A 112,040-nucleotide genomic window follows, 5' to 3' on the forward strand; every position below is an offset into this window, starting at 1 on the left:
GAGATGGCGGCGTCTATGCCTGCGGGACGCGGCGCCGCCTCCAGCACAGCCTGAACCGCCGCGCCGTGTTTCGCATCCAGCGGCGGCGTTCCCTCGCGCACCGGCAGGTCCAGCCGCAGCTGCATCGGCACGGGCACGCACATCTGGTCGCTGCACACAAGGAACAGGGCGTCGGCGATCAGCGGCAGGCTGGCTCCCGGCCGGGCCGAGGCCGGAACCTCGATCGTCACCGGCAGATAGACCTCGCCGGAATAGCCATAGTTGATCAGGCTCAGCAGGCGTTGGCGTTCCGGCAGGGGCCAGGTGATCGCGCCCGCCTTCACCCCTTCGGGCAGGGTCCAGTCCAGGGTCGTCGGACCGCCGGAATCGCCAGGATTGCGCCAATAGGTGTGCCAGCCGGGCGCGATCTTCTGACGAACCGCGACCACCACCGTCGAACCGGGCGCGGCCCAGCTCGACAGAGGAACAAGCTCCGCCTCGATATTGTCGGCCTTCCGGGGCCCCGGCGCGACATCGGCGGCGGCGGCGGGGGCTCCGGTTCGGCTGACGATCTGGGCCGCAGCCCCTTCGGGCGCTGCGACAGCGAAAGACAGCAGGGCAAGGGCGGCGAGGAGGACGGCAGGCAGGCGCAAGACAAATATCCGGTCAGCTACCCGCCCAGCCTTAAGCCCTTACGCGTCTGCGATCCATGGCGACGCGGCGTCGCGTCAACGCGGACGGGCGTCGATCACCACCGAAGCCCGGCGGCGCAGCGGCTCGTCCAGCCCCTCGGCCGTCACCGCCCCCGCATCCCCCGCCGCCGTCACGTCAAACGCCGGGGCCGGCAGGCCGCGCGAAACCAGGGCCATGGCCGCCGCCCGCGCCCGCCGCTGCGACAGGGTCAGGTTGGCTTCTGGCGCTCCGACATTATCGGCCAGCCCCACGACTTTCACGCTGCGGACGCTGCAGTTGCTGATCTGATTGGCGGCGGCGTCTATCGCCGTGGTCGCCGCGTCCGTCAGCCGCGCCTGATTCTCCACGAAATAGACATCGAAGCTGATCGGCGCGCAGCTCGACTCGCCCACCACCAGCGTCGTCCTTTTCGGCGTCGGCGCACAGGCCGCCAGGACCACGCCCGCCAGCATCACCACCTTGAAACCCGTATTCATCCCCACTCCCCTGCCGCATCACGCGGCCCTGATTCCTTCACGAAAAAGGGCGGCCCGCCGTCGACGAGCCGCCCCTGGAATGTCATTCCGACGCGAGCGCCGAAATCGACAGGCCGATCAATAGCGGCGCTGACCGTTATCCCAGTAGCACTCATCCTGACGGTTGTCGTAGCAGTAGTAGTAGCGGCCTTGGTTGTCGCGGTAGCGCTGTTGGTTGTTGCGGTCCTGGCTGGAGCCGCGGATGGCGCCCGCCGCGCCGCCGACAGCTGCGCCGAGCAGGGCGCCCGTGGCTGCATTGCCGCTGCCGACGTTGTTGCCGATGATGGCGCCGGCGACAGCGCCTAGGCCTGCACCCACGGCGCCCTGACGGACAGCCTGGTTCGGGCCGCTGTTGTTATAGCCGTAAGGGTCGCTGGCGCAGGCCGAAGCCAGCAGACCGGCGCCGGCAATCGCGATGATGGCCTTGTTCATGGTGGAATCCTCTTGTCCCGTTTGTCCGCCCCGAAGGGGGGAACGCTGGATTATGGCTCCGGTTCCCTGACGAGGCGAGTTCAAAAGCCTGTACTATCTTAATGAAATGCGCTGGCGGACATGAGGTTGCGCGAAAAACGGTGCGCCGTGCGAAGCGAGCGACGGACCTGAAATCTTCTCTGCGACAATCAGTCCTAAAAGCCAAGCTTAGACGGAACGGCAATCTCGGAGAGACGTTCGTCCCGCATGAGCGACACCTTGACACCTGATCCGACCGCACGCGCGGACGACCGTCCCGCCCTGAGCCCGCACGTCGCCCTGAAGCGTGTGGTGATGCTGGTCAATCCCCTGTCCGGCAGCGTGGGGCCGCGGGCCGCCGATGAGGCCAAGGCGATCCTGGCCGACTATGATCTGGACGCCACGGTGCTGACGCTGGACGGCGCAAACTTCGAGCAGTCCATAGATGACGCCTTCGCGGCCAAGCCGGACGCCATTCTGGTGCTGGCGGGTGACGGCACCGCCCGTTCCGTCGCCACCAAGGCCAAGCCGGATGGGCCGATGATCGCCCCCTTGCCCGGCGGCACCATGAACATGCTGCCCAAGGCCCTGTACGGCACGGCTGACTGGAAGGCGGCGTTGAAGCTGGCGCTGGAGGAAGGCGCGTCCCAGCCGGTCTCGGGCGGCGAGGTGCAGGGCGAATATTTCTATTGCGCCGCCATTCTCGGCTCACCGGCCCTGTGGGCGCCTGCGCGCGAGGCCATTCGAACCGGCAAGGTCAAGCTGGCCGTTCAGTATGCGCGGCGGGCGTTGAAGCGGGCCTTCTCCGGCCGTCTGCGCTTCAAGCTGGACGGCGGCGAGAAACGCCGCACCGAGGCCCTGGTCCTGATTAGCCCGATGATCTCCAAGGCGATGGAGGATCCAATCGGCCTGGAAGCCGCCGCCATGGACCCGTCGGACACGTCCCAGGCCTTCCGTCTGGCCGCCACCGCCCTGTTCAGCGACTGGCGTCATGACCCCGCCGTCTCGACCCGGCCCGCCAAGCTGATCGAGGTGCGGGCCCGCTCCAAGATTCCCGCCGTTATTGACGGCGAGCCGATCCTGTTGAAATCAGACGCCGTGATCCGCTTCATTCCCAAGGCCTTCAAGGCGCTGGCCCCCCTGCCCCCGGCGGCTGAGGGCAGCCTCTAGTGGGGCGCATCCTTCAGTTCTCCGACGTTCATTTCGGATGTGAACACAAGCGCGCCTGCGCCGCCGCCCTGGACTACGCCCACGCCACGCCCAATGATCTGGTGCTGATCACCGGCGACATCACGCAAAAGGGTTATCCCGCAGAGTTTGCGGCGGCGCGCGACTGGATGCGCGCCATGCCCGAGCCGCGCTTCGTCATCGTCGGCAATCATGACGTGCCCTATTGGGACGCCATCGCCCGCGTCTTCCATCCCTGGCGGGCGTTCGAGACGGCGACCGGGTTTCCCGCACACGACGGCCAGTTCGCTTCACACGAAGTGATGGTGCGCGGCGTGGTGACGGCGCGCGGTTTCCAGGCCCGCCCCAACTGGTCAAAGGGCGTGATCGACCTGGACCAGACCCGGCGCGCGGCCGAGGCTCTGCGCCAGGCCCCGATCGGGGCCCTGCGCATCCTGGCCTGCCACCATCCCCTGATCGAAATGGTCGGAACGCCGATGACCGGCGACGTCAAACGGGGCGACGAGGCGGCCCTGATCTTCGCTGAGGCGGGGGTGGATTTGATCATGACGGGCCACGTCCATGTGCCCTTTGCCATGCCGATCCCGCTGGCCGACCACTGCTCCTATGCGGTCGGATGCGGAACCCTGTCGCATCGTGAGCGCGGTTCGCCGCCTGGATTCAACCAGGTCGATTGGGATGCGACGACCATCACCGTCACCGCCCTGGCCTGGGATGGCGCGGCCTATCATTCGCATCAGGTCTGGCGCCTGCCGCGCCGCCAGGACACGCGAAAGGCCGCCACCGCGCCCGACCCCAACGTGCCCGGCGAACTGGAGAAGGCGGTCGTCTGACGGCCTGTCATTTTCAAGGATGCCGCAAAGGAAAGGGGCCGGAACTTGCGTTCCGGCCCCTTCGTCTTTCGCCTTGTCGGCGATCCGCTATATTTTGGTACCGCGTCCACGAAGTCCGCCCGCAACAAGAGCGATGACGAACAGGATGATGGCGATCACAGCGATGAATTTGGCGATCTCGAACGAGAAGTTCGCGATGCCGCCGAAGCCGAGAACGGCTGCGACCAAGGCCACGACCAGGAAGATAATTGCCCAACGAAGCATGGCGTTAGCTCTCCTGTGTTAAGGTTGCCGACGGCGGCCCCAGGGCCGGTCATCAGTCACTTCATCAACGTTCCCGAGCCAACGCCGTTCCGAAGAACAGCGCGGAAACCGCCTTAACGGCGGCGACGCCGTCCATAGTTGCTGTTGTCGATCTTGCGGTCCGCCACCATGCTGGCGACGATCGCGGCCAGAGCCGGATTGCGCAGCAGCAGGAAGGCCGCGCCCAGTCCGCCGACCGCGCCGACGATCGGACGTTCACGGACGATATGCAGCAGTTTGCCGACCAGGCCTTCCGGTTCGTCGTCCTCATCCTCGTCGTCATGCCCATCGCCCTTCAGGAAGACCAGGGACGTGATCAGGGCCACAAGCGCGAACAGTCCGAAGGTGACGGCTGCGGCGCCCAAGGGCGTCAGCACCAGGCTCAACCCATAGAAGATGGCCAGCCCGAGGAAGACCACGGCCAGAAACAGGCTGGCGGCGACCACGCTGACCGCCACAAGGCGCTTTATGATGCCCTTGAACATCAGCGACGACGGCCGGCGAGCAGCAGGCCGATCACCACGCCGACGCCCAGGGCGATGGCGGTGGATTGCAGCGGACGCTCTTGCACGCGCTCGACGACATAGCGCTGGGCTTCGTCCAGACGCTCGGCGGCGTCGTCATAATACTCGCGGCCCTGTACGCGGGCCTTTTCGTAATAGTCACGGGCCTGTTCGCGCACTTCGTCGCTCTTGGCGCGCAGACGGGCTTCCGCCTCGCTCGCCTTTTCGCGCAGGCGCTGGGTTTCCTCGCGCGCGCCGGTCTTCAGATCCTCCTTGAGGGTCTTCAGGTCGTTCTTGATGTCTTCTCGTGCCTTGGTGGTGGCCATGATGCGCGCTCCGATTTCAAGCTTTACAATAGAATAGGGAAGCCCGACTGCCAACGCCACACCGTGGTCAAGGTTCCCGCAACGCAACAAAGCGACTGGCTCTCGTCAGGCGCCAATCGTCGCATTAGAAGAAACGCATGACTCGCTGGCTGTTTCCACCCCGCCCGACCCCGTCCCTGCCGATCGTCGGCGACGACCGACGCTTTGCGGTTCGCCGCATCCTGTGCGTGGGCCAGAACTACGCCGCCCATGCGCGCGAGATGGGATCGGACCCGGAAAAACAGACGCCCTTCTTTTTCTCCAAGCCCGGCGACGCGGTCGTGTCCGATGGCGCGAACCCGGCCTATCCGACCGCGACCGGAAATCTGCACTATGAGGCCGAACTGGTCGCCGCCATCGGCGAAGACAGCCAGATCATCGGCTGGGCGGTCGGCTGCGACCTGACGCGTCGCGACCTGCAGGCCGAGGCCAAGAAGGCGGGCCGCCCGTGGGATGCGGCCAAGGGCTTCGACCAGTCCGCCCCCTGCGGCCCCCTCACCCTGGGCGCCCTGCCCGATCCGGCGGGGGTCATCAGCCTGACGGTGAACGGCGAGACGAAACAATCCGGCACGCTGGACGACATGATCCTGAACCCCGCCCGCATCGTCGAGGCGGCGGGCAAACTATGGGCGCTTGAGCCCGGCGACCTGATCTTCACCGGCACCCCGTCGGGCGTCGGCCCCGTGGTGAAGGGCGACAGGGTCGTCGTCAGCATCACGTGTCTGGAAACCCTCAGCTTCGAGATCGTCTGATGATCCTGCACGGCTATTGGCGTTCCGGCGCCAGCTACCGGGTCCGCATCGGTCTGGCGCTGAAGGGCCTGGACTATGAACTGTCGGCCCATGACCTGCGCAAGGGCGAGCAGAAACAGGCCGACTATCTGGCGCTGAACCCCCAGGGCATGGTTCCCGCCCTTCAGGACGGCGATCTGGTCATCACCCAAAGCCCCGCCATTCTGGAGTGGCTGGAGGAGACGCACCCCGAACCGGCCCTGCTGCCGAACACCGCCAACGACCGCGCCATCGTCCGCGCCATGGCCGCCCTTATCGGCTGCGACATCCACCCGCTGAACAATCTGCGCATCCTGAAGTCCCTGCGTCACGACTTCAACGCCGATCAGGACGCCGTCGACGCCTGGGCCGCGCGCTGGATCGCGCCGGGATTCGACGCCCTGGAGACGCTGGTGAAGCAGCACGGGCGCGGCTGGAGCTTCGGCGACGCCCCGAGCCTGGTCGATTGTTATCTGATCCCGCAGCTGTATTCGGCGCGCAGATTCAACATCGATCTGTCGCCCTGGCCGGTTCTTCTGGCGGTCGAGGAGCGTGCGAACGCCCACCCCGCCTTTGTTTCCGCCCACCCGGACCGCCAGCCCGACGCCGACGCCTGAGCGCATATCAGCGGTGGATAAGTAAGGATCGCGTAACGTCTCGCTCAGCGTCCCTTAAGTATTCCGCGTCATTGTCCGAGGGTGACGTATTCTCCCGCCACACCTTCGGCGTCTTCGCCCACCCATCGCCTGGCCCTCGCCGTGGTGACCGAGCCTGCGCGTGCGACGTCCGCCTTCATGACCGCGCCGTCCGGCGCGCGGGAGGAGGCCATGCGTTTCCTGCTGCAGACCGGGGCGGACGCGGGCGTCAAACTGATCGCCACCCGGCCTGAAGGCGACAACGAACGTCTGCTGGGACAGGCCTGGCCCTTCCCCTCGCCCTTCCAGGTCACCGTCCGCACCGTGGCCCTGAGCGAAGGTCTGGACCGGATCGAGGCCCGCGCGCGCCGTTCGCTGGAGCGGATGGGCCTGCCGCGCGGCGAGGTGCTGCTGGTGTCCAACGCCGCCGATCTGGCCGGCGCAGAAGGCCGCGCCCTGTGGGATCGCCTGCAGAAGCTGAAGGACCGGGGTCTTTACCGCAGCATCGGATTCTGCGCCTCGCTTGAGGATCAGCCCGCCATGCTGGCGCGGCGGCTGAATGCGGATGTCGTGCAACTGCCCTGCAATCTGCTGGACCAGCGCGCCGTTCGCGAGAACGTGCTGGACGCGGTCAAGGACGCCGGCGCGGCCGTGCATCTGTCGTCCGTCTTTGCAGGCGGCCTGCTGTTTGCGGGCGGGGATGATCTTCCGCCGGAGCTGGCCGAACACGCCCAGGCCCTGTCGCGCACGCGTCGGCGCCTGGCCGAGCAGCGCTGCGACCCCATGCAGGCGGCCCTGGGTTACGCCCTGTCGCTGAAGACCGTCGACAAGATCGTCGCCAGCGTGGCCTCCGCCGCCGAACTGCGCGCCATCCTGGCCGCCGCCCACGCGCCCTGCCCCGACCTGGACTGGTCGACGCTGGCGCTGGAGGCGCCGGCGGGTTTCACCGCCGACGCCCGCGCCCGGATCAGTAGCGCAGCCTGATCCCGACATAGCCCGAACGACCGGGCTCGCCGTAACCGAACACCTGCTGATAGTGTTTGTCGGTCAGGTTCTCGATCCGCGCGGTCAGGGTGATGTTGTCCGTCAACACATAGGCCGCGTTCAGATTGCCCGTGACAAACCCCTTGCGGACCACGGTCGAGAAGCCGCCCGAGTCATCCTGATCGTCTTCTGCACGCACCGTCAGGGTGCCGGACAGACGCTCGCCGGTCCAGCCCAGGGTCGCCGAGGCTGTATTTTCCGGCACGCGCAACAGGCGCGCGCCCGTCGTGCGGTCCGTGGCGTCGGTCCAGGCATAGGCCAGGGTCAGGTCGAAGCCTGCGCCCAGACGCGCGCTGCCTTCCAGCTCGACGCCGTCAGAACGGGTCTTGGCGATGTTGATGTAGCGGCCTGCGACGTAGGAGATCTGGTTTTCGATGTTCAGGCGATAGACCGTCGCACGACCGTCGAAACGACCATCCGGCGAAGCCCAGCCCAGCGCCAGCTCGACGCTGTCGGCGGTTTCAGGCTTCAGTTCCGGCCAGGGTTTGGGCGCATAGCACCAGTCGCACAGGGCCTGGACGACAGTCGGCGCCTTGAAGCCGGTGCCATAGGCGCCCGAGACGGTGAAACCCCCGTTCAGGTGATAGGCGGCCGAAACCCGGCCCGTGGTCTTGGAGCCGAAATCGTCGGTGTCGTCGTAACGCAGACCGCCCGTCAGGTTCAGTGCGCCCGCATCATATTGCGCCATGCCGAAGACCGAGGTCGTGCCCAGATCCCGCGACAGGCCCGTGGACAGGTCGCCCTTGGATTCTTCACGTTCGGCGCCGAAGGCGTAGGCGATGTTCTGGGTCTTGCCGTCCGCCTGCCAGCGATAAACCTGACGGTCGCCACTGAAGGTCGAACCGGCGCCGCCGCTGTAGGTGGTGCGTTCGATGTCCGAGGCCGAGACGCTGAACTGATGCTTCAGACCAAAGGCCTGGGTGGTGACCCGCGCAAAGCCGGACCACTGCTCGCTGTCCGCCGTGTCGTCCGTATCGGCCAGGCTGTAGTTCGGGGCCGGGAAACCGTCTATCTCGACATGGCTCTTCACCCAGCGGACAGAACCGTCGATCTTGGTCGTGTCGTTGAAGGCGTAGCGACCCTTGGCGCCGACGGTGGTGTTGCGAAGGCCGTCGCGCTCGGTGTTGCCGTCGCGCTCGTCGGCGGCCGAGATGCCGTCGGTTTCAAAGCGCGAGACATAGGCGCCGAATGCGTATTTGTCGTTGGCGACGCCCGCCGACAGGCGGCCGCGCACGGTCGAGAAACTGCCGGCTTCAGCCTCGGCGCGCATGCCCTGGACTTCCTGGGTGGTGAAGGAGATCACGCCGCCGATGGCGTCCGACCCCCACAGCGACGACTGCGGGCCGCTGAGCACTTCGATGCGGTCGATGTCGGCCAGTTCAAAACTGCCGAAGTCAAAGGCGCCATTGATCTCGGCCGGATCATTGACGGGCGCCCCATCCACCAGAACCAGAGTCTTTCCGGGCGCGGCGCCGCGCATGCGGACCTGGGTCAGGCCGCCGAAGGCGCCGGTGCGGGCGATGGACAGGCCTGGCACGGTCGTCAGGATGTCGGCGGCGAAGACTGCGCCATGTTGTTCAATCGTCTGGCTGTCGATGACGCGGGCGCCGGGCGTGTCGGCGACGATGGCGGGCAGGCGGGTGGCGGTGACGACGACGTCGCTGACCTGCACCGCGTCTTCGGCCATGGCGGGCGCGGCGATGGCGACGACCGAGAGCGCGGCCGAGGCGAGAAGAATGGAACGCTTCATTGAGCGAAATCCCCGTTGCGGCCCCGCGAATGCGCGCGAGAGACCGATGTGAACGAACCGATCCGCCAGACCCGCTGGGGGCTGGACGGCGCAAGATCGGGTCGCTGCAACGGAAAGAAACCGCGCCTCCGCCTATTCCCGGACAGGGGCGAGCGACAACAGGCGGCCAGGTCTCCTGGCTTGCGGTTCAACAAACATCGCCCTCGCCTTCCCAGTCCTTGGACCAGTGACGCCGGGATCGCGGACCCGGACGGACGACGTTCTCGCCGCCTACAGTTGCGGGAACAGCCGTGGTGTCTGACCACGTTCCCTAAACCGCCTGTTGGAGGCTATCGCAGGGGGGACAAGCCTGTGCAAGGCTGGCGGAACGGGCTTGAGGCGTCGGTTGCGATCCGTCACCCTAGGGCCACATGAACGCGCCTGTGACCCATCCCCCCGAAATCGCCGCCGCCATCGAAGGCGCGACGCCCTTCATGGCCCAGTATCTGACGGCCAAGGCGGGGCAGACGGACGCCATCCTGTTCTTCCGCATGGGCGACTTCTACGAGCTGTTCTTCAAGGACGCCGAGGTCGCGGCGGCGGCGCTGGGCATCACCCTGACCAAGCGCGGCAAGCATCAGGGCGAGGACATTCCGATGGCCGGGGTGCCGGTCCATGCGCTGGACGGCTATCTGGCCCGTCTGATCCGCATGGGCCACAAGGTCGCCATCTGCGAACAGCTGGAAGACCCCGCCGAGGCCAAGAAGCGCGGCGGCAAGGCCGTGGTGAACCGGGGCGTGGTGCGGGTGGTCACGCCCGGCACCCTGACCGAAGACAGCCTGCTGGATGCCCGCGGCGCCAACCGTCTGGCGGCGGTGGCGGTGCGCAAGGGACGGGCCGCCGTCGCCGTGGTCGAGCTGTCGTCGGGTGCGGTCGACAGCGTCGCCTGTTCGATTGAAGACCTGGGCGCAGCTCTGGCGGCGTTTCGCCCGTCAGAGGTTCTGGTCACCGACCGGATGTATTCTGACGAGACGACGCGCGACGCCCTGAACGGATCGGGCGGCGTGGTCCAGGCCCTGGCCTCGGCCATCGCCGAGCCGCAGGCCGCGCGGACGCGGGTCGAGCGCCTGTACGGCGTGGCGGCCCTGGATGGTTTCGGCGCCTTCGAGGAAGGCGAGGTTTCGGCGCTGGGCCTGATCGCCGCCTATCTGGAGACGACCCAGGCCGGCAAGGTTCCGGCCCTGGCCCCGCCGCGCCGACTGGGCGACAGCGGCTTCCTGGCCATCGACCCGGCGACCCGGACCAGTCTGGAGATCGACCGCACCCAGCGCGGCGAGCGGGAGGGGTCGCTTCTGGCCTGCATCGACCGCACCGTCACATCGGGCGGGGCGCGGGCGCTGGCGGAACGGATCGCCCGGCCCTTGCGTGATCCGTTGGCGATCAACGAACAGCTCGACGCCGTCGAATGGATGCTGGAGCGGCGCGACCTGCGGCGCGACCTGCGCGACGGCCTCAAGGCCTCATCGGACGTGGCCCGCGCCGTCGGGCGTCTGGCGCTGGGACGCGGCGGCCCGCGCGATCTGGCCGCTGTCCGCATCGGCCTGACGATCGCGGAAGGCATCGCCGGTCTGTTTGTCGGTCAGGTTGATCCCCTGACCGGCCAGCCGCGCCGTATCGCCCTGGCGCTGGACCGGCTGACCCTGTCGGCTGACCTGTCGCGGCTGAAGGCTGATCTGGCCGACGGCCTGATCGACGAACCGTCGCACCTGGCCCGCGACGGCGGCTTCGTGCGCCCCGACTATCGCCCCGAACTGGACGCCGCCCGCAGTCTGCGTGACGACAGCCGCCGCGTGGTCGCCGATCTGGAGGCCCGCGCCGTCGCCGAATCCGGCGTGCCGTTCAAGGTCAAGCACAACGCCGTGCTGGGCTATTTCCTGGAGACCTCGGCCAAGACGGCGGAGGGCCTGCTGCGCGCGGGTCCCGACAGCCCCTTCATCCACCGCCAGACCTTGGCCAATCAGGTCCGCTTCACCACCGTCGAACTGTCGGAGCTGGACGCAAAGATCAGTCAGGCCGGACATCGCGCCCTGGCCATCGAGGGCGAGATCTTCGAGGCCTGGCGGCGCGAGATCGCCCGTCTGGCCCAGCCGCTTCAGGCCGTGGCCGAAGCTCTGGCCGAACTGGACGCCCACGCCGCCCTGGCCGAATGGGCGCAGGAGGTCGGCGCCACCCGCCCCGTCGTCGACGACACCCTGGTCTTCTCCGTCGAGGCCGGACGCCACCCCGTGGTCGAGGCGGCGGTGAAGGCGCAAGGGTCGCCCTATACGCCCAACAACGCCCGTCTGGACGGATCGGGTCAGGACTGCGCCCGTCTGGCCATCGTCACCGGACCGAACATGGCGGGTAAGTCGACCTTCCTGCGCCAGAACGCCCTGCTGGTCATCCTGGCCCAGGCCGGGGCCTTCGTGCCTGCGCGTTCGATGCGTCTGGGCGTCGTGGATCGGCTGTTCAGCCGCGTCGGCGCAGGCGACGATCTGGCGCGCGGCCGCTCCACCTTCATGATGGAGATGGTCGAGACCGCCGCCATCCTGACCCAGGCCACGCCCCGCAGCTTCGTCGTGCTGGATGAGATCGGACGCGGCACCGCCACCTATGACGGCCTGGCCATCGCCTGGGCCACCGCCGAGGCCCTGCACGAAACCAACCGCGCCCGCACCCTGTTCGCCACCCATTATCATGAACTGGCCCAGCTGGAGACGCGGCTGGACCACGTCTGCAACCTGTCGATGGTGGCCAAGGAGTGGAACGGCGATCTGGTCTTCCTGCATGAGGCCGCGCCCGGCGCCGCTGACCGGTCCTACGGCGTTCAGGTGGCCAAGCTGGCGGGCGTGCCGTCCTCGGTCGTCGCCCGCGCCCGCTCGGTGCTGGAGCGGCTGGAAGGCGAAAAGGCGGCGACCGCCCGTCTGGACGACCTGCCCCTGTTCGCGCTCGCCGAGCCGGAGCCGATACGCGGACCTTCGATCGTGGAGACGGCGCTGGCGGGCATCGACCCCGACAGCCTAACCCCCCGCGAGGCGCTGGAGGCCCTTTATCGCCTGAGAGGTCTTCTGTAACGGCGCACGAGACGCACGCACGGCGACTGCCTATGTATCGCCCATGACCGCAGCGACGCCGACATTGGACGATCTTCTGGAGGCCGCCGCGCGCGGCGACGATCCGCGCGCCGCCGTCGCCGCCGTGCTGAAGGAAACCTACGCCGCCGCCCGCACGCGGGCCGAACGCCGCCTGTCCGCCGGGGCCAAGGGCCGGGACGTGGCGCGCCTGTACGCCGCCGCCGCTGACGAAATGCTGGGCGCCCTGTGGACGGTGGCGACCAAGGTGTTGTGGCCGGTGTCCGTGGTGGAAAGCGAGCGCCTGTCTCTGGTCGCCGTCGGCGGCTACGGGCGGCGGGTGCTGGCGCCCTATTCGGATCTGGATCTTCTGTTCCTGCGCCCGGCCAAGGCCACGCCGCGCAGCGAGAAGGTGGTGGAGTTCGTCCTCTATGTGCTGTGGGACCTCGGCGTGAAGGTCGGCCAGGCCGTCCGCTCGGTCGAGGAATGCCTGGCCCTGTCGCGCACCGACATGACGGTGCGGACCACGCTTCTGGAGGCGCGCTGGCTGGCGGGCGACGAGGCGCTGGCCCGGCTGATGATCAATCGGTTCCAAGACATGGTGGCCAAGTCCGATCCCCGTCCCTTCATCGCCGCCAAGCTGGAGGAGCGCGCGGTGCGCCACGCCAAGGCCGGGGCCGTCCGCTACAAGGTCGAACCCAACGTCAAGGACGGCAAGGGCGGCCTGCGCGATCTGAACACCCTGTATTGGATCGCACGCTCGCTGGCCCCCGAAAGCCGACTGGGCGCCGCCGTCATGGATCAACTATTGACGGCGCGCGAGCGGCGCATCTCCGACGATGCGTTCGACTTCCTGTGGCGGGTCCGCATCCATCTGCATCTGATCGCCGGGCGGGCCGAGGAGAAGCTGACCTTCGACATGCAGCCCGAGGTGGCGCGCCGCATGGGATGGAGCGGCCGTGGCGACGAACCTGCGGTCGAACGGTTCATGCGCCGCTATTTCCTGATCGCGCGCGATGTGGGCGCCCTGACCCGCGCCATGTCGGCCAAGCTGGAGGCCCGCCATCAGAAGACGGCCCAAGGCCTGTCGCGGCTGATGACGCCTTTCCGCCCCGCCCGCCGCAAGCTGGAGGTCGAAGGCTTCTGGGTCGATCAGGGGCGGTTGTCGATCGAAAGCCAGGAGGTCTTCACCACCGATCCGGTCAAGCTTCTGACCCTGTTCGCCTGCGCCGACCGGCATGATCTGGACCTGCACCCGGACGCCTTTTCGGCGGTGACGCGGTCGCTGTCTCTGGTGACGCCGAAACTGCGGCGCGATCCGGCGGCGACCCGGGCCTTTCTGGATGTTCTGGCCCATGGCCAGAGGCCCTATCGCAGCCTGACCATCATGAATGAGACGGGCCTTTTGGGCCGGTTCCTGCCGGAATGGGGGCGAATCGTCGGCCAGACCCAGTTCAACATGTACCACGCCTATACGGTGGACGAGCATACGCTGCAGGCCATCGGCATCATCAATGACATCGCGCGCGGCAAGCTGAAGACCGACCACCCGATGGCGTCCGAGATCGTGCACCTGATTTCGGACATGGAGGCCCTGATGCTGGCCATGCTGCTGCATGATGTCGGCAAGGGCGGCGAGCGGGGCCAGCTGGAGGACGGCGCCATCGCCGCACGGCGCGCCTGCGAACGTCTGGGCGTCGATCCCCGGCGGATCGAACTGATCGTCTGGCTGGTCCGCAGCCATCTGGCCCTGTCCGACTATGCCCAGAAGCGCGATCTGAGCGACCCGGCGACCATCCGCGCCTTCGCCGAACTGGTCGGCGATCCCGAGCGGCTGCGGATGCTGCTGGTCCTGACCGTGGCCGACATCCGCGCCGTGGGGCCGGGCGTCTGGAACGGCTGGAAGGGACAGTTGATGCGCACCCTCTATGACCGGGTCAACGCCCTGTTCCGGGGCGAAGACGTGGCCAGCGCCGATCCTCTGGCCGACTATGCCGCTCTGGTCGAGCGCGCCCGTTTGACCGGGGCCGCAGCCGAGGCTGTGCCGACGCTGGCGGTCGAGGGCCTGCCGGTCCAGACCACCGAAATCTCCATCGCCGCCGCCGACCGGCCCGGCCTGTTCGCCGACCTGGCCCAGACCATGGCCGCCCTGGGCGCCGACATCACCGACGCCCGCGTGGCAACCAGCGATCAGGGCGTGGTGCTGGACGTCTTCCGCGTGCAGGACGGCGCAGGCCTGCCCTACGGCCAGGCCGAACCGCGAAGGCTCAAGATCCTGGTCGAGGCGCTGGAGAAGGCCGCGCGCGGCGAGGGACGGATCGGCAAGGCGCCCGAACCGGTCGGCAACGCCCGCAAGGCCGCCTTCGAGGTGCGTCCCGTCGTCATGATCGACCACCACGCCAGCGAGACGGCGACGGTGGTCGAGGTGTCGGGCGCCGACCGTCCGGGTCTGCTGGCGGCCCTGTCGCGCGTCTTTAACGACGAGGGGCTGAACATCCGCTCCGCCCATGTCGCCAGCTATGGCGAACGGGCGGTGGACAGCTTCTATGTGGTGGACCGCAAGGGCCGCAAGATCACCTCGGAGCAGCGGATCGACGAGTTGAAGACCGCGCTGGAGGCCGTGCTGGACCGCCGCGCCCCCGCCCCCGCCGGACGCAAGGTCGCCTCCGCCCGCGCCAGCGCCCGCGACGTCTCCGAACTGGGCCGCCGCAGCCCACGCGCAAAGCCGGTATCGCCGGACGCCCAGCCGCGCTAAGCGTCCCACGTCTCTCGCCTTTATCGAATGCCCGCATGAGCCTCGCCCGCAACACTCTGGTTCAGTCGTCGCTCACGCTCGGCAGCCGTCTCCTCGGCTTTGTTCGCGACCTGGCCCTTTCGGCGCGCTTCGGTCAGGGGCCGATGATGGACGCCTTCACCACGGCGTTGATGCTGCCCAACATGTTCCGGCGCCTGTTCGCCGAGGGCGCCTTCGCCCAGGCCTTCGTGCCGGTCTATGGCGGGGTCAAGACGCGTGACGGCGACGAGGCGGCGGCGGTGACGGCGTCCGAGGCCCTCAGCTTCATGCTGGCCATGGTGGCGGGCTTCTGCATCCTGCTGCAGGTCGTCATGCCGTGGATCATGCCGTGGCTGCTGTCCGCCTATCGCGACCAGCCCGAGGTGCTGCGCGCCGCCGTGATCGCGACCCAGCTGGCCATGCCCTATCTGGCCTGTATGACGGTGGCCTCGCTGCTGTCGGGCGTGCTGAACACGGGGGGGCGTTTCGCCCTGTCCGCCGCCGTGCCGGTGTTCCTGAACCTGTGCACCCTGGCCGCGCTGGTCCCGCCCATGTTCCTGCCGATCCCGCAGGAGACGGTTCTGCTGATGGTCGCCACGGCGGTGACCGTCTCAGGCGTCATTCAGGCGGTCCTGTTGTGGTGGGGCGTGCAGCGCCTGGGCGTCCGGCTGAAGATCGGCCTGCCCTGCCTGACCCCGAACGTCCGCCATACGCTGGCCCTGGCCGTGCCCGGCGCGCTGGCGGGCGGCGCGCTGCAGATCAACTCCCTGGTGTCGCAGTTCCTGACCGGGTCGGATGAAGGGGCGCGTTCAGTGCTTTATAACGCCGACCGCCTGTATCAACTGCCGCTGGGTCTGGTGGGCGTCGCCATCGGCCTGGCCCTGGTGCCGCGCCTGACCAAGGCCTTCGTCGCCGGCGACCATGAGGGCGGACAGCGCACGCTGGACGACGGGATCAATCTGGCCATGGCCTTCACCCTGCCCGCCGCCGTCGCCCTGTTCGTCATCCCCTTCTTCATCATCGACGCCACCGTCACGCGCGGCGCCTTCACCTCGGCCGACGCCAGCCGCACCGCCGATGTGCTGCGCCACTTCGCCTGGGGCGTGCCCGCCTTCGTCCTGGCCAAGGTGCTGACCCCGCCCTTCTTCGCGCGTCAGGACACACGCCGCCCGATGATCTTCGCCATCACCAGCGTGGTGATCACCGTGGTCCTGGGGTCGGGTCTGTTCTTCTGGTTCCGCGCTCGGGGCTGGGACGGCGTGCTGGGCCTGGCCATCGCCACCAGCACCTCGGCCTGGGTCAATGTCGCGCTTCTGGGCGGCGTCCTGGTGCGCGAGAACAGCTGGAAGCCCTCTCCCGCCTTCCTGTCGCGCATCAGCCGGGTCTTCGCCGCCAGTCTGGTCATGGCCGCCGCCCTGTTCGCCGCCAGCGTCAACTATGGTCTGCTCAGCCATATCTTTCTGGCCAAGGAGATCGCCGTGCTGATCGTCTGCGGCGTGGGGGCCGTGCTGTACGGGGCGTGTCTGTTCCTGTTCCGGGCCGTCACCGTGTCGGAGCTGAAGGCGACGCTTCGCCGCGAACCCGGCGCCGCCAATGTGTCTGGTCTGGACTGATCGGCCCCGAACCGATAAGCGCGAGGCCATGACGAACTCGGGTTTCATTTTCGATCTGCGATGGCGCGGCTGAAAAGCCGTTCCCTTCACCACGCCTGACACTGATTTTCCGAGATTCAATCCATGACTGACCAGACCCCGGCCCCCGCAGCCCCGGCCTACACCGGCCCGCGCCGCATCCTGTCCGGCATCCAGGCCTCCGGCGCCCTGCACCTGGGCAACTACCTCGGCGCGCTGAAGCGCTTCGTCGAGCTTCAGGACCAGGGCGCGCCGATCTTCGTCTTCGTCGCCGACATGCACGCCATCACCGTCTGGCAGGAGCCGGCCAAGCTGGTGACGCAGCGCCGCGAGATCGCCGCCGCCTATCTGGCCTCGGGTCTGGACCCCAGAAAGACGATCATCTTCCCGCAGTCCGCCGTGCGCGCCCACGCCGAGCTGGCCTGGATTTTCAACTGCGTCGCCCGCCTCGGCTGGCTGGACCGGATGACCCAGTTCAAGGAGAAGTCGGGCAAGCACAAGGAACGCGCCTCGGTCGGCCTCTACACCTATCCGGTGCTGCAGGCGGCGGACATCCTGCTGTACAAGGCGACCGAGGTGCCGGTCGGCGAGGACCAGAAACAGCATTTGGAGCTGACCCGCGACGTCGCCCAGAAGTTCAACAACGACTTCGGCGTGCCCGGCTTCTTCCCCCTGCCCGATCCCGTCATCCAGGGACCGGCGACGCGCGTCATGTCCCTGCGCGACGGCCTGGCGAAAATGTCCAAGTCGGACCCGTCCGACAACAGCCGCATCAACCTGACCGACGACGCCGACACCATCGCCGCCAAGATCAGGAAGGCCAAGACCGACCCCGCGCCCCTGCCCGAGACGCTGGACGAGTTGAACGCGCGCCCCGAGGCCAAGAACCTGGTCGCCATCTACGCCGCCCTGGCAGGCCTGACCCGCGAACAGGTAATCGCCGAGTTCGGCGGTCAGGGCTTCGGCGCCTTCAAGCCGGCGCTGGCTGATCTGGCGGTGTCGTCCATGGCTCCGGTCACGGCCGAGATGCGCCGCCTGTTGAACGACCCGGCCGAGATCGACCGCGTCCTGGCCGACGGCGCCCAGCGCGCCGCCGAGGTCGCCGATCCGGTGATCGAAGAGGTCAAGAAGATCGTCGGCTTCTGGTCGTAACGGTCTGGCGATTTTCGGACGCTGCGTCCGGGCGGACCGTTCCGCCCGGCGCCGTCACCGGCTAGAGGATCGGTCATGAGCCATCCCCTAGACCGCGCCATCTGGAACGCGCTGAACACGCGCCTGTCGCCATTTGCGACACCGGACTCCAACGCCCGCGCCGCCCGCATCGACCCTGAGGTCGGCGTCTTCCTGGCCTGCGCCGACGACACGCCGGACAGCATCGCAGCCTTGAGCGAACTGGCGCGCGCCTATCCGGGCGCGGGCCTGATCGAGGTCGAGGGAACGGCCATCGCGGACGTTCTTCCGGTCGGCGTCGCCGTCGCCAGCCGCATTCCGCTGGTGCAGATGACGGCGCAGTCCCTGACGCCAAGCAGCCGCTCGGTCGCCTATGAAAGCCTGACCGAAGCCGACGCCCCGGCCATGCTGGCGCTGGCGACCCTGACCAAGCCCGGCCCGTTCCGCTCGTCCACGAGCAAACTGGGCCCCTTCATCGGCGTGAAACAGGACGGCGAACTGATCGCCATGGCCGGGCGTCGTCTGCGGGTCGATGGTTTCACCGAACTGAGCGGCATCTGCACCCACCCCGATCACAGGGGCAAAGGTCTGGCGGCGGCTCTGTCGCGCGCCGTGGTCGCCGAGATTCTGGCGACCGGCGAAACCGCCTTCCTGCACGCCTTTGCGGATCACGAGGCGACGATCGCCTTCTACTGCTCGCTGGGCTTCGAAGTTCGGGCGCGGATGACCTATACGGTTCTGGCGGACTGACAGGAGCACGACATGAGCGAGTATGAGGCCAGGATCATCTGGGAACGCGGCGATCAGCCCTTCCTGGACAAGCGCTACAGCCGCGCCCACACCTGGACCTTCGACGGCGGCGCGGTCGTGCCAGGGTCGTCGGCGCCCTCCAGCGTGCCCCTGCCGATGTCGGACGACGCCGCCGTCGATCCGGAAGAGGCGATGATCGCCTCCCTGTCCAGCTGCCACATGCTGTGGTTCCTGGCCTTCGCCGCCAACGCCGGTCTGGTGATCGACGCCTATACGGACGAGGCGTCGGGCAAGATGGGCAAGGACGAGAACGGCCGCCGCTATCTGGCCGAGGTCACCTTACGCCCCTACACCAGCTTCAGCGGGCGCGAACCGGATCAGCAAGAGATCGACGCCCTGCACCATCAGGCGCACGACCACTGCGAAATGGCCCATTCGGTGCGGGCCAGAATCAACATTGAGGCGCGGCTGGGTTAGGCGACCTCCTCCTCGACCAATGAGCGGAAGATGGCGTGCGCCGCCGTCATCCCGTCCGAGGTCGCCAGGGTGATGTTCGACGCCGCCCGCGCCAGATCGCCCGCCGCGAAGACGCCCGGCTGGGTGGTCTGCTGCAGACCGTCCACCTTGATGATCCGGCCCATGGGCGTGTCGGTCATCTCGCAGCCCAGCCGTTCCGCAAACGGACTGGCGACACGGACATTGGCGCCGACGAAGATCGCCTTCAGCGGCATGAACCGACCATCGATCAGACGCGCGCCGGTCAGGGTCGGGGCCTCGCCTTCCAGCGCGGCGATGGGCGTCGGCTCGATGGTCACGCCCCGGCGATACAGTTTGTGCGCATCCTCGGGCGACAGCGGATTGGACAGGTCCATGAACAGGGTCACCTGGCCCCATTCGGCGACGGTGATCGCGTACTGAACGGCGTGCTCGCCCCGCCCCAGAACACCGATGGGGCCTGCCCCCACCTCATAGCCATGACACCAGGGGCAATGCAGCGCGGTGCGGCCCCAGCGCTCCTTGACGCCCGGAATATCGGCCAGAACATCCTCGACCCCATGCGACAGCAGAAGACGCCGTCCGCGGGTCCGCGTGCCATCGGCGAAAGCGACCGAGAACCCGCCGTCGATCCGTTCGACCTCAACCGCCTCGGCCATGCGGAAGGCGGCCGTCGGATAGGCCGACACCTGGGCGCGGGCGGCGGCGGCGATCTCGGCGCCCGGCTTGCCGTCATTGGCCAGAAAACCATGGGCGCGGGCGGCGAAACGGTTCCTCGGCCTGCCGTCGTCGATGACCAGCACCCGGCGGCGCGCGCGCACCAGCTGCATGGCCGCCGACAGACCGGCGTAGGAGCCCCCGATGATCACGGCGTCATGGGGCATGGATTCAAGCTTTCCCGTGGTGGGCATGGAGACGATCTCTTTCAGGATGGGCGGCCATCCGGCGCGAGAAATCCGCCGCCAGATCAGCCAGTGTGATGTCGTTCAGTCGTGCGACCAGCAGGGCGCGCGCTGCCGCGTAGGTTTCGGCCAGTGCGTCATTGACCGCCGCCTCGACCAGACAACCGTCGGCTTCGACCGGCGGGGTTTCGGGAAACAGGCCCGGCTCGCCCAGCGCCAGATTGACCTGGCCCAGGGTGACCTGATCCAGCGGCCGCGCCAGACGCCAGCCGCCGCCGTGCCCCTTCTCCGACGCCACCAGCCCCTGTTCACGTAGTCCCGCCATGGTCCGGCGCACCACGACCGGATTGGTCGACAGGCAGGTCGCCAGCATGTCGGACGTCATGGGCGCGCCGTGACGCGTCTCATGCTCGGCCATGTGCAGCAGGGCGTGAAGGATGTTGGAGAGCCGGCTGTCGCGCTTCATGTAACTTCAATTGTTACGTGACAGTTCGAACGTCAAGGCATGACGCCCAGATTCTTTTTCAGTTGTGGGGCGCCACGTCCGTCAGGAAGGCGCCGAAGCGACGCAGCGCCTCCAGCGTCAGTTCCGGGTCATGGCGCATCGGGCCGTTGTTGGTCGGCTCATCAAAGGCGTGGGTGCCGACGGCGACCCAGCTTTCCACCTCCGCGCCGCAGTTGCGGATCATGGCGTTGACCAGTTCGGCGTTGCGCACGGTGGTCAGGTGGTCGCTCTTGCAGGTGACGGCCAGAACCTTGGGGCAATGCCGCCACGGCTTCATCTTGTTGAAGGCGAACGGCCCGATATAGGGGTACATCAGCCAGACCGCCTTGACGCCCGACAGGTCCACGTCGCCGGGATTGGACACGCCCAGCGTATGGGGCGCGCGATCCGCGCTCATCATCTCCATGATTGACCAGCCGCCGTGGCTCCAGCCGCCCAGGGCCAGTCTGGTCTCGTCGACATCGGGCCGCGCCGAAACCCCCTGGATCACCGCCAGCACGTCGCCCGCCCGCTCATTGCCCCGCAGCAGCAAGCCGGTGCAGACCGTGGTCAGGGTGAAGGCTCGCCCCCAGCCGCGCGGGCCGTAGGAATCAATGATGAAGGCCCGCCAGCCCGCCGCCTTGGCCGCCTCGGCATAGCGCGGCAGGTGATCGCGCAACCCCCCGCAGCCGTGGAACATCAGCACCGCAGGCCGGGGCCTGTCGTCGTCCGGGCCGACGACGGTGATGTGCGGTTCAAGTTTGGCCCAGCGGCTGTTCAGGTCGTCCATGCAGCGATTTACGCCGCGTCTTGCGGACGAAAACCAGCCCCTCTTGAACATTTAGACATATCGATATATCTAATCGTTCGTGAATAGATATATCGAAAAGGAAATGACGATGCGATCCAAGGGGATCTTCACTCACCACCGCCGCCACGAAGGCGGCGAACATCACGGCCACGGCCATTTCGGTCACTTCATGAAACGCGGCATGCGCGGCGGCGGCTTTGGCCGCGGCTGGGAACGCGGCGAGGGCGATGCGCGGGGCCACGGCCGACGCGGCGGCGGCCGCCTGTTCGACCACGGGACCCTGCGCTGGCTGCTGCTGTCGCTGATCGCGGAAAAGCCCAGCCACGGCTATGAGCTGATCAAGGCCGTCGAAACCAAACTGGGCGGCGCCTATTCGCCCAGCCCCGGCGTCATCTACCCCAGCCTGACCCTGCTCGAGGAAATGGGCGCCTTGGTTTCCGTCACCGAGGGCGGCAAGAAACAGTATTCGATCACGGACGCCGGCCGGGTTCTGCTGACCGAGAACGCCGAGGCCATTGCTTCGGTCCAGGCGACGATGGCCAAATTCTCCGCCCACGCCCTGCGTCCGGAAGCCATCCAGACCGCCATCGGGCGGCTGCGCAACACCATTCAAGGCCGTCTGGCAGGTGAAACGGCCCTGACCGAGGCTCAGATCGAAGCCATGGCCGCCATTCTGAATGAGGCTGCAGATCGGATTGAAAAGGCATGACGGACGCTCTGCGCATACCCCGCCGTGTCCGCCACGACCTGAAGTTCCGCGCCCTGAAGGTCGTGTCGATCGAAGATCTGACGCCCAGCCTGCGCCGGATCGTGCTGGGCGGCGACGCTCTGGAAGGCTTCATCTCCCTGGGCTTCGACGACCATGTGAAGCTGTTTCCGCCCAAGCCGGGCAAGCCCCTGGTCCTGCCGACGGTTGGACCGGACGGCCCGGTCTTTCCCGAGCCGCGCCCGGCCGCACGCGACTACACTCCGCGCGCCTACAACCCCGCGACACAACAGCTGACGATTGATTTCGTCACCGGCCACGGCGGTCCGGCGACCGAGTGGGCCGAGATGGCCGGGCCGGGCGCCATCGTCGGAGTCGGCGGTCCGCGCGGCTCGCTGATCGTGCCGACAGCCTTCCAGAATCATCTATTGATTGGCGACGAGACCGCCCTGCCCGCCATCGCCCGGCGGCTGGAGGAGTTGCCCGCTACCGTGCGCGCCCTGGTCATCGTCGAGGTGGATGACGCCGCGTCGAAACTGCCGCTGACCAGCGCCGCCGACCTGACCCTGGTCTGGGTCGAACGCAATGGCCGCCCGCGCGCCCAGGCGGATGCCCTGGTCGAGGCAGTCGCACGGTCCGCCGCAGACGTCGATCCGTCCGACGCCTATGTCTGGATCGCCGCAGAATCCCTGGTCGCCAAGGCGCTGCGGGCGCAGGTCGTGGCCATGGGCTTCAACTCCAAAACCATGAAGGCCGCAGGCTATTGGCGCAAAGGCGCGGTCGGCGCCCACGAAGTCATCGAGGACTGATCGATCAGAAGAGAAGGCGCTCAAGCCGCGAGCGTAGGCGCCCTCTCTTCCCAACATTCAGTGTCTGAACACACGCACGCCGGTGAAGGCCATAGCGATTCCCTTCTCGTCCGCGGCGGCGATCACCTCGGGGTCGCGCATGGAGCCGCCCGGCTGGATCACCGCGGTGGCGCCCGCCGCGACCGCTTCCAGCAGGCCGTCGGCGAACGGGAAGAAGGCTTCCGACGCACAGGCCGAACCCTCGGCCAGCGATTGCGTCAGCCCCTTGGCCTCACCCGCCTCCTTGGCGCGGATGGCGGCGATGCGGGCGGAATCACGACGGTTCATCTGGCCGGCGCCGATGCCCGCCGTCTGACCATCCTTGGCATAGACGATGGCGTTGGACTTGACGTGCTTGGCCACGGTGAAGGCGAACAGCATGTCCTGGATCTCGGTCGGCGTCGGCTGGCGACGCGTGACGATCTTCAGGTCGCTGGGCTTGATCAGGGACCGGTCGCGCGACTGGACCAGGAAGCCCCCGGCGACCGAACGGAACACCTCGCCCGGACCATGCGGATCGGGCAGGCCGTTGGTGATCAACAGGCGCAGGTTCTTCTTGGCGGCGAAGACTTCCTTGGCCTCGTCGTCGGCGCCTGGCGCGATGACGACTTCGGTGAAGATGCCGGTGATGGCGCGGGCGTCATCGCCGTTCAGCGGACGATTGACCGCAATCACCCCGCCGAAGGCCGAGACCGCATCGCATTCCAGCGCGCGGGCATAGGCTTCCGACAGATCCTTGCCGACCGCCACGCCGCACGGGTTGGCGTGTTTGACGATGACGACGGCGGGCTGTTCGAACTCGGCGACCAGCTCATAGGCGGCGTCGGCGTCGGCGATGTTGTTGTAGCCCAGCTCCTTGCCCTGCACCTGTTCGGCATAGGCCACGCCCGGACGACGTTCGCCCGTGCGGTAGAAGGCGCCCGTCTGGTGCGGGTTCTCGCCGTAGCGCAGGGTCTGGGCCAGCGAACCGGCGATGGATTTGCGCGCCGGGGCCGCATCTTCGACCTGACCGGCGAACCACCCGGAGACGGCGGCGTCATAGGCGGCGGTGCGGGCGAAGGCGCGCGCGGCCAGACGCTTGCGCAGGGCCAGATCCGTCGAACCCTCGGCCTTCAGCGCCTCAAGGATCAAGTCGATGGAGACAGCATCCACAGCGACGGCGACATAGCCGTGGTTCTTGGAGCCGGAGCGGATCATGGCCGGGCCGCCGATGTCGATGTTCTCGACCGCCGCCTCGAACGAGCCGCCTGCATCAACCGTTGATTCAAACGGATAGAGGTCGATCCAGACGATGTCGATGGCGCCGATGCCGTGGTCGGTCATGGCCTTGGCGTGGTCGCCGGCGTCGCGCACGCCCAGCAGACCGCCGTGGACGATGGGGTGCAGGGTCTTGACCCGGCCGTCCATCATCTCGGGGAAGCCCGTCAGGTCTGCCACATCCTTGACCGGCAGGCCCAGCTTCTCGATCGCCGCGCGCGTGCCGCCGGTCGAGACCAGTTCGACGCCCAGATCATGCAGGGCGCGGGCCGCATCCTCCAACCCGGCCTTGTCGGACAGGGAGATCAGGGCGCGTTGCGGCTTGACCCGGTCAGGGGCGGGCGGAAAGTCGGGAGCGGCAGGCATGGCGGCGTCCGTGGATGCTGGAGGAGGATGGCGCGGCGTCTAGCATCACCTTGCCAAACAGTCACCGGCAGAGGGCGATTGTATTACGCCTGTTGACTCATCCTTAACATTTCAGCGCTATACAGATGATCGGCTGCAGAAGAGGCTCCGATGACAACACGGGTTGTAAGCATTCGCATGGGCGTCGAAAAACTGGCGCTGCTCGACGAATTGGCACGCCGAAATAAGTTAAACCGCAATCAGATGGTGACGTCACTTATCGACAGCGCCATTCGACTTGCACGCGAAACTGACGATAAGGGCGACTTACGCGGCATGCGTCGTGTGGAAAGATTCGATCTTCCATGAAACGACAAACAGACATCACCGCCCTAGCTTTTTTCAGCCTGATTGCGTTAGCGCTGCTACTTGCTGCGCTGTACGGATACAGACTTGAGTTGCCCTGGATGACGTTCGAACCGGCTCAATCTCAAACGCTCACAAACACAAAAATCTAGCTCGGATCGCCGCTCGCGCCCGCCGGGCTCAGCTTCCAGCGGATCTTGGTTTCGCTGTCGGTGCGGGCCGAGCCGCGCACCACGATCTGCAAGGACCGCCTCGTCAGGCCCTCGTCGATATGAACGCTGGGTTCGATGGCGACGTCGGGACCATCGGTCCTGAACCACCAGCCCCGGCCCGAGGCGCCGCGCAGCAGGATCGAGCGGCGGTCGCGGGCCAGCGAGGCCTGCACCCCCGGCTCCAGATGGAAGCGGATGGCGTAGGGGGCGGCGATCTGACGGACGATCTCCTTGCGGCCCGGCGTCGGGAACAGCTTCTCCTCCGCCCGCAGTTCGTCCAGCTTCTGATCCAGATAAAGGCGACGCTGATGGTTCAGGCCGAACAGTTCGGTCCAGCCGTCATGCTCCATCTCCAGCCAGACAGCGCCGTCTCCCTGACGCTGTTCGGACACGGAATGGATGGGCGGCCCGACCAGACGCGGCCCCAGAAGCTCGCTCTTCCAGCCGCCCAGCGGTTCGTTCAATGACCGTTCGCCCAGCGTCAGGGTCGAATGCCCCGGCGTCAGGCGCAGCGCCTGTCGATCCGTCGCCGCGGGCGTCCAGCCCGAACCCGTGACCAGCCGGTCCTTTCCGCAGGCGATCTCCAGCGCCATCGGCTGGGCGCAGGCGGCAGAGCCCCAGGCGCCCTTGGGCGGGGCGGCCGTGTCGGCGATGATGGTCAGCAGCGGGCTGGCGATGCGGGTCAGCCCGCCGACCGTCGCCTCAACCGGAGCCGAGGCCTCGTCCGGCGTCTGCTCGTCATGGGCGCGGGCGGCGGCCACGCGCGCCGCCGTGGACGGTCCACCGCCCTGGAAACCGGCCAGACGCCCGTCCGGCAGGGTCAGGGTGCGCAAACCCTTGGTCAGGCGGGCGATGGCGGAGGTGACGGCCTCGGGCGCCGGTTCGGACAACTGGGCCAGGGCGTCATCCAGCGTCAGCAGGTCCAGCAACAGCTCCAGCCCCGCCTCGGGACTGCGGGTGGCGTGCGATCCGTCCGCCAGAACCGTCGAACCCAGAGCGCCGCTGAGGCCCGACAGGGCGCGGCGGCGCAGGCCCTGACCGACATTGCCCGCCAGCACGCATCCGGCGATGGCGGCGGCGACGCAGCGCTCGGCCCGCGTGGCCAGCCCGCCGGGGGGGCGCAGCAACTGACGCGTCTGGCGGGCCAGACTGTCGGCCAGACGCAGGTGCTCGGCTTCGGTCGCCACGGCGCCCATCTTGCGCGCCGCGCAGGACAGATTGATCACCCGGCGCGGCAGGGTCTCGGTTCCCCAGGCGAAGGGCGACCAGCGAGAGAAGGCGTCCTGCCAGGCCAGGGTCAGCCGCAGGGCCTCGCGGGCGCCGCGCTCCCCTTGCGCCATCAGGCCCGGCAACCAGGCGAAGGCGTGAAGTTGCACCGCGAACGGACGCGACGGGCTGGGCCGGTTCCAGGGATCGGCGGGTGGTTCGACCTCCATCGAGGCCCCCGCCAGAATATAGCGCCCGACCAGAACGCCCTTGCCCGGCGCGGGATCATGCGGGCGGAAATCGCGCGGCGTGGCGGCGAAGCTGGTCACCTTGCCGCCGCCCAGCGTCAGCCCATAGCCCGGCAGGCCGTAAAGCTCGATCCAGACCTGACGCGTCACCAGCCGCCCGGCGATGGCGGGCCACAGGGCGGCGCCGGCCTTGGAATCACCCGCGCGCACCGGCGTGCGCACAGGCACGCCCGGCAGGCCGGGGATGTGGCCCGTCGACACATCAGGCCCGCCGTCGCGGGGCGCGAAGGGACCCAGCGGGCTCACGCGGCGTCCGGGGCGGCCTTGAGGGCGGCGATATTGGCCGCATAGTCGCCCTTGAACACGAACGACCCGGCGACCAGCGCGTCGGCGCCCGCCGCGACACAGGCCGCCGCATTGGCCGAGGTCACGCCGCCGTCAACCTGCAGGTGGGCCGCCGATCCGGCGCGATCCAGAATGGCGCGCGCCGCCCCGATCTTGCGCAGCGAACTGTCGATGAATTTCTGCCCGCCGAAGCCGGGATTGACCGACATGATCAGAACCAGATCAACCAGATCGACCACTTCCTCAAGGATCGACAGGGGCGTGCCCGGATTGAACACCAGCCCGGCCTTGGCGCCCAGCTGACGGATGCGGCCCAGGGTGCGGTGGACATGCGGGCCGCTTTCGGGGTGGACCGACAGGATGTCGGCCCCCGCCTCACGGAAGGCCTCCAGCCACGGATCGACCGGCGCGACCATCAGGTGCACGTCGAACGGCAGGCTGGTGTGGGGCCGCAGCGACTTCATGATGTCGGGGCCCAGGGTGATGTTGGGCACGAAATGGCCGTCCATCACATCGACATGAACCCAGTCGGCGCCAGCCGCCTCCAGCGCGCGGACTTCTTCACCCAGCCGCGAGAAGTCGCTGGCGAGGATGGACGGACAGATCAGGGGAGTAACGGCCATGACCTTCGGATAAGGCGGGTTGCGGGCGGGAGCAAGGCGCTCCCTGTCAGGAAACCCGCTCCAGCTTCGCGGCGAAGAAGCCGTCCAGCCCGCCGTGTTCGGCCCACATGGACGGCAGGATGCGCAGCCAGCCCTCTGGCGTCAGGGCTTCGGCCGGCGCGCCAAGGGCGGCGGGATCAGCCGCGACCGTGCGAAAATCGGGGTTGCGGCGCAGGAAGGCGATGACCTGGGTCTCGCCCTCCTCACGCTCCAGCGAGCAGGTGCAATATACCAGACGCCCGCCCGGCTTCACCCGTTCGGCGGCGGCGTCCAGCAGGCGGTGCTGCACATCGGCCAGCTTGGCGACCTCGGCGGGCTTGGTGGCGCGCAGGACTTCCGGGTTGCGGCGGAAGGTGCCGGTGGCGGTGCAGGGCGCGTCCAGCAGGACGGCGTCGAAGGTGCGGGCGTCCTCCCAATCCTCGGCCGGGATGGCGACGACCTCAGCCGTCAGGCCGGTGCGTTCCAGATTCTGGGTCAGGCGCTTCAGGCGCGGGGCCGAACGGTCCAGGGCGACCACCTGACCACCGGCGGCGGCCAGCTGCAGGGTCTTGCCGCCGGGCGCGGCGCACATATCCAGCACCGTCTCGCCCGGTTTCACGTGAAGCAGACGGCCCGGCACGGCGGCGGCGGCGTCCTGCACCCACCAGTCGCCGTCCTCGAAGGTCGGCCAGGACGCGACATCCCCTCGACGGCCCGTGCGGACCGTGCCGCCCGGCAGGACTTCGCCCTCGACCGCATCGGCGATGGCGGCCGGATCGACGCCGGGCTTCAAGCTGAGATCGGTCGCGGGCTCTTCGCGCGCGGCCAGGGCCAGGCCGGTCAGGGCCGCCTCGCCATAGGTCGCCTTCCAGCGGGCCGCGATCCAGTCCGGCAGATTGCTCTCGGCCGTGGTCAGGCCGGGGCCTTCGCGACCGATGCCGCGCAGCACCGCGTTGACCAGGTTCTTGTAGGGCCGGGTCTTGGGATCGCGCTCGGCCAGTTTCACGGCCGTGGAGACGGCGGCGAAGGCGGGCGTCTCCAGCACCAGGGTCTGGGCCAGGGCCACGCGCATCAGGGTGCGCACAGCCTCGGGCGGGGACTTCTTCAGGCGGCGGTCCAGAATCTGGTCGATCTCGCCCAGACGGCGCAGGGCCGCCATGGCCACGGCGCGGGCGAAGGCGCGGTCCACCGGCTCCAGGGCGCGGGCGGCGGGTTGCGACAGGGCCTCGTCCAGACCGTTGCGCTTCTCCAGCGCGGCGTTCAGCAGGATGCCGGCGACAACCCGGGCCTCGACGCCGATGTCGTCCTGAGACGGAGCGGCGGCGTCCACGACGGCGGCGGGACGCGGGCGTCCCTTGGTGGCCATGCGACGGCCGCGCGCCTGGGAGCTTTGTCCGCCCCGTGCATCATTACTCATACAGCCACCTGTGCGCCCAGCTCGACCACACGGCCGGGCGGGATATGGAAGAAGTCAGTCGGATTGGCCGCATTGCGCATCAGGAAGATGAACAACCGGTCCTGCCACAGGGGCATGCCCTGCCGCGCCGACGGGATCAAGGAACGACGCCCCAGGAAGAAGCTGGTCGACATGATGTCGAACTTCAGCCCCTGCTTGCGGCACAGGCCAAGCGCACGCGGCACGTTCGGCGTCTCCATGAAGCCGTAGGTGACGGTCAGCTTTTTGAAGTCGTCATTGATCGGCTCCATCTTCACCCGATCGGAATCCTTGACGCGCGGGCGTTCCGAGGTGCGCACGGTCAGGATGACGTTCTTCTCGTGCAGCACCTTGTTGTGCTTGAGATTGTGCATCAGGGCGACCGGGGCGACGTCAGGGTCCGAGGTCAGGAAGATGGCCGTACCGGGCGCGCGATGCGGCGGCCGGGCGTGCAGCATCTCGATCAGGTCGGCCAGCGGCAGGCTGTCCTTGCGCGTCTTGGTCGTCAGAATCTGGGTGCCGCGCACCCAGGTCCACATGATCACGATCAGGATGGCGCCCAGCACCAGCGGCATCCAGGCCCCGTCAGGGATCTTGAGCAGGTTGGAGGTCAGGAAGACGCTGTCGATGAAGGCGAACGGGATAAGCGTGCCCGCGACCGCCCACATGGGCCACTTCCAGCCCTTGCGGATCACCGAATAGGCCATCAGCGTATTGACCAGCATGGTGCCCGTCACCGCCACGCCATAGGCTGCGGTCAGGTTATGCGAGCTCTGGAACACGACCAGCAGGGTCAGAACCCCGATCATCAGGAAGGTGTTGACCGCCGGGACATAGATCTGTCCGGCCTGAGTCTCTGAGGTGTTGCGGATGTCGATGCGCGGCAACAGGCCGAGTTGCACCGCCTGTTGGGTCACCGAGAAGGCGCCGGTGATCACGGCCTGCGAGGCCACCACGGTCGCCACCGTCGCCAGGATCAGCATGGGCCAGTAGGCGAAGCCCGGAACCATGTTCCAGAACGGATTGCTGGCGGCGCTGGGGTTGTCCAGGATGAAGGCGCCCTGCCCCAGATAGTTCAGGGTCAGGCACGGCAGGGCGAAATAGAGCCAGCCCGCGCGGATCGGCGCCTTTCCGAAATGGCCCATGTCGGCATACAGGGCCTCGGCCCCCGTCACCGCCAGAAACACGCTGCCCAGGATGATGAAGCCCAGGAAGCCGTCGTGCAGCAGCAGGCTGACTCCATAGTACGGCGACAGGGCGCGCAGGATCGACGGGTCATCCCCGATGTGCAGCAGGCCAAGCGCCCCCAGGCTCAGGAACCAGACGGCCATGATCGGCCCGAAATATTTGGCCAGACGGGCCGTGCCGCGCGACTGGGCCATAAACAGGACGATCAGGATGCCCGCCGAAATCGGCACGATGAAGGGGTCCAGCTTGCCCGACAGGCCCGGCGCGTCCTGCAGGCCCTCGACCGCCGACAGCACCGAGATGGCCGGAGTGATGATCCCGTCGCCATAGAAGAGGGCCGCGCCGCAGACGCCCAGAATGAAGATCCACGCGCTGCGCCGTCCGACCGCGAACTGGGCCAGGGCCATCAGCGACAGGGTGCCGCCTTCGCCCTTATTGTCGGCGCGCATCAGGAAGAAGACGTATTTGAACGTCACCACCACCATCAGCGCCCAGAAGGCCAACGACACCACGCCGACGATCGCCAGATCGCCGCCCACGCCCTTCTGGGCATGGCCGATGGCCTCGCGCAGCGCATAAAGCGGGCTGGTGCCGATATCGCCGAACACCACGCCGATCGCGCCCAGCGTCAGGGCCATGAAGCCAGTGCGTTTGGCTGTATGACCGCCGGGGGCCTGGGACTCGTGTCCCGTGGGGTGTTTGGCGTTTTCCGGCGTGTTCGATGCGGGCTGGGGAGCACCTGCATCGTGGGGAGCATCCCCGGCCATGTGTATCCTCCGGGCGTGCGACGACAGGTCGAGCCCTTCAAAGCGGCGAGCCTTTAGGCCTAATCCGCGTGCGCTTCAATCGTGCCCTTTCGGATTCAATTTCACTGTTCCGCGCGCCGATTTGTGATTCGGGCCCGGAGCGCCTATTTTCAATGCTGGAAAAGATCATGTCAGACAGCCAGCGTTTCCCCGTCGCCGCCCACGTCCTCGCCTATATGGCGCACAAGGACGCCTATGGCCCTGCGCAAGCCGCGCCCAGCGCCCTGCTGGCGTCGTCCGTGCCGACCAATCCGGTCGTCGTGCGGCGGGTCACCGCGCTGCTGGCCAAGGCAGGCCTGATCGCGACCCGTCCGGGCGCGACCGGCGGCTCGTGGCTGCTGCGCCGCCCCGAGGACATTCGGCTGGATGAGGTGCTGCGCGCCGTCAACGGCTGCGCCCATCTGGGTTCGACGCCTGCGGGCGCCAAGGGCTGTCCCGTCGGCGAGCATATTCCGCGCCAGGTGGCCAAGGCCCTGACCGCCGCCGATCAGGCCGCATCCGAGGCCCTGTCCAAGATCACCATCGCCGATCTGCTGGACAAGCACCCGGCTTCGCTGGCCGCCTTCGCCCCGCACAAGTCCTGCCCGCTGGCCGCCTGAACCAAGTGTCGCGCACGGTCCTCATCACCGGGGCGTCCGCAGGCATAGGGGCGGCGCTGGCGCGGACATACGCCGCCCAGGGCTGGAACCTGATCCTGACGGCCCGGCGCGAAGGCCCGCTTCAGGCCCTGGCCGACGAACTGACGGCCGCCCATCCGCTGACCGCGACCGTCATTCCCGAAGACCTGTCCGATCCAGCAGCGCCTGAGCGACTGGTTGCGGCCGTTACGGCAAGAGGCCTGACCATCGACGGTCTGGTCAACAACGCCGGTTTCAGCCGGGTCACGGGCTTTCTCGCCACCGACCTGACCGCGCACCGGGCCATGATCCAGGTCATGCTGACCGCGCCGATCGAACTGTCGCGACTGTTGCTGCCGGGCATGGTCGAGCGTGGCTTCGGGCGCGTCCTGAACGTGGCGTCTCTGGCGGGCCAGATGCCTGCGACCGGCGGCGACACGCTTTACGGGCCGATCAAAAGCTTCCTGATCAAGGCCTCACAGGGCCTGCATCTTGAGACGCGCGGAACCGGCGTCCACGTCACCGTGCTGAACCCCGGCTACACCCTGACCGAGTTCCATGACGTCAACGGCTCGCGCGATCAGGTGTCCAAGGCCTATCCGGCCTGGATGTGGATGGACGCCGCACGGGTGGCCCGGATCGGCTACGACGCCTGCGAAGCCAACCGCCCCAGCGTCACGCCGGGCGTCATGAACAATGTCATGGGGGGTCTGGCCCGCTTCCTGCCCGACAGCATGGCCCTGAACATGGTCGCCAACCACGCCAAGCGGCTGGACCGAATCTGATCGCCTAGCTGGCCGCCGGATAGGGCGTGGTCACCGCGCCCGAGATCATCCCCGGAATGGCCTCGCCCAGACCCAGCAGGATGAACTGGATGGCCAGAGCGCAGAGGATCAGGCCCAGAACCTTGACGATGATCGCCATGCCGACCTCGCCCAGCAGGCGGCTCAGCGAACCGGTCAGGGCGAAACAGACGAAGGAGACGGCGCAAGCGGCGGCGATGGCCGCCAGAGAGCCCATGGTCCCCGCATAGCCCAGCTTGGCCGCCTCGCCCGCCTGGATGATGACCGCCGAGATGGCGCCGGGCCCGATCATCAGCGGAATGGCGAAGGGCACGACCAGACGCTGGAACCGCCGACGGGCATAGCCGCGCACATCTTTGGCGTCGGTGAGGGCGTCCTTGTCGGCGAACATGGCCAGGAAGTCGCCGCGCGCCATGTCCAGACCCAGGAACAGCAGCAGGATGCCCCCCGCGATACGGAAGGCGGCCAGCGAAATGCCGAAGAACTGCAGCAGGCCCAGGCCCGTGAACAGGAAGAAGGCCAGGAAGATGGCCGCAAAGGCGCAGATCAGCGCCGAGACCGAAATCCGCTGGCGCAGCGTGGCCCCCGCCGTCGCGGCGGCGAAGATCGGCAGATTGCCGATCGGGTCCAGCAGAGCAAACAGGGTCACGAACAGGTTGACACCCAGATCGACCGCGTTCATCGCCTCACCTCGCCCATTAATCGTTACGCCGCTCCGCCGACGCACCCCAAGTGTTCCGGCATAGCCGCTCAACGCGAGTCCGTCGATGACCCAACCCAATCGCAAGCCCGATGAACGGATCATCTGCGCGCTGGACGTGCCGACAACGGCCCAGGCTGCGGCCCTGGTCAGCCAGATTCAGGATGCGGTCGGTTTCTACAAGATCGGTCTGCAACTGTTCGCCACGGGCGGCATGGAATTGGCCCGCGACCTGAAGGCCGAGGGCCGCAAGGTCTTCCTGGACTGGAAGCTGCACGACATCGGCGCGACGGTGGAGAAGGCGGCGGCCAGTCTGGCCGATGCGGGATGCGACCTGCTGACCGTCCATGCCCGGCCCCAGGTCATGGCGGCGGCGGCGCGCGGCGTCGCCGGGTCGAACCTGAAGGTTCTGGGCGTCACCGTCCTGACCAGCCTGACGGCGGATGATCTGGCCGCCGACGCCCATAGCCTGTCCCCCGCCGAACTGGTGGAGCTGCGCGTACGCCAGGCGCTGGAGGCCGGAATCGACGGCGTCGTCTCCAGCCCCCACGAGGCGGCGCGGGTAAAGGAAATCGCGACCCTGGCGGGCCGCGATGACTTTCTTATCGTGACCCCCGGCGTGCGCCCCTCGGGCGCGGCGCTGGATGATCAGGCGCGGGCCGCCACGCCGGAGACGGCGCTTCTGGCGGGGGCGACCCATCTGGTGATCGGCCGCCCGATCACGGCGGCGGCCGATCCGCGCGCGGCGGCCCTGGCGGTCGCCGAGAGCATTGCGCTGATCTGATCGATCAGCCGCGTTCGCCCGGCTCCTGGGCATAGCCGTGGCGTGGGCGCGGAGCCTGCGGCGCGACATGGTCCGGCGGCGGCAGGTCGCCGTAATAGCCCTGCGGCTCCTGGTGCTGATACTGGGGCGGCGCCGTGTTCACCTGCGGCGGCGCCACATAGATCTGCGACGGGGCGACATTGACGTCCGACGACTGCACATAGACCGGGGCCTGACCGACATAGGTCGGCGGGGCCACGTCCACCTGCGGCGGAGCCAGGTTCACACGACCGGGCGCGACCTGAACCCGTTGCGGGCCGACATTGACGTCTGACGACTGCACATAGACCGGCGACTGATCGACATAGACCGGCGGGGCCACGTCCACCTGCGGGGCGGACAGGTTCACGCGGCCGGGCGCGACCTGGACCCGCTGCGGGCCGACGTTGACGTCGGGCGACTGCACATAGACCGGGGCCTGATCGACATAGACCGGCGGCGCCACATCGACCTGAGGCGCGGACAGGTTCACGCGGCCGCCTGCAACCTGAACCCGCTGCGGACCGATATTGACCGGCGGGGCCTGAATATAGATCGGCGGCTGTTCGATATAGGCGGGCGGGGCCATTTCGATCTGCGGCGGGGCGAAGTTCACCTGCGACGGCGCCACATAGATGCGTTGCGGCGCGACCTGAACCGGCGCGGCCTGCACATAACGGTCAGGATAGGGCGCAGGACGCGGGCTGCAGTTACAGTCGACCGGGCGCTGCGGAGCGTAAGGACGCCAGCCGATGTAGTCGCGGCCCAGCCCATAGACCGGATAGCCCATCGGCGCGCTGACCGGCGCCGGTCCGACGAAGTTCACCGGCGCGGACACATAGTTGGCGCCGCCGCCCCAATAGCCGTCGGAATAGCCGCCGCCGCCCGAATAGACGGTTCCGCCGCCGACATAGCCGCGCTGGAAGCTGGAGGTGTTGGAATAGCCGCGGACATTGATCGCCGAATAGCTGCGCGAATAGTTGCTCGCAGCATTGTGGTTCACATTGACGTTGTGATTGGCGTTGTAGTTGCGGTTGTAGTTGCCGCCGCCGTGGTGACCGCCGCCGCAGCCGCCGCCGCAACCGCCGCCTCCTCCGCCAGGGCCGCCGGCCAGGGCAGGCGCGGCTGAGAGCAATAGCGCCGCCGACGCGGCCATGATCATAGACTGTATCGTCACGGGACAGACTCCTCTGAGTTGTCCCCTCACTGGCAAGACCGGCGCCTGTCGGTCATCTTTTGTTAGGATTTGGCCGCCGCAGCGGCCTTTTCATCATCCGGCCTCAGAAATCGACCGCCAGACCCTTCTTCTCCCAGTCGCCGTAACGCGTGGGCTCCGGCCCGGTCGGGCCGCCGTATTCGGGATCAGACTGCAGGGCCGTCTCAGCCGCGCGCCGCTCCGCCGCCTCCAGCAAGGCCTGGCGCGCGACATCGCTCAGCGGGCGCTCAGGCGTGGCGTGGGGCACATCGGCGTTGAATGCCGCTGCCGGTTCGATATCGGCCTCTGTCGAGGCGGCGTGGGGGGCGTGATCTTCGGTCACAGGGCGGCTCTCTTGAGGGCTGGGCATCGTGAGATCAAATAGGCGATGCGATGAACCATCTGAAGACCTTCATTCTCCTGGCCGTCATGACCGCCCTGTTTATGGGGATCGGTTACCTGATCGGCGGCCCGACCGGCATGGGCGTCGCCCTGCTGTTCGCGGGGGGCATGAACCTGTTCAGCTACTGGAACGCCGACAAGATCGTGCTGAAAATGTACAAGGCCCAGCCGGTGGACGAGCAGCATCCCAATGCGGTCGTCAGGAACTATGTCGCCGATGTGCGCCAGATGGCCCACGACGCCGGAATGCCCCAGCCCCAGGTCGCCATCATCCCCAGCGACCAGCCCAACGCCTTCGCCACCGGCCGCAATCCCCAGAACGCCGCCGTCTGCGCCACCACCGGCCTGCTGGACATGCTGACGCGTGAAGAGGTGCGCGGGGTGATGGCCCACGAACTGGCCCATGTGAAGAACCGCGACACCCTGACCATGACGGTGACGGCGACCATCGCGGGCGCCATCGCCGCCCTGGCCAACTTCGCCCTGTTCTTCGGCGGCAATGACCGTGAGCGTCCCGGCGGCATGATCGGGACCCTGGCCCTGATGATCCTGGCGCCCATGGCGGCGGGCCTGGTGCAGATGGCCATCAGCCGCAGCCGCGAATATGAGGCCGACCGCGTCGGCGCCGAGATCGCGGGCGATCCGCAGGCCCTGGCCTCGGCGCTGCAGAAGATCGAGGCCTACGCCAAGCGGATCCACAATCCGACAGCCGAGCGCAATCCGGCCTCGGGCCAGCTGTTCATCATCAATCCATTGGCGGGACGCGGCGCCGACAATCTGTTCTCGACCCACCCGGCGACCGGCAACCGGGTGCGCGCCCTGATGGAGCTGGGCGCCAAGATGGGGATGCGGCCCCGCGCAAACCAGCCTGCGCCGGAGCCGATCCAGCCGCGCCCTGCCGCCGGGTTCGCGACCGGCGTGCCGACCACGCCCCCGTCATCCCCGTCTCGCAAGGGGCCGTGGGGCTGACGCCAAACTTGGCGCTGGGAACCTATCTCCCGACTCGTCATTCCGGCGGTGAGCGAAGCGAAGAACCCGGGACCCAGGGCCGCATTCGCTCGGCTGGACGCATTCGACACCGGATGCACGCCTTCTGTGTTCCGGGGTTCGTCCTTCGGACGCCCCGGAATGACGGCTCTGCACGGGTGCTTATCGGCTCTGGATTTAAGCTCGCAACAGATTGACCATCCGACCGGGGCGGTTCGCCACACCTGACAGGTTTGCGAAAAGCCGCGTCATCGCGTCAGATGCCGCCCATCTGAATCATGGGGTCTGTTTTCTGAATGTCGCGCCTGCTCGCCTTTGTCTCCGCCGCCGCTTTGCTGGCCACGCCGGTCATGGCCCAATCCGTTGACCGGGTCGCTGTCAACAACATCATCGACCAGGGGCTGAACCACAGCCAGGTGATGCAGAACGCCGCCTATCTGACCGACCGGATCGGCGGGCGGATGACCAACTCGCCCCAGATGCGTCAGGCCGAACAGTGGGCGCAGGCGCAGTTCCGCAGCTATGGCCTGTCCAATGTCCGGGCCGAGGGCTTCGAGTTCGGCCGCGGCTGGTCCATCGTCCGCGCCAGCGCCCGGATGACGGCGCCCCGTCCGCTGGATCTGCGGGTCATTCCCGTGGCCTGGACGCCCTCAACCAACGGGACCATCAGCGCAGGCGTCGTCGTGGCCCCGCTGTCCAAGGTCGAGGACTTCGACAAATGGCGCGGCCAGCTGTCAGGCAAGATCGTCATGGTGTCCCTGCCCGGCACAGGCTCCGAGCCGACGGAACCGGCCTTCCGCCGTCTGACCGCCGCCGAACTGGCCGACCGCAACGCCTACGTCCAGCCCCAATATTCGCCCGCCGCGATCCAGCGCCAGCTGGAGACCGCCGACTTCGCCGCCAAGCTGGACGCCTTCCTGGTCGAACAGGGCGCCCTGGCCTGGGTGCGCATCTCACAACGTGACGGCGGCCTGCTGCACGGCACGGGCTACACCTATCAGGTCGGCGCCACGCCCAAGCTGGCGGGTCTGGAGCTGGCGGCTGAGGACTATCGCCGTCTGGCGCGTCTGGCCCTGACCGACACTCCGCCGACGCTGGAGCTGAACAGCGAAGTCCAGTTCCATGACGAGGACGTCAACGCCTACAACATCCTGGCCGATATTCCCGGCACGGCGCGCGGCACGGAATACGTCATGGCCGGTGCCCACCTGGACAGCTGGGTCGCCTCCGACGGCGCGGTGGACAATGCGGCGGGCAGCGCCGTGGTCATGGAGGCCGCGCGCATCCTGAAGACCCTGGGCGTCCAGCCCAAACGCACTATCCGCTTCGCCCTGTGGAACGGCGAGGAGCAGGGCATTCTGGGCTCGCTGGCCTATGTCGATCAGCATCTTGCGACGCGCGCGCCTTCCAATGATCCGGCCCTGGCCAATCTGCCGAACAACCGGACCTGGCGCACGCGCTGGCCGGTCCAGCCGCGCGCGGGGCACAAGGATCTGGTCGCCTATTTCAATCTGGACAACGGCTCGGGCAAGATCCGGGGCATCAACGCCGAGGGCAATGTGGCCGCCGCCCCGATCTTCCAGGAATGGCTGGCGCCCTTCGCCAGCATGGGCGCGACCACCGTGTCGCTGCGTCCGGCGGGCGGCACCGACCACGTCTATATGCAGACGGTGGGCATTCCCGGATATCAGTTCATCCAGGATCCGCTCGACTATTCCAGCCGCCTGCACCACACCAGCATCGACAGCTATGACCACCTGAAGGCCGAAGACCTGCGTCAGGCGGCCATCATCCTGGCCAGCTTCCTGCTGAACGCCGCCAACCGCGACGCCCCCCTGCCGCGCATGCCGCTGCCGACCGAGCCGACCCCGACCGATCCGTTCGAATACCGGGCGGACTGATGCCGATCGCCCTCTCCCGGCGGGAGAGGGCTTGAGCACACGGCGGCGCGGCCGTCGTTCTGGTGCGAAAGGGTGAGGGGACGGACTGGGCGACAGCCTCATGTCCGTCCCTCATCCGACCGGGCTTCGCCCGGCCACCTTCTCCCACCGGGAGAAGGAAGCGGTTCAGATCACGCCCGCTCCACGCACATCGCCACGCCCATGCCGCCGCCGATGCACAGGGTCGCCAGACCCTTCCTGGCGCCCGACCGCTTCATTTCGAACAGCAGGGTCGTCAGGATGCGCGCGCCCGAGGCGCCGATGGGGTGGCCGATGGCGATGGCGCCGCCGTTGACGTTCACCTTGTCCGGGTCGAGGCCCAGCTCCTTGACCACGCACAGGCTCTGGGCGGCGAAGGCTTCATTGGATTCGACCAGATCGAGGTCGGCGACGCTCCAGCCCGCCTTCTCCAGCGCCTTCTTCGACGCCGGGATCGGCCCCGTGCCCATGATCGACGGATCGACGCCCGCCGTGGCGTAGGAGGCGATGCGGGCCAGCGGCTCCAGACCGCGCGCCTTGGCTTCATCGCCGCTCATCAGCACCAGGGCCGCCGCGCCGTCGTTCAGGCCGGACGCATTGGCGGCGGTGACGCTGCCGTCCTTGGTGAAGGCGGGACGCAGCTTCTGCATGGCCTCGAGGGTCGCGCCGTGGCGGATGTATTCGTCCTGATCGACCGTCACGTCGCCCTTCTTGCCGGGGATGACGACAGGCGTGATCTCATCGGCGAACCGGCCCGCCTTCTGCGCGGCCTCGGCCTTGTGCTGGCTGGCGACGGCGAACGCGTCCTGGGCTTCGCGGCTGATCGACCATTTGTCGGCGATGTTCTCGGCGGTCTGGCCCATGTGATAGCCGTTGAAGGCGTCCCACAGACCGTCCTTGATCATGATGTCGGTGAAGCTGACGTCGCCCATCTTGTGACCGGCGCGCAGTTGCTGGGCGTGCGGCGCTTGGCTCATGCTTTCCTGGCCGCCTGCGACGACGATCTTAGCATCGCCCAGGGCGATCTGCTGTGCGGCGATGGCCACCGCGCGCAGGCCCGAGCCGCAGATCTGGTTGATGCTCCAGGCGGCGGCCTCCTTGCGTACGCCCGCGCCGACGGCGGCCTGACGCGCCGGTCCCTGACCAGCGGCCGCCTGCAGCACATGGCCCAGGATCACCTCATCAACGTCATCGCCGGATACGCTGGCGCGCTCCAGCGCCGCCTTGATGGCGATCTCGCCCAGCTTGGACGCCGGCAGCGACGCCAGGCCGCCCAGGAAGGAACCGACCGGCGTGCGGGCGGCGGAGACGATGACAACTTCGGTCATGGGATTTCACTCTCTGACGAATAACTCTGCGTGGCCGTTTTGCCGCATTGCGAAGACTTCGTCACCTGCGGCGATGTCGGCAAGGGCGGATTCAGTCATTTGACACCCTATCGGCGCATTGTGACGGGAACGATTGAGGTGGTCCAAGGATTGAAACGGCCATGCTTGGCACGTTGAAACGCATCATCACCCACGTCTGCACGCCGGACGAACTGGACATGATCGAGCACTATCAGACGCGCGCCGAACGCCTGGCCGATCTGTGGGTCCATGGGGTGGGCCTGATGCTGGCGGCGGTCGGCGGCGTCATCCTGGCCGGGCTTGCGGGCGTGTACGCGGGCGTCGGCGGCGTGCTGTCCACGGCCATCTACGCCCTGTGCCTGGTCGGGATGCTGACGGTCTCGACCCTCTACAACTGGACCAATCCCTGTGCGGCGCGGCCCGTGCTGCGGCGGCTGGACGAAGCGGCCATCTTCCTGATGATCGCAGGCAGCTACACCCCCTTCACGACCCAGAGGTTCGAGGGCCTGTGGTCGGTCGGCTTCACCGCCCTGATCTGGACCCTGGCCTTCACCGGCGCCGCCGTGAAGCTGTTCGCCCCGCGGATCTCCGACCGGTTCTGGAGCGGCGTCTATATCGTCTTCGGCTGGCTGGCGGTCGCGGCCCTGAAACCGATGGTCGAGACGGTCCATCCCATCGCCCTGGCCCTGCTGGTCATCGGCGGCCTGATCTATACGGCGGGCGTCTTCGTCTTCATCAGTCCACGGGTGAAATACCGCCGCGCCATCTGGCATGGGTTCGTCGTCACCGGCGCCAGCGTCCACTGGGCGGCGGTGCTGGTCGGCGTGGTCCTGGCCCCGGCGATGAGCCACTGAACGCCATTCGGTCACATCCCCTTGTGCGCACTGGCGCTTCTGTCCGCATAGGGGGATAGTGACGCGTTGCAACATCGCGAGAACAAGCGTGGCTGACGAAAAGACCAAGGGTGGAAAACCAGGCGATCCGGATGTGATCGTCATCAAGAAGTATGCGAACCGCAGGCTCTACAACACGCGCACCAGCGCCTATGTGACGCTTGAGGATCTCGCCACAATGGTGCGGGAGGGCGCCGAGTTTGTTGTCTATGACGCCAAGTCCAACGATGATCTGACCCGTCAGATTCTGACCCAGATCATCTTCGAGGAGGAAAGCCGGGGCGAGGCCCTGCTGCCGGTGCAGTTCCTGCGCCAGCTGATCGGTTTCTACGGCGGCCAGATGCAGGGCGTCCTGCCCTCCTATCTGGAGATGTCCCTGTCCAACTTCAGCAAACAGCAGGAACAGTTCGCCAGCCAGATCGGCCGCGCCTTCGGCACAGGCTCCGGCGCGACCCTGATGGAGGAGGCGGCGCGCGCGAACATGGCCATGTTCGAACGCGCCCTGCAGATGTTCCCCGGCTTTGGCTTCACGCGGGCGGAGCCTACAGCGGCGCCCGCCCCGGCCTCTGCTGAACCCGAACCGGCGGCGAAGAAGCCCGAAGCCTCTGACGGGCTGGACGAGATGCGGCGTCAGATGGACGAGATGCGCGCACAGATCGAGAAACTGGCGGGCGCAAAGCCCGAAACGAAATGACGGACCCCATCCGAGCTGTCGGCGGCATGGAGGGCGTGGACCGTCGCGAAGGCGAACGGCGTGAGCGCGAACGCCGCAAGGCCGCCGCCTCAGTCGTCAGCGACACGCCCGCCAGCCCCTCCGACAGCCCGGATGCGGACGCCGCGCCGGACATGAAAAGCCCGGCAAGAGCTGCCGTCCATCCGGCGGTCGAACCCGGCGCCGCCGCCTTCGTCGCCCAGCAGATGGGTCAGGCGGGCCAGAAGCGCGGCCTGCGCGGCGGGGCGCCCGTGCTGGACGCCGCCCGCTCCGCCTATCTGGAGACCGAATATTCCGGGGCCGCCGAACGTCGCCCGCGCGCCGGCCGCACGACCCGCACCGAAATCTGATCCTGCGGCACGGAGTTTGCTGGTGAAGGGCCAAGACGCCTTTCCCGGATCAGCCCATGCCCGCCGCACTCAGCATCGCCGCCAAGGTTTTCGACGTCGCCGTCGTGGCCCTGATCTTCACGGCCTTTTCGTAAGGGCCGGGCGCCTCAATGCCCGCCGAAGTCGAAGTCCTTGCGCGATGAGATGATGGTCACGATGAACCCGGCCAATACATCCAGCAGGATCATCATCACGATCAGGAAGAAGGTCGAGGTGGCGAAGCCGCGCAGCAGCAGGAACTCCACCAGCACCACGATGAACAGGATCATCGACAGGGCGTGATTGATGATGGCGACCCTCTGGCTGGAGGTCGACTTGATCAGTTCGAAGAACAGCAGCACCAGGCCCAGCAGCAGAATCAGGTCCCCCGACCCCACATTCCACAGCGCCCCCGAGGTCATGGGGATCGAGAACAGCGGATCGCGCAGGATGGCGTCCGCCTCGGCCATGCCGCCCGTGCTGGACCCGCCGAACAGCACGACGATGTTGTAGAGCACCACCGGGATCAACAGCAGGGGAATGGCGATCAGCATAATGGGTCCTTCTCAGGCCGGATGACGCCGCATCCCGCCTGTGGTTTTAGATAGCGCCGTTTGATCCAGTCCGCCAAGCACGGCGGAAATCGGCCTCAGACTTTGGGAAATCCGCCTGCCCGGCTCAGCGCCGAGGGGGCAGGCCTGCCGATAGCCTCGCCGATCCAGCGCGCCGTTGCGATCAGGGCGTCCAGATCATAGTCGGTCTGATACCCGCCGCGCTCCAGCATATAGACCAGGTCTTCGGTGGCGATATTGCCGGTGGCGCCGGGCGCGAACGGACAGCCGCCGATGCCGCCGACCGAGGCGTCCAGCACGCTGATCCCCGCCTGGACGCCCGCATAGGCGTTGGCCAGTCCAGTGTTGCGCGTATCGTGGAAATGCAACCGCAGCACCGCATCGGGCGCCGCCTTCTTCGCCGCCTCGACCACCCGCGTCACGGCCCAGGGATCGGCGACGCCAATGGTGTCCGCCAGCCCGATCTCAGTGACGCCCAGTTCGCCCAGAACCCCGACCTGTTCGGCGATCAGATCGACCGAGACCTCGCCATCGAACGGGCAGCCCCAGACGCACGAGATCATGGCCGTCAGGGACGGCGTCCCCTCTGAGGCCTGGGCATTGTGCCGCCGGGCGATGATGTCGGCCAGCATCTCCTGCTGCTGTTTCGCCGTCAGGCCGGTGTTCTTCAGGCCGAAGCCGTCTGTCGCCGAGATCGAGACATTGACCTCGTCCACCCCGGTCGCCAGCGCGCGGTCGTAACCCCTGGCGTTCAGCACCAGGCCGATGCGGCTACGCCCGCCCTGATGCGGCAGGGCGGCCATCACCTCTTCGGCGCCCGCCATTTGCGGCACATATTTCGGGTGGACGAAGGAGACGGCCTCGATACGCTTGGCGCCCGCGTCTTCAAGTCGATGAACCAGATCGGCGCGGACAGCAGGCGCCAGCACGGCCTTTTCGTTCTGCAGCCCGTCCCGCGGGCCGACTTCGACGATCTGGATGAACCGGCTCATTGTCCTGACGCCTCCGGGACAGCCGCCGTGCGGGGCGGCGGCGCATAGACGGTCAGGCTGACATCATCCCCCGACGAATAGTTGTGGCCGTTGACCACGCCGACCGCCCGGCCCGACACGCCCAGCCGGCCAGCAGCGGCGCGGAAGGCGTCGGCGTCATGCGCCTCGACAATGGCGGGACGCCCCTCAGCCAGGGCCTCCGCCGCGCCCTGGGCGTCGGTCAGTTCGGTGTCACGCCCGGTCAGGAAGACGAAGCTGGGCTCATGGAAGCCGGTGATGGCGACGGGTCCCGGCGTGCGGCCCTGCCTGGGATGAAGGTCGGCGGCCTCCAGCGTCCGCTCCAGTTGAGGCGCGATGGCCAACGGACGCAGTTGACGGATCGTGCCCGCCAGCGACGCGTGACCGACGACGCCGAAGGCCAGGGACAAAATCAGGGCCGCGACCGGCGCCTTGTTCAAGAGCAGGAAGGCGCCGATGGCCGCCGCCGCCAGCGTCGTCACCACGGTCACCGCCGCCCAGGTCTGGGCCGTCGAAGTGCCATAGACCGTCAGCCCGTAGATGGTGATGCCGATCACCAGCACGGCGGCGAACACCGCCAGGACGGCGCCGGTGATGCGCGAAACCCTGCCGATGGGCCGCGCCAGGGCCGCCGCCGCCAGCAGGGCCAGGGCCCCAAAGGTCGGCAGGGTGTAGTGCCACAGCTTGGTCGGGGCCAGTTCGAACATCAGCCATCCGGGAACCAGCCAGCAGACCAGGAAGCGGATCGCCGGTTCCTCCCGGCGGCTCCATCCCGTCGAGACGGCGGCGGGCAACAGGAGCGTGGACGGGAAGAACAGCAGGGGCGCCAGCAACAGGTACATGCCGGGGAAACCCGAATGACTTTCATGGGCGCCCGCAATCTTGGGCGCCAGGTCGCCGCCGATGGCCTCGCGCCAGAAACCGCCGTCCGTGGCGATGGTGATGGCGATGGCCCAGGGCCCGACCATCAACGCAACCAGCGGCAGCCCCCAGCCCCAGCCCAGGCGCCCCAGCCATTTGATGTTTCGATCCCAGATCGACAGGGCGATGACAGCCAGGGCGATGACCAGAAACCCGATCGGCCCCTTGATCAGGATCGACAGGCCCAGGCCTGCCCAGAACAGGAACTTGTGCAAGCGGACAGGTCTCTCGCCTGCTCTCGTCGCCATATAGATGCGCGCCAGCGCCGCCATCGCCAGGGTCGTGGCCCCGCACAGCATGGCGTCGGTTTTTGCGATTCCCGCCTCGGACGACAGCAGGAAGGTGGTCCCCATGATGGCCCCGCCCAGGAAGCCGACACGCGACCCAAACAAGGCCGCGCCCGCCCAGGCCACGGCCCAGGCGGCCAGCATGGCGCCCAGCAGCGACGGAATCCGATAGGGGGCTATCTCACGATCCTCGACATCCGAGGTCAGGGAGACGGCGGCGGCCTGCAGCCAATAGATGCCGACCGGCTTCTTCCAGCGCGGTTCGTCCTGGAAGCGGATGTCCACATAGTCGTGGCTCTCCAGCATCTGGGCGGTGGCCTGGGCGAATCGGCTCTCATCGCGGTCCAGCGGCGGCATCAGCAGCAGACTGGGCAGTCCGGCGACAAGCGTCAGCAGGGCCGCAAACAAGGGCCCGCGCCAACCGGCGACATGGCGATCAAGATCAAACGTCTTCATCCTGCTTCCTTACACGCCGCCCGCACAGTCGTCAGCCGTCTCCCCTAAGCGACGCATCTCGGCTATGGAGCGGCCATGACCGTTGAATCCGCGCCCGACATCTCCGTCGTCGTCCCCGTCCATGACGAATCCGGGGCCGCCGTGCCTTTGGCGCGTGAAATCGCCGAAGCCTTCGCAGGTCGCTCTTTCGAAATGATCTTCGTCGACGACGCCAGCCGCGACGCGACCCTGGCCGAACTGCAGGCCGTCATGCCGGAACTGCCCATGCTGCGGGTGCTGGCGCATGGCTCCAACGCCGGTCAGAGCCGGGCCGTGCGCACCGGCGTCCTCGCTGCGCGCGGCGCCATCATCGTCACCCTGGACGGGGACGGACAAAACCCGCCGATCGACGCGCCCCGTCTCGTCGACGCCCTGATCGCCGCCCCTGCCGACGTCGCCCTGATCGGCGGCCGTCGCGCCAAACGCCAGGACAGCGCTGCGAAACGTCAGGCCTCGCTCTGGGCGAACCGCATCCGCAAGCGCCTGCTGGACGATGACGCCGACGACACCGGCTGCGGCCTGAAGGCCTTCCGCCGCGACGTCTTCCTGCGCCTTCCCTATTTCGACCATATCCACCGCTATCTGCCCGCCCTGGTGATCCGCGAAGGCTACCGAAACCAGTATCTCGACGTCGGACATCGCCACCGCGAAACGGGACGATCAAAATACACCAACTGGGGACGGCTGCGCGCCTCCCTGTCGGACCTGATGGGGGTGATCTGGCTCAAGTCGCGCTCTCGGCGACCGGGGGCTGTGTCCGAATTCTGACGCCGCCCGGCACCATAGATTGCATTAACACAACGTTAAGGAGAACCCCCAAACCCGCGACACATCGTCGTTCTCGGGATTTTCCCTGTAGCATCAAGGTCACGGTTGAAATTTCAGAGTGTTCAGCAAACCCCTTTGCGGCTCGACCTTCTACAGCTTCGCTGATATGAGCCACTATTAGGCGGTTTTCCCGTCGCATTTTTATCAACAAGGCGGAGGGATACCCCCAATGCGTATGAAGACTCTTGTGCTGGCCTCCAGCGCAGCAGCCGCCATGGCCCTTTCGGCCGGCGCCGCTTCGGCGGAACCCAACGGCTGGTACGGCGCGATCGACGCCGGCTACAAATTCGACCACGACATCAAGGCTGAATCGTCGACGACCGGCGCGACCTGGAAGTACGAGGTCAATCCGGGCTGGGCGGCCTTCGCCCGCCTCGGCTACCGCTTCAACCCCAACTGGCGCGTTGAACTGGAAGGCGGCTACCGCTCGGGCGACATCGGCAAGATCCGCGCCGTGTCCGGCACTCAGGGCCTCTGCAACCTGACGCCGGCCACCGGCGGCTGCTATTCGCCGGAAGGTGATATCCAGTCGACCACCCTGATGGCCAATGTCATCTATGACTTCGGCGGCTCAGCTTGGGGCGTTCGTCCCTTCGTCGGTCTCGGTGCCGGTGTGAACCGCGTCAACATCGACACGCTCGGCAATCTGCGCGCCAACCGCGGCGCCACGTTTGCAGCCGACGACACCTCGACCAAGTTCGCCGCTCAAGCGATCGCCGGCCTGTCCTACGCCGTTGGCGAACGCGCCAACATCGACCTGACCTACCGTTACCTGACGGGCGATGCGTCGTGGGATTCCAAGACGGTCGGCACCGGCGTCGGCGCCACCAACTTCGGCACCTGGGACGGCGACTACAACCAGGTTCACACCGTGACCCTGGGTCTGCGCTACAGCTTCGGCGCTGAAGAAGCAGCACCGGTTGCTCCTCCCCCGCCGCCGCCTCCGCCGCCCCCTCCGCCCCCGCCGCCTCCGCCGCCTCCGCCGGTTGTGCAGAAGCCGGCTGCGCGTCAGTTCGTGGTCTACTTCGACTGGGATCGCTCGGACCTGACGGCTGAAGCCCGTTCGGTCGTGACGCAAGCCGCCAACTACGCCAAGTCGGGCGCCCCGACCCGCGTGCTGATCGTCGGCTACACCGACACCTCGGGTTCGGCAGCCTATAACCTGGGCCTGTCCAACCGTCGTTCGCGCACCGTCGCCGACGCTCTGGTTGCTCAAGGCGTCAACGGCGGCGTCATCGCCCTCGACGGCAAGGGTGAAACCAACCTGGCCAAGCCGACGGCTGACGGCGTGCGTGAACCGCTCAACCGTCGCGCCACGGTCGACATCAACTTCTAAGTCGGAAAGGGCTCGCTCCGCGACAGCGGTGCGAGCCCCAACCACACGCCGAAGTTTGGTACAAAGAATAAAAGCCGCCGACTTCACATCGAAGTCGGCGGTTTCTTTTTGCCAGTTTGTCAGATTGCCTAATACAGCTCAGCCGTCATGGATGGCTGTTGTTCCACCGTCGTTGAAGCGCGTGGAGTTTTGTCGGAGCGGAGCACAGCGCCGCCGATGCCGATGACCAGCGTCGCGGTGAACAGGGCGCACATGATGGCGATCACCGCCAGTTTCACCCCGTCCAAGATCTCACGCCCCTGTGGCGTCACGTCAGCCCCGCTGAACCTGCCCAAACCTGTTCAAGCTGAACTGAGTTGGGCGAGAGGTGCAAGTCGGTGACTGGCCGCCAGCCCCTCCAGGCAAAAGAAAAGGGCAAGACCTGCGGCCTCGCCCTCCTTCGCAACAGTTTTTCGTCCGTAATCAGCCGGTGAACGGACGGATCAGGATTTCGACGCGGCGGTTCTGCGCCTTGCCTTCCGGCGTCGCGTTCGTTGCGACCGGATTGCGCGAGCTGTTGCCTGCCACATAGAGGCGTTGCGCGATCACGCCGCGACGCACCAGCTCCGAAGCCACGCTGCTGGCGCGGCGCTCGGACAGGGGCTGGTTGATGGCGTCGCCGCCCGACGAATCGGTGTGGCCGATGATGTCGATGGTCGAGCGGTCATATTCCTGCAGAACCCGCGCCACGTCATCGAGCACCGGCAGGAAGCGCGGGTCGATCGAGGACTGGTTGGTGGCGAAGGTCACGTCCGACGGCATGCGCAGGACCAGGTTGTCGCCCTGACGCGCGACGCCGACGCCCGAACCGGACAGCTGGGCCTCCATGGCGCGCTGCTGGCGGTCCATGTACTGGCCGACGGCTGCGCCGCCCAGAGCGCCGATGCCCGCGCCGATGAGGGCGTTCTTGCGGCCCTGCTCGCCGTTCGAGGTGTTGGTCAGATAGCCGAGCACCGCACCGCCCAGCGCGCCGGCGAGGACGCCCGTGCCGGTGTTGTTGCGTGTCGGGGTGGAGCTGTACGGATCGGTCGTGGTGCAGGCGGCGGCGCCCAGCAGGGCGGCGATGGAGACACCGACGACGATAATCTTGGCGCGCATGGATTGGTCCTTCCGATTGGCGGTCTGGCGCGGAAACGCACGCTTACTGTGGAGGTTCCAAGCTGTACCTTAGGTGAACAAGGACGACCATGGTTCATCGTCACGGTGCGCGCCCATGAACTGACAAGGTTGCGGATTAGGCGTATGGGAACCGCCGCACACAGCTACAGTGAGGACGACGCCGATGAGCGCGACCCCGACCGAAACCCCGTCGACCGACGACCGCGCCATCAAGCCCGTGTCGATGACCGGCTATGACGCCGATTTTCAGGCCTTCAGCGACGCCCTGGGCGCCTCCTTCACCCGCTACGGCTTTGCGGTGATCGCCGATCACGGTCTGGACCAGCAACGGATCGACGCCGCCATCAATGACGCCAAGGCCTTCTTCGCCCTGCCCGAAGACGTGAAACGCCAGTACCACCAGCCGGGAACCGGCGGGGCGCGCGGCCTGACCCCCTTCGGCGTCGAAGCCGCCAAGGGCGCCGCGACCGTGGACCTGAAGGAGTTCTGGCACGTCGGCCGCGAACTGCCTGCCGACCACCCCTATCGCAAATACATGCGTGACAACCTGTGGCCGACCGAGGTCGAGGGCTTCCAACCCCATCTGTACGGCATGTTCGAGGACCTGGACGCTTTGGGCCGCAAGATCCTGCGCGCCATCGCCCGGTATCTGGAGCTGGGCGACGACTATTTCGAAGACAAGGTCGAGATGGGCAACAGCGTGCTGCGCATGCTGCACTATCCGCCGGTTCCCGCCGACGCCCCTGGCGTCCGCGCCGGCGCCCATGAGGACATCAATGTCATCACCCTGCTGCTGGGCGCCGAAGAAGCCGGTCTTCAGCTGAAGGAAAAGGACGGCAGCTGGCTGGACATCGCCCCGCCGCCCGGCGCCCTGGTCGTCAATATCGGCGACATGCTGCAGCGCCTGACCAACCACGTCCTGCCGTCGACCACGCACCGGGTGGTCAATCCGGCGCCGGAACGTCGCGGGTTCGCCCGCTATTCGACGCCCTTTTTCCTGCACTTCAACCCGGACTTCCCGATCGAGACCCTGCCCAGCGCCGTCACGCCGGACAATCCCGACCGCTATGCAGGCAAGACCATCCTGGCCGAGGACTATCTGACCGAACGTCTGCGCGAAATCCGCCTCCTCTGAGGCGGATCAGCGCGTGATGCGCAGGCGGGTGATATCGCGGCCGATGGCCTTGAAGGCTTCGCTCAGGTCAGTGCTGGACGTCGGCAGATAGGCGTAGTCCGGGCTGGTCGCGCAGTTCTTCATCAGATCCGCCGCCGCCCCGGTCGTGCCGACCTGGAAGCCCACGGTGTAGACCGTGATCCCCTGGGCCTTCATGGCCGTGCACAGTTTCAACGCCTGACTGGTGGAGCTGCCGTTGGGGGCGTTCTGGTTGATGTGATCCGGTGTCGATCCCGAGCCGGTGCCGGCGTCCGAGGAAATGACGCCGTTCGAATAGGGGGTATTGAACTCGCCGTCCGTCATCAGGATCACCGACTTCAGCACATTCATGTCGCGGTACGGCCCGGCGCCGTTCGAAGGCCAGAGCGAGTTGAAGTTGGGCGACACGGTGTACCAGCCCCAGGCCGCCCCGATATGGCCAGCCGTCGATCCGCCGATCGTCAGGGCGTTGATCGCGGACTTGAGCCCCGGCTTGTCGCTGGACAGCGGGCGCAGCGGCGCATTGAGGCAGGGATTCAGCCCATTGTTCAGATTGTCGGCGGGATAGTTGAAGCCGAGGCGGGCCGAAGACGGAGACGCATCCGTATAGGCCTGATTGCCCGCCCGTTCACTGACGCAATCGCTGTTCTTCAGCGCACGCAATGAACCGGATGCACTGGTGAAGACCCGCCAGGCGCAGCCGTTCTCACCACAGGCCGTCGTGCCGCCGCGCGTATAGGTCTGTCCGCCCACGACATCGACGATGAAGTCATTGGTGTTCACTTCCGACACCGTAAGGGGGCGTGTGTTCAGATAGTCCATGCCCTGGACGCCTTCGAACACCACAGTGCCGTTTCGTGTCAGCAGGCCATGATTGCTGGCGGTCACCTTGGGCTTGCAATCCGTCCGCAGACATTTTGCGACATAGGCGGGTTTTGACGCGCTGCCGGTGAAGGTGCTGTAATTCCGACTGTCGATAACAGCGCCGTTACCGCCGATCAGCTGGAACGTCCTGGCGCTGGCGTTGACGTTGGTCACTGTGAAGGCGACGCCGTTCAACTGCGTCATGCCGCTGGCGTTCCAGATCGCCACCCGATCGCCGTTGACGAATCCATGAGCGGCTGTGGTGGTGAGCACGGCGGGATTGGCCTTGGTCACGGCGCTGATCGAGGCGATGTTTCCCGTCGACCAGGCGATATTGGTGACATTGGCCGTCGCGGTCGGCACGCCACGCGCATTATTGGCGTAACCGCCCAGGTTCACGCCCATCGAATAGGGGACCAGGGACATCTTGGTGTAATAGGGCGTCTGGACATCCTGAACCACGATATCCACCAGTTGATTGGCGGCGCTCTTCAGGGATTCGATCTTGCCGTTGTTCATCGAGCCGGTGACATCGAGCACCAGGGCGACTTCGATGTTCTTGGACGAGCGCTGCACGTCCGAAGACGAGGCGACCGGAAGCGTGTCGTCCAGCAGCTTGCCATAGGGGGGCAGGATGATGTTGGCGACCAGGGTCTTGACCTGGATCTTCGCCGCCCCCTTCACGACCTGATTGGCGTCGACCGTAAAGCTGATGTCGCTGTCATTGAAGCTCACGCCGTCTGTAGCCCGCAGGTTCGCCTTCAGCGCCGTCAGGCCCACGGCGTTCAGCTCCTTGGTCTGATCGGAGGTGTAGGGCGAGCGCGCCGCGGCCAGGGTGGCGGCGTCCAGCGCATCCTGCAGATTGGCTTTCGCGGTCGAGACGCGGTTGATGTCGATGCCGCCGAAGACCAGCATCAACAGCACCGGCAGACTGAGGCCGAACATCATGGCGACATTGCCGCGCTGATCGGCGCCCAGCCGCGCCAGGAAGCGGGTCAGTTTGGGCCATGCCCCGATGTTCAGCCGTTGAGACGCCAAGATCGTGCTTCCGCGACCGGACGCAAACTCGCCCGCTGGTCGTCACCATGGCGCCCGCCGGTTAAGGGAAGGCCCAAACCTCAGGGTTAACCGCGATTAAGCTTCAGACCATCCGCATCTGCGACCCTGGTTCTGTTGGGTCAGCCAAGTGTTCAAAGGGGCGAAATAGTCGGCGATGGCCGAGGCGTCATTGCCTTCGTCGCCGGTGAAGGCCTTCATCGCCTCCTGCCAGGGGCGGGACTGACCCATTTCCAGCATGGCGTTGAAACGGGCGCCGACCGCCGTGTTTCCATAGGTGGAGCAGCGGTGCAGAGGCCCGGTCCATCCCGCCTGGCGGCAGGCCGCGCGCTGGAACTGGAACTGATAAATGTGCGCCAGGAAGTAGCGGGTGTAGGGCGTGTTGCCGGGCACATGGTATTTCGCCCCGGGATCAAAGGCGTCAGCCGGGCGTGCGCCGGGCGGGACCAGCCCCTGATATTTCAGCATGTCAGCGGTCCAGGCGGCGTTGTACTGGACCGGCGTCGTCTCGCCCGAGAACACGTCCCAGCGCCAGCGGTCCACCATCAGGCCGAAGGGCAGGAAGGCGATCTTGTCCAGCGCCATCTTCAGCAGGAAGGGAATGTCCTCGTCCTCGCCCGGCACCTGATCCAGCAGCCCGATCTGGTGCAGATAGGTCGGCGTCAGGGCCGACAGGCCGATGAAGTCGCCGATGGCCTCGTGGAAGCCGTCGTTGGCGCCATTGCGGAACAGCATCGGCTGGTCCTTGTAGGCCCGCTGATAATAGTTGTGCCCCAGTTCGTGGTGCACCGTATAGAAGTCGTCGGCGTTGACGTTGGTGCACATCTTGATGCGGATGTCGTCGGCGTTGTCCAAGTCCCAGGCCGAGGCGTGGCAGACCACCTCGCGGTCGCGTGGACGCACGATCTGGCTGCGCTCCCAGAAGGTCTGCGGCAGGGGCGCCAGGCCCAGAGAGGTGTAGAAACCCTCGCCGGTGCGCACCATCCTGGTCGGGTCATAGCCCGCCTTCACCAGCAGGTCGGTCAGGTCATAGCTGGACGCGCCGCCCGTCGCCGGGGCGACGATGTCGTAGATATTGCCCCACTGCTGGGACCACATATTGCCCAGCAGGTCAGCGCGGATCGGGCCGTGATCCGGCTGGACCGCATCGCCGTATCTGGCGTTCAGCCGCGCGCGGACATAGCAGTGCAGGTTCTCGTAGAAGGGCTTCACCTGGGCCCACAGCCGGTCCGTCTCGGCGGCGAAATCATCGGCGGGCATGTCATAGCCCGAGCGCCACAGGGCGCCGGTGTCGGCGAAGCCCAGCTCGCGCGAGCCTTCATTGGCGATTTCCACCATGCGCGCATAATCGACCTTCATGGCCGGTGAGATCGTGCGCCAGCCCTCGTAAAGCGCCTTGGTCTCCTGCGGGTCGCGGCTGTCCGCCAGGATCAGCGACGCCTCGTCCAGCGTGATCTGGCGACCCTTGTAGTCGAACTTGCCGGTCGAATAGGCCGAGTCCAGACGGGTGGTGATCTGGGCCAGTTCGTCGGCCGCGCCCGGCCGGTTGGGCGCGGGCAGGACAAGGCCAAGACGCAGCAGATCCAGCTTGCGGCGCACGTCCGGGGCGACCGTCACCGTGTTGAACTTGGCCGCCTGATTGGCCAGCTGCACCTGAAGCTCGGTCACCTCGGCGTTGACCTTGGATTCCAGCCACATGGTGTCGAAGGTGATGTTCGTCGCCCGCGACCACTGCACGCGCGCGGCGTATTCGGTGATCTCGGCCCAGCGGGCCTCGGCGTCGGCGATGAAGGCGTTCGCGCCTGCGGTGGTGGCCGGATAGTCCGCCTTCAGCCCGGAACCGGCCTGGATCTGCCCCTGGCCCTGCCCCTGGGTCGAGGCCGCTTCGGGATTATGGGCCGACGTCGAGGCGCAGCCTGCGGTGATGGCAAGCACGCAGACTGCAGCGGCGGTCATCAACTGACGCTTCATGATGGATCTCCTGAACAGCCCGTGCAGGAGAGGCGACGACCATCACGCCGTCAAGCGCTGCGGCTTCAGCGCAGAACGCAGGCGCTGAGCCCCTGTCCCCGCACCGTGCCCATGGCCGCCTGGACGCGGGCGCCCCTGCGGCGGACATAAGGACCGGGATCGGCCGCCTGATACCGGCGCGGCGCAGGCAGGATGGCGGCCAGACGCGCCGCCTCGCGCGGGGTCAGATCACGGGCGTTCTTGTTGAACCAGTGCTGCGACGCGGCCTGGGCGCCATAGACGCCCGGCGCCCATTCGACCACGTTCAGATAGACCTCCATGATCCGGCGCTTGCCCCAGAAGGTCTCGATCAGGACGGTGTAGCCCGCCTCCAGCCCCTTCCTGACCCAGTCGCGCGACGGCCACAGGAAGACGTTCTTGGCCGTCTGCTGGCTGATGGTCGAACCGCCCCGCATACGCCCGCCGTCAGCATTGTGGTCCAGCGCCTTCTGGATGGCGTCCATGTCGAAGCCGTTGTGGCTGCAGAACCGCGCGTCCTCAGAGGCGATGACGGCGTTGACCAGATTCGGCGATATGTCGTTCAGCCCGCGCCACTGGTAGTCCAGGCCCTCGCCCCGCACGACCTGACGCAGCATCAGAATGGTGGGCGTCGGCGGGACAATGGCGAACAGGGCCACGCCGACAAACGGAAACAGCGCCAGAACCAGGATCAGCGTCAGCCAGAACCGGCGCTTGCGGGGTTTCTTGGACTTGGTCATCGCGATATTCTGGTCAAGCTTGGGCGGGACGCAAGCAGCCTAGAGGATCAGGACGCCGGCGGCGCCGTCCTCGTCGGCCCAGGCCACCTTGTCGGCGGCAGGGCTCAGCGTCAGAGCGACGATGGACGCCCCCTTCTCGGCCTTGATGAAATTCAGGCCCTGCGCCGCCGGATGGGCGACCCAGACGCGGCCGTCGGCCAGACCGGCCGCCATCAGCCCGTGCTCAGGCCGCGCCGACACCAGATTGACCAGGGTCGTGTCGTCATAGCCGATCTCTGTCGCCTCGCGCCCCATCGGGCCGTTCGAGCCGATGAAGGGCCACAGCACCACGCCCTGCGCGCCCGAGGTGGCCATCAGCTGACCATTGGCCAGGAAGGCCATGGACCGGACCTTGCCGGGATAGCCGCCCATGCGCAGGCTCTTGGAATCCTTCAGCCGCCAGCCGTGCAGCTGGTTGTCCTGCATGGTGGTGACGACGAATGCGCCGTCGGGCGAGAAGGCCACGCCGGTGTGCGACCCGGCCCAGGCCAGCTTGACCGGCTGCTGCTTTTCGATCCGGGCGTACCACAGGGCGGCGCCGCCATAGGTCGAGGTGGCGATGCGACGGCCCTTCGGCTCGAAGGCCACGCCCGAGACGGTGCGTTCATGCGCGTAATCGCGGCGGAAGCCGATATCCTTGGGATCAATGACCGACAGGGTGCGGCCATAGGAGAAGGCGATCAGGCCCGAGGCGGGCGAGGCGTCGATGGCGTCGATCCACTGGCCCTTGGCGGTGGCCAGAACCACCGCATCCTCGTCGCGACGCGTCCAGACCACCTTGCCGTCGTCGCCGCCCGTGACCACGCCTTCGTTGGACGGATGGACCACCGCGCAGAGGATGGCGCCGTCGTGCGCCTCGACCCGCGTGCGATCCTCGAACCGCACCGAACCATCGCCCAGGGCGAAGACGGCGCCGGTGTTGTCAAACAGGGCTGCGGTGACCTGGGCGTCGAAATCGAAAGTCATGAAGGGGCGTCATCCGGTTGAAGGCGCCTGCATATAGGAAGCCGATGCGCGACGCACGGCCCTGTCTTCAGACCGGATCTGTCGGCCGTGGCGCGGGTTCTTCTGGAAGGGGAATGAACTCCAGGTCGTCTTCGCTGGGCAGCGCCATGCGTCCGGCCTTCCAGTCGGCCTTGGCCTGGTCGATTCGCGCCTGGCTGGAGGCGACGAAATTCCACCAGATCAGGCGCTGGCCCACGGGTTCGCCGCCCAGCACCATCACCGTGGCGGCGGTGATCGCCGTGATCGTCGGTTCCGCCGTCGGCTCCAGCACGATCATCTGGCCTTCGTGGAAGGTGCGGTCGCCGACCTCGATCGAGCCCTTGGCGACAAACAGCGCCCGCTCGCTCATGCCTCCCGCGCCTGCACCGGCGGGCGGGGTGGTGCGCACGCCGGGCTGAAGCTCCCAGTGCACATAGAAGAGCGGCGACGACACCGGCGCGCTGGCCCGGGCGCCGTAAGCTTCGCCCGCCACCAGACGCGCGAACAGGCCGCCGTTCTCATAGGCGGGCTGGGCGTCCTCGCCCAGGTGATGGAAGGACGGGTCGATCTCCTCGGCCTCTTCCGGCAGGGCGACCCAGGCCTGCATCCCGTGCATCCTGCCGCCCAGGCTGCGTTTCAGCGGGTCGGTGCGTTCAGAATGGACGATGCCCTTGCCGGCCGTCATCCAGTTGACCTCGCCGGGGCGGATAACCTGATTATAGCCGAGGTTGTCGTGGTGCATGATCTCACCCTCGAACAGATAGGTCAGGGTCGACAGGCCGATGTGCGGATGCGGCCGCACATTGATGGCGTCGGCGCCCGGCGCGAACTCGGCCGGGCCCATCTGGTCCAGAAAGATGAAAGGCCCCACCATCCGGTGCGAATGGAAGGGCAGGACGCGGCCGACCTCGAACCCGCCAAGGTCCTTGCGACGCGCGTCGATCACCAGTTCGATCATGGTCTTCTCGTCCTCGGGCGAAAATCCGCCGCCTGAACGAGTTTATCCGACGTGAGGCGTCACAATGCCAAGTGGCAAGGCGGTCACATTCTTCACGCCGCGGGTCACGATATGGCTTTCGCAGTCCGAGACGATGCCCAGGGCCAGCAGTTTCTCGCGCAGGAAACGGTCGAAGGCGTGCATGTCCGAGGTGATGATGCGCAGCACATAGTCCTCGCGCCCCGTGATGGTGGCGCACTGGACCACTTCCGGCCACTTGGCGACGGCGGCCTCGAACAGATCGAGGTTCTCGGCCGAGGGCAGCGACAGCTTGACGATGGCGTAAACCTCGAAATCCAACCCCAGAAGCTGTGCATTAAGAAGCGTGACACGCTTGGTGATCAGGCCGGAATCTTCCAGCCGTTTGATCCGGCGCCAACAGGGCGAGGCCGAAAGGCCGACGCGATCCGCGACTTCCGCGACCGACAACCCGGCGTCTTGTTGAAGGATATCCAGGATACGGGCGTCGATGGGATCGAGTTCGTCCGCCAATGCGTTTCTCCGATTGTGGTTATGGCGAAATAAAATACCCGAAATCGGGATTTAGCAAGGTCAAATTGAGCGAGCACCTGCTTAGGCGCCGTGATATCAAACGTCCAGAGGAAACACGGACGGACCCCCGAACGGACTTGGACGCCCGCATGAACGATAAAATCATGAAAAAGAACAGTCACGCCTTGTCATTACGCGTGCCGGAACCCTCTGGCCGACCGGGTGACACGCCGGATTTCAGCCACCTGCAATTTGATGCTGCAGGCGCCGTCGAACGGCCTGAAGTCGGCGCGACGGCCTATGAAATGCGCGATCTGGCCTTCCGCCTGATTCGGGTGCTGGACGACGAGGGTCACGCCGTCGGTCCGTGGAACCCGCGCCTGGACCCTGAGACGCTGCGTCGCGGCCTCAAGGCCATGATCCTGACGCGCGCCTTCGACGACCGGATGCACCGCGCCCACCGCCAGGGCAAGACCAGCTTCTATATGAAGTGCACCGGCGAAGAGGCCATCGCCGTGGCTCAGGGCATGGTGCTCAGCCGCGAGGACATGGGCTTCCCCACCTATCGCCAGCAGGGGCTTCTGATCGCGCGCGGCTATCCGCTGGTTGAGATGATGAACCAGATCTATTCGAACGCGGCGGACCCGATCAAAGGTCGCCAGCTGCCGATCATGTATTCGTCCAAGGAGTACGGCTTCTTCACCATCAGCGGCAATCTGGGCACCCAGGTGCCGCAGGCGGTCGGCTGGGCCATGGCGAGCGCCTACAAGGGCGACGACAAGATCGCCATCAGCTGGATCGGCGACGGGGCGACGGCGGAAGGCGACTTCCACAACGCCCTGACCTTCGCCTCGGTCTATCGCGCCCCGGTCATCCTGAACGTGGTCAACAACCAGTGGGCCATTTCGTCCTTCATGGGCATCGCCGGCGGTCTTGAGACCACCTTCGCCTCAAAGGCCATCGGTTACGGCCTGCCGGCCCTGCGCGTGGACGGCAATGACTTCCTGGCGGTCTGGGCCGCGACCCAGTGGGCCGAGGAGCGTGCGCGCACCAACCAGGGCGCGACGGTGATCGAGCTGTTCACCTATCGCGGCGCCCCGCATTCGACCTCCGACGACCCCAGCCGCTACCGCCCCGGCGACGAGCACGAGAAATGGCCGCTGGGCGATCCGCTGGATCGTCTGCGCCAGCACCTGACCGTCATCGGCGAATGGGACGACGCGCAACACGCCCAAGCCCTGAAGGACGCCGTCGAACAGGTTCGCGCCGCGGGCAAGGAATCCGAGGCCATCGGCACCCTGGGCCAGTCGCGCCCCAGCGTGAAGACCATGTTCGAAGAGGTCTATGCGACCGAGGACTGGCGCCTGGTTGAACAACGTCGCGAAGTCGGGGTCTGATCATGAGCGAGCAAACCACCTTCACGGAAGCCGACCGCAACGACGGCGTCGAACCCGACATGGTCGACCAGAACGCGGCGCCCGCCTCGCAGGCGAGCGGTTCCGGCGTCGTGCCGATGAACATGATCCAGGCCCTGAACTCGGCCATCGACGTCAAGATGAGCGAGGACGAGAACGTCCTGTCGTTCGGTGAGGACGCGGGCTATTTCGGCGGCGTCTTCCGCGTCACCGACAAGCTGCAGCAGAAGCACGGCCTGACCCGCAGCTTCGACGCTCCGATCAGCGAATGCGGCATCGTCGCCGCCGCCATCGGCATGGGCGCCTATGGCCTGCGCCCGGTCGTGGAGATCCAGTTCGCCGACTACATCTATCCGGCCTATGACCAGATCGTCTCCGAGGCGGCCAAGATGCGCTACCGCTCGGGCGGTCAGTTCACCTCGCCCATCACGATCCGCAGCCCCTACGGCGGCGGCATCTTCGGCGGCCAGACCCACAGCCAGTCGCCGGAAAGCCTGTTCACCCATATTGCGGGCCTGAAGGTCGTCATTCCGTCCAACCCCTATGACGCCAAGGGCCTGCTGATCGCCGCCATCGAGGACGATGATCCGGTGATCTTCTTCGAGCCGAAACGCCTGTACAACGGCCCCTTCGACGGCTGGCACGAGAAGCCGGTCAGCCCGTGGAAGGCGCAGGATCTGGCCCAGGTTCCGACCGGCAAATACGTCGAACCGATCGGCAAGGCCCGCGTGATGCGCGAAGGCAATGACGTGACCATCCTGGCCTATGGCACCATGGTCTGGGTGGCCCTGGCGGGCGCTGACCACGCCGGCGTGGACGCCGAGGTTATCGACCTGCGCACCCTGGTTCCGCTGGACATCGAGACCATCGAGGCCAGCGTCAGGAAGACCGGCCGCTGCGTCATCGTGCATGAGGCGCCGAAAACCTCGGGCTTCGGCGGCGAACTCTCGGCCCTGGTTCAGGAGCGCTGCTTCTATCATCTGGAGGCGCCCATCGCGCGCGTGACCGGCTGGGACACCCCCTACCCCCACGCCTTCGAGTGGGAATATTTCCCCGGACCGCAACGGGTTTCAGACGCCTTGAAGAGCGTCATGACTGGCCAAGCTTTAGGGAAGGGTCGTTAAGATGGGTCGTTTCGTCTTCAAACTGCCCGACGTGGGCGAAGGCACCGCCGAGGCCGAACTGGTCGGCTGGCACGTCAAAGTCGGCGACCAGGTCGAGGAAGACCAGATCGTCGCCGATGTCATGACCGACAAGGCCACGGTGGAGATCACCGCCCCCGTCTCGGGCAAGGTCGTCGCCGTCCACGGCGAACCCGGCCAGATGATCCCTGTGCGCGGCCCCTTGGTCGAGTTCGAGGTCGAGGGTGCGGGCAACGCCGCCGACGCGCCCGCAAAAGCCCCTGCGCCAAAACCCGCCGCAGAAGCCGCGCCCAAGCCTGCATCCCAGCCTGCATCCAAGGCAGCGACTGCCGCGCCCGCGCCTGTCGTCGAGGCGGCTGGCGGCAACTATGTCTTCAAACTGCCCGACGTCGGCGAAGGCACCGCCGAGGCCGAACTGGTCGGCTGGCACGTCAAGGTCGGCGACGCGGTCGAGGAAGACCAGATCATCGCCGACATCATGACCGACAAGGCCACGGTGGAGATCACCTCGCCCGTCGCTGGAATCGTCGTGGTCCTGCACGGCGAAGCGGGTCAGCAGGTGCCGGTCGGCGGCCCGCTGGTGTCGTTCAATGTCGAGGGCAAGGGCAATGTCTCCGCTGCGCCCGCGAGCATCCCCGCCGCCGCGCCCAAGGCCGATGCGCCCGTCCCGGCGCCGGTCGTCAAGAGCGCGCCTGCTGCAACGGCTCAGTCCGCAAAGCCCGTCCCCGCCCTGACCGGCCGTGCGCCGGGCGAACGCCCGTCCGCCTCGCCCGCCGTGCGCAACCGCGCGCGTGATCTGGGCGTCGATCTGACCTTCGTGCCGGGATCCGGTCCTGCGGGACGAATCACCCACGAGGATCTGGACGGCTTCATCGCGCGCGGCGGCTCGGTCCCCGCCTCCGCCCCCGCAGCAGGCAGCTCCGCCTACGCCAAGGCGGAAGGAACGACCGAGGTCCGCATCATCGGCCTGCGCCGCAAGATCGCGGAGAAGATGGCCGAAAGCGTGCGCCGCATCCCCCACATCACCTATGTGGAAGAGATCGACGTCACGGCGCTGGAGGAGCTTCGCGCCCATTTGAACACCACCAGGGCCAAGGACCAGCCCAAGCTGAACCTCCTGCCCTTCATCGCCCGCGCCATCGTGGTGGCCCTGCGCGACCAGCCGCAGATCAACGCCACCTATGACGACGAGGCGGGCGTCCTGACCCAACACGCCGCCGTGCATCTGGGCATCGCCGCCCAGACGCCGAACGGGCTGATGGTGCCGGTGGTCCGCCACGCCGAGGCGCTCGACCCCTACGCCACCGCTCTCGAGATCGCCCGCGTTTCCGGCGCGGCCAAGGACGGCTCGGCCAAGCGTGAGGAGTTGAGCGGCTCGACCATCACCATCACCTCGCTGGGCACGTTGGGCGGGGTGGTCCACACCCCGATCATCAATCACCCCGAGGTCGCCATCATCGGCCCCAACAAGATCGCCGAACGGGTCATGGTCAAGGACGGCCAGATGGTCGTGCGCAAGATGATGAACCTGTCCTCCAGTTTCGACCACCGCATCGTCGACGGCCACGACGCGGCGGTCTTCGTGCAACGGATCAAGGGTCTGCTGGAGAACCCGGCGACCTTGTGGATGGGGTGAACCGCTTCCTTCTCCCGCTGGGAGAAGGTGGCTCGCGCAGCGAGACGGATGAGGGTTCGGTCTAAACGATCAGACACCGCCCCCTCACCCTTTCGCGCCAGAACGACGGCTGAAGCCGCCGTGCGCTCAAGCCCTCTCCCGCCGGGAGAGGGAGACAAACGGAACGAACGATGCAGCAGATCAAAACCAAAGTCCTGATCATCGGCGCGGGCACCGGCGGCTATGTCGCGGGCATCCGCTGCGGCCAGCTCGGGCTGGAGACCGTGCTGGTGGATGGCGGAGACGGGCTGGGCGGCACCTGTCTGAACGTCGGCTGCATCCCCTCCAAGGCCATCATCCATGCGGCGGGCAAGTTCGAAACGGTGGCCAAGGCGGCCAGCGGCGGGACGCTGGGCATCACGGCGGCGGCGCCCGCCATCGACCTGAAGCAGACGGTCGAGTGGAAGGACGGCATCGTCCGTAAGCTGAACAATGGGGTCGCGGCCCTGCTGAAGAAGGCCAAGGTCAAGGTGATCAAGGGCTGGGCGAACTTCGAAGACGCCAAGACCTGCGTGGTCACAACCGACGACGGCGAGGTGAAGATCACCGCCGAACACGTCATCCTGGCGACGGGGTCCGAGCCGGTCGAACTGCCCTTCCTGCCCTTCGGCGGCGACGTCATCTCCTCCACCGAGGCGCTCAGCCTGTCCGAGGTTCCCAAGAAGCTGGTCGTGGTCGGCGGCGGCTATATCGGGCTGGAGCTGGGCATCGCCTTCCGCAAACTGGGCGCCGAGGTGGCCATCGTCGAAATGGCCGACCGCCTGCTGCCCCTCTATGACAAGGCCCTGACCGATCCCGTCGCCAAATGGCTGGCCACCCACGGCGTCGAACTGCATCTGGGCGCCCGCGCGGGCGGCTTCGGCCCTTCTGAGCAGGGAGGGGGCAAGCTGAACGTCACCACCAGGGACGGCGCGCCGCTGCAGTTGGACGCCGACAAGGTTCTGGTCACCGTAGGCCGCAAGCCCCGCACCCAGGGCTGGGGTCTGGAGAATATGGGCGTGGCCATGGCCGGGCCGTTCGTGAAGATCGACCAGCGCTGCGCCACCTCCATGAAGAACGTCTGGGCCGTCGGCGACCTGACCGGCGAACCCATGCTGGCGCACAAGGGCTCGGCCCAGGGCGAGGTCGTCGCCGAGATCATTGCGGGTCATGACCGAATCTTCGATCCCGTCACCATCGCCGCCGTCTGTTTCACCGAGCCGGAGATCGTCTCCGCAGGCGTGGGACCGCAGGACGTCGAGGGCCGCGACGACGTGATCCAGGCCGTCTTCCCCTTCGCCGCCATCGGCCGCGCCCTGGCCATCGAGGCGGGCGAGGACGGCGGCTTCGTGCGGGTCATCGCGTCCAAGGCCGATCACCGAATCCTGGGCATCCAGGCGGTGGGCCAGCATGTGTCGGAACTGTCCAACAGCTTCGCCCAGATGCTGGAGATGGGTGCGGTGCTGGAGGATGTGGCGGGCGTGATCCACGTTCATCCGACCCTGGGTGAAGCCTTCCATGAGGCGTCCCTGCGCGCCCTGGGCCACGCGATCCACATCTAGCCGCGGCTGACCTAAGACCAGATTTTCCGCACGGGCGTTGAAGTCGAGTTTCAACGCCCGTCGATCAAGATCAAAGCCCAGCTTGATGTCGACTGGATCAAAACGATCTGTCCGCCCACGTCAGTCGCCTGCGCGGCCTTGGCTTGTCGTGACCAGTTTTGCGCACGTCGCCTCTGCCGACACATCACGAAGATGAACCTTTGTTCATGTTCATTACGGCACGTTGCCTAAGGAACAGGGGTCGCTAAGGTCGGTGTCACCTGAAATTTTAGGAGACGCCCATGCGTTTCGCCCCTCTCGTCGCCATCGCCGCCCTGACGGCCGTGGCCACTCCGGTTCTGGCCCTGACGCCTCCGACCGCATCCGCCCAAGCCGCCGCGCCCGCCCTGCGCGCCGCGCCGGTGTCGGAACTGGTCCGCGAAGTGGACATCCCCTACACCAAGTTCACCCTGCCCAACGGCCTGACCGTTCTGGTGCATGAGGATCACAAGGCCCCGGTGGTGGCGGTGTCGGTCTGGTACAACGTCGGCTCCAAGGACGAACCGGCCGGCAAGACCGGCTTCGCCCACCTGTTCGAGCACCTGATGTTCGGCGGCTCCGAGAATGCGCCCGGCAGCTATTTCACCCCGATGCGCAACATGGGCGCGACGGACATGAACGGCACGACCTGGTTCGACCGCACCAACTATTTCGAGACCGTCCCCACCCCGGCGCTGGAACAGGCCCTGTTCCTGGAAAGCGACCGCATGGGCTACATGCTGGGCGCCATCAGCCAGGAGACGCTCGATCTGCAGCGCGGCGTCGTCCAGAACGAGAAACGCCAGGGCGACAACCAGCCCTATGGCCTGTTCGAATACGCCCAGCTGGAAGCCCTCTTCCCCGAAGGCCATCCCTATCGCCACTCGACCATCGGTTCGATGGCCGATCTGGACGCCGCCTCGATGCAGACGGTGCGCGACTGGTTCCGCTCCAACTACGGCCCCAACAACTCGATCCTGGTGCTGGCGGGCGACATCACGCCTGAAAAGGCGCGCGAGCTGACGCAGAAGTATTTCGGCCCCATTCCTGCGGGTCCGGTCAACAATCCGGCCCAGGCCGCCGTGCCGACCCTGCCCGCGCCGGTGCGCCAGACCATGCATGACCGGGTGTCCAACACCCGCATCAACATCAGCTGGGCCGTGCCCGGCCTGACCGACCCCGATCTGGTGCCGCTGAGCGTAGGCGCATCGGTTCTGGGCGGCCTGGCCAGCTCGCGTCTGGACAACGAACTGGTGCGCGGCGACCAGACCGCCGTTGCGGTCAGCTCCAGCGTGTCGGACTTCCAGCGCGTCAGCATCTTCGACATCCAGGCCGATGTGAAGCCGGGCGAAGACCCCGCCGCCGTCGAACAGCGCATCCTGGGCATCCTGAACGGCCTGATCGCCAATGGCCCGACCCAGGACGAGATCAACCGCGTCGCGACCCAGTATGTCGCGGCCCGCATCAAGGGCCTGGAGCAGGTCGGCGGCTTCGGCGGCAAGGCTGTCGCCCTGGCCGAAGGTCAGCTCTACGCAGGCGATCCAGAGTTCTACAAGAAGACCCTGGCGGCCTACGCCTCGGTCACCCCGGCCCAGGTCCAGGCCGCGCTGCAGAAATGGCTGACGCGTCCGTCCTTCACCGCCGTGACCCTGCCGGGCGAGCGTGAAGCCTATGTCGAGGCCGCCGCGGCGCCGTCGGGCGCCAACCACACGCCCGCCCCGCCCATCGAGCGGGTGGCGCGCATGGCCAAGCCTGAAATCGGCCAGGTCGCCAACATCGACTTCCCCGCCGTACAGCGCGCCGAACTGGTGAACGGCACGGAGGTGATCTACGCCCAGCGCGCCGCCGTGCCGACGACCAAGATCGCCGTGGAGTTCGATGCGGGTCTGGCCGCCGACACCCCCTCCAAGCTGGGCCTGCAAAGCCTGATGCTGGACCTGATGGACGAGGGCACCCGCACCCTGAACGCCACCCAGCTGGCCGAGGCCCAGGAAGCCCTGGGCGCCCGCATCTCGACCGGCGCCAGCATGGACCGTTCGGTGATCTCCCTGGACGCCCTGTCGCCCAACCTGGACGCCTCGGTCGCCCTGCTGGCCGATGTGATCCGCCGCCCGGCCCTGGCCCCGGCGGAGCTGGAGCGCCTGCGCGCCACCCGTCTGGCCCAGATCGCGGCGGAACGCACCCAGCCCGCCGCCCTGGCCAACCGCGCCCTGCCTGAACTGATCTATGGCGCGGCCAGCCCCTATGGCCGTCCGTTCAGCGGCAATGGCGACGAGGCCAGCATCCGCTCGATCACCGAGGCCGACATCCGCGCTGAATACGCCAAGTGGATCCGCCCGGACAGCGCCAAGATCTTCGTGGTTTCGGACAAGCCTCTGGCGGAGATCCTGCCGGTCCTGAACGCCCAGCTGGGCCAGTGGGTCCCGCCCGCATCGGCCAAGCCGGTCAAGGACTTCTCGGCCCCGATCCCGGCGACCACGGCGCGTATCGTGCTGATCGACCGTCCGCAGTCGCCCCAGTCCTACATCCTGGGCGGCGAGGTTCTTGCGGCGTCGGGCACCGACGACCTGCTGGTCCTGAACGCGGCCAACAATGTGCTGGGCAACGACTTCCTGTCCCGCATCAACTCGGACCTGCGCGAGACCAAGGGCTGGTCGTATGGGGTCAACGCCTCGGTCGCCGGTTTCCGCAATCGCGTGCCCTACCTGGTCACCGCCCCGGTTCAGGCCGATCAGACCGGCCCGGCCATCGCCGCGCTGAACACCCAGTTCAACGACTTCCTGAAGGGTGGCAAGGGTGTCACGCCAGACGAACTGCAGCGCACGATCAACGGCAATACGCGTCGTCTGGCGGGCAGCTATGAGACCTCCGGCGCGGTCCTGAGCGCCCTGCGCTCCAACGACCTGCTGGGCCGCCCGGACAACTATCCGGAAACGGTGGCGGCGCGCACCAACGCCCTGACGACGGCCCAGCTGGACGCCGCCGCCAAGGCCGCGATCGATCCGTCGCGCTTCGTCTGGGTGGTCGTGGGCGACGCCTCGGTGGTCAAGCCTCAACTGGACGCCCTGGGCATCCCGGTCGAGGTGCGGGCCGCAGCGACGCAATAAGGCCGTTCACAGCCAGAACGACGAAGGCCCGGAGATCGCTCTCCGGGCCTTTTTCGTATTCCCGCCTGTCCTCTTCGGAACGATCCCGAGGATGACGAAATCAGTCCAGCGTCGCGCCGGTCGTGCGCATGATCTCGGCGCGCAGTTCGGGCAGGCCCAGGCCCTTCTCGGACGAGGTCAGGGCCACGACGGGGAAGGCCGCGGGGCGTTTAGAGATGGCCTTCAGCGTGGCCTCCTGAACCTTTTCGCCCTCGCCCTTCTTCAGCTTGTCGGCCTTGGTCAGTACGATCTGATAGCTGACGGCGGCCAGGTCCAGCGCGTCCAGCGCCTCGGCGTCGACGCTCTTGAGGCCGTGACGGCTGTCGATCAGCAGATAAACCCGCTTCAGCGTCACCCGGCCGCGCAAATAGTCGCGGCCCAGGTCCTGGAACTTCTTGACCGTGGTCTTGGACGCCTTGGCCCAGCCATAGCCGGGCAGGTCGACCAGACGCAGCCTTCCGTCCAGGTCGAAGAAGTTGACCTCGCGCGTGCGGCCCGGCTCGTTGGAGGCGCGGGCCAGCTTGTGCATGCCCACCAGCCCGTTGATCAGGCTGGACTTGCCAACGTTGGAACGGCCCGCAAAGGCGATTTCCGGCAGGTCGGGATCAGGCAGCTGCTCGATCTTGGCCGCGCCCATGATGAAGGTCGCGGGCCGCGCGAACAGGATGCGCGCGGCCTCGATGTCCTCGGGCGTGAAGTCGGTTTCGTCGGTCACGCGGGCTTCGGTTTCTTGAACCGGGCGATGAAGCTGTCGATGGGGTTTTCTGCCTTGTAGCGGTGCATGATGACGTACTGCTGCAGGATGGTCAGGATGTTCGACCAGGCCCAATAGACCAGCAGGCCCGCCGCGAACGGCGCCATGATGAAGGTGAAGATCAGCGGCATGAACTGGAAGATCTGACGCTGGACCGGATCAGCGGCCGGCGGGTTCATCGCCGTCTGCAGCCACATGGTCAGACCATAGGCGATGGCCAACAGGCCCAGGTGCAGCGGACCGGCCAGCAGGCCGCCGATCAGGGGCGCCGCCGCTGGATCCCACGGGATCAGGCCGAATAGGTTCCAGATCGACGACGGGTCACGCGCCGAAAGGTCGTGGATGAAGCCCAGGAACGGCTGGTGACGCATTTCGATGGTCACCGTCAGCACCTTGTACAGGGCGTAGAAGACCGGGATCTGCAGCAGGAGCGGAAGACAACCGGCGACCGGGTTGATCTTCTCGTTCTTGTACAGGGCCATCGTCTCCTGTTGCTGCTTCTGCGGATCGTCTTTGAAGCGCTTCTTGATCTCCTCCATCTTGGGCTGGAGGTTCCGCATCTTGGACATGCTGGCGTAGGCGTTGTTGGCCAGCGGGAACATGACCAGCTTGACGATGACCGTCAGGGCCAGAATCGCGATGCCGAAGCTGCCGACCACCGCATAGACGTTCTCCAGGATCCAGAAGATCGGACGCGTCAGGAACCAGAACATGCCCCAGTCGATCGCATAGACGAAGCGCGGCAGGTGCAGGCTGTCCTCATAGGTCTTCAGGACCTCGGCGCGCTTGACCCCGGCGAACAGGCGCTGGGTCTCGGTCGCGGTCGCGCCCGGCTGGATGGTGCGAGTCGCGCCCAGCACATTGGCTTCCAGCTGCTGGCCGCCATTGACGTCACGGACGCGGAATTCGGTTTCGACCGCCTCGTCCTGCTGGGGCAGCAGGGCCGCCAGCCAGTATTTGTCGGTGATGCCCAGCCAACCGCCCGTCGAGGCGTTGGCGATGCGCGGCTCTTTCAGCCAGTCCTTGTACTTCTTCTGCTCGGTGCGATAGGCGCCGGGCTTGCCGAAAGTGCCGATCGCGCCCTCGTGGACGATGTGCGACGAACCGGCTGCGGGCGGCACGCCCTGACGCTGGACGCTGCCGTACGGGGCGATGGTGATGGCCTGGGTTCCCAGGTTCTGAACCGTGTCCTGGATCGAGAAGACGTATTTGTCGTCGACCGACACCACGCGGGTGAAGCGCAGACCCTGCTCATTATCCCAGGTCAGGGTGACCGGCGTGGTCGGCGTCAGGGTGGCGCCATTGGTCAGACGCCAGACCGTGTTGGGGCCGGGGACGCCGCCCGCGACATTGGGGCCGGTCCAGCCGAACTGGGCGAAATAGGCGTTCTGCATCCCTTGCGGGCGGAACAGCTCGACCGGCTCGGGCTTGTCCTGGGTTTCCTTGTAGTCGGTCAGGAACAGGTCATCGATGCGCGCGCCCTGCAGCGACAGCGAACCCTTCAGTGTGCCCGACTGGATCGGCACGCGGGCCGCCGTCGCCAGGGCCTGGCCCCGGTCGGCGACATAGGCCGAGCCTGCGGGGCTCTGGCTGGTCTGACCGGCGTTGATGTCGGTCTGGGTCTTCTGCTCGGCCTGCGCCTGCTGAATGACAGCGCGGCGTTCGGCCTGCGGACGCAGGACGGTCAACCAGTAGATCCCCAGGATCAATACCGAGCACACGATGAAGATGATCGTGTTGCGCGAATTCTCGTTTTTCATGGATTCTGGCGGTCCTGGCCGGAAGGGGCGCGGGCGTTGGAAGGCCGATCAGCCTTAGGTGTCGCCAGCCTTGTAAGCGTCGTTTTCACGTCGTCAAGCAAACGGTCCCACGCACGCTCCGTCGTGCCCATGCGGGCGATGAAGACATAGTCGCTTCCGGGCACGCCGTGGACGGCGAGCATGGCGCGCGCAGCCTCGCGCAGACGGCGTTTGGCGCGGTTGCGAACCACGGCCCCGCCCACCTTGCGGGTGGCGGTGAACCCCAGGCCGATGTGCGACGAACCGTCGCCGCGCTCCAGCCTCTGGATCACCACGGCGCCGCGCGCCTCGGAAACGCCTTTGGCGGCCGCCAGAAACTGGGGCCGCCGCAACAGACGTTTGATCTGTAAAGGGTCGCTCATGCGTCCAGATGTGCGGACGCGGAGCCGCTTACGCCGTCAGGCGCTTGCGGCCCTTGGCGCGACGGCGCGCAACAATCTTCTGGCCGTTCTTGGTGGCCATCCGGCTGCGGAAGCCGTGACGGCGCTTGCGCACGAGTCGCGACGGCTGATAGGTCCGCTTCACGGTCGGCTCCTGACGTTAAAGGTTGGAGCGACGGGGCAAGAAGCGTCCGCCGCAGGAAGGGCGGGCGTATAAGTCGCCTGTCCGGATGAGTCAACGCTCTGTGGACAGGCATTTCGAGGATGACGGCCATATGGCGAAAAGAACGGCGAACGAATGGGGCCTGCGGCTGGCGCCGCTTGTGGCCATCGCCGCGCTTGTGGTCCTGTTCTTCGCCATGGGCTGGAACCGCTACCTGTCGATGGAGATGATCCGCGAGCACGGCCTGGGCCTGCAGGCCTATGCGCGCGACCACTGGTGGATCGCCCTGATCGGCTTCATCGCCGTCTATGCTGTCGCCACCGCTTCAACCATTCCCGGCCCCGTCTTCCTGACCCTGCTGGGCGGCATGATGTTCGGCCCCTATGTCGGGGCTCTGGCGCAATCGACGGGCGCCACCATCGGGTCGGTCGTCATCTACTGCATCTACCGCACCTCGATCGGAACCTGGCTGCGGGACAAGTTCGCGGCGGACGCGGGCTTCATGGACCGGCTGGCCAAGGGCATCGACCGCAACGCCTTCACCACCCTGTTCACCCTGCGCGTCATTCCCAGCGTGCCCTTCGTGCTGGTCAACGCCACGGCGGGCATGATGGCGGTGCCGCTGCGGCCCTATGTCATCGCCACCTTCATCGGCCTGCTGCCGTCGACCTTCATCTACACCTGGATCGGATCGCAGTTGGGCGACCTGTTGCGCGCGGGCGTGCGTCCTGACCTGCCCATGCTGGTGCATGAGTTCTTCTGGCCGCTGATGGGCGTGGTCTTCCTGTCCCTGCTGCTGCCCATCGGCATCAAACTGTTTCAGATGGTCCGCGCGCGCCGTGCGACAGACGCGGCGGCCGCATGAGCGCCCTGTTCGACAGATTGGCGGCGCGGCTGAAGCTTTCGCCCGAGACGACCGAGGCCTGGCGCGAGCGGCTGCGCCCGCGCGCGCCCGACGGCCTGTCGGCGCGGCTGCTGCTGCTGACCGTGGCCTTCACCCTTGCGGTCGAGGGACTGATCATGGCTCCCAATCTGGCGGCCTTCCACGAACGCTGGCTGCAGGACCGTCTGCAGGCCGCCGAACTGGCCTCGGTCGGTGTCGAGGCCCTGCCCTATTCGGCGGTCGAGGACGACACCGCCGCCGAGCTGATGCGGATCGGCGGGGTCCAGGCGGTGGCCCTGACGGAACAGGGGGTGCGGCGCCTGCTGCTGCAGGCCCCCAACCTGCCCCGCGCGCCCGAACTGATCGACCTGCGGCGCGAGAACACATGGTCGCGCCTGATCGACCCGTGGCGCACCCTGTTCGGCCATCCTGACCGCTCGCTGCGGGTGCAGGCCAAGCCGCGCTATCGCTCCGGCGACTTCATCGAGATCGTGACCCCGGCCCAGCCGCTGAAACTGGAGCTGAAGGCCTTTCTGCTGAACAGTCTTCTGGTGTCCCTGCTGATTTCGGCGACGGCGGGCGCCCTGTTGTACGGCGGCCTGACCCTGCTGGTGCTGCGCCCCTTACGCCGCGTGACCCGGTCGATGGAGCGGTTCGCCGTCGATCCTGAAAGCGCGGGCGAAACCCCGTCCGACCGCCACGACGAGATCGGCCGGGTCGAACGCGAACTGGCGCGGATGCAGGAAGAGGTGCGCCAGTCCCTGCGCTCACGCGCCCGTCTGGTCGCCCTGGGCGAGGCGGTGGCCAAGATCAATCACGACCTGCGCAACATGCTGACCTCGGCCCAGATGGCGTCCGAGCGTCTGGCGACCTCCGCCGACCCGCAGGTGGCCAAGGCCCTGCCCCGGCTGGAGCGGGCGCTGAGCCGCGCCGCCAACCTGTCGCGCAATGTGCTGGAGTACGGCAAGAGCGAAGAGCCCCCGGCGCAGAAGACCCGCGTGCCCCTGAACGCCGCCCTGACCCTGGCCGCCGAGGATGCGGGCCTGGCCCCGGACGGGGTGAAGCTGGTCAAGCAACTGGCCCCACGTTTCGCTGTCGAGGCTGACCCGGACCAGCTCTATCGCATTCTGGTCAATCTGATGCGCAACGCCCGTCAGGCCATCGAGGCCGACCCGGCGCGTCCGCCCGAGCAGCGCGGCAAGGGCGTCATCACCGTCAGCGCCTTCGCCGAGGACGGTTTCTGGGTGATCCGCATCGCCGATGACGGCCCCGGCATTCCGCCGCGGCTGGCGCAACGCCTGTTCGAACCCTTCGTCAGCTCCAAGGCATCGGACGGCACCGGCCTGGGCCTGACCATCTCACGCGAGCTGGCGGCCCTGCACGGCGGCGATCTGCGGCTGGTGGACAGCGATGGGGCCGGCGCGGTCTTTGAGCTGCGCCTGCCCGCCTGAGGCCTATTCCAGGCCGTCTTCCGACACGACGAAGGGCGCGCCGGTCTTCTTGGCCGCCGCCGCCAGTTCATCCTGCACCAGATGCCAGCGCCGCAGCCGCTCATAGTTGATGACGTGTTCCGGCGACGCATCCAGCCAGTGGCGGAAATCTTCGATCTGCAGCCGGGCGTTCGGCGCATTCGGGTCCGGCATGGCAGGCACGTTCGGCAACTGGCGCGCGACATCGGCGGGGATCGGATAGTCGCCGGACGAGGTGGCAAGGATCATGGCTTCTGCTCAGGTGCGGATGGCGTCAGGGGGCGACCATGCCGCGAACCTGGGCCGTGCGCCACCTTTTCGTCAGACAGACGTTGTTGCAGTCAAAGCGGCTTATGGCCAAGGTCGGCCAGCCTCGCCTCGATCCCTGGAGAGTCAGATGATGCTCAACTTCCTGCCGGCCCTGACCCTGGCCGCCGCCCTGACAGCCGGTCCGGCCCTGGCCCAGACCTCGCCCCAGACCTCACAGGCTCCACAACCTGCGCCCTATGTTTCGCCTGACGGCTATCGCGACCAGCGCCCCCTGCCGACGCTCGATCCCAATGATCCGAAATCGCGTGACGCCTGGCTGCAGGCGCGGGGCGAGGCCTATCGCCGGGCGCCGGATTCAGCCCAGACCGAGCAGGAGCTGCGCACCACCCAGGCCCTGAACGACGAGATCGCCGCCCAGAACGCCCTGGCCGACAAGGCGGATGAAGCCGCCCGTCTCGAACACGACGCCGCCGTCGCCCGCTATCAGGTCGAACTGCGCCAGACCCAGGAGCGCGCCCGCGCCGAGGCCGAGGCCACACGCGCCGCCCAGAACCAGTATGACCGCGACTACGCCGCCTGGCGGGATCAGGTTCAACGCTGCCAGTCCGGCGACCGCTCGGCCTGCGCAGCGCCTGCGCCGCGCCCGCGTTAAGCGCTCTTGCCCTTCATCTCCGCGATCAGGGCGTCGTCGATCTCGCGCGCCCGGATGGCGGCGGGACGGCTGCTCAGGCGCGCGGCATAGGCCTGAAACGACGGGCGTTCCGGCAGGGTCTTGAACATCAGGCCCCAGACGATCTGGCTGCCGACATAGACATCGGCGGCGGTGAACTGCTCGCCCAGCAGCCACGGGCCGTCGCCCAAGGCCGTCTCCAGCCCGTCCACCATATGATCGAAGGTGCCATAGCCCACGGCCCGCGCCTTCTCTTCGGGCGGCAAAAGCCCCATCGAACGCGCCGTCACCGCCGCCTCAACCGGACCGGCGGCGAAGAACATCCAGCGATAATAGGGGCCGCGCAGAGGATCGGTGGGCGCAGGCGCCAGACCCGCTTCAGGAAAGGCGTCGGCCAGATAGGCGCAGACGGCGGCGCATTCGGTCACCGTCACGCCGCGATGTGTGAGGCCCGGCACCTTTCCCATCGGATTGAGCGCTAGATAGTCCGGCGCCTTCATCGTGGTGGCGAAGTCCAGCACCACCGTGCGGTAGGGTTGGCCCACCTCCTCCAGCATCCAGCGGGCGATGCGCCCGCGCGACATGGGGTTGGTGTAGAAGACGATCTCTTCGCTCATGGCGCGCTCTCCCTTTGCAGGGAGAGCTTACGCCTGAATGGAGATCAAGGTCAGCCCGCGACCAGGCTCATGTCGCGACGGGCCATCATGCGGTCGAACTCGGTCCAGACGCCGTCGGCGCCGTGCCAGCTGCCTTGCGTCGCCGCCTTGGAATATTCGGTGGCGCGGGCCTCGAAGAAGTTGGCGTGTTCGACGCCCGACAGCAGCGACTGCAGCCAGGGCAGCGGGTTTTCGGTCACGCCATAGACTTCCGGCAGCTTCAGCTGACGCAGCCGCCAGTCGGCGATGAAGCGGATGTACTGTTTGATGTCCTCGGGCGTCATGCCCTGGACCGAGCCCATCTCGAAGGCCAGGTCGATGAACTTGTCCTCCATGTTCACCACCGTCTTGCAGCAGTCGACGATGTCATCCGCCACCGAGGGGGTCACCGCGCCCGTCTCCTGATTGAAGGCGTGATACAGCTTGATGATGCCCTCGCAGTGCAGGCTTTCGTCGCGCACCGACCAGGACACGATCTGGCCCATGCCCTTCATCTTGTTCTGACGCGGGAAGTTCATCAGCATGGCGAAGCTGGCGAACAGCTGAACCCCTTCCGAGAAGCCGCCGAACATGGCCAGGGTCCGGCAGATGTCGGCGTCGCTGTCGACCCCGAACTGGCCCATGTAGTCGTGCTTGTCCCGCATGGCCTCGTATTCCATGAAGGCGCCGAACTCGCTTTCCGGCATGCCGATGGTTTCCAGCAGCAGGGCGTAGGCTGCGATATGGATGGTCTCCATATTGCCGAAGGCGGCCAGCATCATCTTCACTTCGGTCGGTTTGAACACCCGGCCGTAGCGCTCCATGTAGTTGTCCTGAACCTCGATGTCCGCCTGGGTGAAGAAGCGGAAGATCTGGGTCAGCAGGTTGCGTTCGCCGTCGTTCAGGGTCGAGGCCCAGTCCTTGACGTCCTCGCCCAGCGGCACCTCTTCGGGCATCCAGTGGACCTGCTGCTGCTTCTTCCACATGTCGAACGCCCACGGATAGCGGAACGGCTTGTAGGCGGCGGACGGGGTCAGAAGACCGGCGCGTTCGGGAAGGATGATCGAAGAGGGAGCGTTCATCGGACGGGGACCTGAAAGCATTACCGGAGAGGCGCCGACAATGCGGCGCATCGCCCCCGGCGCCAAGCCGTAAATCACCTATGTTGCGATCACATTTTTCATGACCGCTATATGTAGTGGTTCCGCCTCAGGAAATTGGGGAGGGAGCTGGGGATGGTTTCTCGTCCGAAAGCCAGACTGGACAAGGCGGCCCCTTAGTCCAGATGCGCCCAGGACCAGTCGCCGCGCCTCTCCACGGTCGTGGGCATGCCGAACAGGTCCGACAGGACCGGGCCGGTCAGCAGGTCCGATTTCGGCCCGTCGCTCAGCACCTGTGCGTCGCGCAGCAGGACCAGATGATCGATCTCGGGCAGGATCTCCTCGACGTGGTGGGTGACCAGCACCAGGGTCACGCCCGAGCGGGCCACGTCGCGCAGGGCCTCCAGGAACTGGCGGCGGGTGGCGGGGTCCAGACCGGCGCAGGGCTCGTCCAGCAGCAGGGCGCGCGGACGGTGGACCAGGGCGCGGGCGATCAGAACCCGGCGCGCCTCGCCCGTCGACAGAGTCGCCATCTGGCGCCCGATCAGGTGGGTGACGCCCATCCGCTCCAGCGCCTCGCGCGACGCCTGGCGCATGGCCTCGGTGACGGCGTGGTTCCAGACCCCCCGCGCGGCGAAGAAGCCGGACACTACCGCGTCGAACACCTCCAGCGCCTCTTCGCCGGCATAGTCGGTCTGGATGGCAGGAGAGACGACGCCCAGCAGGCTGCGCAGCTCGAACACATTCCACTGGGTCTGGCCGAAAATGCGCACGGCGCCCTGCCCGCCCGTCGGATACAGCTGGCGCGTGATCAGCTTGACCAGCGTGGACTTGCCCGCGCCGTTGCGGCCAAGAATGGCGGTGTGACGCCCCTCGGGAATGGTCAGGCTGATGTCGTCCAGCATGGGACGACCGTCGCGCACGACACTGACATGATCGATGGACAACAGGGGTTCGGTCATGACCTGAGCCCATATCCAAAAACCGTGCGGCATAAAACCGCAACGCTTCAAATCAAGGACAGACAATCAACATTCGGCCCCAGCCGCTCCGCTCGTCATTCTGCGGCGTCCGAAGGGCGAACCGGGAACCCAGGAGGCATGCATCTGGCATCCAATGTGCTCAGCGGCGTGAACCTGGTCCTGGGTTCCGGGTTCTTCGCTCCGCTCAGCCCCGGAATGACGATTTGAGGCGATGTCGGTTGAACCTAAATCAAACCCTGTTCGACGGCCGAACGGGTCAGCTCATCGCGGAACTGCGGCGCGGCCAGCCCGATCAGGGCGCGCGCGCGCTCGTCGCTGGACAGGCCCTTCAGGTTCACCCAGCCATGTTCGGTGGCGATGATGTGGGTGTCGTTGCGCGGCGTTGTCACCGGCCCGTCCAGTCGGGCGACAATGCGCGAAGCCGCCCCCTTGGCCGCCGTCGAATGACAGGCGATGATCGACTTGCCCCCGTCGGAGGCATGGGCGCCGCGCACGAAATCCAGTTGGCCGCCCGCCGCCGTGAACTGTCGCCCGTTCAGGAACTCCGAACAGCAGGCGCCGGTCAGGTCGACCTGAAGCGTGGCGTTGACCGACACCATCTTCGCATTGCGGGCGATCACCGACGGGTCGTTCACATAGGAGACGGGATGCGCCTCCATGCCGCGATTGCCGTCCAGGAAGTCATAGGTGTTGCGGTCGCCCATGGCGAAGGTGAAGACCCCCACGCCGGGGTGCAGCGTCTTACGGCTGTGGTCCGCCACACCCGCCTGCATCAGTTCGACCAGCCCCGGCGTCAGCATCTCGGTATGGACGCCCAGGTGTTTGTGGCCGCGCAGGGCGTCGCAAACGGCGTTGGGCAGGGCGCCGATGCCCATCTGCAATGTGGCGCCGTCCTCGATCAGACCGGCGATGATGCCGCCGATGATCAGGTCGTTGGGATGGGGCTCGGCTTTGGGAACCTCCACCAAAGGCGCCGCGTGCTCGACCACCGCCGCGACCTTCGAGACATGGATCGTGCAGTCGCCGAACACGCGCGGCATGTTCGGATTGACCTCGACGATCACCGTGCGCGCCGTCTGCGACACCGGCTTGGCGTAGTCGGTGTTGGTGCCGAAGGAGAAGAAGCCGTCCTCATCCATTGGCGACACGGTGCAGACCAGGGCGTCCATCCCGACCTCGTTGCACAACAGGCGCGGCGACTGCTGGAAGCCGGTGGGGATGAAACGGACCGGGTTCGGCCTGCCCTCCTCGAAGGCGCGCTGTTCCAGCTTTCGCTCGATGGCGCTGTGGAACAGGCTCCATGGACGGATGCGGTCCATCAGTTCGTAGCGCAGCACCGTGTCCGCCGCGATCCGGCACGACAGCAGGTAATGCAGATTGACGTCCTCGACCTCGCCCCGCTCGGCCCGGTCGGCGATGGCCTTCAGCACGGCTGGCGGCTGGGACACGCCCAGCCCCATGGCCACCTTGGCGCCCGATCGGATCAGGGCGGCGGCCTCATCGGCGCGCTTCAGCCGTTCGGCATAGAGGGCGGCGTTCGTCATGGCGTGTCTCTCCCGTCTGCGCCTTTGCGGCGTCTGATGGCCGACTATCCCGCGTCAGAAGCCATGACGGGGCCTAGACATTGGTCGGAGCCGTGACGGTCACGGTCCGCTCGTCCTGCAGCGCCGCGCCGTGGCCCCTCTGCACTCGCTCGACCGCATAGGCGATCAGCCACAGGACCATGGCCCAGGCGGCGCCGACGGCCCAGCCGGCGAACACGTCGGATGCCCAGTGGGCGCCCAGATAGATGCGGGTCGCCCCGACCAGAAAAGCCATCAGAATGCCCACCCCCATCACAAAGATCTTGAACCGATGACGCGGGAAGGCGCGCGTCAGCATGACGGCGACCGTCAGATAGAAGACCGTGGACAACAGGGCATGGCCGGAGGGGAAGCTGGCGTTGATCGTCTCCACCGCCTGCATGACGGCGGGCGGGCGTTCACGCTCGAACACCTTCTTGAGGCCTTCGCTCAGGCCCACGCCGCCCACCAGACCCAGCGGCAGCAGCAGGGACGACAGCCATTTCTTCTGGATCAGCAGGAAGACAATGACGATCAGGGCGAACAGGCCCAGCACCGATATGCCGCCCAGAGAGGTGATGTCGGCCGCAGCCTCCTTCAGCCACCACGGCCCCCAGGGACGGCCGGGATCATCGGCATAGGGCCGCATCAGCGACAGGACATGCTGATCGAACGCCTGGCCGCCAGGCTCGCGCACCTCGTCGGCGATCTGGATGAAGGCGAAGACGCCGACAGCCGCCACCAGAAAAGCGCTCAAGGCCGCCATCTCGGTGCGCGCCAATGTCAGTGCGCGTGTCAAAAAGGGACGTTGGGCGGGCGTGTTCATCGAGTTTCCAAACGGCTCCGTTTGCCGCGCGTTCCGATCACGCGTTCGTGATCGCGTGACTTGGAAGCGTCACAAGAGGTTCGCTGGCTTGCTGCCGGGCTTTGTCCCCAGTCGGCGATCATTTGTCCAAGTGATTCGCGCCCAAAGGCGGCGTCAAGTCGTTGACGGCTTATTAGGCATGTGCGCCCTATATGTGGGCTCAGGGAGCGCGACGGCCACAAGATGATGTGGTTCTGGCGCAAGTGGCTCTAGGCTCTTTTTGTTCAGGATGCAGATGACCATGGCTGGCGGCGAGGCTTTAAAGACGACCGAATTCCAAGGTGTTGCGGGGACGCAGGCGCCGGAGAAGCCGCATCTGACGGTCGTGAAATCGGTCCAGGTGGACCGTTCGCGCGACGCCCTGCTGACCGATTTCGGCAAGAAGACCTTGGAAGACCGCTATCTGCTGGCGGGCGAAAGCTATCAGGACATGTTTGCGCGGGTCTCGACCGCCTTCTCGGACGACGCCGAACACGCCCAGCGCCTTTATGACTATATGAGCCGCCTGTGGTTCATGCCCGCGACCCCCGTCCTGTCGAACGGCGGGGCCGATCGCGGCCTGCCCATCTCCTGCTTCCTGAACGCGGTGGGCGACAGCCTGGACGGCATTCAGAACGTCTGGAACGAGAACGTGGCCCTGGCCTCGAACGGCGGCGGCATCGGCACCTACTGGGGCGGCGTCCGCTCCATCGGCGAGAAGGTCAAGGGCGCCGGCAAGACCTCGGGCATCATCCCCTTCATCCGCGTGATGGACTCACTGACCCTGGCGATTTCGCAAGGGTCGCTGCGCCGCGGTTCGGCCGCCGTCTATCTGGACATCCATCACCCGGAGATCGAGGAGTTCCTTGAGATCCGCAAACCCTCGGGCGACTTCAACCGCAAGTCCCTGAACCTGCACCACGGCATCAACATCACCGACGAGTTCATGGAGGCGGTGAAGGTCGGCGCCTCCTTCGACCTCAAGTCGCCCAAGGACGGCGAAGTCCTGAAGACCGTCGACGCCCGCTCGCTGTGGACCAAGCTGCTCGACATCCGCATGCAGACCGGCGAGCCCTATCTGATCTTCTCGGACACGGTGAACCGCCAGATGGCGCCGCACCAGCGCGACCTGGGCCTGAAGGTCAAACAGTCGAACCTGTGCGCCGAGATCATGCTGCACACCGGCAAGGACCACCTGGGCGTGGACCGCACCGCCGTCTGCTGCCTGTCGTCGGTCAACGCCGAGACCTTCCTGGAGTGGCGCGAGGAGCCCCGCTTCATCGAGGACCTGATGCGGTTCCTGGACAATGTGCTGCAGGACTTCATCAACCGCGCCCCGCCCGCCATGGCCGCCGCCGTCTATTCGGCCAAGCGCGAGCGTTCGGTGGGTCTGGGTCTGATGGGCTTCCACTCCTTCCTGCAGGGTCAGGGCGTGGCCTTCGAAAGCGCCATGGCCAAGTCGTGGAACATGCGCCTGTTCAAGCATCTGCGCCGCGAGGCCGACAAGGCCAGCCGCACCCTGGCCGAAGAGAAGGGCCCCTGCCTGGACGCTCAGGACCGCGGCGTCATGGAGCGGTTCAGCCACAAGCTGGCCATCGCCCCCACCGCCTCGATCTCGATCATCTGCGGCGGCACGTCGGCGGGCATCGAGCCGATCCCGGCCAACATCTATACGCACAAGACCCTGTCCGGCTCGTTCGCGGTCAAGAACCCCTATCTGGAGCGCCTGCTCGACGAGAAGGGCATCAACACCGAGGCCGTCTGGAACTCGATCCTGGAGCACGAAGGCTCGGTTCAGCACATCGACGCCCTGAACGAAGACGAGAAGGGCGTGTTCAAGACCGCCTTCGAACTGGACCAGCGCTGGGTGGTCGAACTGGCCGCCGACCGCGCGCCGGAAATCTGCCAGGCCCAGTCGCTGAACCTGTTCATCCCCGGCGACGTCAACAAATGGGACCTGCACATGCTGCACTGGTCGGCGTGGGAGCGCGGCGTGAAGTCGCTGTATTATCTGCGCTCCAAGTCGGTCCAGCGCGCCGCCTTCGCGGGCGCCGAGGACAAGGCCGAGGAGGTGCTGGATCCGAACCAGCCGGACCTCTTCTCCATGCCCAAGACCGACTACGACGAGTGCCTGGCCTGCCAGTAAGGCCGACATTCAGACCCACTTCAGGGGCCTCGCGAAAGCGGGGCCCTTTCGCTTTGGGGGAACCCTTGCCGTGCGGCGTCGTTCAAAAGTGACGAAACCGTGTCAAAATCTCCGTTGGACTCCCTGCCTATCTGGTGCAGGGTCAGGGTCAGCGGACGGTAGGGAGACCGAATGCGCATCGCGGCCTGGATATTCGGCGTGGGGGGCGTGCTGGCGGTGGCTGGCGCGGCTGACGCCCACACCCAGCTCTGGGCCCCCAACAGCTTTGACGACGGCCCAGTCACGGATGTCGACGCCGCCGCGCCTGCGCGCCTGGCCGACCAGACCCGGTTCGACGTCCTGCCCGACGCCCGCTTCGGCCCTGTGGTCGAGTTTCCCACCGCCTTCCGTCCCGCCGAGGGCGATGGCCTTGCCGTCACCACGCGCCGCGACGTCTGGATCGACCGCAATGTCGCCGCCGACCGCCTAACGCTGGAGACCGCAGGCCGCCTGCGCCGCGCCGACGGCTCTCCCCTGCCCGTCACGCCGCGCGACGACGTCGAACTGGATCAGAGCGCCTATGACTTGCGCTATGTGCGCGGTTTCCGGGGCGCCAGGGGCCACACCCCGTCGGGCCTCGAAGTCAGCCTGACGCCTCACGCCGGTTTCGGCGTCGGCAGCGACGGCGGATCGGCCGAAGCCGGCGCCACCCTGAAGATCGGCGAGGGTCTGGATCGACTGGCCCCCAGCGGTCAGCAAAGGTTCGGCGAACGCGCCCGCTGGTTCATCTACGCCGCCGGGTCGGGCCGAGCGGTGGGCTATAATTTCGCCCGCACGCGTGACGGCGATTATGCCCGTTCAGGCGTGGCGCAGGACCGCGATCGCGGCTCCTTCCTGGGCGACGCCTCGGTCGGCGTGGCCTATCGGCGCGGAGACATCCAGACCTCGTTCGGGGTGGTCTATCGCGAGATCGACGCCGGCAAGGGCCTGCGCGGCATGAACGGCCTGGACACCGACGTCAGCGAAGGCCTGATCGCCTTCCAGCTGTCGATCAGACCCCGCCGCTAAGTCCGCTTACTTCGTCAGCACCACGCCTTCGCGACGCGGATCGGCGCCCGCGTCCCAGGCGCCGTTGCGCCAGATCATGCCGTGCAGACCGGACGTCTCCGTCGCATTGGGCCGCAGCGGCATGCCTGCCTCGGCCAGCGCGGCCTGGATCTCGGGCGACATCTGTTCGGTGTCCGCCCCGACCATGGCGCCGCGCACCACCAGGTTCGGCAGGGCGATGGCCTCCTGCATCGGCAGGTTCCAGTCGATGGCCCCGACCAGGGCCTTGGCCACATAGGCCAGGATGCTGGAGCCGCCCGGCGAACCGATGGCGCCGACCAGGTTCCCCTGACGATCCAGGATCAGCGTCGGCGTCATGGATGAACGCGGCCGCTTGCCCGCCGCCACCGCATTGGCCGCCGGATGACCGTCTTCGCTGGGCGTGAACGAGAAGTCGGTCAGTTGATTGTTCAGGAAGAAGCCGTCGACCAGCCGCCCATTGCCGAACAGGCTCTCAACCGTCGTGGTCATGCTGACCGCATTGCCCCAGGCGTCTACGACGACGAAATGGGTGGTGCCGCCCGGCTCTGCCGTCGCGTCCACGCCGACCGGCGGCGCCCCCGTCGGATGGCCCGCCGGGACCGGACCGTTCACCTCGGGAACCAGAGCCGCGCGACTGGCGACATAGTCCGAATCCAGCAGGCCCGCCAGCGGCACGCCGACAAAGTCGTTATCGCCGATGTAGCGGTCACGATCCGCATACATCAGACGCTGCAGCCGCCCCAGCGCGACCCAGGCCTCTGGGCTGCTTGCGCCCTTGTCGATGTCCGGCGTCTTCTCGGCCATGGCCAGAAGCTGCAGCACGGCCACGCCGCTGGACGGCGGCGGCGGCACGCAGATCACATAGGCCCGGTACGGACGGCACAGGGCGTCACGACGCAGCGGCCGATAGGCGGCGATGTCCGCTGCGGTCAGGCCACCCGGACGCGGCCCCTCCGCCACAGCCGCGGCGATGTCACGGCCGATCTCGCCGCCGTAAAAGACGCCCGGCCCCTGCTCGGCCAACAGCGACACGGTGCGGGCGTAGGCGGGGTTTTTCAGGACATCGCCCGCCTGATAACGCGTGCCGTCCGGCTTGGTGAAATAGGCGCTGGCCGACGCCGTCCTGGCCTGGGGCGCATTGCTGTTGATCATGCCCGCCAGACGCGCGCTGACCACGAAGCCGTCGCGGGCCAGCCGTTCGGCGTCCCCGAACAGGTCGCGCCACGCCAGCTTGCCATGATCCTTCTGCGCCATGGCCAACATGGCCACCGCCCCCGGCGCCCCGGTCGAACGGCCCGACAGGACGCCGTCGACAAAGCTCAGAGGCTTGCCGTCTTCATAGAACAGCTCTGGCGTCGCCGAAGACGGCGCCGTCTCGCGCCCGTCGTAAGAGGTGATCTCGCCCGTCGCCGCGTCATAGGCCATCAGGAAGGCGCCGCCCCCCAGGCCCGACGACTGCGGCTCGACCAGACCCAGCACGGCCTGCACCGCCACCGCCGCATCCACCGCCGACCCGCCGCGCCGCAGCACCGCCATGCCCGCCTCCGCCGCCAACGGATTGGCCGCCGCCACCAACGGCCCCCGCGCCTGCACGGCGCGGGCTTGGATCGGCTGAACCTGCGCCGAACGCGCCTGAACAGCGCTCTGGGCTACGGCGGAGACAGGCGCCGCCTGCCAGGCGGTCAGCATCGCCGGAACCAGCAAGGCGGCGGCAAAACGACGGTCGAGACGCATGAAAATCCTTACGGCTGCACGGCTTTCAACCGACCTAAGCCTTACGACCGCACACGCCAACCCGCCCGAACCAGATAAAATCTAAACAGCGGCTTGCGCTTCCCAAACCAGACGCTAAAGACACCCCTTCGCTGAAAGGCGAATGCGCACCCGTAGCTCAGCTGGATAGAGCACCAGACTACGAATCTGGGGGTCAGGAGTTCGAATCTCTTCGGGTGCGCCATTCTTTTCAATGACTTAGTAGTTGGCCCGCAGCCGAAAGGCCGCGCTGTTACAGTCATTTTACAGCCTTCGTTACAGCCTGCGTTCACGCCCTGTTCGAGGACCGCTTTCTCTGTGCCTTGATCGCGACGACATTATCGACTCGATCCTGCCCACTGTCGGCCATGCGGCGACGCTCGGCCTGTCGACGGTAAATCTTCGCCGCGCGTTCAGAGGAATGTTCAAGTTGCGCCATGATCTCGGCATCCGACGCACCTGCGTACGCCAGTTCAAGCCCACGGGCGTGACGTAGGCCATGCGGTGAGAGATTGGGACGAGCGTGGCCGGATTGGGCAAGCGCGCCGATCAGGCGGGCGACCGCCTGATTCAAAGCCCGTTGCTTCCAGGGTTGACCTTTTTGGTCGTAGGCGATGGTGAGGGCCTTTGCAGGCGTGCTTTCCAAAAGCGCCGAGAGACGGCCGTCTTCCCGCTTGTCGCACAAGACCTTGCGCTTCTCCGTCGTCCAGTAGAGCCGACGTTGAGGCAAGCCGTCCTCATTCTGGGCGAGAACCCTAGCGTTCAGGGGAATATTGCAGATCGTTCCCCGACGAAAGCCGGCCCAGCGCCCAAGAGCCACAGCACGGGCCAAGCCCGGCATTTTGCGCTGGAGGGCCAACGCGATGAACGCGTCAACTTCCTCGTCTGTCCAGGCGAGGTTCACCTCATCGGCGCTGTGCGGCGGCGCCAACTTCTTCAGCTTTAAAAACGGGTCCGCTTTTATCCGTTCATCATTCACCGTCGGCGCCAAGGCGTTCTTTAGAACTTGCAGTCGGTCATTTGCGGCCTTGTAGCCGCGCGGCGCCCAGAGATCGCGCAACTCTGTAATCCATGCCGTATCGATCTCTTCGAGACGGACTTCGCCGACATCGGCTTCGATTTCACGAAGCAGACGCTCGTATTCCTTCTGTGTTGATCGGGCTAGGCGGATAAAATCGGCCGACTTCCTGTAGCGTTGGATGGCGCCGCCGACGGTTCCCGCTTTCGGCGTCTGGGCTGCGTGCGCTCGGGCGATCCGAGCAAGAATGGCGTCAACCTCGGCCTTCAACTCCAAAGACCCATCCAGCGACCGCAGAGGCCCTTCGCGGTGCCCCCCTTTGCGAAAATAGAGATCAACAACCCCAGTCCGGCGTCGGATGCGCTGGACGTACCTAACCTGGTTCATTGCGTCCCTCACCACTTGAGCGACGACTACCTTGATCATGGCGACGAAGAGTCGTGCGTGCCCGGACCCTGTCCAATGCAGAGGCCCGCCTCTTGCTGCTTTCGAATTCTGGGTCCGGAAGACTCGCCCTTCCTGCTGCCGCGCGCTTGGTGGGCTTAGAGGGCAGACCTGCAACCCATTCGTCGATTTGAACACGACTATACCGGACCACACTGACGCCAACATCGATGGGGGCCACGGTGCAAATCTTGGAGATGGTTGACCAAGATAGCGCCAGGTATGCGCACAACTGCTCCTTCGAAAGAAGAAGCGGCCAAGCGGTGGGGATTGGAGATGGCCGAGCCTCCTGATCCATCTGTTCAGGAGGCAGCAGGTAGAAGGCGGCAGCCTTAAGCTGGGACCAGTCTTTTGACGCTGCGTCAGGGGAAAATGGCGAGGGGAGACGATTGGGCATTCGACGACTGGAGATAGATATCAAGGCTCGGGATTGAGCGACGCCTTCCCCGACTGTCGTCACGGCCGGGGAAGAACGTTGTTCACACAGAAATAGCACATGTGGCGGAGATTGCAATGGGAATGGCCATTTAACCTATTGTTATTGTAAAGGAATGTTCCGTAGCGCCATTCAAGAACACCCTCTATTCGCCTGCTGAAGCATAGGCCGTGAGAAAATCGCACAAGTCGGCCGCCTGCTCCTGCGTGGCTAAAATCACAAAGACGGCGACAGTCCAGCCCGCACCAATGGCGCTAAAGCCAGACTCGACTCCAGCGGCCTCCACCGGTGTCACCTCGTCGTTGGTGATGGCGATATGCTCGATGATGTCAGACCGAATGCGCTGACCGAGCCAGACGGCTTCAGCCGCATCTGTACAGCCTTCGATCTTGATGATCGCCGTGGTCCAACCATCCTCCGACGGCCTGGAGCCGACGAAAACACGCTGGCGCCCTTGAGTGACTTCAGGCCCCACGAAGTGGCGCAGCAAGCCCTGCGGACGACATTCACACCAGGTCATCAGCGCTTCCAATCCGCGCGTATGAACGCCGCTTCCAAGAATTTGGCCACCTTTGCCCATTCCTCACCGGCGCGCCCCGCCAGCGCCGCCTTACGCCGCACCTCGGCGAGCAGGAGTTCCCGGTCGAGGTATTCGACCAGTCGCGCATAATCGGCACGACGCTGATCGACGGCAGTCACAGCACGTTCGATCAGCCCGTTAATGTCCAGGGCGCCCTTCAGGCGATTGGCTCGGTCGGAGATGACGCGGGTGTTCCCGCGAACATAACCGAGGGCTGGGCGTATGCGGTCAAGAGATGGCGAATAGGGCGACCGCATCTCGCCAATAACGAGCGGCACGCCCAAAGCGGGACAGATCGTAGGTACAATGATGTCGCGCACCTCCAGATCGAACGGCAGTCCGCGACGGGCTGCACGCTGGCGGGCGCGACTATGGAGCGCGACGGCAGGGACCAGACGCCGCTGAACCTTGAGATAGCGGCGCATGTACGTGGCGTTGCACGTTGCGCAAGCCGAGCGCTGAAGGCGTTTGCCGTGAATCGAGCAGGAAGGGTTGGGCGGATCGTAAATAGTCATTTAAGACTCCATCTTCAGAATGAGTCCACGAATTCAAACTTAGGCTAAAGAGTCAAATTGAATTATGAGCACCCCAAGGACGAAACCCGCCGATCACCCCACCGGCGCCCAGTTGCGGGCCGCCCGAGGATTGGTGAACATGTCTGTATTAGATCTGGCCGAGCGCACCGGACTGGCGCCGAACACGATCAAGCGCGCTGAGTCTGGCAATGGCCCGGCGCCGGTGAACACCGCAAATGCCAAACTGATGGTGTCCATCCTTCATTCAGCTGGGGTGATCTTCATCCCCGCTTGGGCGGACTTGGGGTCTGGGGTGCGATTAGCGTCACCGGAACAACCCGCACTGGCGCGTCGGCGAACGAACGCCAAAACGGAAACCATGCCCCCACAAAAGGAGTCACGAAATTCATCGGCGCCGCCCAAACCCTGACGCAGCCTGAATTCAGGAGTCACTTTAGCAGCCATCTATGACTCCAGGGGTAACGTGACTCCCTCCTGTTGAGTCACGATAGCCGAAAAGCGCCAGATCGGCCGGCCGGCGCCTGGAAACGGGTGTTGAGCGCTCAAATCGGAGGAAATGAGGCGCGATTATGGCGAAACGGGGTTTCGGAGGGAGAGTCACGTTAGCCGCCAGAGGCAGGTTGGCGTTTTACTGATTTTATTGAACTTTTTCTCGAAATCGGGGGCGTTTTAGAGTCACGATTGCCGTTGTGCAGTGCAACAATGCGCGTGAAATGGGTAGGTCGAGGCGGACCGAACAGAGTCACGTTACCGTAGGCACTTGAAATCGCTTTGGAAAAATCGGGGACTTTGGACCTAAGTCACGATACGCACGAACGATGACTCGTAGGCCCGGCCGGAAGGGGGGCGGCAGGGGCTGGGGGGGTCACCCCCAGCCGCCCCCCTTCCGGCCGTGGACCGCGCCTAGCTTATCCTGGCCAGCCTTCTTCGTGTTGATCGCCTATGCGTTCGAAATGCCCTTCAAGGCCATGGTCCGGGAGGCTGGAGGCTCCGAAAAAGTCATAAGAACCTTAGGGAACGACTTGGAGCCGATTGCCCTTAAGGCTGCCATCACAGCTTCGCGTCAGCGCCGACCCTATTCCAGATCGAACAGACGACCCGGCTGCACGCCAAGCGCATCCGACAGTTTCACAAGGAACGCCAAGCTGGGGTTTTCCTCGCCCCGCTCGATCCCGGCGAGATAGCGCATAGCCATGCCAGCCTCATGAGCGAGCGCCTCCTGGCTCAGCCCCTTGGTCTTGCGCAATCGCCTAATATTCGCGCCGACTCGATCTTCCCACCGCATCGCTCCATGGGCGCCGACAGTCGCGCTCGGCTCTAGGAACTATCTTGCCTAACTTTCTGGTAATGCTTGATAGGCAAGATAGATCCCATTCAGAGGGAGTTGAGCATGTCCAAGCGGTATCGTATTCGTAGGGTTCAAATCGCCATGGCAGCGGCCGTCGCCATTGCCGCCATAGGCATCGCCTCGCCCAGCAGCGCGAGAGGCAATCCAGAAACCTGCAGCTACAGAGAAGTCCGTTTGGCGCAAGTCTGCCGCACCGATTCCGACATCCGACAATTTCTGCGCGACCCGGCGAACGCAGGCGTGGAGTCCTACATGGCGATCCCGCCTGTCATTCGCGGCTGGGAACCTGGGGAAGAAGAAATGGTGCTCAGCTTGCTGTCCGGGCAACCACAACCTCGCCCCGTTGCCGCCCAGACAAGCCCCTCACGCGGCAGCATTATGGACCGGATCGACCGCTTGGCCTCTGGCGAGTATGATCGTCAGGTGGCCGCCGAGCGCGCTCGAACGCCCCGAGTGAACTGGACTGCGACCCAAATCCGCACCGCCGCCCGCAGCGCCGTCACAAATCGACTGCGCGAGCCAGGCTCAGCGCAGTTCCGGAACGTCCGGAGACACGTGAACAGCCTCGGTACAACAACCTTCTGTGGCGAAGTGAACAGCCAGAACGTTTACGGCGGAATGACCGGCTTCAGACGTTTCCATTCTAGCGTTTCCGATCGCGGAGAGGCGTCCGGCCGCATCAATGACGAAGGCGGTCTCATAGGGACGGTCTTTGAAGCGACGTGGGAGCGGATTTGTGATGGCGCTCCAGGGACGCCGACGCAGTTCTGATCTGTCTCCGACAGCAACAAACGCCGCTGCCAATCAGCGGCGCCGACTTACGGCGTTCCGCACCCCTTCCATGTGATCAGGGCAGGGGTGCCATAGACACGGCGGATCAGCGCCTCGCCAGTGCACGTGAACTTCGCCACATCCAGGTCAACACGCTTTCCCGCAACAACCAGATTATGCAGGTGTGTTTGAACGTGCGCGGCGCGCCGTTTTCATCCAACTGGGCGAGTCGGAAGGCAGACCAAAGCCCACCTTCTGACGCTGAATGATCTCGTCGGCGTGGCCGCAAGTCCCATGGGTCGTCAGACGACGCCAGCGCTGTAAATGCGGTAGCCGCCGCTCGGGAATGGTGCAGGGACGACGCCGATTGAGTGTCTCGCGCTCAGGCTTGCCGCGCCATAGATGCGATTGTCGTGAAGATCGACGAAGCCTGCTTCAGCGTTCCCCATGCAGAGCAGGTTCAGCTGCGCGCATGACGCATACTCGTATACAGCGCGATCAAGATGAAGCGGGCGACATAATAATTCGGGGCGCCGCCAGATCGCATATCGCCCAGCGACCGGATCATACGCGGTAGATTCAGCGACAATCGAAAACCGGTTGCGCCATGCCATGTCTGTTTGGGGGCGACACGTGCTGCAAACCACGGCAATCGATCCAGGCGCCGCCTTCGGCGGTTATGTCTTCGCTGATCAACTGCTGATCTCGGAAGGCACACGCCGCCAAGTTATTGTCGAGGTCAACTTCACCGGCTCTCCACATCGCTTCACCTTGAACCTCGTGCCTTCCGGCACCGATTTTCCCGTGCCTGTTGGCATTCCGGCAACGCCAAGACAGACGGTTCAGGCGCTGCAACACGCACCAGAGACATGGCACTGGACCGGCGTCCCTCCATCATCAAAGGTCGATGGTATGACTGTGATAGAATGAATACTGAGGTGCAACGAGCGGTGCAGATTTTTCATCTCGAGCAGAGAGGTAGATGTGCGCCGCAGCAATTTGAATGGCCCTCTTGAATGCACCTTGTTATGTAGCCCACGGCAGCGCTTGGGGTGAAGCTGCATTCGAGGAAACCATGGCTACAGAATTGAACGGTAAGGTCGCACTCATCACGGGCGTGACGGGACAGGATGGCGCGTACCTTTCAGAACTTCTTCTGGAGAAAGGCTATATCGTCCATGGAGTGAAGCGTCGCTCTTCGTCGTTCAACACCGCCCGGATCGAGCACCTTTATCAGGACCCTCACGAGAAGGATCCGCGCTTCATCCTGCATTATGGCGACCTGACGGACTCGACCAATCTGATCCGCATCATTCAGGAAACCCAGCCTGACGAGATCTATAATCTGGCGGCCATGAGCCACGTCCAGGTGTCGTTCGAGGCGCCGGAATACACCGCCAACGCCGACGGCATCGGCACGCTGCGCATCCTCGAAGCAATCCGCATTCTCGGCCTCGAGAAGAAGACGAAATTCTATCAAGCTTCGACCTCGGAACTTTACGGCCTGGTGCAGGAAGTGCCGCAGTCGGAAACGACGCCCTTCTATCCGCGCAGCCCCTATGCCGTGGCAAAGATGTACGCCTATTGGATCGTGGTGAACTACCGCGAGGCCTATGGGATGCATGCTTCCAACGGCATCCTATTCAACCACGAGAGCCCTCTGCGCGGCGAAACCTTCGTGACGCGCAAGATCACCCGTGCGGTCGCCGCCATCAAGCACGGTTTCCAGGAGACGCTGTTCCTGGGCAACATCGACGCCAAGCGTGACTGGGGCCACGCCCGTGAATATGTGCGCGGCATGTGGCTGATGCTGCAGCAGGACAAGCCCGACGACTATGTCCTCGCGACCGGTGAAACCACTGTCATCCGCGACTTCGTCACCCATGCCTTCCGCCAGATCGACGTGACTTTGCGCTGGGAAGGCGAGGGCGTCGATGAAAAGGGCGTCTGCGCCGAAACCGGCCGGGTCTATGTCGAGATCGATCCCCGCTATTTCCGCCCGACGGAAGTCGACCTGCTGATCGGTAACCCCGCCAAGGCCAAGGCCAAGCTGGGCTGGACTCACGAAACCAAGTGGGAAGCCCTGTGCGCCGAAATGGTCGCCGCCGACCTGATCGCCGTGGCGAAAGAGCAGCGCGGCAATGGCGAGTGAGATCATCTTCCCGCTTGCGGGCAAACGGGTTTGGGTCGCTGGTCATCGCGGGATGGTCGGCTCGGCCATCGTGCGCCGTCTGGCCAGCGAGAACTGCGAGATCATCACGGCAACCCGCGCTGAGGTGGACCTGAAGAACCCGGCGGAGGTCAACGCCTTCGTCGCCGACAACAAGCCGGACGTCATTTTTATGGCGGCAGCCAAGGTAGGCGGCATCCTAGCCAACGACACCTACCCAGCCGACTTCCTCTACGACAATCTGATGATTGCGGCGAACGTCACTGAGGCGGCATATCGCAACAATGTCGGCAAGATGCTGTTCCTGGGCTCCAGCTGCATCTACCCGAAGCTGGCCCCCCAGCCGATCCCGGAAGACGCGCTGCTGACCGGCCCTCTAGAACCGACCAACGAGTGGTACGCGATCGCCAAGATCGCGGGCATCAAGCTGGCTCAGGCCTATCGCAGACAACATGGCTGCGACTTCATCAGCGCTATGCCGACCAACCTTTACGGCCCGGGCGACAACTTCGACCTGAACACCAGTCACGTCCTGCCGGCTCTGATCCGCAAGGCGCATGACGCCAAATTGGCGGGCGCGGATCACATCACCATCTGGGGCACGGGCACACCCCGCCGCGAGTTCTTGCATGCCGACGACTGCGCAGATGCGTGCGTTTTCCTAATGCAGCGCTACTCCGACTTCGAGCACGTCAACGTCGGATCGGGCAAGGACATAGCCATCATCGATTTGGCCCGTCTGGTGTGCGAAGTCGTGGGTTTCACCGGCGAAATCTGCACCGACCCTACCAAGCCAGACGGCACCATGCGCAAGTTGATGAGCGGAGACAAACTCAAGACCATGGATTGGCAAGCGCAGACCGAACTCAAGACCGGCGTAGAAAACGCCTATCAATGGCTGCTGGCGCAAACGATCGAGCCAGTCAATCCGATGGCTCAGGCATGAATCTCACCCGATCAGTGATCGCTTGTGGCGATGTCTAGAGCCAAGCGCGTTTTTGCTGGAGCGGGTGCCAACGTCATTAACCTGCTCTATGTAACGCTCGTTACGGGCCTGAGCGTGCCTGTGCTTACCCATGCTTGGGGCGTGCGCGACTATGGTCTGTGGGTCATGCTTAGCGCTCTCCCCACCTATTTGGCTTTGTCAGATTTCGGGTTTTCCACCGCCGCAACCAATGACATCGCCATGAACGTGGCACGAGACGAACTAGATACCGCCGTTCAAACCTTTCAAAGCGTGTGGGCGCTGAATCTATTAATTGGAGGAGGCGTTGTCGCGGCGGCGGTTTTGGCTTGTCTAGGGACGGCTATGTTTGTCGGAAACGCGACAATCACGCTTTACGCATCCACCGCCTTGATACTTACAATTTACGCAGTCGCCTGTTTGCTGTCACGATCCTTTTTAGGCGCTCTGCGGGCGACAGGAAACTACGCTCAAGGATCATTTTTGAACGACACATTCCAGTTCGTTGAGGGATGCGCGAGCCTAGCAGCGGCTTATCTAGGAGGAGGGTTCCTCGGTGCCGCTACCGCACTTCTGGCAATAAGGTTATTAGATATTTTGGCGCTGTACGGGTTATTGCGCTCCAAGGTTTCGTGGCTACCGATCGGGTTTAGGCATGCGTCTCAAAGGACTCTCAAGCGCTTGATTGGCCCGGCGTTTGGATCAATGTCGATACCGATATCCTTGGCCCTCAATATGCAAGGCGTCGCGCTAGTCGTGGGCTTGGCTATTTCACCCACAGCGACCGCAGTCATTACGACAAGCCGAACAGTAAGCAGAATTGCCGTTCAGGTCATCAGCGCCGTGAACCGCGCGCTGGTCCCAGAATTGTCGGCCGCTAGCGCACAAGGCGATCACGCTGCAATCCAGAAAATAGAAAAGCTGAATACCGTCATGTTAGTGGGCGTTGCGGTGCCCGCTGCAGTGTTTTTTGGCGTCTTTGGTTCGGACCTGATTGGCATCTGGACAGGCGGTCAGGTTGCCCCGCCGCAAATAGTAGTTGCGCTCTTGGGGCTCGCAATGGGCATTCACTCAATATGGTTTTTTGGCACGAACTTGCTTTCGGCCACAAATGCCCATGGTCGTATGGCGACTGGCCTCCTTCCATCCGCCATAGTAACTGTTGTGCTTGCAAAACTTGGCTCTGATCACTGGGGGCTGGAAGGTGCCGCCGCTGCCGTCGCTGCCGGAGAAACCCTATGTCTCTGCTGGTTTTTTTGGGTTTCAAGAGCGCAGAAAATAAATTCTACGTATAAATTGCACCTACAAACAGACCGACACAAGATTACATTGAAATGATATATTTTGCATTATGGACTTTGTACATCGGGGCATCCTTCGCTGTTCTATTTCGCCTAAAAAAGGTCGAACTATCTAAACTTTGCTTCATGGATGGCATTCTTTTCGGTCTTATATTTTATCTTATGGCTCCACTGTTAATTGCAATGTTAGCAGGGTCAATCTCTGGACAGTTCATTCTAGTTCCGCCGTACCATCCATTTCAGGATGTAATGACGACCCTGAACATTATTGCCTGCGCATTCCTAATATCGGTCTTGCATGCAGTACTACCACGACCAGGGAACCAATCCGGAAAGGTCTCCAGGATAAGCGAGGAGGCCCCCCTCCTGAGCCTTGCTCTATTTTGCTACCTACTCGTATCCGTAGTAAGTTTTGTGCAGACTGGAATAGCGAACGGAGGACACTGGTTTCACTCCGTTCATGAAGGACTGGAAAACAGCCCCTTAATCTTGATTACAAAACACATATCAAGCACGTTAAGAACGGCGATATTCGGCCTGCTGTATTATAGATGGAGGGGTAAAAAAATATCACTTGCTATCGCGCTCTCTGTTGGAGCGGGAGTTGTTGTTTTTGATTCATTCACAACGTTCAATCGCATTAGCGCCGCTTACTACGGCACGATGGTCATTATGATGATGGCAAAATCTCGATTTACACAAATTAGCTTTATCACGGCATCACTACTGGTAGTGCCTCAAGCTAGCAATGTATGGACTACGTTCCGAGGTCTATTTTCTGTTCGAGGCTATAGTATTGACAGCTTTCAACAAGCACTTTTTGATGCAGTCAGGTACAATGGTCAGTACGAGATGGCGTTTGCCGACAAATTAAACGGTATATTCGAGTCGATCAATCTGACGGTTATAAATCACATCATAAATCAGGCGGGAGATGGCATTCCTGCGATGTGGGGTTCGACATTTTTACTGAGACCGGCAACTTTCTATATTCCAAAGATGATTTGGGAGGGTAGACCTGAGTCTTATGGATTTGTACTCGGGCGCGGCATCAACCGGCTTGAACAACTGGCATTGAACTCGACACTTCTAGGTGAGGCCTTCGGTAATTTTCTTTATCTATGGCCATTTGCACTTTCAGGCGTCTTGGCACTTTATACACTCGCCTATAATAAGATCAGCAATTTCCACCCCAGCGTTGGTTTTGCTGCTGCATTTATGGCCTTCGCTATGTGGAGACTTGATTCCTCCTTCGGTACCATCGGCCTTGCGTTTTTGCTCTTGAGCTTGATCGGAATATCCACGATCTATCAGAGGCGAGCGCCGTACAGATAGGTTATGAGACGCCCTTAGGTGTTTAGTCGTGGAATCTGTCGTGTCGGATTGAGCGTGAATCGATCTGGCTTGAAGTCCCGATTTTGGCGATATATTCCTATGGCGCGATGGGGCTGAGCGCCTTAAGCCTGCGAGCGAAGTTGTAGGCGACCATGAAGTCGGTGAGGTGCGCGCACAGCTTGTTGTGGCTATCCTAATAGATGCGTTCGTGGAGTGGTCCATCCGCTCGACTCGGCCATTGATCCAGGGATAGTTCGGCTTCGTCACGATCTGCGCGATGTCATCCACCTCGCAGATCATGGCGAAGCGCATCTGGCGCGACCAGGCGGCGTTTCGATTGCAGGGCTGTCCGACGAACTGGATGCCATTGTCTGTCGAGATGGTGTGGACGCGGTAGTGCACGGCCTCCAGCAGATGCTGGAGAAATCCTAGCCCGCCCGCCTGTCAGACGTATCGATCACCGCGAACTTTCTGGTGTGGTCAATGCGTACAAACAGACGCCATCAATCCGCGGGATCAAACACCTAGCTTGAAGCGAGGCCTCTCTCATGATGGATCCGATCCGAAGTAGTCATTCGTTCACTCACCGGACGAGCCGGATTTCCAGCCACGACTGCATAAGCGTCAACGTCGCGGCTAACTACAGAGCCAGCGGCGATGATCGCGCCGCGCCCGATTGTTACACCACTCAGAATTGTGGCGTTAAAACCAATCCAAACGTCGTCCCCAATGTGAACTTCATCCCGCGCGTCACGGGCTCGTGATTCAGGTGCACCCAAGGTCGTGGCCTGTGAGATCATGACACCGATCTGGCCGAGGTTATGCTCATAGCGACTCACGATCCCGACTTGGCTGCCAATGAGGACGCCGGCACCAATCGAGCCATTGCAGGAAATCCAGACATTGGTTCCGATCGCCACCTTCGGACCAATGGTCAACTGATCCACGGCGTTAATGAAACAACCCGCGCCCACCTGAAGGTCGGACTCGAAGGCAACGTTCCGGCGCACCGCGAGACGGCGCATCAGCCGTCGATATAGAGGTCTTAATATGGACCGGATCATCGTAGTTTTCCGCGACGCTTCAATTTTACTAGGCGTTTGACCATGCCGAGCCGAGCCAAAACCACCTGAACTCTCGCGTCCCAGCTTTGACGCATCAAATCCAGGGCGGCGAAATCAATCTCAACGGTCGCGGGCCAGTCGCCGACCTCAGCATTGGTCGGAACATCTGTACCGAGCAACAGTTTGTAGGGGTTAAGCGCGCTCGCATGCGTGCCTCCCTTGCCAACGCCAATGTTAGTGACATAGCGCCGGGTCGGGAAAACCGACACCCCGCCTTCTGAAAATATCTTCTGATGCCAGCGGATGAACCAGCTATCGACCAACCCCTTCTGGGCTAGGTCGAGGAGGTCAGAGGCGCTGCTCAGACCATCCACGTCGAAGAAGTGCCGGAAGCTTCGCGACCTCAGGGTAGCTGCCGGAACGGTCGGCTGGTCAAACTCAAAACGATCCCATGCTCGCTTCCACGTTGCCCATCCCCATGGGTGGGCAAACGGAATACAAATAGATCGGTTTTGGAGCATCAACTGAGGATGCTGATATGTATAACCGCAAATGCTCCAGACTCGAGGCTCATCAGCATAACGGGCTAGGCCTTTGAGGAAATAGGTCAATGCCGACGGAGCAAGAACAAGATCGTCCTCAAGCACGATAGCATGACCGTGGCGCGCACATACGTCAGAGACGCCGGCATAGATCGACCGGCGGAGACCCCGGTTCTCAGGGGCGGCGACGATGCGCCAGTTCGCCGTCGCAGCTTGGTGTGCGACCCGCAGCGTTTCAGTTACTGCCTCACTCTCGGCAACGGACCGAGGAGCATCAACAAAAACAGTAACGTCCGCCTCAGCAAACTCGGGGCAGGCAGATAGACTGTCCAAGAGCCGCGCAAGACTGGCAGGTCTGTTAAATGCAAAAATGGCCAGCGCGGGTTTCATTGAGCGTCGCCAGTCATGTCCGACAGGCCGACCGTAGCCACCCTGGCTCGAATCCAGGCAAGTGGCGACCCCGCATAAACGCCAAAGGGCTCTGTGCTGTGACGCACCACGCTCTTAGCCGCAATGACCGAGCCCCGGGCGATAGTCACACCGGGATGGACGAAAGCACCGGCGGCGATCCACGCCTCATCCTCAACCGTAATCATCTCGGCAAAAATATCAAAGGAGGGGACAGTCATATCGTGCGACCCCGTGCACAGATAGCAGTGTTGAGACACGACTGCGTTCTTGCCGATGTGGATGGCTCCAAGTGTGTAAAGTTCGGCATAGTCTCCGACCCAACTATGGTCTCCGATGGTTAGGTTCCACGGATAGGTGACCCGCACGCTGGGTCGTATCAGCACGCCTGCACCAATGCTGGCACCGAACACACGTAGCAACCAGTTGCGCCAACCAAACATGAACTGCGGCGAGCATGCGAAAAGCGTCGATTGAACTAGCCACCACAATTGCACTATCAAAACCGACCGACCGCGAAATCCCGGCGGCGTACGGAATTGAGACAAATCTTGCACGGTAGGTTTTCTCACTCTTACACCCGATCCGACAAGGTAAAGGCCTCGACCTCAAAATCATCAATGATGGCGCTCTTGCGCCAACGGGTCTCAGCGCGGAGGCGGCCAGCGGCACCGAGGGTGCGGCGCAGATCGGGGTCGTCCGCGAGACGCAGGATGGCGATGGTCATTGCTTCGGCATCGGGCGCAACGGCCAGTCCACAGCCCTCGACCTCATGCGCCAGTCCCGTGCCCTCACTAGCCATGGCGACAACCGGCCTCCCGGAGGCCAACATGCCCGTCAGTTTAGACGGCAGGACCAGATCGGCGGCCTCGGGACGTTGGGGTAACAGATGAATATCCGCCGTGCCCAGAAGTTCCGGCAGACGTTCCGATGGCTGCAGTGGCAGAAAATGAACAGTGTCTACGCCTTTGCAAGAGGCCTCTAGCGCGAGGCGAGCAGGACCTTCACCACATAGCAGAAGCGACACCGGAGCTAGAGCAGCTTTAAGGTTTTTAGCCACTTGAGCTAGTACCTCTAGCCCTTGTTTGCCGGCCATATTGCCAGAATATAGGGCAACGATCTGGTCATCGGGAATGCCCAGTTCTTTTCGGTACCGTGTGTTAGGGCTGGCGAATACTTGCACGGCATCAACGTCTACCCAATTGCGAAACTCAACGATTCTGTCAGTGCTGACACCTTTGGCCACCAAGCGCTGAATCATGGCGGGTGAGATACTGGACACTCGGTCGAACGTTCGAAACAGACTGCTCTCGACCCGCAGCGCCATCGCACGGCCTGTTGTGTTCTTCAGCATGTTCAAATCAAAGGCGGCGTCCACCTCGAAGTCCTGAATATGCAACCAACTGGATGCTCCCGAAGCTTTTGCAGCCGCCAATGCCGTAGATGCCGCAGCCAAGGTCGGGGCTACAGCGAAAACAAGGTCAGGTTTGAAGCGCAGGGCCACACCAAGGGCCGCCGGAAGGGCGGCAGCCCCAAACGAAGCCAAATGCATCATACGCTTGAAGGGGTCGGGCCTTGGCGGAACATAGAGAGGAGTACGATGGACTACGACGTTATTCAGTGTCTCGTTGCTCCACCGGGCACCAGAGTATCCTGAAGGAACAGACCAGGCCGGGTAGTAAGGCGGTCCGGTCACCACTTCGACCTTATGCCCGCGCGCAACTAGGTCTTCTGCAAATTCCGTCGTATATTTTGCACAACCAACCAGTTCAGGAGCGTAGTTCAGCGCAACGATCAGAATTCGAAGACGTTCATTATTGAATCGATTTTCTGGACTTAGTTCAGTTACGTTGAAATCTAAATTGCCGACCACCTCACCCACTTTCATAACCCCATCCCCGCTTGCCTCACTATACAAACCCGTCCTTCAGCAGAATCTTGGGCAGGTAATCGGTCAGGGCATTCAGCTTTGACATCAGCACAGGTAGCGCCGCTATCGGCGACCAGGGCCTTCATCTGCTCATGATCAGCGATGTCGGCGCGGACCATGCGGAAGCCCTCGCGGCCTTCCAGTCGGGCGGCGCGGGCCTCTTTCAGCGCCGGGTCGTAATAGTCGTTGAAGACATCCACGCCGATCACGGTTTCGCCCCGATCGAGCAGGCGCTCGGCCGTGTGCATGCCGATGAAGCCGGCCGCGCCCGTGACGATGATCGGCGTGCCCATCAGCCGCGTCCGATGCCGGAGTATTTGAAGCCGCGCTTGAGCATGTCCTCGGGCCGATAGACGTTCCTCAGATCGACCAGCACCGGCTGGTTCATCAGCCCCTTGACCCGGTCCAGATCCAGGGCGCGGAACTGGTCCCATTCGGTGACGATAACCACGGCGTCGGCGCCGGTGACGGCGTCATAGGCGCTGGCCTTCATCTCGACGCCGTCCAGCAGCTTGGCCGCTTCGTGCATGCCCTCGGGATCAAAGGCCTGGACCTTGGCCCCGGCGGCGATCAGGGCGGGTGCGATGTCGAGGCTGGGCGCGTCGCGCATGTCGTCGGTGTTGGGCTTGAAGGTCAGGCCCAGCAGGGCGACGGTCTTGCCAGAGACACTGTTGCCCAGGGTCGTCTCGACGCGACCCGCCATGGCCTTCTTGCGCGCGTCGTTGACCTCGACCGTCGTTTCGATCAGGCGGACGGGGGCACCATACTGCTGGGCCGTGCGGACCAGAGCGATGGTGTCCTTGGGGAAGCAGGAGCCGCCATAGCCCGGACCGGCGTGCAGGAACTTGGACCCGATCCGCTTGTCCAGGCCGATGCCGCGCGCGACCTGCTGCACGTCGGCGCCGACGGCTTCGCACAGGTCAGCCATCTCGTTGATGAAGGTGATCTTCATCGCCAGGAAGGCGTTGGCGGCGTATTTGATCAGTTCGGAGGTGCGGCGGCCGACGAACAGCAGCGGGCTCTCGTTCAGGTTCAGCGGGCGGTACAGTTCGCCCATCACACCCTTGGCGCGCTGGCCCACGTCGCCGTCGATGTCGTTGACGCCGATCACCACCCGGTCAGGGCGTTTGAAGTCGCCGATGGCGGCGCCTTCGCGCAGGAACTCGGGGTTGGAGACGACGGCGAATTCGGCGTTCGGATTGGCCTTTCGGATGATCGCCTCCACCTCGTCGCCGGTGCCGACCGGAACGGTGGATTTGGTGACCACGACGGTGAAGCCGTCGATCAGACCCGCGATCTCTTCCGCCGCCGCATAGACGTAGGACAGGTCCGCATGACCGTCGCCGCGACGGGTCGGGGTGCCCACGGCGATGAAGACGGCGTCGGCGTTGCGGATGGCCTCGGCGCCGTCCAGGGTGAAGGACAGCCGCCCTTCGCGCACGTTCGTGGCGACCAGATCATCCAGGCCCGGCTCATAGATCGGAATCTCGCCGCCGTTCAGCCGCTCGATCTTGGACGGGTCCTTGTCGATGCAGGTCACCACATGACCGAAATCGGCAAAACAGGCCCCTGACACCAGGCCGACATAGCCCGTGCCGATCATCGCAACACGCATAGAATACGCCCCCAACAAGCTTGACGGCTCCTTACCCCGTTGCGATGCAACATAGCAACGGTTGATAAGGCTGTGGGCGACCAATAGGATGTCGCAGGCACGATGTCGCCCCACACCCAGCCCGGACTGGCCGCAAACGACGTAGCCGCACTTTACGCCACTGCGACAACCTTGGCTGTTACAGCCCAAAAAACTACAATCTTGTTTCCCCTGCCTTTTTCGTCAGACTACGAATCTGGGGTCAGGAGTTCGAATCTCTTCGGGTGCGCCATTTTCCTTCAATGGCTTAGCGTCGTTGAGCATGTATTAGGCTGGCGTCAGACGCTTCGGCGTCTCAAAAGCGGTTAGGCGCCCGCAATCCAGCCGCTGTCACTGCCGCCAGCGCCTTCACCTGATCGCATAGGGCCGCGTTGTCCTGCGCCATGTCCTTGAAGCCTTTCACCGCGTTCGAGATCACGGCGGCGAACAGGTGTTCGGGGATGTCTAGGCGACTGTCGGCCAGGGGTTGGCGGATGATGTCGGCGATCAGGGCCTCGAACGCCTGGTGGCTTTCGCGGACGGGCAGGACTTTCAGGTCGAACAGGTCCTGGGCGTCGGGATAGTCGCGCACCAGTTCATAGGCGCCCAGAACCCAGGTTTCGCAGGCGAACACCAGCCTGTCCTGCAAGGTTTCGCGCTCGGCCACGCCCAGGCGGATTTCGGCGATCCGGTCGGCGACCATGGCGCGGATGACGGCGTGGAAGATGCTCTCCTTGTCGCGAAAGCTCAGATAGAGGGTCGGCCGCGTCAGGCCCGCCGCCTGGGCGATGTCCCCCATCGTGGTGCGCCCATAGCCGTAGCGCAGGAACACGTCCCGCGCCGCCGAAACCACCATCGTCCGCCGGTCCGATACCGGTTCCGCCTCATCTGCCATGGGGCCGATCTGACATATCGCGAAAAAATGTCAAACCGCGTCATTGACAATCTGACAACAAATGTCATTTGCCGAACTCACTCAAGAGAGCTCGAAAATGGCAGACTCCAAAATCTGGTTCATCACCGGCGCCAGCCGCGGCTTCGGCCGCATCTGGACCGAAGCCGCCCTGGCCCGTGGCGACAAGGTCGCCGCCGCCGTCCGCACCCCCTCGGCGCTGGATGATCTGGCGCAGAAGCACGGCGACAGCCTGCATGTCGTCAAGATCGACGTCACAGACCGGGACGGCGTCATCCAGGCCGTGTCGGATGTCGTCAGCCATTTCGGACGCATCGACGTGGTGCTGAACAACGCCGGTTTCGGCTGCATGGGCGCCGTCGAGGAAGTCAGCCCGGACGATGCGCGCGCCACCTTCGAGACCAATGTCTTCGGCTCGCTGTGGGTCATTCAGGCCGTTCTGCCGCACCTGCGGGCCCAGGGCTTCGGCCATATCCTGCAGCTGTCCAGCGTGGCGGGCGTCGTCGCCCTGCCCACCGCAGGCGTCTATGAGGCCGCCAAGTTCGCCGTCGAGGGCCTGGTCGAAGCCCTGGCCTCCGAGGTCGCGCGCTTCGGCGTCAAGGCGACCCTGATCGAGCCGGGCGGTTACGCCACCGACTTCCTGGAAGGAACCAACATCAGGAACGCCGAACCCATCGCCGCCTATGATCCCGTGCGTGAAGACCTGGCCCGCCAGATCACCGCCGACCAGCTGGGCGATCCCCGCGCCACGGTTCCGGCCATCCTGAAGCTGGTCGATTCCGACACGCCGCCGCTGCGCCTGATCCTGGGCGACCTGCTGCCTCTGGTGAAGACGGTCTATGCCGACCGGATCCAGACCTGGGAGGCTTGGGACGATGTCGCGCGGGCCGCAAAGACCCTCTGACGCCGCGCCGTCCAATCGCTCATCTTATCTGAAAGGCCTGCCCCCATGCCCCAGTCCCCTGCCCGTTTCACCGACCAGACCATCATCGTCACCGGCGCAGGGGCCGGCATAGGGCGGGCCACGGCCCTGCGCCTGGCCAGCGAGGGCGCCCGGGTCATCGCCGCCGACCTGTCCGCCGCCAATCTGGCGTCTCTGGCCGATGAGGCCGCAGGCGGAGAGATCGTCCCCGTCGTCGGCGACCTGACCCAGACCGACTTCATCGACGCCGTCGTCGCGGCGGGCGGCGACCGGATCGACGGCGTGGCGAATATCGCCGGGATCTCGGACGGCTGGCGTCCCCCGGCGGAGATCGACGACGCCACATGGCAGCGGGTGTTCGACCTGAACCTGACGGCGCCCATGCGGCTGTCACGCGCGGTCCTGCCGCAGATGCTGGCCAGAGGACGCGGGGCCTTCGTCTTCGTCTCGTCGGAAGCCAGCTTCCGCGCCTCGCTGTCGGGCGCCGCCTACACCAGCTCCAAACACGGGCTGAACGGCTTCGCCAAGTCCATCGCCTTCTACTATGGAGCCGAAGGCATTCGCTCCAATGTCGTCGCGCCGGGCGGGGTCCTGACCGGCATGGATACGGTCTTCCACTCCGACTACGCCAAGGCCAAGACTGCGCCGATCCTGCAGACGGCCCCGGCCTCGGTCGAGCCGGACGTCATCGTCCATTCCATCCTGTGGCTGCTGTCGGACGACTCGCCCAACATCAACGGCGTGATCCTGCCGTGCGACAGCGGCTGGACCACGATGTGAGGCTGCGGGGGCGGCGCGCCCCTAAGGGTTCGAAACCAGCGCGGGCGCGTCCAGATCGGCGTACATGCGCCGCGCCATCTGCTTGAACTCGGGATCGTCGATATGGGCGGCCAGCAGCAGGGTCTGGGCCAGTTCGGCGCAGACCACCGCCCCCAGACGCACGTCCAGAGGCGGATTCCTGTCCATGGCGGCCTTTTGCGCCATCGCCCGGCTGACGGCGCGCTTGACCTCGATCGGCGCATAGGCGGCGGCCAGGACCAGACGCGCGGCCTTCTGATGGGCGGGCGACTGCTCGCCCGGCGTCCAGTCCTCGACCTCGTCCAGCGCCGTCTCCACGCAACGGACGAAAAGCTGGGCCTTTCCAGTGAAATATCGGACGATCAGGGCGTGATCTACGCCCGCCCGGCTGGCGATCCGCCGCAGGTTGGCTTCATGATAGCCCAGCGCGTCGAACAGGTCGGCCGCCGTGGCCAGGATGCGTTCGGGCGTCGACAGACAGTCGCATCCCCTGCCCGTCCCCAGCGGCCGTCCCGTTCTGCTCATGGCGGCGTCACCCTCCGTCGCCATCGACCTTAGGCCCGCCGCCCAGCGCGCGATAGAGGGCGATGCTGGCCGACGACTGCGCCGCCTGCGCCCCCAGCAGGGCCAACTGGCCGCCATACAGCTGACGCTGGGCGTCCAGCAGCTCCAGACGGCTGGTGGCCCCGGCGCGGTAACGGGCCTCGGCCAGGGTCACACGCCGCGACGCCGCCTCGACCGCCTGGCGTTGGGCCGCGATCTGACGGTCATAGGTTTCGCGCGCGGCCAGACCATCGGACACCTCGGCAAAGGCCCGCTGGATGGCCCATTCGTAGCCCGCCACGGCGGCGTTCTGACGAATGACCGACAGGTCCAGCTGGGCCTGCAGCCGCCCCCCCTGGAAGATCGGCACGCTGATCTGGGGCGTGAACGACCAGACCTCCGGTCCGTCGAACAGGCTGTCGAGGTCGGAGCTGGCATAGCCGTACTGACCCGTCAGGGCGATGCTGGGCAGAAAGGCCCGCCGCGCCGCACGGATGTCGGCGCGGGCGGCGAACAGCGACCGCTCGGCCTGACGGATGTCAGGACGTCGGGTCAGCAGATCGGACGGCAGGCCGACCGGCAGACGCGTCAGCACCGGGCTGGTCTCAAACGTCGCCGTTCCCAGTTGATCCGCCGCCAAGGGCCGCCCGACCACCAGAACCAGAGCGTTTTCGGCGACGGCGGCGTCGCGCCGCGCCGCCTGCAGGTCCGCCTCGGCCGAACGCACCTGGGCCTCGGACGAGGCGACCTCGGAGCCGTCGGCCTGACCGGCGTCGTACAGTTGCCGGGTCAGGCGTTCGGACGCCTGCCAGTCCGTCAATGTCGCCTCGGTCAGACGCACCCGCTCGCGCGCCGCCAGGGTGGCGACATAGGCGTCCGCGACGGTGGCGCTGAGGGTGATCCGCGCCGCCTGCGCCCCCTCGCCCGCCGCCAGATAGGACTGGAAGGCGGCCTCGGACTGGGCGCGCAGCCGACCGAACAGGTCCAGTTCGAAGGTGCTGAGGCCCAGACCCGCCTGGGCCTGGCTCTGCTCCCCGTCTCCGATGCCAGACCGGGCGCGGGTGTAGGCGCCCGACACCCCGATCTGCGGCCAGAAGCTGGAGCGCTGCATCCGCAGCTGGGCCTGGGCCGCATCCGCCTCCAACAGGGCCAGCCGCAGGGGGCGGCTGTCGCTGAGGGCGATCTCGACCAGTTGCTGCAGGCGGGGATCGACGAAGACCCCGCGCCAATCCAGATCCGCCGCCGTCTGGGCGTCAGAAACGCTTTCGACCGGGTATTGGTCGGCGGCCACCTGGACGGCCGGATCAACGGTCGGGATGGTCTGGCAGGCGGCGAGAAGGGCCGCCGCCGCCGACAGGGTGAGGAGACGACGCATGGTCAGACCTTCCGCGAGAAGTTGGGCAGGCGCAGGTTCAGCGCGGCGGCGCGGCGTTGCAGGAACTCGATCCCGCCGACCACGACCACGAAGAAGACCGGCACGAAGATGATCGCGAACAGGGTGCCCGTGATCATGCCGCCGAAGACGCCGGTGCCGATCGCCTGCTGGGTCGCCGAGCTTGCGCCCGAGGCCAGCATCAGGGGCGTGACGCCCAGGGTGAAGGCCAGCGAGGTCATGATGATCGGGCGCAGACGCAGGCGCGCCGCTTCGATCGCCGCCTCGACCAGCCCCATCCCCTGTTCGCGCAGCATCTTGGCGAACTCGACGATCAGGATGGCGTTCTTCGAGGACAGGCCGATGATGGTGATCATCCCCACCTTGAAGAAGACGTCGTTGGGCAGGCCGCGGATCATCACCGCCGCCACCGCGCCGATCAGGCCCAGCGGCACCACCAGCATGACCGACAGCGGGATGCTCCAGCTCTCGTACAGGGCCGCCAGCACCAGGAAGACGACCAGCATCGACAGGATCAGCAGCATGGTGGCCTGATCGCCGGTCTGCTTCTCCTGCAGCGAGGTGCTGGTCCAGGCCACGGCGAAACCGTCCGGCAGTTGTTTCACCAGCCGCTCCATCTCGGCCATGGCCTCGCCGCTGGACACGCCGGGCGAGGCGCTGCCGGAGATGCGGATCGACGGATAGCCGTTGTAGCGGACCTGCTGGACGGGGGCGTCCTCCCAGATCGGCCGCACGAAGTTGGACAGGGGCGCCATGCCGCCGGACGTGCTGCGCACATACAGGGCCATGACGTCGCCGATCTGCATCCGGTGCGAGGCCTCGGCCTGGATGATCACCTGCTGCAGACGTCCGTGGTTGGGGAAGTCGTTGACATAGGTGGAGCCCATGGCGGCCGAGATGGTGCTGCGGATCGCATCGAACGACACGCCCTGCGCGGCCGCCTTCTCGCGGTCGATCTCAAGCCGGATGCTGGATCCGGGCGGCAGGCTCTCGGGATAGACCCCGGCGACGACCTTGCTCTCGGCGGCCAGCTGAAGCAGCTGGTTCTGCGCCGCCTGAAGCGCGCCCTGACCCTGGTTCCTCAGATCCTGCAGACGCATGGTGAAGCCCGCGCTGGTGCCCAGTTCCGGAATGGCCGGCGGGTTCAGCGACATGACCATGCCGTCCGAGACATTGGCCATGGCGGCGTTGGCCGCCATGATCTCTTCCTGCGCGGTCGCACCGTGACGGTCTTTCCAGTCGACCATGTTGGTGAAGGCGATGCCGGTGTTGGGGCCGGAGCCGTTGAAGCCGAAGCCCTGGATGGAGATCACGCTCTCCACCCCGTCACGGCTGCGCACGGCGTTCTCGAACTCGCGGATCACCCCGATGGTGCGCTCCGCCGTCGCCTCGGCAGGCAGGGTGAACATGGTGATGAAGGCGCCCTGATCCTCATCCGGCAGGAAGGCGGACGGCAGGCGCACGAAGGTGAAGCCCAGCGCCAGAACCATGACAGCAAAAACCGCCATCATCCGACCGCCGCGCCGGATGGCCGTGCCGACCCAGCCGGTGTAGCGGCCCGTCAGACGGTCCATGCCGCGGTTGAACCAGCCGAAGAAGCCCTTCTTCTCGTGATGGCCGGGATCGACGGGCTTCAGCAGGGTGGCGCACAGGGCGGGCGTCAGAGACAGGGCCAGAAGCGCCGAAAACAGGATGGAGACCGCCATCGAAACGCTGAACTGGCGATAGATTTCGCCGACCGAGCCCGAGGCGAAGGCCATCGGAATAAAGACCGCCGACAACACCAGGGTGATGCCGATGACGGCGCCGGTGATCTCCTTCATCGCCTTCTTGGTGGCTTCCTTGGGCGACAGGCCCTCGGTGGCCATGATCCGCTCGACGTTCTCGACCACCACGATGGCGTCATCGACGATGATGCCGATGGCCAGAACCATGCCGAACATGGTCAGGACATTGATCGAGAAGCCCGTCGCCATCATCACCGCCAGAGTCCCCATCAGGGCGATGGGCGCGACGATGGACGGGATCAGGGTGTAGCGGACGTTCTGCAGGAACAGGAACATCACCAGGAAAACCAGCACCATGGCCTCGACCAGGGTGTGGACCACCTTCTCGATCGAGATTTCGACGAAGGGCGCGGTGTCGAACGGCACCGAGACCGCCATGCCGTCAGGCAGGGCCGGCTCCAGCTCCTTCAAACGCTGGTGCAGGGCCTTGGCCGTGGCCACGGCGTTGCCGCCTGGGGCCAGCTGAACTGCCGCAACCGCAATGGGGCGGCCATTCTCGAAGGCCGAGAAGTCATAGAACTGGGCGCCCAGCTCGACGCGGGCCACGTCGCCGATGGTCAGGCTGGAGCCGTCCAGGTTTGAGCGCAGCACGATGGCGGCGAACTGTTCGGGCGTCGTCAGCTGGCCGTCGGCCGTCATCGGCACGGTGACGCTCTGGCCTTCGATCTGCGGCATCCCACCCAGGCGACCCGGCGCGATCTGGGCGTTCTGGGTCTGGATGGCGGCGGCGACGTCATTGACCGTGATGTCGTAGCTGGCCAGCTTCTGCGGATCGATCCAGACGCGCATGGCCCGCTCGGACGAGAAGTTCTGAACCCGGCCGACGCCTTCGACCCGCTTCAGCTCCTCGATCATGTTGCGCGACATGTAGTCGCCCAGCTCCTGGGCGTTGTAGCGCCCGCCGTCCGCGCTGACGGCGACCATCATCAGGAAGCCTGACGAGGCGGCTTCGACATAGAGGCCGCTCTGGCGCACCATCTGCGGCAGGCGCGGCTCGACCGCCTTCAGACGGTTCTGCACGTCCACCTGGGCCAGGTCCGGGTCGGTGCCCGGCTTGAAGGTGGCGGTGATCTGGGCGATGCCCGAGGTGTCCGTCGCGCTTTCGAAATAGAGCAGGTTCTTGACGCTGGACAGCTCGCGCTCGATCGGCCCGACCACGCTGTCGGTCAGCGACTGGGTCGAGGCGCCGGGATAGTTGGCGTAGATGGTGACGGTGGGCGGCGCCACCGAGGGAAACCGCTCAACGGCCAGATTGGGAATCGCCAACAGGCCAAGCAGGATGATGAAGATGGAGAGCACCCATGCGAACACGGGCCTCTCGATGAAAAACTGGGGCATGGCGCGGCTCGACCTCAGGCTGCGGCGGCTGGGGCGGGCGTCGCTGCGGCGCGCCAGGGCTTGGTCTTGACCGTTTCATCGGGTCGGGCGCGGTCACGTCCCTCGACGACCACGCGCTCTCCCTCGCGCAGGCCGTCCTCGACGACATACTGATTGTCGACCACCTCGCCGATGCGGACTGTGCGCGCCTCGACCTTGCCGTCCGCCTTGACGACCAGAACCTGAGCGCCGCCCTGGGTGCGGACCACCGCCTGCTGCGGCACCCGCGTCAGGGTCTGCTCCGGTCCGCGCGGCAGGCGGACGCGAACGAACATGCCGGGCAGCAGACGCCCGCCTGTATTGTCCACCAGCACCCGCGCGCGCAGGTCGCCGGTGCCGGGATCGACCACCGCTTCCGAGAACAGAAGACGCCCCGTCAGACCCAGCGGCTTGCCGTCGCCGTCCAGCAGCTCGACCGTGCTGGAGCCCTGCCCCAAACCGCGCAGCGCCTCCAGACGGGCGGCCGGCTGATTGACGTCGACATAGACCTGATCCAGCTGGTGCACGGCGGCCAGAGGCTCGCCGCCCGCCGCGCTGACCAGAGCCCCCTCGGTGATCGACGAGGCGCCGATGCGGCCGCTGATCGGGGCGGTGATGGTGGCGAACGACAGGTCCAGATTGCGGCGCGACAGGTTGGCCCGCGCCACGCCGACCTCCGCCGCCGCCTGTGCGAATGCGGCCTCGGCGTCGTCGAAGGTCTTGCGGCTGACCGCATCGACGTCGATCAGCCCCTTCAGGCGGTCACGCTGGACCTGGGCCTGGTTCAGGGTCGCCTGTGCGCGTTGCAGGGCGGCCTGCGCGCTTTCGACCTCGGCGCGGAACGGGGCCGGATTGATCTGGTACAGCGCCTGGCCCGCACGCACCGTCGCGCCTTCAGTGAACAGACGACGCTGGATGATGCCGCTGACCTGCGGGCGGATTTCAGCGACGCGGACCGCGACGACCCGCCCCGGCAGGGTGTCGCTCAACTGGACCAGGCCGACTGTGACGGGGGCGACGCTGACTTCGGGCGGGGCCGGAGGCGGAGCCTTGTCGGCGCCGCTGCATGAAGCCAGCGCGAGAGCGGCTGACGCCGCCAGCAGCGCGGCGCGGGTGGTTCGATACATGAGCATCACCTGGAGAATTTCGGCGTGCGGGGAGGCACGGGAGCGGGGCCTGTCGCACCGAAACATCCGGCCTTGTTGGAGACTTCTTGGAGATTTCATCCAGACGACCGCCTTGCGGTGGCGCCCCCCTGGCGTCGGCTGTAGGACAGAGGCCATGACCCCCTTGGCCCTGATCGCCGAGGACGAAGACCAGATCGCCGACGTCCTCGACCGGTATTTCATTCGCGAAGGCTTTCGCACCAGCCGCGCCGGCGACGGCGTGACGACGCTGGACCTGCATGCCGCCCTGAAGCCGGACGTCGTCCTGCTGGACGTCATGATGCCGCGCATCGACGGCTGGTCAGTTCTGGCCGAGCTGCGCCGACGCGGCGACACGCCGGTCATCATGATGACGGCCCTGGATCAGGATCTGGACAAGCTGCAGGCCCTGCGGATGGGGGCCGACGACTATGTGGTCAAACCCTTCAACCCGCTGGAGCTGGTGGCCCGCGCCCAGGCGGTGATCCGTCGGCACGGCAAATGGGGCGCCGACCGGGTGCTGCGCCACGGTCCGCTGGAGATCGACCCCGAGGCCTATGAGGCGTCCATCGTGCGTGATGGCAGCGCCGCCGCGCTGAAGCTGACCCTGACCGAGTTCCGCCTGCTGGAGTTCATGGCCCGCCAGCCGATGCGGGTCTTCACCCGCGCGGACCTGGCCGACGCCTGCCTGAACGGCGACGAGGTTCTGGACCGCACGGTCGACAGCCACATGAGCAATCTGCGCCAGAAGCTGAAGAAGAACGGCGCGGGCGACCTGATCGCCAGCATCCGCGGCGTCGGCTTTCGGATGAACCGGCCGTGATCTCCTGCCACAGCGGCCTGTCGCGCAAGCTCGCCCTGCGCATGGCCCTGGTCGCGGTCTGCAGTGTCGTCCTGACGGTCGCCGGTTTTCTGGCCATTCAGGTCTTCATCCTGAAGCAGCCCATACTGCTGGACACGCGCGACTACGTGGCCATCGTGTCCTTCTGCATCCTGGGGGTGGTGATGGGCAGCGTGGCGGCCAACCACCTGGCGCGCCAGATCGTCTCGCCGGTGCGGCGCATCGCGGCCGCCGCCCGCCGCATCTCCGAGAACGACCTGTCCGCCCGCGTCGACGAACCTGATGAAACCCTGGGCGAAGTGCAGGAGCTTGCGCGGGACTTCAACCTGATGGCGGTGCGGCTGGACCGGCTGGCCAAGGAGCGCAAACAGTGGCGCGACGCCATTTCGCATGAGCTGCGGACCCCGCTGATGATCCTGCGCGGGCATCTGCAGGGCGGGCTGGACGGCATCTATCCCAATGACGATCGACTGCTCAGCCTGGCCCTCAGCCAGGTCGAGACCCTGACCCGCGTCATGGGTGATCTGGCGGCGATGGAAGACGCCGAAGACCCCGGCCTGCAAGCCCACCCGGTCGCGGTCGACCGCCTTCTGTCCGACATCAGAAGCCTGATGGACCCGCCCCTGCGCCGGGCGGGCTTCGTCGTCGACTGGCGCATCGCCCCGGTCGCGGCGGTCGTGGACGAAACCCGCATCCGCCAGGCTGTGGTCGCCCTGGTCCAGAACCTGCTGGTCCACGCCACGCCCGGCCCCGCCAAGGTCCAGCTCCAGCAAAACGACGACCGGCTGGTCCTGACGGTCGCCGATTCCGGGCCGGGCATCGACGCCGCCCTGTCCGAGACGATCTTCGAACCCTTCAAACGCGGCCCCACCCAGGCCAGCGGCTGCGGCGTGGGCCTGGCCATGGCCCGCTACGCCGCAGACGCTCACGGCGGCTCGGTCCAGCTTCGACCCTCCGACCTGGGCGGCAGCGCCTTCGTTGTGATCGTGCCGCTGCGCGGTTAAGCCGAGGATCAGCCCTCCGCCTCCGCCCTGGCGCGCGCCTTCTTCAAATCGGGCAGGAAGGCGGCCAGCAGGCCGATGGCGGGCAGGACGCTGCAGATCGCATAGACGGTCGTCACCCCGTACAGGTCCGCCATCCAGCCCAGGACCGCCGCGCCTATGCCGCCCATGCCGAACGAAAAGCCGAAGAACAGGCCCGAGATCATGCCGATCTTTCCGGGCGCCAGCTCCTGGGCGAAGACGACGATGGCGGGGAAGGCCGAGGCCAGCAGCAGGCCGATGATGATCGTGATCGGTCCCGTCCAGAACAGGCTGACGTGCGGCAGCAGAAGGGTGAACGGCAGCACGCCCAGGATCGAGGCCCAGATCACATATTTGCGCCCGAAACGATCGCCGATCGGCCCCCCGATCATCGTCCCCGCCGCCACGGCGCCCAGGAAGGCGAACAGGTGCAGTTGGGCGGTGTCGACATCCACGCCGAACTTCTGGATCAGGTAGAAGGTGAAGTAGCTCGTGATGCTGGCCAGATAGACATATTTCGAGAAGATCATGGCCAGCAGAATGGCCAGGCCGCGCCGCGCCGTGCCCTTGGGCAGTTCAATCGCCTCCAGATGTTTGCGTCCGGCGACCAGTCGGGCCAGGCCGTGATCCCGGTACCAGAGGCTGACCTGCCACAGGATGGCCCCCGCCAGCAGGGCCAGAAGGGCGAAGAAGGCGAGGCTGCTCTGCCCCCAACGGACCACGACGATGGCGGCGGCCAGCGGACCCAGGGCCGAGCCTGCATTGCCGCCGACCTGGAACAGGGACTGCGCCAGCCCCGCGCGGCGCCCCGCCGCCATCCGCGCCACGCGCGAGGCTTCCGGGTGGAAGACCGACGAGCCCATGCCCAGCAGGGCCGCGCCGACCAGCAACAGCGGATAGGTGTGGGCGACCGACAGGACGACCAGGCCCGCCAGCGAGAACAGCGTCCCGCCCGGCAGGGCCAGCGGCGTCGGGCGACGATCCGCATAGACCCCGACCAGAGGCTGCAGGATCGAGGCGGTGATCTGATACACCAGGGTGATCAGACCGATCTGACTGAAGGACAGGCCAAGCGCCGCCTTGAGGTTGGGATAGATGGCCGGAAGCAGCGCCTGCATCATGTCGTTCAGCAGGTGACAGGCGCTGACCGCCACGATCACGGGAAAGACCGTGGTTTGCGCCACCGAGGGCTGGGCGGGATCTGCGTGGGCGGTCGTCATCAACTCAAACCTTGTTCGGGCGTCTGCGATAGCGCACAGACCCTTGGCCCGCATTCGATGTCGGGACATTCACTTTCGCGAGTGGGACATGGCCAAAGTCTGGATCAATCCTGACGACTATGATCAGACGCCGCGGCCGGTCGTCGGCATCGGCAACCGCTATCCGCCGTCATTCGAACTGGCGCCCCACAGTCATGGCCGCGGCCAGCTGCTGTACGCCGCCAGCGGCGTGATCGTGGTCAGCACCGCCCACGGCGCCTGGGTCGCGCCGCCCGAACGCGCGGTCTGGACGCCGGCGGGCATAACCCACGCCGTGCGCATGGTGGGCAATGTCGAAACCCGCAGCGTCCTGCTGGACGACGGCACCGCCCGCGCCCTGGGCGGTCAAAGCCTGGTGATCGGCGTCCCGGCCCTGTTGCGCAGCCTGCTGATCGCCGCCTCCGACATCGTCGCGGACTATGAGCCGGGCGGGCGCGATGAACTGGTGATGGCCCTGCTGCTGGCGGAGCTGGAGCGCGCGCCGCGCCTGCCCCTGTCCGTCCCCTTCCCCGTCAGCCCCGCGCTGGCCGCCCTGTGCCACAGGTTTCTGGATCGCCCGTCGCCGCACGACACCATCGACGACTGGGCGCGGCGGATGGCGATGGACCGTCGATCCTTCACACGCCGGTTTCGCCGTGAAACCGGCATGAGCTTCGGCGCCTGGCGGCAGCAGGCCTGTCTGGTCAGCGCCCTGCCCCTGCTGGCCGAAGGGCGTTCGGTCACCGCCGTCGCCCTGGACCTGGGCTATGACAGTCCCGCCGCCTTCTCGACCATGTTCAAACGCCTGACCGGCCTGTCGCCGGTTCGATACGCCGCCGCCCAGACGACCTAGCGCCGCGCCTCGGCCAGCATCGACACCGCCAGCCCGCCCAGCACCGTGCCCATCAGCCAGCGTTGAATGGACAGCCAGCTGGGACGGCGCGTCAGGAAGCCGGCGATCGATCCCGCCGCAACAGCGATCACGGCGTTGACGCTGAGGCTGATCACCACCTGCGTCATGCCCAGAACCAGCGACTGCGCCAGCACGCTCCCATGTCCCGGCGTGATGAACTGCGGCAGCAGCGACAGATACATGATGGCGATCTTGGGGTTCAGCAGATTGGTCATGAAACCCATCATGAACAGCCTTCGCGGGCTGTCCCTGGGCAGTTCGCGGACCTCGAACGGCGAACGACCGCCCGGCTTCACCGCCTGCCATGCCAGATAGAAGAGATAGGCCGCCCCCGCGATCCGCAGCGCATCATGGGCGAATGGCACAGCGATTAGAAAGGCCGTGATCCCGAAGGCTGCGCACAGCAGATAGAAGACAAACCCCAGCGCCACCCCGCCCAGAGAGATCAGACCCGCCACGCGCCCCTGGCTGATCGAGCGGGAGATCAGATAGACCATGTTCGGTCCCGGCGTCAGGACCATGCCCAGCGCGATCAGGGCGAAGGTCATCAGGCTGGACAGTTCTGGCATTCGGCTTGTTTCCCTATTAGGCGACCGTCTCTCACCTATCTTATTTTGGCGACAGGATCAGTCGGTTATCGGCCCAGCCGCCCAAGGGTCAGACAGCAGCCTGGGCCACGGCGAAACTGTCTTCGAACATGCGAAACCGGACGATCAGACCGTCACGGAAGGTCAGGTCGAAGGCGAACTCCGACACAATAAGCTTGCCGGTGCTTTTCACGCGGGATTCCAGCTCGCCCAAGGCAATGGCCCGGTTTCCCTGCACCAGGATCTCCGTGACCTCGAACCGTTCTGAAACGATCAGATCGCG

General features: G+C 65.6%; 107 protein-coding genes, 1 tRNA gene, 1 pseudogene and 1 riboswitch (2 of these 110 cut by a window edge). Of the genes and pseudogenes, 49 read left to right on the forward strand and 60 right to left on the reverse strand.

The window, feature by feature from the left end; genetic code table 11:
• The 3 genes from KWG56_RS14305 to KWG56_RS14315 all read right to left on the reverse strand — a co-directional run.
• Positions 1-632 carry the beginning of a protein-disulfide reductase DsbD family protein gene (locus tag KWG56_RS14305; protein ID WP_219352641.1) on the reverse strand. Its footprint begins 1,567 nt before the window's first position, so 632 of the gene's 2,199 nt are visible here — the first part of the coding sequence; its start codon is at positions 630-632; its stop codon lies beyond the left edge, outside the window.
• 75 nt (positions 633-707) lie between these two features.
• On the reverse strand, positions 708-1,148 hold the full coding sequence (locus KWG56_RS14310) for an OmpA family protein (protein WP_219352642.1): 441 nt from the start codon (positions 1,146-1,148) through the stop codon (positions 708-710).
• A 117-nt stretch (positions 1,149-1,265) separates the two neighbouring features.
• Positions 1,266-1,619, reverse strand: a complete 354-nt coding sequence (locus KWG56_RS14315; RefSeq protein ID WP_201098751.1) for a glycine zipper domain-containing protein — start codon at positions 1,617-1,619, stop codon at positions 1,266-1,268.
• Between the two features lie 246 nt (positions 1,620-1,865).
• On the opposite strand from KWG56_RS14315, the gene KWG56_RS14320 reads away from it, so the two are divergent.
• Both KWG56_RS14320 and KWG56_RS14325 read left to right on the forward strand, forming a co-directional pair.
• Positions 1,866-2,807 (forward strand): diacylglycerol/lipid kinase family protein, encoded by a 942-nt coding sequence (locus KWG56_RS14320; protein ID WP_219352643.1) that lies wholly within the window; start codon positions 1,866-1,868, stop codon positions 2,805-2,807.
• Entirely contained in the window at positions 2,807-3,658 is an 852-nt protein-coding gene (locus KWG56_RS14325; protein ID WP_219352644.1) for a metallophosphoesterase family protein, read from the forward strand. Before KWG56_RS14320 ends, KWG56_RS14325 begins: the two co-directional genes overlap by 1 nt.
• Before the next feature lie 87 nt (positions 3,659-3,745).
• Here KWG56_RS14325 and KWG56_RS14330 read toward each other — a convergent pair whose 3' ends face one another.
• The 3 genes from KWG56_RS14330 to KWG56_RS14340 all read right to left on the reverse strand — a co-directional run bounded on the left by KWG56_RS14330 (position 3,746) and on the right by KWG56_RS14340 (position 4,790).
• The gene (locus KWG56_RS14330; protein WP_201098739.1) at positions 3,746-3,922 is read right to left on the reverse strand and encodes a DUF1328 domain-containing protein; all 177 of its coding nucleotides are present in this window, start codon (positions 3,920-3,922) and stop codon (positions 3,746-3,748) included.
• Positions 3,923-4,035: 113 nt separating this feature from the next.
• Entirely contained in the window at positions 4,036-4,446 is a 411-nt protein-coding gene (locus KWG56_RS14335) for a hypothetical protein (RefSeq protein WP_219352645.1), read from the reverse strand.
• Positions 4,446-4,790, reverse strand: coding sequence for an ElaB/YgaM/YqjD family protein (locus KWG56_RS14340; RefSeq protein WP_219352646.1), 345 nt, complete (start codon positions 4,788-4,790; stop codon positions 4,446-4,448). The genes KWG56_RS14335 and KWG56_RS14340 overlap by 1 nt, the downstream gene beginning before the upstream one ends.
• 137 nt (positions 4,791-4,927) lie before the next feature.
• Here KWG56_RS14340 and KWG56_RS14345 point away from each other — a divergent pair, with 137 nt between their 5' ends.
• Both KWG56_RS14345 and maiA read left to right on the forward strand, forming a co-directional pair.
• On the forward strand, positions 4,928-5,581 hold the full coding sequence (locus KWG56_RS14345; RefSeq protein ID WP_219352647.1) for a fumarylacetoacetate hydrolase family protein: 654 nt from the start codon (positions 4,928-4,930) through the stop codon (positions 5,579-5,581).
• A complete protein-coding gene (gene maiA, locus KWG56_RS14350) occupies positions 5,581-6,216 on the forward strand; it encodes a maleylacetoacetate isomerase (protein WP_219352648.1) in 636 nt (211 codons plus the stop codon). The genes KWG56_RS14345 and maiA overlap by 1 nt, the downstream gene beginning before the upstream one ends.
• Before the next feature lie 68 nt (positions 6,217-6,284).
• Here the strand turns inward: maiA and KWG56_RS18820 are convergent, their stop codons facing one another.
• The gene (locus KWG56_RS18820; RefSeq protein ID WP_244999768.1) at positions 6,285-6,428 is read right to left on the reverse strand and encodes a hypothetical protein; all 144 of its coding nucleotides are present in this window, start codon (positions 6,426-6,428) and stop codon (positions 6,285-6,287) included.
• On the opposite strand from KWG56_RS18820, the gene KWG56_RS14355 reads away from it, so the two are divergent.
• Positions 6,361-7,218 carry an aldo/keto reductase gene (locus KWG56_RS14355; RefSeq protein WP_244999748.1) on the forward strand — a complete coding sequence of 286 codons (858 nt, stop codon included), beginning with the start codon at positions 6,361-6,363 and terminating at the stop codon, positions 7,216-7,218. The two genes, KWG56_RS18820 and KWG56_RS14355, sit on opposite strands and share 68 nt — an antisense overlap.
• Here KWG56_RS14355 and KWG56_RS14360 read toward each other — a convergent pair.
• On the reverse strand, positions 7,202-9,028 hold the full coding sequence (locus KWG56_RS14360) for a TonB-dependent receptor plug domain-containing protein (protein WP_219352650.1): 1,827 nt from the start codon (positions 9,026-9,028) through the stop codon (positions 7,202-7,204). The two genes, KWG56_RS14355 and KWG56_RS14360, sit on opposite strands and share 17 nt — an antisense overlap.
• 147 nt (positions 9,029-9,175) lie before the next feature.
• Positions 9,176-9,363, reverse strand: a riboswitch (cobalamin riboswitch).
• 75 nt (positions 9,364-9,438) lie between these two features.
• On the opposite strand from KWG56_RS14360, the gene mutS reads away from it, so the two are divergent.
• From mutS to KWG56_RS14390, 6 genes are all read left to right on the forward strand, one after another.
• Positions 9,439-12,120 carry a DNA mismatch repair protein MutS gene (gene mutS / locus KWG56_RS14365; protein ID WP_219352651.1) on the forward strand — a complete coding sequence of 894 codons (2,682 nt, stop codon included), beginning with the start codon at positions 9,439-9,441 and terminating at the stop codon, positions 12,118-12,120.
• 43 nt (positions 12,121-12,163) lie between these two features.
• Positions 12,164-14,872, forward strand: coding sequence for a [protein-PII] uridylyltransferase (glnD, locus tag KWG56_RS14370; RefSeq protein ID WP_219352652.1), 2,709 nt, complete (start codon positions 12,164-12,166; stop codon positions 14,870-14,872).
• A gap of 35 nt (positions 14,873-14,907) precedes the next feature.
• Positions 14,908-16,503 (forward strand): murein biosynthesis integral membrane protein MurJ, encoded by a 1,596-nt coding sequence (murJ, locus tag KWG56_RS14375; RefSeq protein WP_219352653.1) that lies wholly within the window; start codon positions 14,908-14,910, stop codon positions 16,501-16,503.
• 123 nt (positions 16,504-16,626) lie between these two features.
• Positions 16,627-17,673, forward strand: a complete 1,047-nt coding sequence (gene trpS, locus KWG56_RS14380; protein ID WP_219352654.1) for a tryptophan--tRNA ligase — start codon at positions 16,627-16,629, stop codon at positions 17,671-17,673.
• A gap of 75 nt (positions 17,674-17,748) precedes the next feature.
• On the forward strand, positions 17,749-18,441 hold the full coding sequence (locus tag KWG56_RS14385) for a GNAT family N-acetyltransferase (RefSeq protein WP_219352655.1): 693 nt from the start codon (positions 17,749-17,751) through the stop codon (positions 18,439-18,441).
• A 12-nt stretch (positions 18,442-18,453) separates the two neighbouring features.
• Complete coding sequence (locus KWG56_RS14390) at positions 18,454-18,918, forward strand: OsmC family protein (protein ID WP_219352656.1); 465 nt, start codon at positions 18,454-18,456, stop codon at positions 18,916-18,918.
• Here the strand turns inward: KWG56_RS14390 and KWG56_RS14395 are convergent.
• From KWG56_RS14395 to KWG56_RS14405, 3 genes are read right to left on the reverse strand one after another with little or no spacing between them, the layout of a single operon-like run.
• On the reverse strand, positions 18,915-19,847 hold the full coding sequence (locus KWG56_RS14395) for an NAD(P)/FAD-dependent oxidoreductase (RefSeq protein WP_244999527.1): 933 nt from the start codon (positions 19,845-19,847) through the stop codon (positions 18,915-18,917). The two genes, KWG56_RS14390 and KWG56_RS14395, sit on opposite strands and share 4 nt — an antisense overlap.
• A complete protein-coding gene (locus tag KWG56_RS14400; protein WP_201098714.1) occupies positions 19,825-20,304 on the reverse strand; it encodes an Rrf2 family transcriptional regulator in 480 nt (159 codons plus the stop codon). The genes KWG56_RS14395 and KWG56_RS14400 overlap by 23 nt, the downstream gene beginning before the upstream one ends.
• Before the next feature lie 58 nt (positions 20,305-20,362).
• A complete protein-coding gene (locus KWG56_RS14405; protein ID WP_219352657.1) occupies positions 20,363-21,112 on the reverse strand; it encodes a dienelactone hydrolase family protein in 750 nt (249 codons plus the stop codon).
• A gap of 103 nt (positions 21,113-21,215) precedes the next feature.
• On the opposite strand from KWG56_RS14405, the gene KWG56_RS14410 reads away from it, so the two are divergent.
• On the forward strand, positions 21,216-21,842 hold the full coding sequence (locus KWG56_RS14410) for a PadR family transcriptional regulator (protein ID WP_244999528.1): 627 nt from the start codon (positions 21,216-21,218) through the stop codon (positions 21,840-21,842).
• On the forward strand, positions 21,839-22,648 hold the full coding sequence (locus tag KWG56_RS14415) for a siderophore-interacting protein (RefSeq protein ID WP_219352658.1): 810 nt from the start codon (positions 21,839-21,841) through the stop codon (positions 22,646-22,648). Before KWG56_RS14410 ends, KWG56_RS14415 begins: the two co-directional genes overlap by 4 nt.
• Before the next feature lie 57 nt (positions 22,649-22,705).
• Here KWG56_RS14415 and purH read toward each other — a convergent pair whose 3' ends face one another.
• On the reverse strand, positions 22,706-24,310 hold the full coding sequence (purH, locus tag KWG56_RS14420) for a bifunctional phosphoribosylaminoimidazolecarboxamide formyltransferase/IMP cyclohydrolase (RefSeq protein ID WP_219352659.1): 1,605 nt from the start codon (positions 24,308-24,310) through the stop codon (positions 22,706-22,708).
• A gap of 150 nt (positions 24,311-24,460) precedes the next feature.
• Between purH and KWG56_RS14425 the strand changes: the two genes are divergently transcribed.
• Positions 24,461-24,658 carry a hypothetical protein gene (locus KWG56_RS14425; protein ID WP_219352660.1) on the forward strand — a complete coding sequence of 66 codons (198 nt, stop codon included), beginning with the start codon at positions 24,461-24,463 and terminating at the stop codon, positions 24,656-24,658.
• A gap of 145 nt (positions 24,659-24,803) precedes the next feature.
• On the opposite strand, the gene KWG56_RS14430 is transcribed toward KWG56_RS14425, so the two are convergent.
• Genes KWG56_RS14430 through KWG56_RS14445 form a run of 4 tightly spaced genes read right to left on the reverse strand, consistent with a single transcriptional unit; the run spans position 24,804 to position 30,697 of the window.
• On the reverse strand, positions 24,804-26,627 hold the full coding sequence (locus KWG56_RS14430) for a heparinase II/III family protein (protein WP_219352661.1): 1,824 nt from the start codon (positions 26,625-26,627) through the stop codon (positions 24,804-24,806).
• The gene (rpe, locus tag KWG56_RS14435) at positions 26,624-27,289 is read right to left on the reverse strand and encodes a ribulose-phosphate 3-epimerase (protein WP_219352662.1); all 666 of its coding nucleotides are present in this window, start codon (positions 27,287-27,289) and stop codon (positions 26,624-26,626) included. Before rpe ends, KWG56_RS14430 begins: the two co-directional genes overlap by 4 nt.
• 46 nt (positions 27,290-27,335) lie before the next feature.
• Positions 27,336-28,724: an RsmB/NOP family class I SAM-dependent RNA methyltransferase gene (locus tag KWG56_RS14440; protein ID WP_373274022.1), complete on the reverse strand. Its 1,389-nt coding sequence runs from the start codon at positions 28,722-28,724 to the stop codon at positions 27,336-27,338.
• Complete coding sequence (locus tag KWG56_RS14445; protein WP_219352663.1) at positions 28,721-30,697, reverse strand: potassium transporter Kup; 1,977 nt, start codon at positions 30,695-30,697, stop codon at positions 28,721-28,723. The genes KWG56_RS14440 and KWG56_RS14445 overlap by 4 nt, the downstream gene beginning before the upstream one ends.
• 167 nt (positions 30,698-30,864) lie before the next feature.
• On the opposite strand from KWG56_RS14445, the gene KWG56_RS14450 reads away from it, so the two are divergent.
• Together KWG56_RS14450 and KWG56_RS14455 are read left to right on the forward strand one after the other, a co-directional pair.
• The gene (locus KWG56_RS14450; protein ID WP_219352664.1) at positions 30,865-31,335 is read left to right on the forward strand and encodes an Rrf2 family transcriptional regulator; all 471 of its coding nucleotides are present in this window, start codon (positions 30,865-30,867) and stop codon (positions 31,333-31,335) included.
• A gap of 5 nt (positions 31,336-31,340) precedes the next feature.
• The gene (locus KWG56_RS14455; protein ID WP_219352665.1) at positions 31,341-32,138 is read left to right on the forward strand and encodes an SDR family NAD(P)-dependent oxidoreductase; all 798 of its coding nucleotides are present in this window, start codon (positions 31,341-31,343) and stop codon (positions 32,136-32,138) included.
• A 4-nt stretch (positions 32,139-32,142) separates the two neighbouring features.
• On the opposite strand, the gene KWG56_RS14460 is transcribed toward KWG56_RS14455, so the two are convergent.
• Positions 32,143-32,838: a MarC family protein gene (locus KWG56_RS14460; RefSeq protein WP_219352666.1), complete on the reverse strand. Its 696-nt coding sequence runs from the start codon at positions 32,836-32,838 to the stop codon at positions 32,143-32,145.
• Between the two features lie 85 nt (positions 32,839-32,923).
• Between KWG56_RS14460 and pyrF the strand changes: the two genes are divergently transcribed.
• Entirely contained in the window at positions 32,924-33,640 is a 717-nt protein-coding gene (gene pyrF, locus KWG56_RS14465; RefSeq protein ID WP_219352667.1) for an orotidine-5'-phosphate decarboxylase, read from the forward strand.
• 4 nt (positions 33,641-33,644) lie between these two features.
• On the opposite strand, the gene KWG56_RS14470 is transcribed toward pyrF, so the two are convergent.
• Together KWG56_RS14470 and KWG56_RS14475 are read right to left on the reverse strand one after the other, a co-directional pair.
• On the reverse strand, positions 33,645-34,835 hold the full coding sequence (locus KWG56_RS14470; RefSeq protein WP_219352668.1) for a hypothetical protein: 1,191 nt from the start codon (positions 34,833-34,835) through the stop codon (positions 33,645-33,647).
• Between the two features lie 103 nt (positions 34,836-34,938).
• Positions 34,939-35,196 carry a DUF1674 domain-containing protein gene (locus KWG56_RS14475; RefSeq protein WP_370874302.1) on the reverse strand — a complete coding sequence of 86 codons (258 nt, stop codon included), beginning with the start codon at positions 35,194-35,196 and terminating at the stop codon, positions 34,939-34,941.
• Between the two features lie 50 nt (positions 35,197-35,246).
• Between KWG56_RS14475 and htpX the strand changes: the two genes are divergently transcribed.
• Complete coding sequence (gene htpX, locus KWG56_RS14480; RefSeq protein ID WP_219352669.1) at positions 35,247-36,224, forward strand: zinc metalloprotease HtpX; 978 nt, start codon at positions 35,247-35,249, stop codon at positions 36,222-36,224.
• A gap of 314 nt (positions 36,225-36,538) precedes the next feature.
• Positions 36,539-38,143 carry a M20/M25/M40 family metallo-hydrolase gene (locus tag KWG56_RS14485; RefSeq protein WP_219352670.1) on the forward strand — a complete coding sequence of 535 codons (1,605 nt, stop codon included), beginning with the start codon at positions 36,539-36,541 and terminating at the stop codon, positions 38,141-38,143.
• Between the two features lie 170 nt (positions 38,144-38,313).
• Here the strand turns inward: KWG56_RS14485 and KWG56_RS14490 are convergent, their stop codons facing one another.
• Entirely contained in the window at positions 38,314-39,489 is a 1,176-nt protein-coding gene (locus tag KWG56_RS14490; protein WP_219352671.1) for an acetyl-CoA C-acetyltransferase, read from the reverse strand.
• 161 nt (positions 39,490-39,650) lie between these two features.
• On the opposite strand from KWG56_RS14490, the gene trhA reads away from it, so the two are divergent.
• The 3 genes from trhA to KWG56_RS14505 all read left to right on the forward strand — a co-directional run bounded on the left by trhA (position 39,651) and on the right by KWG56_RS14505 (position 41,465).
• On the forward strand, positions 39,651-40,364 hold the full coding sequence (gene trhA, locus KWG56_RS14495) for a PAQR family membrane homeostasis protein TrhA (protein ID WP_219352672.1): 714 nt from the start codon (positions 39,651-39,653) through the stop codon (positions 40,362-40,364).
• Positions 40,365-40,452: 88 nt separating this feature from the next.
• Positions 40,453-41,097 (forward strand): polyhydroxyalkanoate synthesis repressor PhaR, encoded by a 645-nt coding sequence (phaR, locus tag KWG56_RS14500; protein WP_219352673.1) that lies wholly within the window; start codon positions 40,453-40,455, stop codon positions 41,095-41,097.
• Positions 41,094-41,465, forward strand: a complete 372-nt coding sequence (locus KWG56_RS14505; RefSeq protein WP_244999529.1) for a hypothetical protein — start codon at positions 41,094-41,096, stop codon at positions 41,463-41,465. Before phaR ends, KWG56_RS14505 begins: the two co-directional genes overlap by 4 nt.
• Positions 41,466-41,611: 146 nt before the next feature.
• Here KWG56_RS14505 and KWG56_RS14510 read toward each other — a convergent pair whose 3' ends face one another.
• From KWG56_RS14510 to KWG56_RS14520, 3 genes are all read right to left on the reverse strand, one after another.
• The gene (locus KWG56_RS14510; protein WP_201098661.1) at positions 41,612-42,037 is read right to left on the reverse strand and encodes a hypothetical protein; all 426 of its coding nucleotides are present in this window, start codon (positions 42,035-42,037) and stop codon (positions 41,612-41,614) included.
• Between the two features lie 95 nt (positions 42,038-42,132).
• The gene (locus tag KWG56_RS14515; RefSeq protein WP_219352674.1) at positions 42,133-43,047 is read right to left on the reverse strand and encodes a hydroxymethylglutaryl-CoA lyase; all 915 of its coding nucleotides are present in this window, start codon (positions 43,045-43,047) and stop codon (positions 42,133-42,135) included.
• A complete protein-coding gene (locus KWG56_RS14520; protein WP_219352675.1) occupies positions 43,044-44,729 on the reverse strand; it encodes an ArnT family glycosyltransferase in 1,686 nt (561 codons plus the stop codon). The genes KWG56_RS14515 and KWG56_RS14520 overlap by 4 nt, the downstream gene beginning before the upstream one ends.
• A gap of 75 nt (positions 44,730-44,804) precedes the next feature.
• Between KWG56_RS14520 and KWG56_RS14525 the strand changes: the two genes are divergently transcribed.
• Complete coding sequence (locus KWG56_RS14525; protein ID WP_201098655.1) at positions 44,805-45,536, forward strand: glycosyltransferase family 2 protein; 732 nt, start codon at positions 44,805-44,807, stop codon at positions 45,534-45,536.
• A gap of 235 nt (positions 45,537-45,771) precedes the next feature.
• Entirely contained in the window at positions 45,772-46,932 is a 1,161-nt protein-coding gene (locus tag KWG56_RS14530) for an OmpA family protein (RefSeq protein ID WP_219355317.1), read from the forward strand.
• A 128-nt stretch (positions 46,933-47,060) separates the two neighbouring features.
• Here KWG56_RS14530 and KWG56_RS14535 read toward each other — a convergent pair whose 3' ends face one another.
• Complete coding sequence (locus KWG56_RS14535) at positions 47,061-47,219, reverse strand: hypothetical protein (protein WP_219352676.1); 159 nt, start codon at positions 47,217-47,219, stop codon at positions 47,061-47,063.
• 175 nt (positions 47,220-47,394) lie between these two features.
• Complete coding sequence (locus KWG56_RS14540) at positions 47,395-48,069, reverse strand: YiaD family glycine zipper/OmpA-like lipoprotein (protein WP_201098651.1); 675 nt, start codon at positions 48,067-48,069, stop codon at positions 47,395-47,397.
• A gap of 184 nt (positions 48,070-48,253) precedes the next feature.
• Here KWG56_RS14540 and KWG56_RS14545 point away from each other — a divergent pair, with 184 nt between their 5' ends.
• The gene (locus KWG56_RS14545; RefSeq protein WP_201098649.1) at positions 48,254-49,225 is read left to right on the forward strand and encodes an isopenicillin N synthase family dioxygenase; all 972 of its coding nucleotides are present in this window, start codon (positions 48,254-48,256) and stop codon (positions 49,223-49,225) included.
• Between the two features lie 6 nt (positions 49,226-49,231).
• Here KWG56_RS14545 and KWG56_RS14550 read toward each other — a convergent pair whose 3' ends face one another.
• The 6 genes from KWG56_RS14550 to KWG56_RS14575 form a co-directional block, all read right to left on the reverse strand.
• The gene (locus tag KWG56_RS14550; protein WP_219352677.1) at positions 49,232-51,145 is read right to left on the reverse strand and encodes a pilus assembly protein TadG-related protein; all 1,914 of its coding nucleotides are present in this window, start codon (positions 51,143-51,145) and stop codon (positions 49,232-49,234) included.
• Positions 51,146-51,241: 96 nt separating this feature from the next.
• Complete coding sequence (locus KWG56_RS14555) at positions 51,242-53,134, reverse strand: M2 family metallopeptidase (protein ID WP_219352678.1); 1,893 nt, start codon at positions 53,132-53,134, stop codon at positions 51,242-51,244.
• A 65-nt stretch (positions 53,135-53,199) separates the two neighbouring features.
• Positions 53,200-53,892 (reverse strand): monofunctional biosynthetic peptidoglycan transglycosylase, encoded by a 693-nt coding sequence (gene mtgA, locus KWG56_RS14560; protein WP_219352679.1) that lies wholly within the window; start codon positions 53,890-53,892, stop codon positions 53,200-53,202.
• 39 nt (positions 53,893-53,931) lie between these two features.
• Entirely contained in the window at positions 53,932-54,897 is a 966-nt protein-coding gene (locus tag KWG56_RS14565) for a WD40 repeat domain-containing protein (RefSeq protein WP_219352680.1), read from the reverse strand.
• Between the two features lie 67 nt (positions 54,898-54,964).
• Positions 54,965-55,873 (reverse strand): pirin family protein, encoded by a 909-nt coding sequence (locus KWG56_RS14570; RefSeq protein WP_219352681.1) that lies wholly within the window; start codon positions 55,871-55,873, stop codon positions 54,965-54,967.
• A gap of 42 nt (positions 55,874-55,915) precedes the next feature.
• Complete coding sequence (locus tag KWG56_RS14575) at positions 55,916-56,404, reverse strand: Lrp/AsnC family transcriptional regulator (protein WP_201098638.1); 489 nt, start codon at positions 56,402-56,404, stop codon at positions 55,916-55,918.
• A 149-nt stretch (positions 56,405-56,553) separates the two neighbouring features.
• Here KWG56_RS14575 and KWG56_RS14580 point away from each other — a divergent pair, with 149 nt between their 5' ends.
• The 5 genes from KWG56_RS14580 to KWG56_RS14600 all read left to right on the forward strand — a co-directional run bounded on the left by KWG56_RS14580 (position 56,554) and on the right by KWG56_RS14600 (position 65,302).
• Positions 56,554-57,801 (forward strand): thiamine pyrophosphate-dependent enzyme, encoded by a 1,248-nt coding sequence (locus tag KWG56_RS14580; protein ID WP_244999530.1) that lies wholly within the window; start codon positions 56,554-56,556, stop codon positions 57,799-57,801.
• Positions 57,802-57,803: 2 nt separating this feature from the next.
• Entirely contained in the window at positions 57,804-58,943 is a 1,140-nt protein-coding gene (locus tag KWG56_RS14585) for an alpha-ketoacid dehydrogenase subunit beta (protein ID WP_219352683.1), read from the forward strand.
• A gap of 1 nt (position 58,944) precedes the next feature.
• A complete protein-coding gene (locus KWG56_RS14590) occupies positions 58,945-60,597 on the forward strand; it encodes a 2-oxo acid dehydrogenase subunit E2 (protein WP_219352684.1) in 1,653 nt (550 codons plus the stop codon).
• A 170-nt stretch (positions 60,598-60,767) separates the two neighbouring features.
• Positions 60,768-62,177, forward strand: coding sequence for a dihydrolipoyl dehydrogenase (lpdA, locus tag KWG56_RS14595; RefSeq protein ID WP_219352685.1), 1,410 nt, complete (start codon positions 60,768-60,770; stop codon positions 62,175-62,177).
• A gap of 281 nt (positions 62,178-62,458) precedes the next feature.
• The gene (locus tag KWG56_RS14600; protein ID WP_219352686.1) at positions 62,459-65,302 is read left to right on the forward strand and encodes a M16 family metallopeptidase; all 2,844 of its coding nucleotides are present in this window, start codon (positions 62,459-62,461) and stop codon (positions 65,300-65,302) included.
• Positions 65,303-65,402: 100 nt separating this feature from the next.
• Here KWG56_RS14600 and yihA read toward each other — a convergent pair whose 3' ends face one another.
• Genes yihA through rpmH form a run of 4 tightly spaced genes read right to left on the reverse strand, consistent with a single transcriptional unit; the run spans position 65,403 to position 68,419 of the window.
• Complete coding sequence (gene yihA / locus KWG56_RS14605; RefSeq protein WP_201098633.1) at positions 65,403-66,056, reverse strand: ribosome biogenesis GTP-binding protein YihA/YsxC; 654 nt, start codon at positions 66,054-66,056, stop codon at positions 65,403-65,405.
• On the reverse strand, positions 66,053-67,855 hold the full coding sequence (gene yidC / locus KWG56_RS14610) for a membrane protein insertase YidC (protein ID WP_219352687.1): 1,803 nt from the start codon (positions 67,853-67,855) through the stop codon (positions 66,053-66,055). Before yidC ends, yihA begins: the two co-directional genes overlap by 4 nt.
• Entirely contained in the window at positions 67,852-68,256 is a 405-nt protein-coding gene (gene rnpA, locus KWG56_RS14615) for a ribonuclease P protein component (RefSeq protein WP_219352688.1), read from the reverse strand. Before rnpA ends, yidC begins: the two co-directional genes overlap by 4 nt.
• A 28-nt stretch (positions 68,257-68,284) precedes the next feature.
• Complete coding sequence (gene rpmH / locus KWG56_RS14620) at positions 68,285-68,419, reverse strand: 50S ribosomal protein L34 (protein ID WP_003164000.1); 135 nt, start codon at positions 68,417-68,419, stop codon at positions 68,285-68,287.
• 130 nt (positions 68,420-68,549) lie between these two features.
• Between rpmH and KWG56_RS14625 the strand changes: the two genes are divergently transcribed.
• Both KWG56_RS14625 and KWG56_RS14630 read left to right on the forward strand, forming a co-directional pair.
• A complete protein-coding gene (locus KWG56_RS14625; protein WP_219352689.1) occupies positions 68,550-69,302 on the forward strand; it encodes a TVP38/TMEM64 family protein in 753 nt (250 codons plus the stop codon).
• Positions 69,299-70,771: a sensor histidine kinase gene (locus tag KWG56_RS14630; RefSeq protein ID WP_219352690.1), complete on the forward strand. Its 1,473-nt coding sequence runs from the start codon at positions 69,299-69,301 to the stop codon at positions 70,769-70,771. Before KWG56_RS14625 ends, KWG56_RS14630 begins: the two co-directional genes overlap by 4 nt.
• Positions 70,772-70,774: 3 nt before the next feature.
• Here KWG56_RS14630 and KWG56_RS14635 read toward each other — a convergent pair whose 3' ends face one another.
• A complete protein-coding gene (locus tag KWG56_RS14635; protein WP_201098627.1) occupies positions 70,775-71,038 on the reverse strand; it encodes a hypothetical protein in 264 nt (87 codons plus the stop codon).
• A gap of 148 nt (positions 71,039-71,186) precedes the next feature.
• On the opposite strand from KWG56_RS14635, the gene KWG56_RS14640 reads away from it, so the two are divergent.
• Positions 71,187-71,711 carry a hypothetical protein gene (locus tag KWG56_RS14640; protein WP_219352691.1) on the forward strand — a complete coding sequence of 175 codons (525 nt, stop codon included), beginning with the start codon at positions 71,187-71,189 and terminating at the stop codon, positions 71,709-71,711.
• Here the strand turns inward: KWG56_RS14640 and KWG56_RS14645 are convergent.
• The 5 genes from KWG56_RS14645 to KWG56_RS14665 form a co-directional block, all read right to left on the reverse strand.
• Entirely contained in the window at positions 71,708-72,346 is a 639-nt protein-coding gene (locus KWG56_RS14645) for a glutathione S-transferase family protein (protein ID WP_219352692.1), read from the reverse strand. The genes KWG56_RS14640 and KWG56_RS14645 overlap by 4 nt on opposite strands.
• 50 nt (positions 72,347-72,396) lie before the next feature.
• Complete coding sequence (locus KWG56_RS14650) at positions 72,397-73,446, reverse strand: ribonucleotide-diphosphate reductase subunit beta (RefSeq protein ID WP_201098622.1); 1,050 nt, start codon at positions 73,444-73,446, stop codon at positions 72,397-72,399.
• A gap of 194 nt (positions 73,447-73,640) precedes the next feature.
• Positions 73,641-74,426: an ABC transporter ATP-binding protein gene (locus tag KWG56_RS14655; protein WP_219352693.1), complete on the reverse strand. Its 786-nt coding sequence runs from the start codon at positions 74,424-74,426 to the stop codon at positions 73,641-73,643.
• Positions 74,427-74,671: 245 nt separating this feature from the next.
• On the reverse strand, positions 74,672-75,991 hold the full coding sequence (locus tag KWG56_RS14660; RefSeq protein WP_219352694.1) for an acetyl-CoA hydrolase/transferase family protein: 1,320 nt from the start codon (positions 75,989-75,991) through the stop codon (positions 74,672-74,674).
• Positions 75,992-76,064: 73 nt separating this feature from the next.
• Positions 76,065-76,775 carry a phosphatase PAP2 family protein gene (locus tag KWG56_RS14665; protein ID WP_244999749.1) on the reverse strand — a complete coding sequence of 237 codons (711 nt, stop codon included), beginning with the start codon at positions 76,773-76,775 and terminating at the stop codon, positions 76,065-76,067.
• A 334-nt stretch (positions 76,776-77,109) separates the two neighbouring features.
• Between KWG56_RS14665 and KWG56_RS14670 the strand changes: the two genes are divergently transcribed.
• Complete coding sequence (locus KWG56_RS14670) at positions 77,110-78,999, forward strand: ribonucleoside-diphosphate reductase subunit alpha (protein WP_219352696.1); 1,890 nt, start codon at positions 77,110-77,112, stop codon at positions 78,997-78,999.
• 171 nt (positions 79,000-79,170) lie between these two features.
• Positions 79,171-80,046 (forward strand): lipid A-modifier LpxR family protein, encoded by an 876-nt coding sequence (locus tag KWG56_RS14675; RefSeq protein ID WP_219352697.1) that lies wholly within the window; start codon positions 79,171-79,173, stop codon positions 80,044-80,046.
• Between the two features lie 6 nt (positions 80,047-80,052).
• Here KWG56_RS14675 and KWG56_RS14680 read toward each other — a convergent pair whose 3' ends face one another.
• Entirely contained in the window at positions 80,053-81,801 is a 1,749-nt protein-coding gene (locus tag KWG56_RS14680; protein WP_219352698.1) for a gamma-glutamyltransferase family protein, read from the reverse strand.
• A 146-nt stretch (positions 81,802-81,947) separates the two neighbouring features.
• Between KWG56_RS14680 and KWG56_RS14685 the strand changes: the two genes are divergently transcribed.
• A tRNA-Arg gene (locus tag KWG56_RS14685) sits at positions 81,948-82,024 on the forward strand.
• Between the two features lie 84 nt (positions 82,025-82,108).
• On the opposite strand, the gene KWG56_RS14690 is transcribed toward KWG56_RS14685, so the two are convergent.
• The 3 genes from KWG56_RS14690 to KWG56_RS14700 all read right to left on the reverse strand — a co-directional run bounded on the left by KWG56_RS14690 (position 82,109) and on the right by KWG56_RS14700 (position 84,812).
• On the reverse strand, positions 82,109-83,113 hold the full coding sequence (locus KWG56_RS14690) for a site-specific integrase (protein ID WP_244999531.1): 1,005 nt from the start codon (positions 83,111-83,113) through the stop codon (positions 82,109-82,111).
• 749 nt (positions 83,114-83,862) lie between these two features.
• Positions 83,863-84,237 (reverse strand): hypothetical protein, encoded by a 375-nt coding sequence (locus KWG56_RS14695; protein WP_219352699.1) that lies wholly within the window; start codon positions 84,235-84,237, stop codon positions 83,863-83,865.
• Positions 84,237-84,812, reverse strand: a complete 576-nt coding sequence (locus KWG56_RS14700) for a hypothetical protein (protein WP_219352700.1) — start codon at positions 84,810-84,812, stop codon at positions 84,237-84,239. Before KWG56_RS14700 ends, KWG56_RS14695 begins: the two co-directional genes overlap by 1 nt.
• A gap of 64 nt (positions 84,813-84,876) precedes the next feature.
• Here KWG56_RS14700 and KWG56_RS18995 point away from each other — a divergent pair, with 64 nt between their 5' ends.
• Positions 84,877-85,242, forward strand: coding sequence for a helix-turn-helix domain-containing protein (locus KWG56_RS18995; RefSeq protein WP_342393751.1), 366 nt, complete (start codon positions 84,877-84,879; stop codon positions 85,240-85,242).
• Between the two features lie 666 nt (positions 85,243-85,908).
• Here the strand turns inward: KWG56_RS18995 and KWG56_RS14705 are convergent.
• Positions 85,909-86,118, reverse strand: a complete 210-nt coding sequence (locus KWG56_RS14705; protein ID WP_201098597.1) for a helix-turn-helix domain-containing protein — start codon at positions 86,116-86,118, stop codon at positions 85,909-85,911.
• Between the two features lie 105 nt (positions 86,119-86,223).
• On the opposite strand from KWG56_RS14705, the gene KWG56_RS14710 reads away from it, so the two are divergent.
• The 7 genes from KWG56_RS14710 (at position 86,224) to KWG56_RS14740 (ending at position 93,154) form a co-directional block, all read left to right on the forward strand.
• On the forward strand, positions 86,224-86,952 hold the full coding sequence (locus KWG56_RS14710) for a hypothetical protein (RefSeq protein WP_219352701.1): 729 nt from the start codon (positions 86,224-86,226) through the stop codon (positions 86,950-86,952).
• 633 nt (positions 86,953-87,585) lie between these two features.
• A complete protein-coding gene (locus KWG56_RS14715) occupies positions 87,586-87,882 on the forward strand; it encodes a hypothetical protein (RefSeq protein WP_219352702.1) in 297 nt (98 codons plus the stop codon).
• Between the two features lie 145 nt (positions 87,883-88,027).
• Positions 88,028-89,104: a GDP-mannose 4,6-dehydratase gene (gmd, locus tag KWG56_RS14720; protein ID WP_219352703.1), complete on the forward strand. Its 1,077-nt coding sequence runs from the start codon at positions 88,028-88,030 to the stop codon at positions 89,102-89,104.
• Positions 89,094-90,068, forward strand: coding sequence for a GDP-L-fucose synthase (fcl, locus tag KWG56_RS14725; protein ID WP_219352704.1), 975 nt, complete (start codon positions 89,094-89,096; stop codon positions 90,066-90,068). The genes gmd and fcl overlap by 11 nt, the downstream gene beginning before the upstream one ends.
• A gap of 24 nt (positions 90,069-90,092) precedes the next feature.
• The gene (locus KWG56_RS14730; protein ID WP_219352705.1) at positions 90,093-91,424 is read left to right on the forward strand and encodes a lipopolysaccharide biosynthesis protein; all 1,332 of its coding nucleotides are present in this window, start codon (positions 90,093-90,095) and stop codon (positions 91,422-91,424) included.
• Positions 91,425-91,636: 212 nt separating this feature from the next.
• Complete coding sequence (locus KWG56_RS14735; RefSeq protein WP_219352706.1) at positions 91,637-92,722, forward strand: hypothetical protein; 1,086 nt, start codon at positions 91,637-91,639, stop codon at positions 92,720-92,722.
• A gap of 213 nt (positions 92,723-92,935) precedes the next feature.
• Positions 92,936-93,154: a hypothetical protein gene (locus KWG56_RS14740; protein WP_219352707.1), complete on the forward strand. Its 219-nt coding sequence runs from the start codon at positions 92,936-92,938 to the stop codon at positions 93,152-93,154.
• A gap of 92 nt (positions 93,155-93,246) precedes the next feature.
• Here KWG56_RS14740 and KWG56_RS18945 read toward each other — a convergent pair whose 3' ends face one another.
• From KWG56_RS18945 to KWG56_RS14775, 7 genes and pseudogenes are all read right to left on the reverse strand, one after another.
• Positions 93,247-93,747: an acyltransferase gene (locus KWG56_RS18945; RefSeq protein WP_280638388.1), complete on the reverse strand. Its 501-nt coding sequence runs from the start codon at positions 93,745-93,747 to the stop codon at positions 93,247-93,249.
• 35 nt (positions 93,748-93,782) lie between these two features.
• On the reverse strand, positions 93,783-94,718 hold the full coding sequence (locus tag KWG56_RS14750) for a glycosyltransferase (RefSeq protein WP_219352709.1): 936 nt from the start codon (positions 94,716-94,718) through the stop codon (positions 93,783-93,785).
• On the reverse strand, positions 94,715-95,293 hold the full coding sequence (locus KWG56_RS14755; RefSeq protein WP_219352710.1) for a WcaF family extracellular polysaccharide biosynthesis acetyltransferase: 579 nt from the start codon (positions 95,291-95,293) through the stop codon (positions 94,715-94,717). Before KWG56_RS14755 ends, KWG56_RS14750 begins: the two co-directional genes overlap by 4 nt.
• Before the next feature lie 17 nt (positions 95,294-95,310).
• Positions 95,311-96,624: a WcaI family glycosyltransferase gene (locus tag KWG56_RS14760; protein ID WP_219352711.1), complete on the reverse strand. Its 1,314-nt coding sequence runs from the start codon at positions 96,622-96,624 to the stop codon at positions 95,311-95,313.
• A 98-nt stretch (positions 96,625-96,722) separates the two neighbouring features.
• Positions 96,723-96,962, reverse strand: a pseudogene (locus KWG56_RS14765) (SDR family NAD(P)-dependent oxidoreductase); the annotation flags it as partial.
• The gene (locus KWG56_RS14770) at positions 96,959-98,281 is read right to left on the reverse strand and encodes a UDP-glucose dehydrogenase family protein (protein ID WP_219352712.1); all 1,323 of its coding nucleotides are present in this window, start codon (positions 98,279-98,281) and stop codon (positions 96,959-96,961) included. The pseudogene KWG56_RS14765 and the gene KWG56_RS14770, both read right to left, overlap by 4 nt.
• Before the next feature lie 334 nt (positions 98,282-98,615).
• Positions 98,616-99,194 (reverse strand): TetR/AcrR family transcriptional regulator, encoded by a 579-nt coding sequence (locus tag KWG56_RS14775; RefSeq protein WP_219352713.1) that lies wholly within the window; start codon positions 99,192-99,194, stop codon positions 98,616-98,618.
• Positions 99,195-99,291: 97 nt separating this feature from the next.
• On the opposite strand from KWG56_RS14775, the gene KWG56_RS14780 reads away from it, so the two are divergent.
• Together KWG56_RS14780 and KWG56_RS14785 are read left to right on the forward strand one after the other, a co-directional pair.
• Positions 99,292-100,116, forward strand: coding sequence for an SDR family NAD(P)-dependent oxidoreductase (locus tag KWG56_RS14780; RefSeq protein WP_219352714.1), 825 nt, complete (start codon positions 99,292-99,294; stop codon positions 100,114-100,116).
• Between the two features lie 45 nt (positions 100,117-100,161).
• Entirely contained in the window at positions 100,162-100,914 is a 753-nt protein-coding gene (locus KWG56_RS14785) for an SDR family NAD(P)-dependent oxidoreductase (RefSeq protein WP_219352715.1), read from the forward strand.
• Between the two features lie 21 nt (positions 100,915-100,935).
• Here the strand turns inward: KWG56_RS14785 and KWG56_RS14790 are convergent, their stop codons facing one another.
• The 4 genes from KWG56_RS14790 to KWG56_RS14805 are packed head-to-tail and all read right to left on the reverse strand — an operon-like array spanning position 100,936 to position 107,138.
• Positions 100,936-101,457, reverse strand: a complete 522-nt coding sequence (locus KWG56_RS14790; protein ID WP_219352716.1) for a TetR/AcrR family transcriptional regulator — start codon at positions 101,455-101,457, stop codon at positions 100,936-100,938.
• A 7-nt stretch (positions 101,458-101,464) separates the two neighbouring features.
• The gene (locus KWG56_RS14795) at positions 101,465-102,850 is read right to left on the reverse strand and encodes an efflux transporter outer membrane subunit (protein WP_219352717.1); all 1,386 of its coding nucleotides are present in this window, start codon (positions 102,848-102,850) and stop codon (positions 101,465-101,467) included.
• Between the two features lie 2 nt (positions 102,851-102,852).
• Positions 102,853-105,993 carry a multidrug efflux RND transporter permease subunit gene (locus KWG56_RS14800; protein ID WP_219352718.1) on the reverse strand — a complete coding sequence of 1,047 codons (3,141 nt, stop codon included), beginning with the start codon at positions 105,991-105,993 and terminating at the stop codon, positions 102,853-102,855.
• 14 nt (positions 105,994-106,007) lie between these two features.
• Positions 106,008-107,138, reverse strand: a complete 1,131-nt coding sequence (locus tag KWG56_RS14805; RefSeq protein WP_219352719.1) for an efflux RND transporter periplasmic adaptor subunit — start codon at positions 107,136-107,138, stop codon at positions 106,008-106,010.
• 154 nt (positions 107,139-107,292) lie between these two features.
• Between KWG56_RS14805 and KWG56_RS14810 the strand changes: the two genes are divergently transcribed.
• Positions 107,293-107,979, forward strand: a complete 687-nt coding sequence (locus KWG56_RS14810; RefSeq protein WP_219352720.1) for a response regulator transcription factor — start codon at positions 107,293-107,295, stop codon at positions 107,977-107,979.
• Positions 107,976-109,001 carry a sensor histidine kinase gene (locus tag KWG56_RS14815; RefSeq protein ID WP_219352721.1) on the forward strand — a complete coding sequence of 342 codons (1,026 nt, stop codon included), beginning with the start codon at positions 107,976-107,978 and terminating at the stop codon, positions 108,999-109,001. The genes KWG56_RS14810 and KWG56_RS14815 overlap by 4 nt, the downstream gene beginning before the upstream one ends.
• 8 nt (positions 109,002-109,009) lie before the next feature.
• On the opposite strand, the gene KWG56_RS14820 is transcribed toward KWG56_RS14815, so the two are convergent.
• Entirely contained in the window at positions 109,010-110,239 is a 1,230-nt protein-coding gene (locus KWG56_RS14820; protein ID WP_219352722.1) for an MFS transporter, read from the reverse strand.
• Between the two features lie 88 nt (positions 110,240-110,327).
• On the opposite strand from KWG56_RS14820, the gene KWG56_RS14825 reads away from it, so the two are divergent.
• Positions 110,328-111,110, forward strand: a complete 783-nt coding sequence (locus KWG56_RS14825) for an AraC family transcriptional regulator (protein WP_219352723.1) — start codon at positions 110,328-110,330, stop codon at positions 111,108-111,110.
• Here KWG56_RS14825 and KWG56_RS14830 read toward each other — a convergent pair.
• On the reverse strand, positions 111,107-111,739 hold the full coding sequence (locus tag KWG56_RS14830) for a LysE family translocator (protein WP_219352724.1): 633 nt from the start codon (positions 111,737-111,739) through the stop codon (positions 111,107-111,109). The genes KWG56_RS14825 and KWG56_RS14830 overlap by 4 nt on opposite strands.
• A gap of 88 nt (positions 111,740-111,827) precedes the next feature.
• Positions 111,828-112,040: the 3' portion of a nuclear transport factor 2 family protein gene (locus tag KWG56_RS14835; RefSeq protein WP_219352725.1), read on the reverse strand. 186 nt of this gene lie beyond the right edge of the window; 213 of the gene's 399 nt are visible here — the last part of the coding sequence; its start codon lies off the right edge, out of view; it ends in the stop codon at positions 111,828-111,830.

Source organism: Brevundimonas nasdae (assembly GCF_019395145.1).
Lineage (GTDB): Bacteria > Pseudomonadota > Alphaproteobacteria > Caulobacterales > Caulobacteraceae > Brevundimonas > Brevundimonas nasdae.

What these genes read in the sequence shown, in the direction of transcription:
- KWG56_RS14310 (WP_219352642.1), bottom strand. Translation starts at nt 1,148, where the DNA reads ATGAATACGGGTTTCAAGGTGGTGATGCTGGCGGGCGTGGTCCTGGCG.
- KWG56_RS14315 (WP_201098751.1), bottom strand. Translation starts at nt 1,619, where the DNA reads ATGAACAAGGCCATCATCGCGATTGCCGGCGCCGGTCTGCTGGCTTCG.
- KWG56_RS14320 (WP_219352643.1), top strand. Translation starts at nt 1,866, where the DNA reads ATGAGCGACACCTTGACACCTGATCCGACCGCACGCGCGGACGACCGT.
- KWG56_RS14330 (WP_201098739.1), bottom strand. Translation starts at nt 3,922, where the DNA reads ATGCTTCGTTGGGCAATTATCTTCCTGGTCGTGGCCTTGGTCGCAGCC.
- KWG56_RS14335 (WP_219352645.1), bottom strand. Translation starts at nt 4,446, where the DNA reads ATGTTCAAGGGCATCATAAAGCGCCTTGTGGCGGTCAGCGTGGTCGCC.
- KWG56_RS14340 (WP_219352646.1), bottom strand. Translation starts at nt 4,790, where the DNA reads ATGGCCACCACCAAGGCACGAGAAGACATCAAGAACGACCTGAAGACC.
- KWG56_RS14345 (WP_219352647.1), top strand. Translation starts at nt 4,928, where the DNA reads ATGACTCGCTGGCTGTTTCCACCCCGCCCGACCCCGTCCCTGCCGATC.
- maiA (WP_219352648.1), top strand. Translation starts at nt 5,581, where the DNA reads ATGATCCTGCACGGCTATTGGCGTTCCGGCGCCAGCTACCGGGTCCGC.
- KWG56_RS18820 (WP_244999768.1), bottom strand. Translation starts at nt 6,428, where the DNA reads ATGGCCTCCTCCCGCGCGCCGGACGGCGCGGTCATGAAGGCGGACGTC.
- KWG56_RS14360 (WP_219352650.1), bottom strand. Translation starts at nt 9,028, where the DNA reads ATGAAGCGTTCCATTCTTCTCGCCTCGGCCGCGCTCTCGGTCGTCGCC.
- mutS (WP_219352651.1), top strand. Translation starts at nt 9,439, where the DNA reads ATGAACGCGCCTGTGACCCATCCCCCCGAAATCGCCGCCGCCATCGAA.
- glnD (WP_219352652.1), top strand. Translation starts at nt 12,164, where the DNA reads ATGACCGCAGCGACGCCGACATTGGACGATCTTCTGGAGGCCGCCGCG.
- murJ (WP_219352653.1), top strand. Translation starts at nt 14,908, where the DNA reads ATGAGCCTCGCCCGCAACACTCTGGTTCAGTCGTCGCTCACGCTCGGC.
- trpS (WP_219352654.1), top strand. Translation starts at nt 16,627, where the DNA reads ATGACTGACCAGACCCCGGCCCCCGCAGCCCCGGCCTACACCGGCCCG.
- KWG56_RS14385 (WP_219352655.1), top strand. Translation starts at nt 17,749, where the DNA reads ATGAGCCATCCCCTAGACCGCGCCATCTGGAACGCGCTGAACACGCGC.
- KWG56_RS14390 (WP_219352656.1), top strand. Translation starts at nt 18,454, where the DNA reads ATGAGCGAGTATGAGGCCAGGATCATCTGGGAACGCGGCGATCAGCCC.
- KWG56_RS14395 (WP_244999527.1), bottom strand. Translation starts at nt 19,847, where the DNA reads ATGCCCACCACGGGAAAGCTTGAATCCATGCCCCATGACGCCGTGATC.
- KWG56_RS14400 (WP_201098714.1), bottom strand. Translation starts at nt 20,304, where the DNA reads ATGAAGCGCGACAGCCGGCTCTCCAACATCCTTCACGCCCTGCTGCAC.
- KWG56_RS14405 (WP_219352657.1), bottom strand. Translation starts at nt 21,112, where the DNA reads ATGGACGACCTGAACAGCCGCTGGGCCAAACTTGAACCGCACATCACC.
- KWG56_RS14410 (WP_244999528.1), top strand. Translation starts at nt 21,216, where the DNA reads ATGACGATGCGATCCAAGGGGATCTTCACTCACCACCGCCGCCACGAA.
- KWG56_RS14415 (WP_219352658.1), top strand. Translation starts at nt 21,839, where the DNA reads ATGACGGACGCTCTGCGCATACCCCGCCGTGTCCGCCACGACCTGAAG.
- purH (WP_219352659.1), bottom strand. Translation starts at nt 24,310, where the DNA reads ATGCCTGCCGCTCCCGACTTTCCGCCCGCCCCTGACCGGGTCAAGCCG.
- KWG56_RS14425 (WP_219352660.1), top strand. Translation starts at nt 24,461, where the DNA reads ATGACAACACGGGTTGTAAGCATTCGCATGGGCGTCGAAAAACTGGCG.
- rpe (WP_219352662.1), bottom strand. Translation starts at nt 27,289, where the DNA reads ATGGCCGTTACTCCCCTGATCTGTCCGTCCATCCTCGCCAGCGACTTC.
- KWG56_RS14440 (WP_373274022.1), bottom strand. Translation starts at nt 28,724, where the DNA reads ATGAGTAATGATGCACGGGGCGGACAAAGCTCCCAGGCGCGCGGCCGT.
- KWG56_RS14445 (WP_219352663.1), bottom strand. Translation starts at nt 30,697, where the DNA reads ATGGCCGGGGATGCTCCCCACGATGCAGGTGCTCCCCAGCCCGCATCG.
- KWG56_RS14450 (WP_219352664.1), top strand. Translation starts at nt 30,865, where the DNA reads ATGTCAGACAGCCAGCGTTTCCCCGTCGCCGCCCACGTCCTCGCCTAT.
- KWG56_RS14460 (WP_219352666.1), bottom strand. Translation starts at nt 32,838, where the DNA reads ATGAACGCGGTCGATCTGGGTGTCAACCTGTTCGTGACCCTGTTTGCT.
- pyrF (WP_219352667.1), top strand. Translation starts at nt 32,924, where the DNA reads ATGACCCAACCCAATCGCAAGCCCGATGAACGGATCATCTGCGCGCTG.
- htpX (WP_219352669.1), top strand. Translation starts at nt 35,247, where the DNA reads ATGAACCATCTGAAGACCTTCATTCTCCTGGCCGTCATGACCGCCCTG.
- KWG56_RS14485 (WP_219352670.1), top strand. Translation starts at nt 36,539, where the DNA reads ATGTCGCGCCTGCTCGCCTTTGTCTCCGCCGCCGCTTTGCTGGCCACG.
- KWG56_RS14490 (WP_219352671.1), bottom strand. Translation starts at nt 39,489, where the DNA reads ATGACCGAAGTTGTCATCGTCTCCGCCGCCCGCACGCCGGTCGGTTCC.
- trhA (WP_219352672.1), top strand. Translation starts at nt 39,651, where the DNA reads ATGCTTGGCACGTTGAAACGCATCATCACCCACGTCTGCACGCCGGAC.
- KWG56_RS14505 (WP_244999529.1), top strand. Translation starts at nt 41,094, where the DNA reads ATGACGGACCCCATCCGAGCTGTCGGCGGCATGGAGGGCGTGGACCGT.
- KWG56_RS14510 (WP_201098661.1), bottom strand. Translation starts at nt 42,037, where the DNA reads ATGCTGATCGCCATTCCCCTGCTGTTGATCCCGGTGGTGCTCTACAAC.
- KWG56_RS14515 (WP_219352674.1), bottom strand. Translation starts at nt 43,047, where the DNA reads ATGAGCCGGTTCATCCAGATCGTCGAAGTCGGCCCGCGGGACGGGCTG.
- KWG56_RS14520 (WP_219352675.1), bottom strand. Translation starts at nt 44,729, where the DNA reads ATGAAGACGTTTGATCTTGATCGCCATGTCGCCGGTTGGCGCGGGCCC.
- KWG56_RS14525 (WP_201098655.1), top strand. Translation starts at nt 44,805, where the DNA reads ATGACCGTTGAATCCGCGCCCGACATCTCCGTCGTCGTCCCCGTCCAT.
- KWG56_RS14530 (WP_219355317.1), top strand. Translation starts at nt 45,772, where the DNA reads ATGAAGACTCTTGTGCTGGCCTCCAGCGCAGCAGCCGCCATGGCCCTT.
- KWG56_RS14540 (WP_201098651.1), bottom strand. Translation starts at nt 48,069, where the DNA reads ATGCGCGCCAAGATTATCGTCGTCGGTGTCTCCATCGCCGCCCTGCTG.
- KWG56_RS14545 (WP_201098649.1), top strand. Translation starts at nt 48,254, where the DNA reads ATGAGCGCGACCCCGACCGAAACCCCGTCGACCGACGACCGCGCCATC.
- KWG56_RS14555 (WP_219352678.1), bottom strand. Translation starts at nt 53,134, where the DNA reads ATGAAGCGTCAGTTGATGACCGCCGCTGCAGTCTGCGTGCTTGCCATC.
- mtgA (WP_219352679.1), bottom strand. Translation starts at nt 53,892, where the DNA reads ATGACCAAGTCCAAGAAACCCCGCAAGCGCCGGTTCTGGCTGACGCTG.
- KWG56_RS14565 (WP_219352680.1), bottom strand. Translation starts at nt 54,897, where the DNA reads ATGACTTTCGATTTCGACGCCCAGGTCACCGCAGCCCTGTTTGACAAC.
- KWG56_RS14570 (WP_219352681.1), bottom strand. Translation starts at nt 55,873, where the DNA reads ATGATCGAACTGGTGATCGACGCGCGTCGCAAGGACCTTGGCGGGTTC.
- KWG56_RS14580 (WP_244999530.1), top strand. Translation starts at nt 56,554, where the DNA reads ATGAACGATAAAATCATGAAAAAGAACAGTCACGCCTTGTCATTACGC.
- KWG56_RS14585 (WP_219352683.1), top strand. Translation starts at nt 57,804, where the DNA reads ATGAGCGAGCAAACCACCTTCACGGAAGCCGACCGCAACGACGGCGTC.
- KWG56_RS14590 (WP_219352684.1), top strand. Translation starts at nt 58,945, where the DNA reads ATGGGTCGTTTCGTCTTCAAACTGCCCGACGTGGGCGAAGGCACCGCC.
- lpdA (WP_219352685.1), top strand. Translation starts at nt 60,768, where the DNA reads ATGCAGCAGATCAAAACCAAAGTCCTGATCATCGGCGCGGGCACCGGC.
- KWG56_RS14600 (WP_219352686.1), top strand. Translation starts at nt 62,459, where the DNA reads ATGCGTTTCGCCCCTCTCGTCGCCATCGCCGCCCTGACGGCCGTGGCC.
- yidC (WP_219352687.1), bottom strand. Translation starts at nt 67,855, where the DNA reads ATGAAAAACGAGAATTCGCGCAACACGATCATCTTCATCGTGTGCTCG.
- rnpA (WP_219352688.1), bottom strand. Translation starts at nt 68,256, where the DNA reads ATGAGCGACCCTTTACAGATCAAACGTCTGTTGCGGCGGCCCCAGTTT.
- KWG56_RS14625 (WP_219352689.1), top strand. Translation starts at nt 68,550, where the DNA reads ATGGCGAAAAGAACGGCGAACGAATGGGGCCTGCGGCTGGCGCCGCTT.
- KWG56_RS14630 (WP_219352690.1), top strand. Translation starts at nt 69,299, where the DNA reads ATGAGCGCCCTGTTCGACAGATTGGCGGCGCGGCTGAAGCTTTCGCCC.
- KWG56_RS14635 (WP_201098627.1), bottom strand. Translation starts at nt 71,038, where the DNA reads ATGATCCTTGCCACCTCGTCCGGCGACTATCCGATCCCCGCCGATGTC.
- KWG56_RS14640 (WP_219352691.1), top strand. Translation starts at nt 71,187, where the DNA reads ATGATGCTCAACTTCCTGCCGGCCCTGACCCTGGCCGCCGCCCTGACA.
- KWG56_RS14645 (WP_219352692.1), bottom strand. Translation starts at nt 72,346, where the DNA reads ATGAGCGAAGAGATCGTCTTCTACACCAACCCCATGTCGCGCGGGCGC.
- KWG56_RS14650 (WP_201098622.1), bottom strand. Translation starts at nt 73,446, where the DNA reads ATGAACGCTCCCTCTTCGATCATCCTTCCCGAACGCGCCGGTCTTCTG.
- KWG56_RS14655 (WP_219352693.1), bottom strand. Translation starts at nt 74,426, where the DNA reads ATGACCGAACCCCTGTTGTCCATCGATCATGTCAGTGTCGTGCGCGAC.
- KWG56_RS14660 (WP_219352694.1), bottom strand. Translation starts at nt 75,991, where the DNA reads ATGACGAACGCCGCCCTCTATGCCGAACGGCTGAAGCGCGCCGATGAG.
- KWG56_RS14665 (WP_244999749.1), bottom strand. Translation starts at nt 76,775, where the DNA reads ATGGCGGCCTTGAGCGCTTTTCTGGTGGCGGCTGTCGGCGTCTTCGCC.
- KWG56_RS14670 (WP_219352696.1), top strand. Translation starts at nt 77,110, where the DNA reads ATGACCATGGCTGGCGGCGAGGCTTTAAAGACGACCGAATTCCAAGGT.
- KWG56_RS14675 (WP_219352697.1), top strand. Translation starts at nt 79,171, where the DNA reads ATGCGCATCGCGGCCTGGATATTCGGCGTGGGGGGCGTGCTGGCGGTG.
- KWG56_RS14680 (WP_219352698.1), bottom strand. Translation starts at nt 81,801, where the DNA reads ATGCGTCTCGACCGTCGTTTTGCCGCCGCCTTGCTGGTTCCGGCGATG.
- KWG56_RS14695 (WP_219352699.1), bottom strand. Translation starts at nt 84,237, where the DNA reads ATGACCTGGTGTGAATGTCGTCCGCAGGGCTTGCTGCGCCACTTCGTG.
- KWG56_RS14700 (WP_219352700.1), bottom strand. Translation starts at nt 84,812, where the DNA reads ATGACTATTTACGATCCGCCCAACCCTTCCTGCTCGATTCACGGCAAA.
- KWG56_RS18995 (WP_342393751.1), top strand. Translation starts at nt 84,877, where the DNA reads ATGAGCACCCCAAGGACGAAACCCGCCGATCACCCCACCGGCGCCCAG.
- KWG56_RS14705 (WP_201098597.1), bottom strand. Translation starts at nt 86,118, where the DNA reads ATGCGGTGGGAAGATCGAGTCGGCGCGAATATTAGGCGATTGCGCAAG.
- KWG56_RS14710 (WP_219352701.1), top strand. Translation starts at nt 86,224, where the DNA reads ATGTCCAAGCGGTATCGTATTCGTAGGGTTCAAATCGCCATGGCAGCG.
- gmd (WP_219352703.1), top strand. Translation starts at nt 88,028, where the DNA reads ATGGCTACAGAATTGAACGGTAAGGTCGCACTCATCACGGGCGTGACG.
- fcl (WP_219352704.1), top strand. Translation starts at nt 89,094, where the DNA reads ATGGCGAGTGAGATCATCTTCCCGCTTGCGGGCAAACGGGTTTGGGTC.
- KWG56_RS14735 (WP_219352706.1), top strand. Translation starts at nt 91,637, where the DNA reads ATGACGACCCTGAACATTATTGCCTGCGCATTCCTAATATCGGTCTTG.
- KWG56_RS18945 (WP_280638388.1), bottom strand. Translation starts at nt 93,747, where the DNA reads ATGCGCCGTCTCGCGGTGCGCCGGAACGTTGCCTTCGAGTCCGACCTT.
- KWG56_RS14750 (WP_219352709.1), bottom strand. Translation starts at nt 94,718, where the DNA reads ATGAAACCCGCGCTGGCCATTTTTGCATTTAACAGACCTGCCAGTCTT.
- KWG56_RS14760 (WP_219352711.1), bottom strand. Translation starts at nt 96,624, where the DNA reads ATGAAAGTGGGTGAGGTGGTCGGCAATTTAGATTTCAACGTAACTGAA.
- KWG56_RS14770 (WP_219352712.1), bottom strand. Translation starts at nt 98,281, where the DNA reads ATGCGTGTTGCGATGATCGGCACGGGCTATGTCGGCCTGGTGTCAGGG.
- KWG56_RS14775 (WP_219352713.1), bottom strand. Translation starts at nt 99,194, where the DNA reads ATGGCAGATGAGGCGGAACCGGTATCGGACCGGCGGACGATGGTGGTT.
- KWG56_RS14780 (WP_219352714.1), top strand. Translation starts at nt 99,292, where the DNA reads ATGGCAGACTCCAAAATCTGGTTCATCACCGGCGCCAGCCGCGGCTTC.
- KWG56_RS14785 (WP_219352715.1), top strand. Translation starts at nt 100,162, where the DNA reads ATGCCCCAGTCCCCTGCCCGTTTCACCGACCAGACCATCATCGTCACC.
- KWG56_RS14790 (WP_219352716.1), bottom strand. Translation starts at nt 101,457, where the DNA reads ATGAGCAGAACGGGACGGCCGCTGGGGACGGGCAGGGGATGCGACTGT.
- KWG56_RS14795 (WP_219352717.1), bottom strand. Translation starts at nt 102,850, where the DNA reads ATGCGTCGTCTCCTCACCCTGTCGGCGGCGGCGGCCCTTCTCGCCGCC.
- KWG56_RS14800 (WP_219352718.1), bottom strand. Translation starts at nt 105,993, where the DNA reads ATGCCCCAGTTTTTCATCGAGAGGCCCGTGTTCGCATGGGTGCTCTCC.
- KWG56_RS14805 (WP_219352719.1), bottom strand. Translation starts at nt 107,138, where the DNA reads ATGTATCGAACCACCCGCGCCGCGCTGCTGGCGGCGTCAGCCGCTCTC.
- KWG56_RS14810 (WP_219352720.1), top strand. Translation starts at nt 107,293, where the DNA reads ATGACCCCCTTGGCCCTGATCGCCGAGGACGAAGACCAGATCGCCGAC.
- KWG56_RS14820 (WP_219352722.1), bottom strand. Translation starts at nt 110,239, where the DNA reads ATGACGACCGCCCACGCAGATCCCGCCCAGCCCTCGGTGGCGCAAACC.
- KWG56_RS14825 (WP_219352723.1), top strand. Translation starts at nt 110,328, where the DNA reads ATGGCCAAAGTCTGGATCAATCCTGACGACTATGATCAGACGCCGCGG.
- KWG56_RS14830 (WP_219352724.1), bottom strand. Translation starts at nt 111,739, where the DNA reads ATGCCAGAACTGTCCAGCCTGATGACCTTCGCCCTGATCGCGCTGGGC.